The organism is Streptomyces sp. NPDC048291 (assembly GCF_043201715.1).
Taxonomy (GTDB): domain Bacteria; phylum Actinomycetota; class Actinomycetes; order Streptomycetales; family Streptomycetaceae; genus Streptomyces.
In genome coordinates, this window is the sequence record NZ_JBICZC010000009.1 from 56560 (window position 1) to 169107 (window position 112548).

Sequence of the window (112548 nt, forward strand, 5' to 3'; positions counted from 1 at the left end):
TCACCGCGACGGCGGCCGACGGCCTGGCCCCGGACGGCGAGCCCTTCGCCGGCGAGGTCCGGCTCGCCGCCGACCCCGAACCGTCGGCCCGGGTCACGCTCGGCGAGCGACGGCTGGTCGTCCTGGTCCGCGAGGGCGTCTGGGGCGTACGGGAGTACGACCCGGCCGCCGGGACCCGCCGCGCCTTCCGGGGCATCGACGCCACCCCGTACGACCCGCGCTGGTCGGTGCCGGGACGCTTCACGCCGTACGACGACGATCCGCACACCGTCCGGGTCGGCACCGCCGACGGAGTGGAGCGGGCGCTGGTGCTCGCCGGGGAACTCGGCTTCACCCTGGCCGGCCGGGAGCTGGCGCTCCGGGTCGCCGAGCAGCCCGACGGCAGGCTGTGGGCGGTGTTCGCCGACACCACCGGCGCAGCGGGCGGCTTCCGGTTCAGGTTCCTCTATTCGGCCGCCCCGGCCGCCGACGGCTCCACCACCGTCGGCTTCAACCGGGCGCAGCTGCCGCAGTGCGCCTTCGCGGACCACTTCATCTGCCCTTTCCCGCCGCCGGGCAACACGCTTGACCTCGCCGTCGAGGCGGGGGAGCGGAAGCTCGCCTGAGACATTCGACGGACGTTCGACGAACATTCGACAGGGCGTCAACCCGCCCGGACCGCGACAGGATCACACAAAGTCGGCATGGTTCGAACACGGTCGCACGGCCGAAAGGCACCCTTGCGGGCGCCGGTCGTTCGCCCGAATACTCCCCCTCAGCGCTTGTCAGGGGCATTGCGTGTCCGAAATCCGGGCACACCCACTGGCTGCGCCTCACGGGCCCCGACCCCACGCGGGCCCCCGACTTCCCCTGGGAGGGAACGAAAAGTGAGGATCAAGCGCACGACCCCCCGCAGCGGTATCACGAGACGGACCCGGCTGATCGCCGTGGGCACCGGCTTCCTGGCCGCGGCGGCGCTCGCCGTCCCCACCGCGAGCGCGAGTGACACCCACACCTTCAGCACCACCGAGCTGAAGGCCGTGAACAGCTCCGTCCTGAAGGCGAACGTCCCCGGCACCGCCTGGGCCGTCGACAGCAAGACCAACCGTGTCGTCCTCACCGTGGACTCCACGGTCTCCAACGCCGAGATCGCCAAGATCAAGCGGCAGGCGGGCGTCAACTCCGGCGCGCTCACCGTCAAGCACACCCCCGGCACCTTCAAGAAGCTGATCACCGGCGGCGACGCCATCTACGGCGGCGCCTACCGCTGCTCGCTCGGCTTCAACGTGCACAGCGGCAGCACGTACTACTTCCTGACCGCCGGGCACTGCGGTGAGGTGGCCTCGACCTGGTACAGCAACTCCGGCCACACCACGGTCCTGGGCACCAACGTCGGCTACAGCTTCCCGACGAACGACTTCGCGCTGGTCCGCTACACCAACACCTCGATCGCGCACCCGAGCGCGGTCGGCAGCCAGACCATCTCCAGCGCGGCCACGCCCAGCGTCGGGACGACGGTGTACCGCCGCGGTTCGACCACCGGCACCCACAGCGGCCGGGTCACCGCGCTCAACGCCACCGTCAACTACGGCAGCGGTGACATCGTCTACGGCATGATCCAGACCACGGTCTGCGCCGAGGGCGGCGACAGCGGCGGCCCGCTCTACGGCGGTTCCGTGGCCTACGGTCTGACCTCCGGCGGCAGCGGCGACTGCACCTCCGGCGGCACGACCTTCTTCCAGCCGGTCACCGAGGCGCTGAGCTACTACGGCGTCAGCGTCGGCTGACGACCCCTGGGGCCGGATCCGGACCGGCCTCCGGCAAGCCCTCGTACGCAACCGGCGTACGGGGGCTCGCCCTTGTACGGCCCCGGAGTTACCGTCGAAGGACCGTTGGAGTCAGTCACCCTCTGGGGGCCGGCATGGTCGAGGCGTTGGTGGCGGCCGGGGCCGCTCTCGTGTCCGTCGGAGCGGTCTACGCGCTGGCCGCGGCACGGGTCGTCAGACAGTACGAGCGGGGCGTGGTGTTCCGCCTCGGCCGGCTGCGACCGGTGGTGCGCGAGCCCGGGTTCACCATGATCGTCCCGTTCGTGGACCGGCTCCAGAAGGTCAACATGCAGATCGTCACGATGCCCGTGCCCGCGCAGGAGGGCATCACCCGGGACAACGTGACCGTACGCGTGGACGCCGTCGTCTACTTCAAGGTGACCGCGCCCGCCGAGGCGGTCGTCCGGGTCGAGGACTACAAGTTCGCGGTCTCGCAGATGGCGCAGACCTCGCTCAGGTCCATCATCGGCAAGAGCGAGCTGGACGACCTGCTGTCCAACCGCGAGAAGCTCAACCAGGGCCTGGAGCTGATGATCGACAGCCCGGCCGTGGAGTGGGGCGTCACCATCGACCGCGTCGACATCAAGGACGTCTCGCTGCCCGAGACCATGAAGCGGTCCATGGCCCGGCAGGCCGAGGCCGATCGGGAGCGCCGGGCCCGGGTCATCAACGCCGACGCCGAACTGCAGGCGTCCAAGAAGCTCGCGGAGGCGGCGAAGGAGATGTCGGAGCAGCCCGCCGCGCTCCAGCTGCGGCTGCTGCAGACGGTGGTGGCGGTCGCCGCCGAGAAGAACTCGACGCTGGTGCTGCCGTTCCCGGTGGAGCTGCTGAGGTTCCTGGAGCGGGCGCAGCAGCAGCAACTGCCCCCGGCGGCAGGGGCCGATGGTGCCGGCGGGACAGCAGGGGCGAATTCCGGCCAGGGGTAGCAGGCGACGGGTCGGGGGCGGACGTCACTGTCGGCCGCCCGTTGCTCGCGCGCGGTGTTTGCAGTGCGAATCCTCTTGGGGTGACTGGCGACCGGCGGTCGGCGGCGGCCGGTGGCCGTGCACGATCCGTGCACAGGGGGGCGCACAACATCCGCGCACGCGAGACCTGAAGTCGACCTTGTGTGCTCCCTGTGGGTCTCGGAATAGTAGGCGGCCGTCAACCAGCCTTCCGGTCCTCAAGGTCCCCACAACCTCGCGGACCGACCCCCCACAGGAGGACATGAGTTGAAGCACCGACGCATACCCGGGCGCCGGACGGCGCTCGCCGGCGCGGGAGTCGCCGCGCTCGTCGCCGCCGGAGTGACCTTCCAGAGTGCGAACGCGAGCGAGCCCGCCAAGTCCGCCGTACCGCAGATCCTGTCCGCCCCGGCGGCCGGAAAGCTCGCCTCGACGCTCGCCGCCGACCTCGGCACCGACGCGGCGGGCACCTACTACGACGCCCGGTCGAAGAACCTCGTCGTCAACGTGCTCGACGACACCGCCGCGAAGGCCGTCGAGGCGGCCGGGGCGAAGGCGAGACTCGTCGCCAACTCCCTCGCCGAACTCGACGGCGCGCGCATCACCCTGAAGCAGGACGCGACCATCCCCGGCACCTCGTGGGCGACCGACCCGGTCGGCAACAAGGTCGTCGTCACCGCCGACAGGACGGTCACCGGGGCCGGCCTCGCCAAGCTCACCAAGGTCGTCGACGGACTCGGCCGGAAGGTCGAACTCCGGCACTCGAAGGGGGAGTTCAAGCCCTTCATCGCCGGCGGCGACGCGATCAGCGGCTCGGGCGGGCGCTGCTCGCTCGGCTTCAACGTGGTCAAGGACGGCCAGCCGTACTTCCTGACCGCCGGGCACTGCACCGAGGCCATCTCCACCTGGTCCGACTCCGCCGGGAACGTGATCGGCCAGAACGCCCAGTCCAGCTTCCCAGGAAACGACTTCGGGCTGGTCAAGTACACCTCGGACGCGGACCACCCGAGCGAGGTCGACCTCTACGACGGCTCCGCCCAGCAGATCACCGGCGCGGCCGAGGCCACCGTCGGCATGAAGGTGACCCGCAGCGGCTCCACCACCCAGGTCCACGACGGCACGGTCACCGGCCTCAACGCCACCGTGAACTACTCCGAGGGTACGGTCGGCGGGCTCATCCAGACCGACGTGTGCGCCGAGCCCGGCGACAGCGGCGGTTCGCTCTTCTCGGGCAGCAGCGCGATCGGCCTGACCTCGGGCGGCAGCGGCGACTGCACCTCCGGCGGCGAGACGTTCTTCCAGCCGGTGACGGAGGCGCTGTCCGCGACCGGGACCCGGATCGGCTGACGCCCACCGCCGTCCGGACCGACGACACCCGCCGCATCCCGGCGAGGCCCTGCCCCTCGGAGGAGAGGGGCAGGGCCTTCGTCGTACGGCGGGCTCCGGATAGAACGTTCTAGGGCGGTGCGGTGTGTACGCCGGGCGGTCCGGCGTACGTCAAGACATCCGGGCTGGAACGTGCGGGGGGCGGGGGTCAGCGAGGTGCCGGGCCGGTCGTCGAGCGTTCGACCAGGCGGGGCGTGAGCACGGTCTCCCGCGGGGTGCCGCCCTTGACGAGGTCCAGTGCCGCGGCCACCGCGGCGTCCGCCATGCCGGCCGCGTCCTGCGAGACGGTGGTCAGCTGCACGTGCGGCATCTTCGCCAGTCGCGAGTCGTCGTAGCCGACCACGGAGATCTCCCCGGGCACCTTGCGGCCCCGATGCGCGAGAACGTCCAGGACACCGGTGGCCGTACGGTCGTTGAAGGCGATGACGGCCGTGGGCGGCGGCACCTGGCGGTCCAGCAGGTAACGCATGCCCTCCGCACCGGCCTCCTCGGTCAGGCCGCCCGCGAGCACGTCGGCGAAGTCGGCCAGCCCGTGGTCCGCCATGCCCTGGAGGAAGCCGAGCCGGCGGTCCGAACTGCCCGGGGCGCCGGCCCCGTCGATGTGCGCGATCCGCCGGTGCCCGAGGCCGACGAGGTGGTCGACCGCGAGCCTGATGCCCACCAGGTCGTCACCGCGGACGGAACCCACGCTCGCCAGTCCGCTGCGGCGGGCGACGAGAAGGGTCGGCAACCGGCGGGCCAGGCGTTCGAGTTCCTCGTCGGACAGGCGGCTGCCCAGCAGGACGGCGGCCTCGCAGCGTTCACGGAGCAGGGCGTTGACCGCCGTGGACTCCGCGCGGCTGGGGGCCACCGCGCTGATCACCGCCTCGTAGCCGTGCCGGGCCGCGGCGGCGTAGAGATGCTCGACGAGATCGCCGTGGAAGGGCTGCTGGAGCTCGAAGACGACACCGAGCACCCGCGAACTGGACCGCCGCAGCTTCTGGGCGCGCTGGTCGGGGACGTATCCCAGCTCGTCGGCGATCTGGAGCACGCGCCGCCGGGTCTCGTCGCTGGCCCCCGGGACACCGCGGATCACGATCGAGACCAGGGCGGTGGACATACCGGCGGCCCTGGCCACGTCGGCCATGGTCGGACGGCTCTTCCGCCCGCGTGCGGATCCGGCGGTGGAGTCGGCGGTGGAGCCGGCCGCGGCGACCTGCGCGGGGGGCGCCTGTGCGGCGCCGTCGCGGGCGTCGTCGTCCGACTTCGTCACGTCGCCACTCCCCAACCTGGTCGAATGCGGCTCGGCCGCCGGATCCGAGGGCGGCCTCGCGCCGAGCATATCGACCCCTTGACCGATGCCCGGCGTGCGTTTACCTTCCCGACTAGAACGTACTAGTTTTCGGGAGCACCGACATGGTCGTCGCTGACAATTCCCCCGGCCGCCTCCGGCCCGTCCCCCGCACGCTGCGGCTGGCCACGATCGGCGCGGGCCGTATCGGCTCGAACCACGCCGAGATCGTCGCCCGGCACATCCCCGGCGTCACGCTGGCGGCGGTCGGCGACCCGGTCCCCGGCGCCGCCGAACGCCTCGCCGCCGAACTGGGCGCGCCGCTGGCCACCACCGACGTGCGCGAGATCCTCGACCGGGACGACGTCGACGGCGTGCTGATCACCGCCCCGGCCCGGGCCCACACCGATCTGGTGGTCGCGGCGGCCGGGGCCGGCAAGCACGTCTTCGTCGAGAAGCCGATGGCGGTGACCCTGGCCGACGCCGACCGCGCGATCGTCGCCGCGGAAGCGGCCGGTGTCGTACTCCAGGTCGGCTTCAACCGGCGTTTCGCCCCCGGCTTCGCCGCCGCCCGCGCCGCGATCGACGAACAGCGCATCGGCACCCCGCAGTTGCTGCGCTCGCTCACCCGCGACCCGGGCCCCTTCACCGCCGACCCGGCACGCATCCCGCAGTGGACGATCTTCCTGGAAACCCTCATCCACGACTTCGACACCCTGTGCTGGCTCAACCCCGGCGCCGAACCGCTGAGCGTCCACGCCACCGCCGACGCCCTGGTCCGCCCCGACGCCAGGGACCGGGGCCACCTGGACACCGCGGTCGTGACCGTCCGCTTCGACAACGGCGCCATCGCCACCGCCGAGGCCTCCTTCAGCGCGCTGTACGGCTACGACGTACGCGCCGAGGTCTTCGGCTCCGAGGGCATGGTGACCGCCGGCGACGCCCGCACCACGGACATGACCTTCTACGGCGCCCAGGGCATCCACGTCGACACCGCCCGCCGCGACACCGACCTGCTGCGCGCGGCGTACGTCGGTGAACTGACTGCCTTCGCCGACGCCGTCCGCCACAAGAACCCCGCCGTCGTCACCGGCCACGACGCCCGCCGCGCCCTGTCCGTCGCCCTGGCCGCGATCCGCAGCGTGGAGACCGACCGCCCCGTCACGATCGCCGAGGTGACCGCATGACCCCGACCGCTTCCCCGTTCGTCCTCGCCGCCAGCGCCGAAATGCTCTACCGGGACCGGCCGTTCACCGAGCGCGTGACCCGGATCGCCGAGCGCGGCTTCCAGGTGGAGATCTGGGACTGGTCGGCCAAGGACCTCGACGCCCTGGCCGCCACCGGCGCGACCTTCTCCTCCATGACCGGCTACCTCACCGGGAACCTCACCGACCCCGACGGCATCGACGCGCTGCTCTCCTCGGCCCGCACCTCCCTTGAGGCGGCCGCCCGCATCGACTCCCCGCGCCTGAACCTGCACGGCACCGGCCTCGACGACCAGGGCCTCCCCGTCCGCCCCGTCGAGGTCGTCACGCCCGACATGTGGCTCACCGCGGCCGACACCCTGCGGCGCGTCGCGGAACTGGGCGAGGCCGCGGGCCGCGTCTTCACCCTGGAGAACCTCAACCTGGCCGTCGACCACCCGGGCACCCCCTTCGCCCGCGCCGCCGACACCCTGGCCCTCGTCCGCGCCGTGGACAGCCCCTACCTGCGCATGAACCTGGACCTCTACCACGCCCAGATCGGCGAGGGAAACCTCGTCGAACTCTGCCGCCGGGCGCTGCCGTTCATCGGTGAGATCCAGGTCGCCGACGTCCCCGGACGCTGCGAACCGGGCACCGGCGAGATCCACTACCCCGCCGTCGCACGCGCCCTGCACAGCTTCGGCTACACCGGCGTCATCGGCCTCGAAGGCTGGGCCCGCGACGACTCCGACGCGGCCCTGGACGCCTTCCGCGACGCGTTCGCCATCGCCGCGCCGACCCCGTCCGGCAACGGCACGACGGCCGCCGGATCCACTGCGGCCGTGGTCGGTTCCTGAGCTGGTTTCCGCCGGTCCCGCACCGGCGGAAGCGGTCAGTCGGCCAGCGCCGCCGGCCGTATCGCCCCGGGTCCGAAGCGGCGGCGGGCACGGTCCGCGGCGGCTTCGGCGGCGCGGGCGCGCTCCTCGCCCGGATCCATGGAGAGCTGCCGGCTGGCCTTGCCTTCCGGCAGCAGGGCGTCGGCACGGACCGCGAAAGCGCGGACTCTCGCCCGCTGCAGCCCCAGTGCGTTCAGCAGGCCCAGGGCATGTGCCGCGAGGGCGGGGGAGTGGCTGGTCGGCTCCGGCAGTGTGCGGGTGCGGGTGGTGGAGCTGCGGTCGGCGTACCGCACCGTGAGGGCGAGCCGGCCGGCGACCTGGTGTTCGCCGCGCAGGCGCAGGCCGACCTGTTCGGCAAGTCCCAGGACCGCGCGGTGCTGCTGCGCCGGATCGAGACAGTCCCGGTCGAGCACAAGGTCGGCACTCAGATGGGTCGCCGGTTCCGCGGGGACCACCGGGCGGGGGTCATGGCCGCGGGCGCGCTCGGCCAGCAGTCGCGCCTGGCCGACTCCGAGGAGCCGTTGCAGGGTCGCTGCGGGCAGGTCGGTGATCTGGCCGATGGTGTGCAGGCCGTATCTGCTGAGCGTCGAGGCTGTGGCGCGGCCGATTCCGGGCAGCGCGGTGACCGGGCGTGGATACAGCCATTCGGCGGCCCGTTCGACGGGGACCCAGGTGGTGTCCCCGGGCGCGGACGCGTCGGCGGCCATGGCCGCGAGCATGCGGTTGCCCGCGAGGCCGGCGCTGCTGTCGATGCCGTAGAAGAGCTTCAGCCGGATCATCGCCGTCTGGACCATGTCATAGGGGGACAGATCGAAGTACCGGAGCGCCGACGTCAGGTCCAGCTGCACCGCGTCGGGCGGGACGGGCTGCACGTGGGGCGTGACATCAGACATCAGTTCGATTACGTCACCGTACTGAGTCTCAGTCAGAGCGGTGTGCAGATGCAGGTGGGCGATGTGCCGCCGGCGTGTGGTCATCCCGCTCATCCCGCTCATCCCGCGCTCCCGGGGCTTCGGTGGCCGAACTTCTTCAGGTCGGCGGAGCGGGTGCCGGCCGGCTGGAGGTCGGCGTACGGGTGGAGCCGGGCGCCCGCGGTGCCGTCGGCCAGGGTGCGCCGCGGCTGGGCGGGCGTCGGGTGCGGACGGTTCCGGCCGAGGAGGGCGAGGGCGGCCTCGGGGCCGTTGTCGCGGCGGGCCGCGGCGATCTCGTCCAGGTCCCAGGCCATCGTGCCGACGACGGTACGGCGGGTGCCGCGCACCTGGACCGTGCCGCGGACGAGGAGCAGCCCGCTGTGGAAGACGGTGTGGGCGCAGGCCGGGTGGGAGTCCTCGAAGAAGGCCAGGTCGACGAGGCCGGAGCCGTCCTCCAGGGTGACGAAGATGATCCGCTTGCCGCTCGCGATCGGCGGGGTCTGGGTGGAGGCGCGTACACCCGCGACGAGGACCTGCTGACCGGCGCGCATGCCTGCCAGGTGGGCCGCGTCGGTCGCGCCGATCTCGCGGAGCAGCCGGTGGTGGTGCTCCATCAGGTGCCTGGAGACGTCGATGCCGAGGGTGTTCAGCTCGGCGCTCAGGGCTTCGCGGCCGGTCATCTCCGGCAGCCCGCTCGGTTCCGCCCCGCCGACGGCGCCCGCGTCGATGGGCAGCTGGCCCGCGCCCGCGGACCGGGTGCGGGACTGCCGGTGCAACTCGGCGATCTGGAGCAGCAGGTCGCGCCGGGTGAGCCGGCCGTCGTGCAGACAGGTCAACGCGCCGATCTCGGCGAGGCGTTCGGCGACCGGTCTGCTGGGGCGGGCCCGCTGCCAGAAGTCGGAGAGGGATCCGTACGGCTGCCCCTCCTCGATCCTGGCACTCTCCTCCTCGCTGATGCCGCGCACCCCGGACAGGGCGAGGCGTACCCCCCACCGGTCTCCGTCGGTCTTCTCCACGGTGTGCTTCACCCGGGAGCCGTTGACGTCGACGGGCAGGACGGGAACCCCGCCCCGGCGGGCGTCGGCGACCAGGACCCGCTTGGGCCACATCCCGGGGTCGTGTTCGAGCAGGCCCGCCAGCAGGAACGCCGGGTAGTGCGCCTTGAGCCAGGCGCTCTGCAGGGCGGGCACGGCGAAGGCGACCGCATGGGCGCGGCAGAAGCCGTACGCGCCGAAGGCCTCGACGGTCTTCCACACCTCGTCCCGCACGGCCGCGCTGTAGCCACGCGCGCGGGCCTTCTGGTGGAACCAGTCCCTGATCCTGGGCAGTTGCTCCTTGTCGCCGAGCGCCCGCCGGGTGATCTCGCCGAAGGCCCGGTCGCAGCCGGTCAGCACCCGCAGCGTCTCGATGATCTGCTCGTGCCAGATGGTCACGCCGTAGGTGTCGGCGAGGACGGGTTCGAGGTCCGGGTGGGCGTAGCCGGGTGTGCCGCCGTGGCGGGCGGCGATGTACCGCTCGGGCATGCCGCCGGCGACCGGGCCCGGACGGAAGAGGCTGATGTCGGCGATGACGTCCTGGACGTCGCGGGGCTGGAGCCGGGACAGCAGGTCCTGCTGGCCGGGGGACTCCAGCTGGAACAGGCCGAGGGTCTGGCTGGCCTGGATGAGCTTGAAGGCGAAGACGTCGTCGAGCGGGACCTGCCCGGGGTCGTCGAGGTCGATGTGGTTGCCGGTGGTGCGTTCGATCTCGGTGACGGCGTGGGCCATCGCGGACTGCATCCGCACCCCCAGGACGTCGAGTTTGATGTTGCCCAGCGCCTCGATCTCCTCCTTCGCGGCCATGGCCATGGGGTAGTCGCCCTGCGGGGTGGGCTGCACCGGCAGCCGGTCCAGGAGGCCGGCGTCGCTGATGACCACGCCGCAGGGGTGCATGGCCATGCCGTGGACCAGGGAGTCGAGGCCCTCGGCCAGCTCCCACAGGGGGCCGTACCGGTGCGCCTCGCCCGCGAGCTGCCGTAGTTCGGGCAGTTCGGCGAGGGCACTGCCGATGTCGCAGGCGCGCAGGTGCGGGAAGCTCTTGGCGATCCGGTCGACGTCGGCGGGCGGGATGCCGAGGGCGAGGCCGGTGTCCCGCAGGGCCCTGCGCGCCCGGTAGGTCTCGGGCATCGCGGTCACCGCCACCCGTTCCTTGCCGAAGCATTCGAAGATGGTGTCGTAGCACTCCAGGCGGCGGGCGGACTCCACGTCGATGTCGATGTCGGGCAGTGACTCCCGGCGCATGCTGAGGAAGCGTTCGAACAGCAGGCTGTGGTCGAGCGGGTTGGCGGTGGCGATGTCCAGGGCGTGGCAGACCAGGGAGCCGGCGCCGGAGCCGCGGGCCGCGACCCGGATGCCCCTGGCCCGGATGTCGGCGACGACCTGTCCGACGGCGAGGAAGTACGCGTCGTAGTTCCAGTGGGAGATGACGGCGAGCTCCTCGTCCAGCCGGGCGAGCGCCGCCCGGTCGCGGTCGAGGCCGCGTCGGGCCAGGCCGTCTTCGGACCTCTGCCGCAGCAGCCGGGCCGCGCCGCCGGCTCCGGGCTCGGCGCCGAAGAGCGCCGGTTCGGGGAGGTGCGGGGTGCCGAGGCCGAGGTCGGCCGCCGGGTCCACGGTGCACGTGTCAGCGGTGGCGGCGGTGTCCGCCATCAGGCGGTGGGCCCGGCGGGGGTCCGTTCCGGCGCAGTCGGTGATCATGCGGGCGACGGCCGCCATCCCCCGCTCGTCCCTGAGCCAGCGTTGCCCGCTGTCCAGGCGGCGCCGGTCGATCGGTCTGAGCAGTCGGGTGGCGTCCAGGACGTCGGCGAGGCGGTGCTGGTCGGGGTCGGCGTAGCGGACGGCGTTGGAGAGGACGGCGGTGGTGCCGGTGCGGTCGGCCAGGGCGAGGGTGCGGGCGGCCAGGCGCAGGGATCCCGGACCCGTGCCGGAACGTTTCTGCGCGACGGCTTCCAATCGAACATCCCTTCCGAAGATCTCCTGCCAGGGCGCCAGCAGCTTCACCGCGACGTCCTCCCGCCCCACCGACAGTGCCCGCACCGGCTCCGAGAGCGGCCCGAGCAGCACGGTCAGGCCGGCGCCGCCGTACTCGCACAGTGCCTCCCACGGCACCACCGGCGGCACACCGGACACGGCCCCGACGTGGGCGGCCGACGTGATCCGGCACAGCCGGGCCCAGCCCGCCCGGTCCTGGGCGAGCAGCACGAACCGCAGCGGCGGCTCGACCACGTGCGCGCCGCCGCGTGCCGGGGTGCGGCGGTGCCGGGCGGGCGGCGGGGGTGCCAGGGCCGCCACCGCGAGGTCGATGCCGAAGACCGGCCGGACCCCGTCCTTCGTGCAGGCCCGTGCGAATCGAACAGCCCCGGTGACCGTGTCCCGGTCGGTGAGCGTGAGCGCGGACATGCCCCGGTCCGCCGCCCGCCGGACGAGCTGCTCGGGATGGGAGGCGCCGTAGCGGGCGGAGTAACCGGACGCGACGTGCAGATGGGCGAAGCCCGTCATGCCGCACCTCCATCACTCCACCCCTTTTCGGCCATAGGTCAGATATGTTCATCGTACGCTCGTTCGATTACTCTAACCCCATCAGCCCCGGTCAGCGACTCTTAATCGAACGTGCAAGCGATTCTTTGGAGGGTGAGTGGCGCCCGCAACAGGCTCCGCCCGGTCAGTTCCCGGACCGGGCGGAGCAGTTGGCGGAAATCACCGCCGGGCGCCGGGTGCCGGGAACGTCATCGTGGTGCAGAACCCCCTCACGTCCCTCGCCGACGACGTCGCCGCCACGAACTTCGCGCTGGCCCGGCAGGACGGGCCCACGGTCCTGGTCGCGCACTCCTACGCCGGGACCGTCATCTCCCAGGCCGGGCTCGCGCCGAACGTCACCGGGCTCGTCCATGTCGCCGCCCGCGCCCCGGAGGCCGGTGAGGACTTCGCCGCCCTCGCCGCGAAGTTCCCCACCCCTCCGGTCGACTCCGGCATCGTCACCGCGAACGGTTTCAGGTTTCTGAGCGAGCAGGCGTTCCTGCGGGACTTCGCGAACGGGGTGCCCCGGAAGGAGGCGCTCGAGCTGTACGCCGTCCAGGGGTCGCTGTCGACGGCGCCGCCCACCACGAGCGTCGCCGCCTGGCACCGGAAGCCGTCCTGGTACGCGGTCTCGAAGGGCGACCGCACCATCGATCCCGGGCTCGAGCGCTTCATGGCCAAGCGGATGAAGGCCACGACCGTCGAGGTCGACGCGGGCCATCTGTCCCTGGTCACGCACCCGGAAGCGATCGGCAGGCTCATCATGCAGGCCGCGGCCCCGAGTTGACGCCGGGGCCGACTCGCACGGTCAACTCCGATTCCTGGTACGTCAGCCGGCCCGCGGCGGCATGATCCTGCCGCCGTGGGCCGACTCGGCCTCCGGGCTGACGGAGGAGACGGCCGCGGAGGTCGTGCGGGGCTGGGGGATGCGCCGGGGGAGGGGGAAGTGCGCGTGTTGCGGGAGTGTTTGGGGTGTATCACACCCTATGGTCCCCTCAGGCCCGCTGGTGACACCCCGTCAGGCGAGTGGCGTGCGACCGGTTACTCGGAAGTTTTACCGACGCGTAACTTCACGCTTGCACTACTCGTCCGTAACTTGATGAGTGAACAGCATCCTTCGTGATCCGGATCACAGGGCGTAAGGCCGTCGTACCTCCCTTGAGCCGCAAGGAGATCACCCGATGCTGCCCTGGAAACGAGTGCTCAGACCCCTCACCGCGCTGCTCCTCGCCGCCGCCGTAGCCACCGTTCCCGCCGCCACCGCCCACGCCTCCAGTGCCCCCACGACCGGCTGGAACGACTACTCCTGCCGTCCCTCCGCCGCCCACCCCCGCCCGGTGGTCCTGGTCCACGGCACCCTCGGCAACTCCGTCGACAACTGGCTCTCCCTCGCCCCGTACCTGGAGGACCGCGGCTACTGCGTCTTCTCCCTCGACTACGGCCAGCTGTCCGGCGTCCCCGTCTTCTACGGCCTCGGCCCCATCGACAAGTCGGCAGAGCAACTCTCCGCCTTCGTAGACAAAGTGCTCGCCGCGACCGGCGCCGCCAAGGCCGACCTCGTCGGCCACTCCCAGGGCGGCATGATGCCCCGCTACTACCTGAGGTTCCTCGGCGGCGCCGCCAAGGTGAACGCCCTCGTCGGCCTCGCCCCCGACAACCACGGCGCCACCCTCAGCGGCCTCACCAACCTGCTGCCGTACTTCCCCGGCGCCTCGGACCTGATCAAGGCCACCACCCCCGGCCTCGCCGACCAGATCCCCGGCTCCGCCTTCCTCACCAAGCTCAACGCGGGCGGCGACACCGTCCCCGGAGTGCACTACACGGTCATCTCCACCAAGTACGACGAGGTGGCCACCCCCTGGCAGAGCCAGTACCTGAGCGGCTCCGACGTCCACAACGTCCTGCTCCAGGACCTCTGCTCGCTCGACCTCTCGGAGCACGTGGCGATCGGCCTCTTCGACCGGATCGCCTTCCACGAGGTGGCCAACGCGCTCGACCCGGCCCACGCCACCGCCACCACCTGCGCGTCGGCGTTCAGCTGAGCACCTGCCCAACTGAACGCCGCCGGGGCCTGTCCGGCCTGAGCCGCCGGTCAGGCCCCGGAACCATGAGGGATCAGCGCCGCGGCGCCCGCCGCCGTACCGACAGGAAGAGCGCGCTGGAGCCCAGCGCCAGGGCGGCCGCCCCGCCGATCGCCAGATACGGCGTGGAGCCGTCGCCGCCGGTCGCGGCGAGCGCCGTCGTCCCCGGACTTCCGGCCTGCTCGGGGGCGTTGGCCCGCGTCGGGTCGCCGGTCGGGTCGCCGGTCGGATCGGCCGAGGTGCTCGCGTCGTCGTCGCCGTGACCGTCATGCTCGATCGTCGACTTGTCGGCACCGGCCGCGATCTGCGCGTCGCTAGGGGCGGAGGCGCTGGGTGCGGAGGGGGCCGGGGCCGTACCCGTGTGGGTGTTGTCACCGCCCCCGAACTCCACGTCCGAGCAGGAGTAGAAGGCCTCCGGGCTGTCCGAGCGCTGCCAGACCGCGTACAGCAGCTGGCGGCCGGTCCGTTCGGGGAGCGTGCCGGAGAACGTGTAGAAACCGCCGGCGGCGACCGGGTCGGTGGCCGTCGCCACCGGACGGTCCAGGTCCAGGTCCGCCCAGGCGAGCGGCTTGGCCGGGTCGTAACCCGCCTTGGTGAGGTACACCTTGAAGGTGCCCTTGTGCGGCGCGGTCACCCGGTACCTGAAGGTGTACGACCCGCTGCTCACGTCCGTCGCCGGCCAGTCGGCGCGGGCCAGGTCGAGGCCCTTGAACTCGTCGTTGCCCGCGCTGCACAGCTTCCCGTCCGGGATCAGCGCCTGGTGCCGCCCGTTCGCGTCGCCGATGCGGATGCCGTTCCAGTCGTAGAGGGCCTGTGTGCCGCCGGCCGCCACCGCGGCCTTGCACGCGTCGGACTTCGGGCTCTCCGGGTTCTCCGCGTAACACTGGGCGACCCGGCTGACCGGGTCGCCCATCGTGCCGTGCGCGGACGCGGGCGCGGCGGCGAACGTGACCGCAGTCACGCCGAGCGCGGCGGCGACGGCGGCCTGACGGCGTGTTGCGAGCATGCGGAGACTCCTCGGAACGGTTCTCGGGGCGGGCGCGGTCCCGCCGGGGCGGGTCCCGTGGGGGGTGGATCCCGTGGGGGCGATCAGAAAGCTAGCCCCAAGGAACCGTGAAATCGCCTGCTGGGAGCGGGCGAAGGAGATCCTTATGGTCGCCTTAAGGGAGTGTTCGGACTGCGCTGAGGTAGCTAGCGTTCACGCCATGACGAACGACGGGATCAGGCCCGCCCGGGCCGCCGACGTACCGGCCGTGAAGGCCGTGACCGACATGGCGTACCACCACTACATCGCCCGGATCGGGGTGGTGCCGCAGCCCATGGAGGCGGACCACATGGCGAATGTGGCCGCGGGCCGGGTGTTCGTGGTCGGGGAGCCGGTGACCGGGCTCGTCGTCATCGAGGTCCACGACGACCACCTGTTCCTCGACAGCATCGCCGTCCACCCCGACGCGCACGGCACGGGGGTGGGACGGCGGCTGCTGGAGTTCGTGGACGCACGCGCGCGTGCGCTGGGCCTGCCCGAGGTCAGGCTCTACACGAATGCGCTGATGTGGGAGAACCGGAAGATCTACCCGAAGTACGGGTACGAGGTCGTCGAGCGGCGGACGGACGGGCCGTACGACCGCGTCCACTACCGCAAACGGCTGGACTGAAGGGCGCGGGGGCGCACGGTCAGCCGTCCGGCCACCAGGTGCGTGCGATGTCCTTGCGCACCTCGGGGCGTCCGGCGGGGCGCTCGTCGGCGTCCTCGCGGATCCGGCGGCTTTCCGTCCTCTTCAGGGGCTTCTGCACGGTTGTGCGGCGCATGGCTGCCTCCTTCAGTGCCTACCCGGTTCCGCGATGTCACGGAGGCAGACGCTTTTGGCGAGAGTTCCTCATCGGTGCCGGTCTGTCAGTGGTCGCTGTCACATGGATCGAGTGTCAGTGGTGGGTGTCACGCTGGGGGCATGAGGAATGAAAGTGATCGGACGGTTGCGGTGAGTGTCGACTGGGATGCCGAGGCGGCCCGGTTCGACGAGGAGCCGGATCATGGCCTCGGCGCGCCCGAGGTCCGTGCGGCCTGGGCGGCACGGCTGGGGGCGTGGCTGCCGGCCCGCCCCGCCGACGTCCTCGACCTCGGCTGCGGCACCGGCAGCCTCGCCCTTCTCGCCGCCGAGCAGGGTCATCGCGTCACCGGGGTCGACAGCTCCCCGGCGATGGTGGCCCGGGCCCGCGCCAAGCTCGCCGGCCGGGACGCGGTGTTCCTGCTCGGCGACGCGGCGGCACCGCCGGTGGGCGAGCTGCTCTTCGACGCCGTTCTCGTACGGCATGTGCTGTGGGCGCTGCCCGACCCCGCGCGCGTGCTGCGGCACTGGCGCGGCCTGCTGCGGCCCGGAGGCCGGTTCGTGCTGGTGGAGGGGGTGTGGGGGACCGTGACCCCGGTCGGCATACCCGCCGACCGGCTCACCGCCCTCCTCGCACCGCTCGCCGCGGACGTGCGGGTGGAGCCGCTGTCCGCGCAGGCGGTGCTGTGGGGGAAGGAGGTCGACGACGAGCGGTACGCGGTGGTGGCGACGGTCTGAGGGGTGCTTCAGGGCGACAGCAGGGCGGTGGCGAAGCCGGGCTCGTGGGCCAGGGCCTCCAGCGTGTCCAGCGCGGCCACGGCCGCCGCCGCGGCCTCCGGGTCCCGCTCCGCCAGCCCGCTCCCGGCGAACTCGTCCTCGTCCAGGCGCCGTACGTCCGTGCCGTCGGCGGAGCGCCACAGGTCCAGGTCGAGATCCTCGACGACCAGCCGGCCGCCGTCGAGCGTCGCCGGGCGGGTGACGTCGCAGTACCAGCCCTTCAGCGTGCCGTCGGCCGCGCGGACCTCCTTCACCGCGTACCAGCGGTTCCGCCAGTAGAACTCGGTGAAGACGTCGCCCTGTTCGAAGCGGACGAAGCCGAAGTCGCGGGGCGTGTCACCGGCCCAGGGGGCGCGCACGGCGATCCGGACGCCGTCGTCGTGCAGCAGCTCGGCGGGGTAACGGATCTTCGTGCGGCCCGCCTTGACCAGCACGACGTCCACCGTGCCGGCCGGCTCAGCCGAGTTCGCGGACATACCTGACCTCCGTTGCGCAGATCTCGTACCCGAACCACTTGTTGGTCGCGAGCATCGGGCCGTTGCCGCTGTCGTTGCCCGTGAACGCCCGGGTGAAGCCGGCGGCGCGGGCGCGGTGCAGTGAGTCGTTCTTGGCGAGCTTGGCCAGCCCTCGGCCGCGGAAGGCGCGGGCGGTGCCGGTCATGACGGTGCCGTACCGGGTGCCGTTGTCGGTGCGGGCCGCGCTGAAGGCGGCGGGGCGGCCGTCGACCAGGACGACCGAGGTCAGCTCCCGGCTGAACAGCGGGTGCCGCCAGGTCCCGTCCAGCCACGCCTCGTAGTCGGCGAACTCCGTGTCGATGTCGCTCGGTTCGTCCAGCGTCGTCTCCGCGTCGAGGTCGAAGAGCGGGCGCGGGTCGGCGGCGAAGTCGGCGCCGCTGCGCAGCTCCACGCCGGGCGGGGGAGTCCGCGGCGGGGGAAGGGTGCCGTGCGCGAGGTCGAGCCGGAGGAAGTGGGCGGACCGGCTCGCGCGGTAGCCGCGCCGCTCCGCGAAGGCGCGGTTGGCCGGGGCGTCCAGGACCCAGGCGTACGACGTGCTCGCGCCGGCCGCCGAGAGGTGCGCCTCCGCCGTGCGGGCCAGGAGGGTGCCGACGCCCCGGCCGGTGTGCTCCGGGTGCACGTACACGTTGGCGAAGCCCTGGCCGGGTTCCGTGCTCTCGTGGGCGAGGCCGACCTGGGCGGTGCCGACGACCTCGCCGTCCTCCTCCGCGACCAGCTGGCGGAAGCGGGCGTCGGGGTGGGTGTGCGTGAGGTCGTGGACCAGGGACTCCGGCGTGAACAGTATGAAGGGGAGGGCCAGCTGCCGGACCCGGGCGAAGCCCTCGGCGTCCGACCGGACGTCGGGGCGCAGGTCACGCACGATCACTGTCATGGGGCGCACGCTATGCGGGACGTGTGCGGGATGCCTCTCATTTTCCGGCGGTTGCGGGAGAATCGGGCCGTGACCTTGAAGATCCACATCGATGACAGCGCGCCGCCGTACGAGCAGGTGCGGGCGCAGATCTCCGAGCAGGCGCGGGGCGGGGTGCTGCCGGTGGGGTACCGGCTGCCGACGGTCAGGGGGCTGGCCGAGTCGCTGGGCCTGGCGGTGAACACGGTGGCCAAGGCGTACCGGGCCCTGGAGACGGACGGGGTGATCGAGACGCGGGGGCGCAACGGCACGTTCGTCGCGGCGGCGGGCTCGGCGGCGGAACGCGAGGCGTCGCTGGCCGCCCAGGCCTACGCCGAGCGGGTCCGGCGACTCGGGCTGGCCGAGGAGGAGGCGCTGTCCGCGGTGCGGGATGCGGTGCGGGCGGCGTACGGAGAGCGCTGAGGGCGGCTCGTCACCGCCGGAATGCGCCGTCGTGGCCGATCGTCGCCGCGGCGGAGGGAAAAATACGCCGGCGGGGGCAGGGCCGGGCGCCCTTCCTCTGCCAAGCACTTCCTCCGCCAGGCCCCTCCACCGCCAGGCCCTCTTTTCCGCTGCGACGGTGTCCGGCCACGACGGGGTGCCCGGCGGTACCGAACCCGGCTCGGCCCGACGCCGGAAGCACGGAAGCACGGAAGCACGGAAGCACGGCGTCAGCCGATCGTGCTCGGCTCCGGCGTCCTGGTCACCGTCAGCCCCGCCCGCCGCGCCGCACTCCCGAACGCCACCGCGTCCCGGACCGCCGCCCCGCCCGGGTCGTTGTTGAAGTACGTGTAGACGTCGGCGCTTCGGGGGTAGGCCGTGGCGATGCGGTCGGCCCACGTCTCCAGGGAGCGGCGGCCGTAGCGGGGCCAGGGGTGGGCCCGGCCCTGGTGGAAGCGGACGTAGCCCCAGTCGGTGGTGTGCCAGAGCGGGGTCATGGGGTGGGCCTGGATGTCGGCCCAGCACAGGGCCGCTGCCCGGGACTCCAGGACCTCGCAGGTCTCGCGCGTCCACCAGGAGTCGTGGCGGGGTTCCACCGCCACCCTCGTACCGCGTGGGAAGCACGACAGGCAGACGTCCAGCAGCGGCGGGTCCGCCTTGAGCGTCGGCGGGAGCTGGAGGAGGACCGGGCCCAGCCGGTCGCCGAGGCCCGCCGCGTGGGTCATCAGGCGGCCGACCGGCTCCTCGGGGTCCCTGAGGCGCTTGACGTGCGTGAGGTAGCGGCTCGCCTTGACCGCGACCACGAAGTCCGGCGGGACCCGGTCCCGCCAGGACTCGAAGTTCTCGCGGGTCGGCAGACGGTAGAACGCGTTGTTCAGCTCGACCGTCGTGAAGTGCCTCGCGTACTCCTCCAGCCAGGCGCGCACGGGCACGTCGGCCGGGTACAGGACGTTCCGCCAGTCCTTGTACTGCCAGCCCGAGGTTCCGACGAACAGGGGCACACCCCCATCAAAGCACTACAGGTACAGCCCCGCGTCCGCGCCCTCCCGCGCCCCCGGCACCGACGTCGGCGCCGTGCCCCGGCGCAGCGCGTACAGCTCCGCCAGGGTCGCCCCGTCCCGGCCCACCCCCTCCTCCGCGCCGAGCCAGTTCACCGCCTCGCGGTGGGTCAAAGCGCCCACCTCGATCCGGGCCAGACAGCGGCCGGGGCGGACCACGGCGGGGTGCAGCCGCTCCAGGTCCTCGTTGGTGGTGACGCCGACCAGGACGTTGCGGCCCTGGCCGAGCAGGCCGTCGGTGAGGTTGAGCAGGCGGGACAGCGCCTGCCCGGCGGTGTGCTTGGCCTCGCCGCGGATCAGTTCGTCGCAGTCCTCAAGGAGCAGGAGCCGCCAGCGGCCCTTGCCGGCGCCGTCCTCCTCGCCGATCGCGATGTCCATCAGGTAGCCGACGTCGGAGAAGAGCCGTTCCGGGTCGAGGACGCAGTCCACCTGGCACCAGTCCCGCCAGGAACGGGCGAGCGTGCGCAGGGCCGAGGTCTTGCCGGTGCCGGGCGGGCCGTGCAGGAGGAGCAGACGGCCCGCGATGTCCTCGGGCGTCGTCTTCATCAGGCGGTCCATCGCGTCCGCGACCGGCGCCGTGTAGTTGGCGCGGACCTCGTCCCAGGTGCCCGCGGAGATCTGCCGGGTGGTGCGGTGCGGGCCGCGGCGCGGTGAGACGTACCAGAAGCCCATGGTGACGTTCTCCGGCTGCGGTTCCGGCTCGTCGGCCGCGCCGTCCGTCGCCTCGTTCAGCACCTTCGCGGCCAGCTCGGCGGTGGTGGCGGTGACGGTGACGTCGGCGCCCCGGTTCCAGCGGGACACCAGCAGCGTCCAGCCGTCGCCCTCCGCGAGCGTCGCGCTGCGGTCGTCGTCGCGGGCCACCCGCAGCACCCGCGCCTCCTTCGGCAGCAGGGTCGCCCCGGACCGCACCCGGTCGATGTTGGCCGCGTGCGAGTACGGCTGCTCGCCCGTCGCGAAGCGGCCGAGGAACAGCGCGTCGACGACATCGGACGGGGAGTCGGAGTCGTCGACGTTGAGCCGGATCGGCAGCGTCTCGTGCGGCTTGGCAGACATGCCGCCATGATCCGCCACGGATGTGCCGCGCGCACGGCATTTCCCTCGGATGGCACTGGCGGTTCGCCATCCGCGGGCAGCAGGTGACCGGTCGTGCCCACCCGGCGCGGACGCCTGTCGAACACAGCCCCGCCCCACTTCGGGCGCGGGTGTTCCCAAGACCTGCCCCCGGGGCGATGTCCGTCGTTAGAGTTGTCCTTGATGGGACGTCATGGGTGGAATTCGGGGGCTCGGCGGTGGCGGCTCACCGCCCTGCTCGGGGTGGGTGTGGCCGCGCTCGCCCTGATCGTGGCACTGGTCAACACACTTCCCGGGGGCGGCGCCGACACCGCGGGCACGACCCGCGACGGCGACAAGGTGCACGGCACCCCCGCCACCCCGCCGGACGCCACCGAGCCGTCCGTGGGCTGGGGCTTCACCCACACCCAGTACAGCGCCGACGAGGGCAGTCCGACCGCCACCGGGCGGGTCGAGGACCGGCTGTCCCAGGACGCCGGGATGCCGCAGGACCAGGCCATCATGGGCTGGGGCGCCGACAACCCCGAGCCGGTGAAGGGGCGTTACGACTTCGGCGCACTGGACCGGCGCGTCGACTTCATGCGCAGGTCGGGCGGCACCCCGGTGATCACCCTGTGCTGCTCCCCGGACTGGATGAAGGGCGGCAGGGCCGGGGCGGACAACACCGACTGGAGCCAGGCCGCCCTGGAGACCGCGCCCACCCCCGACCACTACCAGGACTACGCCGACCTCGCCGCGACCGTCGCCAGGCGCTATCCGGACGTACGGCACTTCATCGTCTGGAACGAGTTCAAGGGCTTCTGGAACAACGCGAAGGGCCGCTGGGACTACGAGGGCTACACCGAGCTGTACAACCTCGTCTACAAGGCGTTGAAGGCCGTGAACAAGGACATCATGGTCGGCGGTCCCTACCTCGTCATGGACAGCTTCGACCCGCGCCAGACCGAGAACGCCTCCACCACCCTCAAGGGCGACTGGGGCGTCCTGGACCAGCGGGTCGTCGACGCCTTCGACTACTGGAACACCCACAAGGCGGGCGCCGACTTCGTGGTCGTCGACGGGTCCAGCTACACCAACGACGACGACCTGCTGCCGGACGAGTTCGCCGCGACGGAGAAGCTCACCTACGTCAGCGAGTGGGTGCGCAGGCAGACGCACGGCCTGCCGCTGTGGTGGGCCGAGTACTACGTCGAGCCCGCCGACGGCCGTGACGAACGCGACGGCTGGACCGAGGAGCACCGGGTCGCCGTCCAGGCCACCGGCATGATCGCCCTGGTCGGGGGCGGCGCCGACTCCGGTTTCTACTGGAACCCGGAGGACGAGAAGGGCGGCGACTGCGCCGGCTGCCTGTGGACCACGACGGACGGCGGCGACGGCGGGCAGGCGTTGCCCATGTACGACCTGGTGTCCCGGTTCGGGAAGGCGTTCCCGCCGGGGACCAGGTACGAGACGGTCTCCGTCGCCCAGGACGACGTGCCCAACGTCCGCGTCCTCGCCAGCGACAGGACGGTCCTGGTGGTCAACACCCTCGACCGGGCGATCAGCGCGCAGGTGGACGGCAAGCGGTTCGGGATGAAGGCCTACGAGGTGAAGTGGCTCACCAGGTGAACCAGGTCACCAGGTGAACCGGGTGTACCGGTTGCACCGGGTGAGCCACTTCGACCCCGTCACTTGAGGTCACTTGATCGTCAGGAACCGCTGCGCCAGCGAGGCCAGCAGCACCGCCAGCAGCGGCAGCGAGAACCAGAAGCTGCCTTGCAGCCACCGCAGTTGACGCACCCCGGGCCGGACCGCCACCCGGACCACCTCACGCGCCGCCAGCAGCAGGATCAGCGCGACGGCGGCGAGACCGCCGATCACCGACCACGGCGTCCAGGTGACCCGCGGCCCGATCGGCCCCGGATCCGGCTTCGCCACCGCGCCCGCGGGCCGTGTGCGTAGCGTGTACATGGTGACGTCGTCGTTGACCAGGACCTTCGTCAGGTCCTGCCGGTCGTCCAGGTTCCGGACCAGCCGGCTCTCCCAGGTCGCCGAGTACCCGGCGTCCATCCGGAGATAGGTCACCTGGCTCCTGTTGATCATCAGATACGAGTTCGGACCCGCGTCCTTCAGGGCCTTGACCAGGCTCGACACCAGCACCGGGTCGGTCGGGGCCAGCGTCGGCAGGTAGTCGACCCGCTCCATGTCCTTCGCGCCCCAGGGGATCGCCGGGGTCACGTCGTTGACGGTGTCGTTGCTCAGCCACAGCAGCCGTACCGTCGGCTTGTCGTGGGCGTAGACGTAGTCCATGGCGGCGACCTCGCCGGGCCGGACCCGCTCGAAGCTCTCGTTGCCCCAACGGGCCACCAGGAAGCCGCCCATGAGCAGCAGCCCGGCCATGAGCGCGGCCACCGGAGCCAGGCTGACCCTGTCCTTCTCGCGCTCCTTCGCCGTGGCCCCGGTACGCGGGAACAGGGCGAGCCCGGCCAGCAGGGCCGCGCCCGGCACCGCGAACATGAAGACGCGCAGCGCCATCTCGCCGCCGTACGACTGCATGCCGAAGCCCAGGAACGGGACGAAGGTCAGGACCAGCAGGGAACGCTCGCGGTACTTGTGGAAGCGGCGGCGCCACCAGCCCCAGACGGCGAACGCCATCATGCTCCCGGCCAGCAGGACCCGGACGTACAGCACCAGCTTGTGGGTCGAACTGCCGCCCTGGATACGGCCGGAGACCGAGGTGGAGACATTGCTGCCGACCCCGCCGACCCCGCCGAACAGCTCGTTGAAGTGACCCGACCAGTACGGCTCGGCCATGAAACCCAGCCAGACGGCCGCGACCACCCCGAACAGGAGTGGCAGGCCCCGCAGTTCGGACCTGCCGATCAGCACCAGCACCGCCAGCACGCCCAGCATCACGAACGGGGTGAGCTGGTGCGCGGGCACCGTCGCCGCGTACAGGCCGATCAGCACCATGAGCAGCACGGCCTGCTGGCGGCGGTTCGTCGGCTCGACCTCCGCCTCGCCCGGCCGGAACCTTGCCCAGACGACGTGCGGGGCGCGGAACCAGACGAGCAGGATCGCCACGAACATCAGATAGAGCAGGTAGGTGAAGCCCTGCGGGGAGAAGTAGTCCTGGCCGACCCAGCCGCACAGCACGAAGAACCAGATGCCGGTCCACTTCGCCCGCCAGCTCGCCCGCATCGACCGTACGAGCAGGAACATCGGTGCCAGATAGGCGAGTTGGATGAACGTGGGCCACCAGCGGATGACCTCGGTGAAGTCGGTGACCCCGCAGGCCCGGCCGATGAACGCGGCCGCCGCGAAGAAGCCCGGCCAGCTCCAGCGGGCGTCCAGGTCCGGTACCGCCGAGCCGGTGCGGTCGATGTAGTCGATGAAGCCGAGGTGCTGCCAGGCGGTCGGGAAACGCGGTTCCGTCTCGATCACGGCGGGCAGGGCATGGAGCGAGACGACCGTCGCCAGCAGCGTGACCAGGAGCAGCGCCTTGTGCTCCCGGCGCAGCCACAGCAGCGCGGCGAACACCGTGACCAGCAGGCCCGCCCCGACCAGCGTCGGCAGCGGCAGCACCGAGACCAGCCCGAGCCCGCCCATCCGGTCCAGGTCGGCGTCGTCGAGCCGGGCCGCCGGCACCCAGTAGAGCAGCAGGGCGGCGACCAGCAGACAGCCGAGGACGACCCCCGAGCGGGTGGGCGTCAGCCGCTCCCGCAGCGAGCGCGCGGGCGCGGACTCCGCCGGAGCCTCGCCCGGCACATCCGGCACATCCGGCATGTCCGGTGCGCCCGGCACGCCCGGCTCCTCGGGTACGACCGCTTTCCCGAACGGCGCGTCGACTTCCGCCTCCCTCAGCAGCGAGGCCTCGGCAGGCCCGAGCGAGGCCTCCGCGTGCGGCTCTCTCTCCTCCACCGGCAGCCCTGGGTTCCGTGCCGGCCGGAGCGCCCACGTCGGCCGGTCGTCCGGTCGGACAACGGGCGTACCCGTGGGCGGAGTTCCCGGTCCCGGCCGTACGTCCGGGCGCCGCTCCACATGGTCGAAGTCCACATGGATGCCGAGGGCGAGTGTGTCGGTGTCCAGCGCCCACGCCGGGCCCCGCCTGCGCGCCGCGGCGACCGGGACCTCACGGGCCCCCAGGTCGGCGAGGTCGCCGTCCGGTGCCGTGTCCTCGGGGATCTCCGCCTGGGCGGCCCGGAGCGTCCGCCACAGCCGGGGCGCCGCGATCGTCACGATCACCGCGAGGCTGGAGATCTCGGCCACGCCCGCGCCGGTCAGCCCCATCCGGGGCAGCAGGAGCAGGGTCAGCCCAAGGACCAGCACGCACAGCAGGCCCTGCAACCAGGCGAGGCCGGCGGTACGGCTCTGTGCGCGCAGCACCGCGAAGTACGTCTCCATCACGACCCGGAGCAGCGCGCCGACCGCGAACCAGCGCAGCAGCGGGGTCGCCGCGTCCGCGTAGCCGGGGCCGAACACGCCGAGGATCCAGGGCGCCCCGAAGAACAGCAGCGCGCAGATGGGGATCATGATCCGGGCCATCCGCTTCAGCGCGGCCCGGGTGTTGGCGGCGAGCCGCGCCGGGTCGTGCGAGCCCTCCACGGTCAGCGACGCGCCCATGTTGATGGCGAGCAGGTTGGTGGTGCCGCCGATGGTGGTGGTGATGTAGAAGTACGCGTTGTCCTCGGAGCTGACCTGCGAGGCGATGATGACCGGGACCAGGTAGACCACGGCGAGGGAGAACAGCGAACCGGTGTAGTCGCCGGCCAGGAACCTGCTGATCTCCTTCAGCGTGGGCGGTTTGGCGTGGTCCGCGGTCGCCTTGACGTGCCGCGGCACCAGGCGCCGGAACACCAGCCAGCCCAGCGGCACGAACGAGGTGGCGATCGCGGCGACCCAGGAGACGAAGACGCCGGCCACCGGGACCGCCGCCGCGAAGGCGACGAGCAGCGCCAGCTTCACGGCGGAGAACACGGTGTTGCCCACCGGCACCCAGGGCGCGTTGCGCAGCCCGGTCAGCACCCCGTCCTGGAGCGTGAGCAGGTTCCAGGCGATCACCGCCACGACGAACCCGAGCCCGGGCAGCGGCCCGTGCAGGAACCGGTACGACGGCCCCCACACGCCCAGCGTCATCAGGAAGACCCCGGCCGCCAGCGCCACGATCAGCGAACTGCCCGCGTAGGTACGGAAGATGAGCTTGCCGGTGCGGCGTCCGGCGACCGGGATGAAGCGGGCCAGGGCACCGGTCAGGGTCACCGCGGTGAGTCCCGCGAGGAGTTTCATGGCGGCGATGGCGGCGGAGCCCTGGCCGACGGCCGACTCGGAGTAGTAGCGGGCCGCGGCCAGCCAGAAGCCGAGGCCCAGGACGGCGGAGATGCCGGTGTTCAGCATCAGCGCGTAGGCGTTCCGGAAGAGCGGACTGCCGCCGGCCGAGCCGCCCCGTCCCGGCAGGCGAAGGCGGCGCCCCGACTGCTCGGGCGCCGCTGTGTCGGATGTGTTGACCTGTGTTGTGGTGGTCGTGTCAGACACGGGAACGGATGGCCTTCCGGCGGACCTGGCGTGCTCTGCGGAGAACGGCGTAACCCTTGGTGAGGGCACGGTCCTTGGCGAAGTTGCGGGCGATCGAACGGCCTTCGAGCAGCCGGGCGAACTCCGCGGCGTCCGTACTGCGGCGCACGGTGACACGCTGCAGCGCGAACGGACCCTGGCGGCGGCGGGCGAGGCCGTTGCCGACGGCGAGCGCCTGGGCGTACCCCGCGTCCCGCACGGCCTGCCGGACCCGGCGGCTGGAGTAGCCGTACGGGTAGGCGAACGACGAGGGCGGTGCGCCGAGTTCGTCGGTGACGATCTCCCGGCTGCGCACCAGTTCGGTGCGCAGCCGGTCGTCGTCCAGCTGGTCGAGCTGCGGGTGGGTGTGGCTGTGCCCGCCGATCTCGCAGCCGGTGCCCGCGAGTTCGCGCACCTGGTCCCAGTCGAGCATGGCGTCCAGGCCGCCTCCGGTGTCGTACGCGCCCCTGATCCAGCCCGTCGAGACGAACAGCGTGGACACGAAGCCGTGCTTGGCGAGCACGGGCAGGGCGTGCCGGTGCACGCCCTCGTAGCCGTCGTCGAAGGTGATCAGGACGGGCCGGTCGGGGAGCGGGCCGCCGGAGCGCCAGCCCGCGCACAGATCCGCGGTGCTGACGGGGGTGAGGCCCAGGTCGCCGACGAGCGCCATCTGCTCGGCGAACGCCTCCGGCGCCACCGACAGCGCACGGGTGGCGTCGTTGGGCGAGGTCGCGACCGAGTGGTACATGAGGATGGGGACGGGGATGTCACTCATGCGGCACCCCCGTCGGCGGGGGCCGGCCGGTCGCCCGGTCCGCCCTCGATCCCGGCGACGGTGAAGGCCGCCCCGCTCCGCCGGGCCCGCACGCTCCCCACCACGTAGCCGCCGGCCGCCGTCAGCACCCCGGCGACGATCGCGCCCGCCCGGCCCGCGCCGCCCGGCCGGGCCAGCAGTGCGTCCCGCAGGCCACGAGCGACCCCCGCGGGCAGCACACGTGTGGTGTACCGGCGTTCGGACTCCAGGCCCTTGCCGGCGCCCACACTGCGGGCGACCAGGGCCTTGGAGAGGCCCTCGGCGTAGGCGCGGGTGCGGAAGTACCCGAAGTGCTCACGGACTTCGGGGACCCGGTGGTGGATCACCGCGCGGTCGTCGATGAGCAGCACGGCGTCCGGGCGGGCCCGGGTGAGCCGGATGCACAGCTCCGTCTCCTCGCAGCCCAGCGGGCGCTTGTCGCCGTCGCGGCCGATGCCGGTGGCGAAACCGCCCGCCGCGTCGAAGGCCGTTCGCCGGAAAGAAGCGTTTCCGCCCAGGACGTTCCGGACCCGGACGCGGCCCGCCGGCAGCCCCCGGTAGGTGCAGCCGACGACCCAGTCGAACTCCTCCGGGAACCAGTCCGGGCGGCGGCCCGAGGCCCAGACCGGCATGGTCCGGCCGCCGACCGCCATCACCTCCGGGTCGGCGTACCCCTCGGCGAAGCGGCGCAGCCAGTCCCGCTCGGCCACGGCGTCGTCGTCGAGGAAGGCGATCACCTCGCCGTAGGAGGCGGCGATGCCCGTGTTGCGGCCGGCGGACAGGCCGCGGGGGCCCGCGTTGGCGAGCACCCGCACGTCAGCGGCTTCTTTGTACTCCTTCGTGAGCCGTTCCAGGAGCACCGGGTTGTGGTCGACGACCAGCAGGGTCTCCAGCGCCGGATACGACTGCGCGCGCACCGAGGAGACCGCCGCGAGGATGTCCTCCCAGCGGTCCTCGGTGTACACGCAGATCACGACGGAGATGTCGGGATCGCTCAAGACGACTCTCCCTGGCCCGTGGTGAGCATCGGGGAGTGTCGTACCTGCCGGCGCAGGTCACGCCGGTTGGAGCGCTCCTTCAGGATCACCTTGAGCACCCGCAGCCCGTCGCGTACGGCCCGCAGGTTGCTGGTGCCGTGGATGCGGAGGTACTCGTAGCTCGGGATCTCCTGCACCTTCAGGCCGGCCTTGACCACCCGGATGTTGATCAGGGTCTCGATCTCGAAGCCGGTGCAGTCGAGGTCGATCTTGTCGAGGCAGTGCCGCCAGAACGCGTTGTATCCGTAGCAGAGGTCGGTGTACCGGGCGCCGAACTTGCGGTTGACGACCGTGCACAGCGCCCAGTTGCCGAGCTTGCGGATGAAGGTCATGTCGTCCGTGCCGCCGCCGTTGGCGAAGCGCGAGCCCTTGGCGAAGTCGGCGCCCGAGACCAGGGCGGAGACGTACGACACGATCTCGTGGCCGTCGGCCGAGCCGTCCGCGTCCACCATGACGATGATGTCGCCGGTGCACGCCTCGAACCCGGTGATGAGGGCATCTCCCTTGCCCTTGCCACTCTGTTCGACGACTTTCACGTCGGGCCACAACTCCCGCGCTACTTCCACGGTGTTGTCGGTGGAATTACCGTCCACAAGAACCACTTCGTGTATCCAGCCGGGAAGTGTCTTGAAGACGTAGGGAAGATTCTCCGCCTCATTCATGGCGGGGATCACCACGCTCACCGGCGGTGTGATCGCCAGGTGGGAGGAGATCGGCCGGTATTCGGTGGCCATGAACGGATCTTGGCCCGAAGTCGGCTGACGTAGAACAGAACTCACGAGTCTTGTCCCTCTCGTCCGGTGGACCGCCCGCCCCTTGGGCGGCCCGCTTTGGTGTCCGGTTCGAAAGGGGGGTTCTTCTCACCCCTGACACGGAAAAAGGATCTCCGTATTCGCAGGTGAGCTGGTAAATCTGCCCGGTCTGCCGACGAACGGCAGCCGGTCGCGCGGCACGACTCGGAAACGACAGTGGTCACACGAGAAACGAAAGTGGTCATTGCGGTCACCGAGCACGGCACCCCCCTACCGCGCCCCGCTCCGGAACGTCGCGGTCCTTGAGCCCTCCCCTAGAGCCGCTTGATGACGATCCGATGCGGGTGAGATGTATGACGGTATTGACGATTGGGCCAGTATGGCAAGTCCGGGAACTGGTCCTCACGTTTTTATTGGTTTGGCCGTTACGAAACTTTGGCCGACCTTGTTCTTCAGGGTTCTTCAGCTCGAACGGATTTTCCCGGCTCGCCGGGACATCCGTTTGAGAATGCGTTCCACCGGTCGCATGAGTACCAGCAGAAGCAGGAGAACGCTGATCGCGGCCACGGCGACGATTCCGCCGCGCCACGACCAGTGGTGAGTGGCGAGCATGCCCTGGGCGACCAGCATGTCCAGGGCGACGGCACCCGCCAGCGCGGTGAGCGCGCGGGCCGGCGGATCGAGTCCGCGCAGTGCCGCACCGATCGCCGCGGCCGGCGCGGCGAGCAGGAAGAACAGCGCGAGCGGCCCGCGCAGTGCCGAGCCCGAGTCGATGAGCGCGAGCAGCGCACCGGTCCCGGCGACGGCCGTCGCGGCCCCCGCGAGCAGGGGCCCCAGGTCCCTCCCCGGTCCTGGTCGTGCCCGTTCACCCGCTGTTGACGATGTCTTGAGACGTATGGTCTGCATGACCGACTTTGCCCCCCAAGGCGTCGGATGCCGGGCTTCAATGTCGCGCAGCCGAACGCGGGGCGTCAAGCAGGTCTCCGGACATGACCGTTCCCCGGAGACACCTGTTGTCTCCGGGGAACAAGTCGCTCGATTTCGGTGCGTTCCGATGATCGGTTACGACACGAGCTTCAGGAGCTTGTTGGGCGAGCCGGTGCCGACGCTGGTGAGCACGTTGGACGTGGCGCCGCCGACCAGGGCCGTGGCGACCTGGGCCGGGGTGGCCGAGGTGTGGCCCGCGAGGTAGACGGCGGCGGCGCCGGCCACGTGCGGGGTCGCCATGGAGGTGCCCGACAGGGTGGCGGTGGCGGTGTCGCTGGTGTTGTAGCCCGCCAGGATCGACGAGCCGGGCGCGAAGATGTCCAGGACCGAGCCGTAGTTGGAGTAGCTGGCCTTGGCGTCGGAGCTGGTGGTGGCGCCGACGGTGATCGCCGTCGAGACCCGGGCCGGCGAGTACGAGGAGGCGTTGGCGCTGCTGTTGCCGGCCGCGATCGCGTAGGTGACGCCGCCGGCTATGGAGTTGGCGACCGCGGTGTCGAGCGAGGTGGAGGCCGAGCCGCCGAGCGACATGTTGGCGACCGCCGGGGTGGTGTGGTTCGACGTCACCCAGTCGATGCCCGCGATCACTCCTGCGGTGGTACCGGAGCCGCTGTTGTCCAGCACCCGTACGGCGACGATGTTCGCCTTCTTGGCGACCCCGTACGTGGAGCCCGCGATGGTCGTCGCCACATGGGTGCCGTGGCCGTTGCCGTCGGAGGCGGTGGTGTCGCCGTCGACGGCGTCGTAGCCGTAGGAGGCACGGCCGCTGATCTGGGTGTGGGTGATCCGCACACCGGTGTCGATCACATAGACGGTCACCCCGCTGCCCGCGGTGTCCGGGTAGGTGTACGTACCGGACAGCGGAAGGCTCGTCTGGTCGATGCGGTCCAGGCCCCAGGGGGCGCTGGACTGGGTGGTGTCGGTGAGGCGGACCGTCTGGTCCTGTTCGACCGCGGCCACCGCGGGGTCGGCGGCGAGTCTCGCGGCCTGGGCCGCCGAGAGCCTGGCCGAGTAGCCGTTCAGCACCGTGCCGAACGTCTTCTTCACCGTGCCGCCGTACTCCTTGACCAGGCCCTTGCCCGCGGTCGAGGAGGCCTTGAGGCCCGCGCCGTTCTTCAGCGTGACGATGTAGCTGCCCTTGACGGCCGTGGGGGAGCCGGCGTGCAGCACCCTGCCGGTGGCGGGTGCGGCCTGGGCGGGGAGTGCGGTGAGTCCGCCGACGAGGGCGGCGGCCGCCGCGGTGGTGACGGCGGCCAACCGCAGCTTCTGGATACGCAGATGTGCCATTACGAGGGAGTCCTCCTCATAGGCAGCGTGCGCCCGGGTCGGCGCACGCGTGTGGGGGTGTGCGCGCGGCTTCGCGCACACGGACCGGGAGCGTCGCGTTCCGCTCCTGGACCGAGTAAAGAATCGGTTTTCCCCGGGCAAAGAACAAGGGAGTTGACGACCTGTCACAGAGCTGTCATGGACACGCAACCAAACGCACCGGGAACGCACAGGATCGGTCCGGTGAGGACTGGTTGAGATCCTGAACAGTTTTGGCATGGACACTTCCCATCAACACGCGTAGTTGGTACGCCAGTTATGGCAGAGATCCTGCTAAAGGGAGGTTCCATGAGACGTTCCCGAATTACGGCATACGTGACTTCACTCCTCCTCGCCACCGGCCTCGCCCTCACCGGGGCGGCCGCCACGGAAGCGCAGGCCGCGACCGGGGGCTATGTGGCGCTCGGCGACTCGTACGCATCCGGCGTCGGCGCCGGCAGCTACATCAGTTCGAGCGGCAGCTGCGACCGCAGCACCAACGCCTACCCCTACCTGTGGAACGCCGCCCACAGCCCGTCCTCGTTCTCGTTCCTCGCCTGTTCGGGCGCCACCACCGACGACGTGCTCTCCGGCCAGCTCGGCACGCTCAGCTCCTCGACCGCCCTGGTCTCCGTCACCATCGGCGGCAACGACGCGGGCTTCGCCGACGTCATGACGACCTGTGTGCTCAGCTCGGACAGCACCTGCCTGTCCCGGATCAGCACCGCGGAGGCGTACGTCGACTCCACGCTCCCCGGCAAGCTCGACAACGTGTACGACGCGATCAGCGCCAAGGCCCCCAACGCCAAGGTCGTCGTCCTCGGCTACCCCCGCTTCTACCTGCTGGGTACCACCTGCCTCGGCCTCTCCACGGCCAAGCGCACCGCCATCAACAACGCCGCCGACTACATCGACACCGCGATCGCCAAGCGCGCCGCCGACCACGGTTTCGCCTTCGGCGACGTCCGCACCGCGTTCTCCAGCCACGAGATCTGCTCCGGCAGCTCCTGGCTGCACAGCGTCAACTGGCTGGACATCACCGAGTCGTACCACCCCACCGCGGCCGGCCAGTCCGGCGGCTACCTGCCGGCGCTGACCAGCAACGCGTCCTGAGTTCCCGTATGAACGTTCTGGTGCAGACGTTCTAGTGCGGACGTTCTAGTACGAACTCGATGACGAAGGCGAAGCGGAGGCCCCGTCGGTCGGGGTCTCCGTCGTTTTCGTGCAGGTGACCGAGAACGGCACCGAGTTGGACGTCGTCTCCACCGGGCTGCGCACCTCGACGGCGATCGCGTCGTTCAGCGTCCCGCTGTCGGACCAGGTCGTCACGGTCACCCCCGTCTGCCGGGTCCGCCCGCCGCCGTCCGGGAAGGACAGCGTCTTCCAGCCCTGGTCGTCGAGCTTCCCGTTCTTCAGCACCCACCGGTACTGCACGTCCTCGGGCACGCTCCCCACCGTGAACGTCGCCGTGAACGTGGGCGCCTGCGCCGTCGACGGCGGACAGGACCCCGAATAGTCCGTGCGCGATCCGGTCACACTGACCTTCACGCTCTGCTGGGGCGCGCTGCTGCTCTCGGACGCCGACGGGGACTCGGACGCGGTACCGCTGCTCCGGCTGGGCGCCGGGGAGCTGAGGTTGCTGGCCGACTGGCTCGCCCCGGCGTTGCCGCCGCCGTCGTCGTTGCCGTTGCCGTGATTGAGGAGGGCGTACGTCAGCCCGCCGAGCGCGAGGGCGACCAGCACCAGGCCGATGAGCAGCACGGTGCCCGCCCTGCGGTTGCCGCCGCGGTCGGAGACGGGCGGCCGGGTGTCCGCCGGGGTGGGCAACGGGGGCGTGGGGGAGAACGGCCGGGTCTGCCGGGCGACGAGGGTCGGCGCCTCGTACGGCCCCGGGACCGGGACGGTGGCGGCGGTGCCCGGAGTGCCCCCGGCCGCGACCAGCCGCAGGTCGCGCTCGGCCTGTTCGGCGGAGATCCGCGCGGCCGGGTCCTTGCGGAGCAGCCCCTCGATGACGGGGGTGAGCGGTCCGGCCCGGTACGGCGGCGGCAACTCCTCGTCGACCACCGCCCGCAGGGTGCTGAGCGGGGTGTCCTGCCGGAACGGCGAGGCGCCCTCCACCGCCGCGTACAGCAGCACGCCGAGCGACCACAGGTCGGACTCGGGGCCGAACGCCCGCCCCAGCGCCCGCTCCGGGGCGAGGAACTCCGGTGAGCCGATCACCTCGCCGGTCATGGTCAGCGCCGAACTGCCCTCGACGGTGGCGATCCCGAAGTCGGTGAGCACCACCCGGCCGTCGTTCGACAGCAGCACGTTGCCGGGCTTCACGTCCCGGTGCAGCACGCCGGCCGCGTGCGCGGCCCGCAGCGCGGACAGCACCTCGGCGCCGACGCCCGCGGCCCGCTGCGGGGACATCGGCCCCTCCGCCTCCAGCACGTCGGCGAGGGACACGCCCGGGATCAACTCCATGACGACCCAGGGCCGTCCGCCCTCCATCGCCACGTCGTACACCGTCACCACGTTGCGGTTCGCCACCCGGGCCGCGGCCCACGCCTCGCGCTCCAGCCGGGCGTACATCCGCTCGACGTCGGAGCCGGGCAGCCCGGCGGGCGCCCGCACCTCCTTGACGGCGACGTCACGGCCCAGCACCTCGTCGCGGGCCCGCCACACGGTGCCCATGCCACCCTCGCCCAGCGGGGCCAGCAGTCGGTAGCGGCCCGCGATCACTCGCTCACGGCCCGGCTGTTCGGTCACGGGTGCCCCCCACGGCAGCTCGCGCGAATTCATCACAAACGTAACTCAGAGAAGTGCGGATGCGGCCCCCTTGAGCACCAGTCCGGCGCCCAGGGCCACGACCACGAGTGCCGAGACGAGCGGAATGGTCCTGCGGACCAGCGCCGCCATGGGGTGGGTGGTCCAGCGAGGGCGTTTGTCCATCACCCGAGTCATTCCCGTACCCAGCTTGACGACGGCGAACCCGGCGGCGGTCAGCGTCAGTGCGAGACCGACACCGTAGGCGACCACGAGCAGCAGCCCGAACCAGGCCTGGCCGAGGGCGGCGGCGCCGACGAGCACGACCACGGCGGAGGGGCTGGGGACGAGACCGCCGGCGAAGCCGAGGAGGATGGTGCCGCGGATGGTGGGCGCCGTGGGGTGGGAGTGGGTGTGGCCGCCGTGGGTGTGCGTGTGCCCGTTGGCGTGGGCGTCACCGGGGGCTGCGCCCCCGGACCCCCCTCCGGCCTGAACGGCCTCGTCCTCAAACGCCGGACGGGCTGAGTGGGACGCGGGCCGGCCGTCGTCCTCGGGCGACCGGGCGGCCAGGAAGTGCGGCTGGGCGCCGTGGTCGTGGCCATGAGCGTGGTCGTGGTCATGAGGGTGGTCGTGCCCGTGGCCGTGCGTGTGCCCGTGGTCGTGCGTGTGGGCACGGGTGTGCTCGTGCTCGTGTGCTCCCACCAGGGCCGGCACCCGCTGCTCGGGCGCCTCGTGGTGGTCGTGGTCGTGGTGGTGGCCGTGGGCGTGTGCCTGCTCGTGGGTCCGGTTCCGCCAGGCCCTGCGGGTCAGGTTCGCGCCGGCCGCCAGGACCATGAGGCCGCTCGCGATGCCCAGCCAGGCGATCACCGACGGGGTGGCCGCCGAGCCCGCCGTCACCAGCACGCCGAGGGCGACCACGCCCAGGGTGTGGGTGACCGTGACCGACGCGGCCAGCGGGAGCACGTCGCGGAGCCGGGCGTGGCCACCGCGGGCCGCTGCCGTCGCCGCCATCAGGGTCTTGCCGTGGCCCGGCGCGAGGGCGTGCATCGCGCCCAGGGCGATCGAGATGAAGAGCGCGAGCACCGCGAAGCCGACGGTGAGGTGGTTGCGGGCGACCAGGTCGGTCAGGGCCTGGGTCCAGCGGTCGATGCCCCGGGGGAGGATCTCCGCGCCCGGGGTGTCCTGCCGCTCCTGGCCGAGGGCCGGGCCGCCGGGCCGCACGTGGACGGCGGCGGCGGTGATGTCGGCCGGCGAGGAGAGCAGGTCCTTGGGGTAGCTGGTGAGTTCGTGGGAGACCGACGCCGTCGGTACGTCCGACTTCGTCAGCGTCATCCGGTCGCCGCGCGCCGTGATCTCCCGCCAGCCGGGCCCCGTGTCGGCGCCCGCGCTGTGGAAGGCGAGGGTGACGGTGGTGCCCTTGGGGAGGGGCGCGGTGAAACGGCACTCCACGCGCAGGGTGTTCAGGCCCGCCTGTCCGGGGCGGAGTTCGGCGTGGCTGGTCCGCACGGTCAGCGGGGTCGCACGGCCGTCGACGGTGAGCCTGCTGCCGTCGGCCGCGGTCGTACAGCGCTGCTCGGCCCACTTGGCGGTGCCGAGCCGCTTCAGGTCGGGCTTGGCCTGGGTCGCCGGGATCTCGGCGAGGTCCTCGACGTGGTCGACGCGGAGCTGCCCGGGGGCGGCGACGAGACCGTCGTACTTGTTGACGGTGAAGTTGCCGAGCGGGTGCGCGCTCACGCCCGTCGCGGACAGCAGCGTCACGGCGCAGGCCACGGTGAAGACGGCGGCGATCCGGCGCAGGTTCACTTCGAGTCCTCCAGCGCCTTGCGGGCCGTACGGGCGCCCAGCGGAGAGAAGCCCGGGTTGAGCTTGAGGGCCTTGGTGAGCGCGGCCCGGCCGGCCGCCTTCTCGCCGTTGGCCAGCTCGATCATGCCGAGGTGGTAGGTGAAGGAGGCGTTGTGGTAGCCGGTGGCGGTGGCCTGCCGGGCGTACCGCAGAGCTTCCTTCTTGTCGCCGTTGACGTACAGGGCCCAGCCCAGCGCGTCCGCCGTGTGCACGGTGTGGCGGCGGGCCCACTCGGCGCGGGCGGCCTTCAGCGATTCGGCCTTGTTGCCGTGGTCGGCGGCGGCGAGGGCGGTGTCGAGGTCGGCGTTGACGCCGTTGGCGCGGGCGAGCGCGATCCAGGCCTCGACGAGCGCGTACTGGTCCTCGGCCTTCGCCTTGTCGCCCTCCGCGTTGCGGTCCTCGTACAACTCGCCCAGTTCGACGAGCTGCTGGGGGAGCGGATAGCGGGAGACGACCAGTTCCATGCCCTTGATCGCGTCGGCCCGGTCGCCGAGCGCAGCCTGGACCCGAGCCCGGCCCTCCAGCGCCGGAATGTAGGTGTCGTCGGAGGCCAGGGCGCGGGCGTAGTAGTCCTGCGCGGTCTTGTAGTCGCCCTGGTTCCAGGCGAGCAGACCGAGCTGGGCGGCCACGTAGGAGATGTCGCCCTTCGAGGTGGCCGTCGACAGGGCCTGCTCCAGCACCTGCCGGGCGCCCTTCACGTCACCGCGCAGCTCCCGGACGTACGCGAACCGGGTGAACACCGGTACGCCCGGCTTGCGCTGGTCGGCGAGGTCGGCCGCCCTGCTCGCCTCGTCGTAGCGGCCGAGTTCGACCAGGGCGTCGATCCGGGAGGACAGGGCGTTCGCGCTGTACGGGTTCTGCTTCAGGGCCTGGTCCGCGTAGGTGAGCGCCGGGGCGAACTCGTGCCGGGCGGCGGCCAGCGCCGCCTCGCCGGCCAGGGCCTGGTCGTTGTGCGGGGTGATCTGGAGCGCGCGCTTGAGGGACTTCTCGGCCTGCGGGTAGCGGGACGGGTCGCCCTTGGTGCGGGCCTGCTCGACGTAGGCGAGGCCGAGGGTGGCCCAGCTGTCGGAGTCCTTCGGCTGGGTGCGGAGATGGGCCTGGAGGGAGGCGATGGTCGTGTCGAGGTCCCCGCTCGCGAGCATCCCCGGGTCCACCGCGCTCGACGTGGCGACCGGTGCCGTACCGCCGTCACCGGTGGACCCGAAGGCGATCGCCCCGCCGGTCAGCGCGATGGCCATCAGCACGGCGGAGCCCGCGAGCTGGGCCCGGCGCCAGTTCCGCCCCGCGGCGGCGAACCGGCGCAGGGCGGTGACGCGCTCGTCGTCCTTCGTCTCGGCGGGCTGCTTGTCGTTCGTACCCGGGGCCATGCCCTCTCCTAGTAACAGTTCGCGCGGGGCGGCGCGGCCCGCGCCGTGGGGGATTGGGTGGGTGCGGGCCGCGCCAGTACATGAGGGGCGTGAATCGAGCGCCCCGTAAGGGGCGCGGGGAACTGCGCGATCAGCCACCGCCGACCCGCAGTCGCCCGACTGCCCCGAGAGGAAAGGCGATTAGTACGGGCGCCGCATCCGGCGCCGCCACCAGCCGAACCCGGTGCCGATCAGCAGCACACCCGCCGCACCCGCGGCCGCCGAGCCCGCGATCAGCGTGGTGTTGTTGTCGCTGGAACCGGTCAGGGCGTCACCCAGCGCGCTCTTCGTGCTGCCGGCCGCCGCCTTGGCGATCTTGCCGCGCGAACCGGCCGTCGGCTCGGCCACGTACGGGAAGTACTTCTCGAAGCTCTTGTCGTTCTTGTCGACCGCGTCGCCCAGGTCGTTCTTGGAACCGACCAGCTCGCCCTCCATGACCTGGAGAGCCTCGTCGATCACGTCGTCGGTGAGTCGGCGTCCGTTCGGGAAGCCCTGGTTGTCACCGTCGAGCACACCGAGCCGCTTGGGCTTGGCGGTGGGCTTGATGGACGTGTTGAGGCGGAGCATCTCCGACGGCTTCGCCTGCGGCTGCAGCGTGTTGAGGCCCTTGACGCCCGTCAGGAACACGCTGACGAGGTCGTTGCGGGGCTCGGACGGCGCCTTGATGTGGTAGATCGCCTCGATGAGCTTCGGCAGTTCCGGGTTGGTGACGTTCTTCAGGAACTGCGCGTCGTCCTTGGGCTCGGACGCGTTGAACTTGTCCTTGTCCTTCTGCGGGTTGACGACCTCGTTGACCAGCGGGTTGCCGAGGCGCGAGACCTGCGAGTAGTAGCCCTGCGCGTTCCTGCGCTGGGTCGTCGCGTAGATGCCGACGGTCGGGCGCGAAGCCGACTGCCGGATCAGGGAGTTCGGCACCTGGAGGGCGATCGTGTTGACGTTGTAGCCCTTGAGGGTGTCGTTGCCGACCTCGCTCAGGTTGCCGCCGTACAGCAGGTCGAAGACGCGCAGGTCGGCGAAGAACGGGTCGTCCGCCTGGCCGGCGAAGGTCGCGCCGCCGTTGGAGGTCTTGTAGATGGCCTGGGAGCGCAGCTTCGCGTAGTCCGGCATCGACGCCTTGCCGACGTCCGACGGAGCCGCCGGGATGTTGTCGGCGATCCTCGTCTTGTACTGCTGCCTGCCGTTCTTGAGCTTGATGAGGTCGAGGTCGTACGACTGCGTGACGTTCAGGTCGGGGTCGTTCAGGCTGTCGACCACGCCCGTGTTGTACAGGAACGTCTTCTTGTTCTTGATCTTGGTCTTGAAGGTGTAGCGGAAGATCAGGTCGTCCTTCGCGTCACCGTTGTTGTCGATGTGGATGTCGTACTGGGCGTCGTCGGCGAACTGGTAGAAGTTCGGGCCGCCGGCCGGCTCCTCGAAGGGGATGTAGTCCGACACGATCGTGGTCGTGTCGGGCTTGTCCGGGCTGACGAACGCGTACAGGTCGGTGTTGTCGTACTGCGGGGTGCCCGAGATGAGCGGGGCCTCCCGGTGGGAGGAGGCGGAGGCCGCCCCCGGTTCCAGCGCGGCGACGCTGGCGGCTGTGATCCCGCCGGTGGCCAGTGCCCCACATATGAGCGTGACAAGGCCCTTGCGCCCCGCGCCGCTCCTGGAGTTTAGAGGTGTCATGCCGTCCGTCCCTCGGTCCCAACTTGCTTGACGGACGGGTATACGGAGCCGGAGGGCCGTTTGGATTGGTCCGAAGAAAAAAATCTTTTCTTCCTGCTCGACCCGCGTTTTTGCCTCCCGCATACGTACTTCTGCCGGAGGTGTGTCAGTTGCGAATGCCTGGTGTGGGAGGACGGGCCGGGTGCGGCCACAGGAGGGGGGACGGGATGGAGGCGGACGAACTGCTGGTGCTCGTCGCCGGTGGCGACCAGAAGGCGTTCGAGGACCTCTACGGACTGGTGTCCGGGCCGGTGTTCGGGCTCGTGCGCCGGGTGGTCCGCGACCCCGCCCAGTCCGAGGAGGTCTCCCAGGAGGTGCTCCTCGAACTCTGGCGCTCCGCCGCCAAGTTCGACCCCGGCCGGGGCAGCGCCCTGTCCTGGGTCCTCACCCTCGCCCACCGCCGGGCCGTCGACCGGGTGCGCAGCGCCCGCGCGGCCGGCGAGCGCGAGCAGCGCGAGGCGATGCGGGCCGGCGAACCCGCCTTCGACCAGGTCGCCGAGACGGTGGAAGCCGGCCTGGAACGCGAATGGGTACGCCGCTGTCTGGACCGCCTCACCGCCCTGCAGCGTCAGTCCGTCACCCTCGCCTACTACGACGGCTACACCTACCGTGAGGTCGCCGAGCGCCTCAAACTGCCGCTGGGCACGGTCAAGACACGGATGCGCGACGGACTCACCCGGCTGCGCGACTGCCTGGGAGGTGTGGCGTGAGCCTGGTCGGCCGTCTGCTGCACCGCGAGGACCTGCACTCGCTGGCCGCGCCCTACGCCCTGGACGCCCTGGAGCCGGGCGAGCGGCGCCGCTTCGAGAAGCACCTGCGGGACTGCGACCGGTGCGCCGACGAGGTCCGGGAGCTGACCGAGGACGCGGTGCGGCTCGCCTTCTCCACTGCGGCCCCGCCGCCCCTGGCGATGCGCGGCCGGGTGCTGGCCGCGGTCCGCGCCACCCCGCAGGAGCCGGCCCCCGGCCAGGAACGCGTGCCCAACCTGCCGCCGCACGTCTGGGGCGTACAGCCCCCGCCGCCGCGCCGGCGGCAGCGCCCGCTGTTCGTGCCGTTCGCCACCGCCACCGCGGCCGCCGCACTGGTCGTCGCCTCGCTGTTCGCGGTGCAGGCCGACCGGACGCAGAACCAGCTCGACGCCGAGCGGGCCCAGTCGCGTGAGATCGCCCACGTTCTGGCCGCGACCGACGCCCGCGCGACCACCTACAAGGACGCGCGGGGCCGAAGTATCGGAGCGGTGGCCTCCGCATCGGAGGGCCAGGCCGTCGTCACGCTCAGCGGATACGGCACCCCGTCCAACGGCCGCGTGCACCAGCTCTGGCTCATGCGCCCCCGTGTGCAACCACGCTCCCTCGGGCTCTTCGAGGGTGACACGCCCCTGGTCGCCACGGGTCTGAGCAGATCGGCGACGTCACTCGCGGTGACCGTCGAGCCCGCCGGCGGGTCGGCGCAGCCCACCAGCCAGCCGGTTGTCCAACTCGCCCTGAAATCGGTTGGATTCGGAGAGTAGTCAAAGTGTAGTTCAAGAGGGGTCGTCAACACCCTTGCGGGGAAGGTGAATCCTGTGACCGCGATACACGAGTGCCCCATCGGGGCGATAGGGTTACCCTGCCCGGGCCGGGTGGACTCGTACGGGTGGGGAGTGACATGGATCAGATAACACGCAGCAGGGCGAGGGTTCCTGCGATCACCTGCGGGAGCGGTGCGACCAGTTCGCGCCTCGACCGCCATCTGTCGGTGCTGGCGGGTCCCGCCATACCGCAGCAGCAGGCGGTCGAGGCGACATCGCTGATGCGTGAGCTGACCGCGCGTGAACCCGCGCAGCGCAGCGACCGGGTCGCACGGGTCAGCCGCGTCTCCCTCTTCGCGCCACTGCGGCGGCTGCGCCGCTCGCTGTTCGGCGGCAACAAGCACTCCGGCTGACCGTCAGGCCCGCGCTCAGGCCGCCACACCGTCCCGGCGCAGCGCTGCGATCTCGGCGTCCGTCATCCCCACGGCACGCAGCAGCGCCTCGGTGTGCTGCCCGAGCGCGGGCACATCCCCCATCCGCGCCTCGTCCCCGCCCGGCAGCGTGATGGGCGGCAGCAACGCACGCAGCGGCCCGACCGGTGACCCCACCTCCCGCCACCGCTCCCGGGCCGCCAGCTGCGGATGCCCGGCCAGCTCGTGCAGATCCCGCAGCCGCGCGCACGCGATGCCCGCTGCCTCCAGCCGGGCCAGCGCCTCGTCGGCGTCGAGAGCCCGGAGAGCCGTGCCGACCAGGTCGTCGGTCCGTGCCCGGTTCACCACCCGTGCCGCGTTCGTCGCGAACGCCGGATCCACGCCCAACTCCGGTAGCCCGATCACCTGTTCGGCCAGCCGCCGCCACTCCCGGTCGTTCTGTACCGACAGCAGCACCCGCCCGCCGTCCGCGGTCGGATAGGCGTCGTACGGCGCGATGACCGCGTGCGCCAGACCGGTGCGCTCCGGCGGGGTCCCGCCGTGCACGGTGTGATGCAGCGGATGCCCCAGCCACTCGGCCAGCGCCTCCAGCATCGACACCTCCACCGGACCGCCCCGCCCGGTCGTCCCGCGCCGTACCAGCGCCGCGAGGACGCCCGAGAAGGCGTACATGGCCGCCGCGATGTCCGCGGCCGGGATCCCCGCCTTCACGGGCTGCTCCGGCGTCCCGGTGACCGACACCAGGCCCGCCTCGCACTGCACGAGCATGTCGTACGCGCGTTTGCCGGCGTAGGGCCCCGACGCCCCGTACCCCGAGATGTCCACGGCGACCAGCCGGGGGTGCGCGGCGCACAGCGTGGCAGCGTCGAGCCCGAGCCGGGACGCGGCACCGTGGGCCAGGTTCTGCACGAAGACGTCCGCGTCCGCGACGAGCCGCCTGACGACGTCCAGTCCGCGCGGGTCCTTCAGGTCCAGCGCGATGGACTCCTTGCCGCGGTTGCACCACACGAAGTGCGAGGCGAGACCGCGGGCGGCGGTGTCGTAGCCGCGGGCGAAGTCGCCGCCGTCGGTGCGTTCGACTTTGATGACGCGGGCGCCGAGATCGGCCAGTTGCCGGGTGGCGAAGGGAGCGGCGACTGCCTGTTCGACGGCTACTACCGTGATGCCTTCGAGGGGCAAGGGGTCCATGAGCGCCGTCCTTGTCTGCGGGTGGTCGGGGGTTTGTCGCGCACACGCGGCGGCAGCCGCACGTTCAATACGGTCCCGCGCCCCCGAACGGGTTGGTCACAGCAACGTGAACTGGCCGGCTGGGCCTTCCTCCTGGTGATCCAGAACCGAAGCCGGTTTGCGGGCTGTCGCCGGGGGCGGGAGTACGCCCGCTGCCGTCAGGTCGGTTGCGGTGATCCGTGTCTTGACCTCCAGGGCGGCCTGTTGCGCGCGGACGTCCGCCAGCAGGGCCAGGACCGTGATCAGCTCCAGCAGTTCCGAGGTCCATGGCCGGGACCAGGCCGGCGGGGTGATCGCCGCAAGGGTGCCCGGTTCCGCCGTCTCCGCCGTGCGCGCCGCGAACCACGCCTCCAGCACCCGTACCTCGCCCGTCCTGAAGTCCCACGCCTCCGGCGGCACCGGGGAGACGCGGCCCTCGTCGAGGTGGAGGGTCTCCTCCTCCCTGTCGTAGAGGATCGTGAGGGGACGGGCGGGAAGCGGGGCCCGGACGTACGGGCGGCGGCCGCCCGGGAGTTTGGGGCGGTCGCCGTCGCGGCGCAGCAGCCACAGGGCCCGGTGGCCGAGCTCCACGCCCTGCGCCCAGAGTTCGGTGTCGCCGGTGAGCGGGACGGTGCGGTCCGGGCGGATCGCGACCAGGATCCAGGCGAGGACGTCCGGCGGGGTGACTCCCCGGCCCAGTCGGTCGGTCAGGTGGTCCAGCAGACCGGGGACCAGGTTCGGTTCCTCGCCGCCCGGGCGGCGGTACAGCGGGCGGATGCGGCCCGCGCGCAGGGTGGGGAGGAGGGAGGTCGCCAGCAGCGGCAAGCCGTCCGCCGACTCCACGGCGAAGACCTGGTGCTCGTCCGCCACCCGCCACAACTCCGGGCGGGCCGCGTCGATCAGGCGGTGGTCCGGGATCAGCCACTGCTCGTCGAACGCGGCGGCCAGGACGCGGACCGGGGCCGGGCAGGGGCCCGCCGCCTCGGCGAGCGGTTCGGTGCCGCTGGGCTGGCCGGGGAGCTGGGCGACCGCGGAGTGGACCGTCCGGGCACGCGTCGGCTCGAACAGGGCCTCCCGGTCGGGGCCCTCGGCCTTCACGAGGGCGTCCCAGCGGGACTTCAGGGTCGCCGGGTCGGGGGCCGTCGGCCACCCCCGGCCGAGCCGTAGTGGTGCGACGGACCACGGCATCAGGTCCGCGAGGAGCGGAGCGTCGTCGTGCGTCACGCCCGGCATCGTACGACGACTTCAGGTCGCGTCGAGGGTGACCGTGAAGGAGAAACGGTCGCCGCGGTAGTGGATGACCGCCAGGTCCAGGACCCGGCCTGCGGTGTCGTAGGTGACGCCCGTGTAGTGCAGGATCGGGCTGAGGAGCGGGACCCGGAGCAGCCGGGCGGTCTCCGGGTCGGCCAGCCGGGCCGCCACCGTGTCCGTGATACGGCTGATGTCCGCGCCCACGACGTCCCGGAGCACCTTGGTCATCGGCTGCCGGGCCAGATCCTCCGGGTCGATGCGCTCGGCCAGTTCGGGGCGGACGTGGTTGCGGGCGTGGTTGGTCGGCTCGCCCGTCTGCTCGTCGCTGCGGAGGCGGTGGTACGTCGCCACCTCGGCGAGATCCGGGAAGTACTCGGTGAGTTCGCCGGTCACGGGGGCCGTGCCGTGCTCCAGCAGCTCCGCCGTCATCCCCGACTGCTGGGCCACGATCGCGTCCACCGAGCCGAGCAGCCGTACCGGGGTGCCGCGCCGGGCGTCCGGCTCGATGAAGGTGCCCCGCCGGCGGTGCCGGCTGATCAGGCCCTCGTCCTCCAGCTCCTTCAGCGCCTGCCGCATGGTCAGCACGCTGACGCCGTAGTGCTCCGCGAGCCGTTCCTCGGTGGGCAGCCGGAGCGGGTCCCGGGGCGAGCGGCCGAGTATCGAGGCGCGCAGCGACTGCGACACCTGGTACCAGAGCGGCAGCTTGCGGTTGAGGACGATCGAGTCCGGGGCGAAGGAGGTCACGGGGCCATCCGTACCGGTGGGGGATCTTCAGTGCAAGGGGCGGAAGTGCCGTTCCAGGCCCCGCCACACGTCGTCGTAGCGCTGCTGGAGGTGATCGGCGGCCGACGCCTGCGGGGTGAGCGTCATCGGCCACCGGGTCTCGAACATGAAGGCCAGGCCGTCGTCCACCTTCTGGGGCTTCAGCTCGGCCGCGCTGGCCCGGTCGAACGTCTCCCGGTCCGGACCGTGCGCCGACATCATGTTGTGCAGCGACCCGCCGCCCGGCACGAACCCTTCCGCCTTCGCGTCGTACGCCCCCTCGACGAGCCCCATGTACTCGCTCATCACGTTCCGGTGGAAGTACGGCGGCCGGAAGGTGTCCTCGCCCACCAGCCAGCGTGGCGCGAAGACCACGAAGTCGACACCGGCCAGGCCGGGGGTGTCCGACGGGGACGTCAGCACCGTGAAGATCGACGGATCGGGATGGTCGTACGAGATGGTGCCGATCACATTGAAACGGCGCAGATCATAGGCGTACGGCACATGTGTGCCGTGCCAGGCGACCACGTCCAGTGGGGAGTGGCCATATGTGGCGGTCCACAGGTTGCCGCAGAACTTGTTGACCACCTCCACCGGACCCTCGACGTCCTCGTAGGCGGCGACGGGGGCCAGGAAATCCCGGGCGTTGGCGAGGCCGTTGGCGCCGATCGGGCCGAGGTCGGGGAGGCGGAACGGCGAGCCGTAGTTCTCGCACACATAACCCCGGGCCGTGGCATCCAGCAGCTCCACACGGAAGCGGACCCCACGGGGGATCAACGCCACATGTCCCGGCTCCACATGCAGCAGGCCGAACTCCGTGCGCAGCAGCAGCCCGCCGCGCTCCGGGACGATCAGCAGCTCGCCGTCCGCGTCGGAGAAGACCCGCTCCATGGAGGCGTCGGCGTGGTAAAGGTGCACGGCCATGCCGGTGCGCTGGGTCGCGTCGCCGTTGCCGCCCAGGGTCCACAGGCCGGCCAGGAAGTCCGTGCCCGGCGCGGGCTCCGGCAGGGGGTTCCAGCGCAGCCGGTTCGGGTCCGGGGCGAGGTCCGTGAAGGGAGCGGTGCGCAGCCCGCCGTTGCCGGCGGCGCGGGTGAACGCCGGGTGGGCGGCCGACGGGCGGATCCGGTACAGCCAGGAGCGGCGGTTGTGGGCCCGCGGCTCGGTGAAGGCCGTACCGCTGAGCTGCTCCGGGTACAGGCCGAGGGGGGCGCGCTGCGGGGAGTTGCGGCCCTCGGGGAGGGCGCCCGGCACCGCCTCCGAGGAGTGCTCGTTGCCGAACCCGGAGAGGTACGCCAGCCCTTCGGCGGTCTTCCGCGCCGCGCCGCGGTCCCGCTCGAACGCGCTCGCGCGGGAGGTACCCCCATCGCTCATGATCGCTCCCTGAACCTGCGTGCCGTCGATTCCTATGCATCACCATAGGAATACGGGGAGGTGCGTGCAAGAGGGCCCGGATCATCCCGGAGGTGTATGGCGAGAACCCGACTTCAGGGGGATCCGGTCCGCGGCGTGCTGTTCTACGCTCCCGGGCATGTCGTGGACGCGTGGACTGCCGGGTGCGCTCGCGGTCTGCGTGCTGCTGCTGGTCGCCGCGGCCGGGTGCGGGACCGGGCGGGCCCACGGGCAGCGCGGCGCGGAGTCGCCCTCGCCGGTGGGCAAGATCCTCGACGACACGGACGAGAGCGGACGCCACTACCGCGAGCTGGACAGGAAGCAGGCGCCCGAGGTCGGCACGGTGGTCACCCCGGACGCCTCCGGCGGCTGGGACGTACGGCTCGACCTGCACCGCTTCCGGTTCTCCCGGGCGGGTACCGCGGCGAAGGCGGTCGCCGGCCGGGGGCTCGCCTACCTCTTCGTGGACGGCGGCCTGGTCACACGGCTGCGCACCCCGGCCTACCACCTGCCCGCCGGCCTCGTCCCGCACGGCACCCACCACGTCACCGTCCGGCTCTACGCCGACGACGGCACGGTCTGGGCCGTGCACGGCAAGCCGGTGGAGAGCACGGCGGACGTCACGGCATCGGGCGCGGAGACGGCGTCGCCGTCGGCATCGGGAGCCGGGCCCGCCACCCCCTCGGCCACCGGCACCGGCACCGGCACCGGCACCGGCACCGGCACCGGCACCGGCACCGGCACCGGCACCGGCACCGGCGCTGGTACCGGTACCGGTACCAGCACGGCCGTGAGCAGCCAGGACGCCGGATGAGTGCATGGGCCATCCGTCCGCGTACTGGGGGGCGAGGTTCACCTGATCCCGGCGGAAAGGCATCATGAAGCCCGTGCCCCCAGCGACACCGCTTCGCAAAGCGCCCGTACAGCGCCGCAGCGCCGAACGGCTGACCCGGATCCTCGACGCCTGCGCCGACCTCCTCGACGAGGTCGGCTACGACGAACTGAGCACCCGGGCGGTCGCGGTGCGCGCCGGGGTGCCCATCGGCTCGGTCTACCGCTTCTTCGGCAACAAGCGGCAGATGGCCGACGCCCTCGCCCAGCGCAACCTGGAGCGCTACTCCGAGCGCGTCACCGAACGGCTGAAGGACGCGCCGAAGGGCGACTGGCGGGCGGCGATGGACGCGGTGCTCGACGAGTACCTGGCTATGAAACGCACCGCCCCCGGCTTCTCCCTCGTCGACTTCGGCAACCAGATCCCGGTCGGCGTCCGCGACGCGGAGCCGAACCACCGGGTGGCCGACCGGCTGACCGACCTCCTCGCGGCGTACATCGGCCGCACCCCCGACGAGCCGCTGCGCCGCACCTTCCTGGTGGCCGTGGAAACAGCCGACGCCCTGGTCCACCTGTCCTTCCGGATGGCCCCGGAGGGCGACGAGCAGATCATCGCGGAGACCCGCGAGCTGCTGCGGGCCTACCTGGCCCGGGTCCTGGACTGACGGCGGGAGAGGCGCCCCCGGAGGGGCGCGGGGAACTGCGCGACCAGCCCCCACCGGCCCGCACTCGTACGACAACAGGACTCCCCTCCCCACATACCGCCCGGTATGCTCACCCCGAGTACGGCCGCCCCCCACCGCCGCCCCCGGGAGGAACCATGCCCCGCACCGCCCTCCGCATCTGCCCCCTGTGCGAGGCCACCTGCGGCCTGACCCTCACCATCGAGGGCACCCGCGTCACCGGCGCCCGCGGCGACCGCGACGACGTGTTCAGCAAGGGGTTCATCTGCCCGAAGGGCGCCTCCTTCGGCGCCGTCGACGCCGACCCCGACCGGCTGCGCACCCCCCTCGTCCGCCGGGACGGCGAACTGCGCGAGGCCACCTGGACGGAGGCCTTCGACGCGGTCGCCGCCGGGATCCGCGGCGTCGTCGAGCGGTACGGCCCGGACTCCGTCGGGGTCGTCCTCGGCAACCCCAACGTCCACACCGTGGCCGGCGCCCTCTACCCGCAGGTCCTGCTCGGCGCCCTCGGCACCCGCAGCGTCTTCACCGCGTCCACCGTCGACCAGATGCCCAAGCACGTCTCCAGCGGACTGCTCTTCGGCGACGCCAACGCCATCCCGGTGCCCGACCTGGACCACACCGACCACCTGCTCCTCATCGGCGCCAACCCCCTGGAGTCCAACGGGAGTCTGTGCACCGCCCCCGACTTCCCCGGCAAGCTCAAGGCGCTCAGGGCCCGCGGCGGCACCCTCACCGTCATCGACCCCCGCCGCACCCGCACCGCCAAGCTCGCCGACCGGCACATCGCCATCCGGCCCGGCGCCGACGCCCTGTTGCTCGCCGCGATGGCCCAAGTCCTCTTCGAGGAAGGCCTGGTGGACCTCGGCCACCTCGCCCCGCATGTCGAGGGGCTCGACGAACTCCGGGCCGAACTCGGGGACTTCACCCCGGACGCGGTCGCCCACGCCTGTGACGTCGACGCCGCGACCATCCGTACCCTCGCCCGCGAACTCGCCGCCGCGCCCACCGCCGCCGTATACGGCCGGATAGGCAGCTGCACCGTCCCGCACGGCACCCTCGCCAGCTGGCTCGTCGACGTCCTCAACATCCTCACCGGCAACCTCGACCGGCCCGGCGGCGCGCTCTTCCCGCAGGCCGCCACCGACCGGACCCCGCGACCGGCCGGTCCAGGCCGGGGCTTCGCGCTCGGCCGCTGGCACTCCAGGGTCAGCCAACACCCCGAGGCGAAGGGCGAGTTGCCGCTCTCCGCGCTCGCCGAGGAGATCGACACCGCGACGGCCGAGGGCGAACCGATCCGGGCGCTCATCGCCATCGCCACCAACCCCGTGCTCTCCGCCCCCGACGGCGACCGCCTCGACAAGGCCCTGGACGCCCTCGACTTCATGGTCAGCGTCGACCCCTACCTGAACGAGACCGCCCGGCACGCCGACGTCGTACTGCCCCCGCCGCCGCCCTCGCAGAGCCCGCACCACGACTTCGCCTTCAACACCCTCGCCGTACGCAACCAGGTCCGCTACTCCCGCCCCGCCGTCCCGCCGGAGCCCGGCCGGATGGCCGAGACCGAGATCCACGCCCGGCTGGTCCTCGCGGCCGGCGGCATGCACGGCGCCGAACCGTCCGCCGTGGACGACATGGTCATCGGCCAGACCCTCGGGAAGGCCGTCAACGAGCCCCACTCGCCCGTGCACGGCCGGGACCCGCGGGAACTCGCCGGGCAGCTCACCGGGGACACCGGCCCCGAGCGCCGGCTCGACCTGATGCTGCGCCTCGGCCCCTACGGCGACGGCTTCGGCGCCCGGCCCGACGGGCTCACCCTGGAGCGGCTGCTCGCCCACCCGCACGGCATCGACCTCGGCCCCCTCGCGTCACGCCTCCCGCAGCCGCTGAAGACCCGGAGCGGCAAGGTCGAACTGCTGCCCGGGCCCCTCGCCGACGACCTGCCCCGGCTGCGCGCGGCCCTCGACACCAGCCCCGCGGCGCTCGTCCTCGTCGGCCGCCGCCACCTGCGCTCCAACAACAGCTGGATGCACAACGTGCCCGCCCTCACCGGCGGCACCAACCGCTGCACCCTGCACATCCACCCCGAGGACGCCGAACGGCTCGGCGTACGCGACGGCGCCGACGTCCGCGTCAAGGGCGCCGGCGGCGAGGTCGTCACCCCCGCCGAGGTCACCGACGGCGTGCGGCCCGGCGTCGTCAGCCTCCCGCACGGCTGGGGCCACGACCGCCCCGGCACCCGGCTCAGCCACGCCGCCACCGCCCCCGGCGTCAACGTCAACCAGCTCCTCGACGGCAGCCTGCTCGACCCGCTGTCCGGCAACGCCGTCCTCAACGGCATCTCCGTCGAGGTGACCGCCGAAGTCACCGCCCGCGTGACCGCCGAGGTGATCGCAACCCCGTGACCTGGACTTTCGCTCTTATTGCTCGCGCGTCAACGTCTTGTTAACGACGTTTGACGCGACCTAACGTCGTCCGCACCGCCGGCCCTGGTGGGAGTTCAAGGGCGAACGTTAGGTAATCCACTCATGCTGACCATCCTCGGCTTCGCCATGATCGCGACCTTCCTGGTCCTGATCATGCTGAAGAAGATGTCGCCGATCGCGGCGCTCGTGCTGATCCCCGCGCTGTTCTGCGTGGTCGTCGGCAAGGGCGCCCACCTCGGCGACTACGTCATCGACGGCGTCACCAGCCTCGCGCCCACCGCGGCGATGCTGATGTTCGCGATCGTCTACTTCGGCGTGATGATCGACGTCGGCCTCTTCGACCCGGTCGTCAGGGGGATCCTGCGGTTCTGCAGGGCCGACCCGCTGCGGATCGTCGTCGGTACGGCCGTACTCGCGGCGATCGTCTCGCTCGACGGCGACGGCTCCACCACCTTCATGATCACCGTCTCGGCGATGTACCCGCTGTACAAGCGCCTGAAGATGAGCCTGGTCGTGATGACCGGTGTCGCCGCGATGGCCAACGGCGTGATGAACACCCTGCCCTGGGGCGGCCCCACCGCCCGCGCCGCCACCGCGCTGAAGCTGGACGCGAGCGACATCTTCGTGCCGATGATCCCGGCGCTGGCCACGGGCCTGCTGTTCGTCTTCGCCCTCGCCTACGTCCTCGGTCGCCGCGAGCGCAAACGGCTCGGCGTGCTGACGCTGGACGAGGTGCTGGTCGAGGAGCCGGAGACGGTTCTCGTGGGCGCCGGCAAGACCCCTTCGGGCACCGGCGGTCCGGGCTCCGGCACCGGCGCGGACCTTCCCGACGGGCCCGGGCCCCAGCCCCGGCCCGACGGCTTCCAGGGCCTCGACCCGCACCGCGAGACCCTGCGGCCCAGGCTGTACTGGTTCAACGCGCTGCTCACGGTCGTCCTGCTCACCGCCATGATCATGGAGTGGCTGCCGATCCCGGTGCTGTTCCTGCTCGGCGCGGCCCTGGCCCTGACCGTCAACTACCCCCAGATGCCCGCCCAGCGGGCCCGGATCGCCGCGCACGCCGAGAACGTCCTCAACGTCTCCGGCATGGTCTTCGCCGCCGCCGTCTTCACCGGCGTCCTCCAGGGCACCGGCATGGTCGACCACATGGCCGACTGGCTCGTCGGCAACATCCCCGACGGCATGGGCCCGCACATGGCCCTGGTCACCGGCGTGCTGAGCATCCCGCTCACGTACTTCATGTCGAACGACGGCTTCTACTTCGGCATCCTCCCGGTGCTCGCGGAGGCCGGTCAGGCGCACGGCGTCCCCGCGGTGGAGATCGCCCGCGCCTCGATCGTCGGCCAGCCGCTGCACATGTCCAGCCCCCTGGTGCCCGCCGTCTACGTCCTGGTCGGCATGGCCAAGGTCGAGTTCGGCGACCACACGCGGTTCGTCGTGAAGTGGGCGGCGCTGACTTCGGTGGTGGTGCTCGGGGCGGGGCTCCTGTACGGGGCTATGTGACATAGCACTGGGCAGCATGTGACATAGCACTGTCCGCGGGGAGTATGTGACATACCACTGGGAGGTTTCACCATGGCGCCCGGCAGGAACCGCCGCTGGCTGCTCCGTCTCGTCATCGCCTTCGGCTTCGCGCAGGGCGCCGTGTCGATGGCCCGCCCCGCCGTCTCCTACCGGGCACTCGCCCTCGGCGCCGACGAACGGGCCGTAGGCGTCGTCGCGGGTGTCTACGCCCTGCTCCCGCTCTTCGCCGCCGTACCGCTCGGCCGCCGCACCGACCACGGCCGCTGCGCACCCCTGCTGCCCGTCGGCGTCGTCCTGATAGCCGGCGGCTGCGCGCTCAGCGGACTCGCGAACTCCCTGTGGGCGATGGCCCTGTGGAGCGGGGTGATGGGCCTCGGCCACCTCTGCTTCGTGATCGGGGCGCAGTCGCTGGTGGCCCGCCAGTCGGCGCCGCACGAACAGGACCGCAACTTCGGCCACTTCACCATCGGCGCGTCGCTGGGGCAGCTGGTCGGGCCGATCGCCGCGGGGGCGCTCATCGGCGGGCCGGACATGGCGGGGACGAGCGCGCTCGCGCTGGTGGTGGCGGGTGCGGGGGCGGCGGTCGCGTTCACGTCGCTGTGGCGCATCGAGGACCGTACGGCGGTCACGGCGCGTTCCGCGGCGGGGGACCGGGTGCCGGTGGGCCGCATCCTGCGGGCCCGGGGGGTGCCCGCCGGCATGCTGATCAGCCTCTCGGTGCTGTCCGCGACCGACATCCTGACCGCGTACCTGCCCGTGGTCGGCGAGCACCGGGACATCTCCCCGGCTGTGATCGGCGTGCTGCTCAGTGTGCGGGCGGGGGCGACGATCGCCTGCCGGCTGGTGCTCACCCCGCTGCTGCGGCTGCTCGGGCGGCCGTTGCTGCTGACGGTGACCTGTTTCCTGGCGGCCGTGCTGTGCGCGGGGATCGCGGTGCCGGTGCCGGTGTGGGCGCTGGCCCTGATCCTCGCCGCGCTCGGTTTCTGCCTGGGGGTCGGGCAGCCGCTGTCGATGACGACGGTCGTCCAGGCCGCACCCGAGGGGGCCCGTTCCACGGCGCTCGCCCTGCGGCTGACCGGCAACCGGCTGGGACAGGTGGCCGCGCCGGCCGGGGCGGGGCTGCTGGCGGGGGTGGCCGGGGTGGCCGCGCCGTTCGTCATGCTGGGCGTGTTGCTGCTGGTGTCGGCGGGGGTGGCGGTGCGCTCGCCGGGGGCGGCGGGACGGGGCGAGGGCGCCGGTGCGGTGCCGTCGGCGCGGCGAAAGGGCCGGGCGTTGCGCCGCACGAGCGATATCTGACGGCGCGTCGGACGTGGATGCCACGGGTCGTGGAGTGCATGGGTGACAGTCCAGACGAAAGGTCGATTTGTATGAAAATCATCTAACTCGGAGGAGCTTGCATGGTCACGCTCACGCATCCGCGCACCACCGGTTCCCGTGCGGGCGCCACCGTCGTCCTCACCGCCCTCGCCGCGGCGGGTGCGTCATGGGTGGCGGCGCCGAACGCGGCAGCCGTGGGGGAGAACGGCGACATCAGGCTCCACCGGGTGGGCGTGCCCTTCGGCGTCTCGAAGGACGACCCGCTGGTCTGCAAGTTCTACCTCGACGCCGTCAACTTCGACATCCTCCGCGTCATCGACTACACCATCACGCCGCAGCCCCCGCTGCCCACCGCCGCGAGCGTCACCGGCACCATCCAGCTCGCCGGCGGCGCCGGTCACACCGACCCGCTGGGGCTGGCGGACGGGCAGTACCGGCTCACGTGGATCGTGAACGGCGCGAGCAAGGAGAAGATCTTCCGGGTCAACTGCCATGACGGCAAGCAGGACGGGCCGCAGGACCAGAACGGCCAGAACGGCCCCAACGGTCCGAACGACCAGAACGGCGGCCCGAACGGCGGTCCGAACGACCAGAACAGCCAGAACGGTCCGAACGGCCAGATCCAGGACAACCAGCGCAGCGACTCCTCCTGGGGGGAGGGCGGCGACCACAACGGCCCGCAGGGCGGTGTGCACGCCGGTGGCGGCGGCATCGCCGACGCGACGGCCGCTTTCTCGCCCGTGGCCGCGGCCACGGCCCTCACCCTGGTCGCCGCCAGCGGCGTGGTGTACGTCCGGCTGATCCGCCGTCGCCCCCATGGCGCCGCGTAGGCGCAGACGCAGGCCCTGGTACCGGACCCGCGCCTACCGCCTCGCCAGGACGGCCCTGCTGGCGGTCGTCCTGGTGACCGTGGTCCGGTGGTGGGGGCAGGACGGGTCGGCCGCACCGGACGGGCCGGACGCCCTGGCGGCGGCCGGCCCGGGCGCGGACGGCCCCCCGCCCCGCCCGCTCTCCCGGTCCCGGCCGACGTCGATGCGCATCCCGTTCCTGGGGGTCGACGCGCCGGTCGTCGGGGTCCGGCTGGACCGGGGCCGGCAGCTGGAGACACCGCCGGTCGACGACCCGAAGCTGATCGGCTGGTTCCAGGGCGGCGCCACGCCCGGCGAGTCCGGCCTCGCCATCGCCGTCGGCCACCGCGACACCAGGACGGGGCCCGCCGTCTTCGCGGCGCTTGCCCAGGTCCAGACCGGCAAGCGGATCGAGGCCGAGCGCGCGGACGGCCGTACCGCCGTGTACACCGTGGACCGGGTGAAGGTCTACGACAAGGCCGGCTTCCCCGACAAGGAGGTGTACGGCCCGACCCGGCGTCCCGAGCTCCGCGTGATCACCTGCGGCGGCCTCTTCAGCCGGCGGACGGGCTACACCAGCAACGTGGTGGTCTTCGCCCACCTCACCGCGACGAAGTGAGCCTGCCGGGGCCGTGGTTCGACCTGGACGAGTGAACTCCGGCCGGAAGCGGGGACCCGGGAGGGGCGGCGGCTCTAGGAAGGGGGCATGCGCACTCGATCTCTCCGCAACCGGTCGGCCCTCGCCGTGGCCGGGATCCTGCTCGCCGGTGCTCCGGCCACGTTCACGGCGCTGGCCGCCGACCGTCCCTCCGCCACCCCGGCGCGCGGCAAGCCGTACATCGAGACCCGGCTGCTCTTCGGCACCGCCCGCCCGGACGGCGGACCGGCCGTCACCGACCGGCAGTTCACGGCCTTCGTCGACAAGGAGGTCACCCCGGACTTCCCCGACGGGCTCACCGTGCAGAACGGGCGCGGGCAGTGGCGGGACGCGCACGGGACGATCGAGAAGGAGCGGTCGTACGTGCTGACCCTGCTGTATCCGCGGACGGCGGCCGAGGGCAGCGACCGGAAGATCGAGGAGATCCGGCGGGCCTACGAGAAGGCCTTCGGGCAGGAGAGCGTCGGCAGGGTGGACGAACGCGCCCAGGTCGACTTCTGACGGGTCCGGGAACGTGTCCGAGAACGCGTCCCGGAGTACGTCCCGAGGCACGTCCGAGGCACGTCTGGCGCGCTAAAACTATCGCCGCTAGTTTGTGACTCGGACGACACGGCCCCGCCGGGAGGAAGCACCATGAAGGCACACGACGGCCTGTACATCGACGGCGCCTGGCGCCCCGCCGAGAGCAGGGACGTGATCGAGGTCGTGAACCCGGTCGACGAGCAGGTCGTCGGCCGGGTCCCGGCGGGCGGCGCGCTGGACGTCGACACGGCCGTACGCGCCGCCCGTGCCGCCCTCCCGGTCTGGGCCGCCACCCCGCCCGCCGAGCGCGCCGCCCGGCTCGCCGCGCTGCGGGACGAACTGGAGGCCCGGAAGGACGAGATCGCCGAGACGGTCACCGCCGAGCTGGGCTCTCCCCTCCCGTTCTCCGAGGCGGTCCACGCGAGCGTGCCGATCGCGGTCGCCGGCTCGTACGCAGAACTGGCCGCCACCCACCCCTTCGAGGAGAAGGTCGGCAACTCCACCGTCTACCAGGAGCCGGTGGGCGTGGTCGGCGCGATCACGCCCTGGAACTACCCGCTGCACCAGATCGTCGCCAAGGTCGCCCCGGCGCTCGCCGCCGGCTGCCCGGTCGTGCTGAAGCCCGCCGAGAACACCCCGCTCACCGCCCAGCTGTTCGCGGAGGCGGTGCACGAAGCGGGCTTCCCGGCAGGCGTGTTCAACCTGGTCACCGGCCGCGGCCCGGTCGCCGGGCAGGCCCTCGCCGAGCATCCGGGCGTCGACCTGGTCTCCTTCACCGGCTCCACGGCCGTCGGCAGGCAGATCGGCGCGGTGGCCGGTGCCGCCGTGAAGAAGGTCGCCCTCGAACTGGGCGGCAAGTCCGCGAACGTCATCCTCCCGAGCGCGGACCTCGCCCGGGCCGTCAACGTCGGCGTGGCCAACGTGATGTCCAACTCCGGCCAGACGTGCAGCGCCTGGACCCGGATGCTGGTCCATGGCGACCAGTACGAGGAGGCGGTGGAGCTCGCGGCCACGGCGGCCGCCAAGTACGGCGAGCGGATCGGGCCCGTCGTCAGCGCCGAACAGCAGGCCCGGGTGCGGGGTTACATCGAGAAGGGCGTCGCGGAGGGCGCCCGGCTGGTCGCCGGAGGCCCCGAATCCCGGCACGAGCAGGGCTACTTCGTCAGCCCGACCGTCTTCGCCGACGTCACCCCGGAGATGACGATCGCCCAGGAGGAGATCTTCGGCCCGGTCCTGTCCATCCTGCGCTACACCGACGAGGACGACGCCCTGCGCATCGCCAACGGCACGGTCTACGGGCTCGCGGGCGCCGTCTGGGCCGGGGACGAGGCGGAGGCGGTGGCTTTCGCCCGGCGCATGGACACCGGCCAGGTCGACATCAACGGCGGACGCTTCAACCCCCTCGCCCCGTTCGGCGGTTACAAGCAGTCGGGCGTCGGCCGCGAGCTGGGCGCGCACGGCCTCGCCGAGTACCTCCAGACCAAGTCCCTTCAGTTCTGAGGAGGTTCCTGCGATGACTTTCACGGTCCGAGCCGCCGTACTGCCCGCCGTGGGCGCCCCGCTGTCGGTCACCGGGATCGAACTCCCGGACCCCGGACCCGGACAGGTCCGGGTCCGGCTCGCCGCCGCCGGCGTCTGCCACTCCGACCTCTCCCTCTCGGACGGCACCATGCGGGTGCCGGTCCCGGCGGTCCTCGGCCACGAGGGCGCGGGCACCGTGGTGGCCGTGGGCGAGGGCGTCACCCGGCTGGCGCCCGGCGCCCAGGTCGTCCTCAACTGGGCCCCTTCCTGCGGCAGTTGCCACGCCTGCACGCTGGGCGAGGTCTGGCTCTGCGCCAACGCGCTGAACGGCTCCGCCGACGTCTACGCCCGTACGGCGGACGGCACCGACCTGCACCCCGGCCTGAACGTGGCGGCCTTCGCCGAGGAGACCGTGGTCCCCGAGTCCTGCGTCCTGCCCCTGCCCGCGGGCATCCCGCTCACCGACGCGGCCCTCCTCGGCTGCGCGGTCCTCACCGGCTACGGTGCCGTCCACCACTCGGCGCGGGTCCGCGAGGGCGAGACGGTCGCGGTGTTCGGCGTCGGCGGGGTGGGTCTGGCCACCGTCCAGGCGGCCCGGATCGCGGGTGCCTCCCGGATCGTCGCGGTGGACGTCTCGGCGGAGAAGGAAGGCCTCGCACGCGCCGCCGGCGCCACGGACTTCGTCGTCGCCTCCGACACCACACCCCGCGCGATCCGCGCCCTGACGGACAAGCAGGGCGTCGACGTCGCCGTGGAGTGCGTGGGCCGCGCGGTCAGCATCCGCGCGGCCTGGGAGTCCACCCGCCGGGGCGGCCGTACGACGGTGGTCGGCATCGGTGCCAGGACCGAACAGGTCACCTTCGACGCCCTGGAGCTCTTCCACTGGGGCCGCACCCTCTCCGGCTGCGTCTACGGCAACTCGGACCCGGCCCGCGACCTGCCGCTGCTCGCCGAACACGTCCGGGCGGGCCGCCTGGACCTGAGCGCGCTGGTGACGGAACGGATCGCGCTGGAGGACATCCCGGTCGCCTTCGAGAACATGCTGGCCGGCAAGGGCGGCCGGGCCCTGGTCGTCTTCTGACCGGCCGTCACGACACCTGCTCGGAGCGGGGCTCCCCGGCCGCCGGCACGGCCCGGGGAGCACGCGCCCGGGACCGGGACACGGCCACACCGGCCAGGCACAGCACCCCGCCCGCCAGGGTGACCGGTCCGGGTACCTCGCCCAGGACCAGCCAGGACATCAGCACCACCAGCGCGGGCACGGCATACGTCGTCGCGCCCATCCGGCTCGCGGTGGTACGGGCGAGGGCGTACGCCCAGGTCGTGAAGGCGAGCGCGGTCGGGAAGACACCGAGATACACCATGTTGAGGGTGGCGGACAGCGGGGCGTCGGCCGCCTGGTGCACCAGCTGCCCGGCGAACGGCAGACAGACGACGGCGCCGACGAGGCACCCGTACGTGGTGGCCTGGAGCGCGCTCGCCCGGGCCAGCGCGGGCTTCTGGGAGACGACACCGGCGGCGTAGGCGACCGCCGCGAGCAGGCACAGCACCACCCCCAGCACCGAGGAGCCGCCCCCGCCGGCCATCGAGAGACCCACGGTCACCGCGCCCGCGAAGGACACCGCCATCCCGGCGAGCAGCCGGGGCGGCATGGGATCACCGAGCAGCCGGGCCCCGAGCAGGGCGATCAGCAGGGGGCCGACGTTCACCACGAGGGCGGCCGTCCCCGCGTCCACCTGCTGCTCGCCCCAGTTGAGGACGACCATGTAGAAGCCGAACCACAGCACGCCCGACAACGCGATGCCGCGCCAGGCGGACCTGGGCGGCAGCCCTTCGCGCCGTACGGCGCACAGGATCCCGAGCACGACCGCCCCGGAGAGCAGCCGGCCGAGGGCGAGCGCGCCGGGGGAGTAGGAGTCACCCGCACTGCGGATCGACACGAAGGCCGAGGCCCACAGCACGACGGTGACGACGGCTGCGGCGACGGGGAGGAGGCGGTGGTCGGGCTTCTTCATGTGGTCGAGGGTAAGGAGAGGGGGCGTGCGGGGGCTGGCGGATTTCGGACGGGTGGGTAGGGGGCGGGGCCGGAGGCGGGGACGCTCACCGGCGCTTGCCGGGTGCTTCCCCCAGCCTTCGGCCGGGGGACCCCCAGCGCCCACCCGTGCCGCCCCTAGCGGCACGCATGCCCGCAGCCGGGTAGCCCCGTGAGGGGCGCGGGGAACTGCGCGGCCAGCCCCCACCGGCCCGCAGCCGACCGTCGGCCGGACCGCCCCCTACGCCGTCCCCTTCACCTGCGTGAATTGCTCGGCCAACCCGTCCAGCAACGCCCGCAACCCCGTCTCGAACGCCCGCTCGTCGATCTTCTCCTGGCGCTCGGAGAGCAGATGCGCCTGCCCCAGATGCGGATAGTCGGCCGGATCGTACGCGCTCGCGTCGTCCACGAAGCCCCCGGCGAACGACCCCAGCGCCGAGCCCATGATGAAGTACCGCATCAGCGCCCCGATCGACGTCGCCTGCGCCGGCGGCCACCCCGCGTCCACCATCGCGCCGTAGACCACGTCGGCGAGCCGCAGGCCCGCCGGGCGGCGGCCGGGGCCGCGGGCGAGTACCGGGACGATGTTCGGGTGGGCCCGCAGTGCCGTCCGGTAGGAAACCGCCCAGTCGTGCAGCGCGGTCCGCCACTCCCGTCCGGCGCCCTGCCCGGGGTCTTCGAACATCGACAGGTCGACCTGCGCGCTGACCGAGTCCGCGACCGCCTCCAGGATCTCGTCCTTGGTGCGGAAGTGGTTGTAGAGCGAGGGCCCGCTCACCCCCAGCTCGGCGGCCAGCCGGCGGGTCGAGACGGCCGCCAGACCCTCCGCGTCCACGAGTTCCCGGGCCGTCCGGACGATCCGGTCGGTGCTGAGGAGGGGCTTGCGCGGTCGGGCCATGGCGCACATAGTAGGGCCGGGGAAATAAACTAGCAGTGCTAATTAAAGGGTGGTCGCATGGTGAACCTGGGGCTCAGCGAGGAGCAGACCGCCGTACGCCGGCTCGCCCGGGACTTCGTCGACCGCGAGATCACCCCGAACGTGATCGCCTGGGACCGCGCCGAGGAGGTCGACCGGGGCATCGTGAAGAAGCTCGGCGAGGTCGGCTTCCTGGGCCTGACCGTCGACGAGGAGTACGGCGGCTCGGGCGGCGACCATCTCGCGTACTGCCTGGTGACGGAGGAGCTGGGCCGGGGGGACTCCTCGGTCCGCGGGATCGTCTCCGTGTCCCTGGGACTGGTCGCCAAGACCATCGCCGCCTGGGGCACCGAGGAGCAGAAGCGGCGCTGGCTGCCGGGGCTCACCTCCGGCTCGTACGTCGGCTGCTTCGGCCTCACCGAACCCGGCACCGGCTCCGACGCGGGCAACCTCACCGCCCGCGCCGTTCGCGACGGCGACGACTACGTCGTCAACGGCACCAAGATGTTCATCACCAACGGCACCTGGGCGGACGTCGTCCTCCTCTTCGCCCGCTCCACCGACGCCCCCGGCCACAAGGGCGTCTCCGCCTTCCTGGTGCCGGCCGACACCCCCGGCCTCACCCGCCGTCCCCTGCACGGCAAGCTCGGCCTGCGCGGCCAGGCCACCGCCGAGTTCGTCCTGGAGGACGTCCGGATCCCCGCCTCGGCGATGCTCGGCCCCGAGGGCAAGGGCTTCTCGGTCGCCATGTCCGCGCTCGCCAAGGGGCGGATGTCGGTCGCCGCCGGCTGTGTCGGCATAGCGCAGGCCGCACTGGACGCGGCCGTGCGCTACGCCGGGGAGCGCGAGCAGTTCGGCACGCCGATCGCCGGGCACCAGCTCGTCCAGGAGCTCATCAGCGACATCGCCGTCGACGTGGACGCGGCCCGCCTGCTGACCTGGCGGGTCGCCGATCTGATCGACCGGGGGCTGCCGTTCGCCACCGAGTCCTCCAAGGCCAAGCTCTTCGCCTCCGAGGCCGCCGTGCGCGCCGCCAACAACGCCCTCCAGGTCTTCGGCGGCTACGGCTACATCGACGAGTACCCGGCGGGCAAACTCCTGCGCGACGCCCGCGTGATGACCCTCTACGAGGGCACCAGCCAGATCCAGAAGCTCCTCATCGGGCGGGCGCTGACGGGCGTCTCGGCGTTCTGAGTACGCCCCTGCACCGCGCTGAGTATCCCGACGGATGTGGCGCGGGCCACGTCGGCCGATGCTCTACCCATGAGCGACACACCGGTCAGACACCAGAACACGGCCGCCTTCTACGGGCAGGCCGTCGCCTCCTTCGCCCTCGCCCTCACGGCCACCGCCATCGGCATCTTCCGGCTGCACGCCGACGCCTGGGTCCGCGGCTTCCTCGGCATCGCCGTGCTCTACCTCGTCACCTCCGCCTTCACCCTCGCGAAGGTCGTCCGCGACCGTCAGGAGGCCGGGCAGATCGTCAGCCGCGTCGACCAGGCCCGGCTGGAGAAGCTGCTCGCCGAGCACGACCCCTTCGAGAAGCTCTGAGCGGCCACACTAAGCGCTCGCTCAGCCGGGGCGGTATGGTGGAGCTCCGGTACCGAGAGGGGCGAGCGAGCGATGAGTACGGCGGAGGAGACGACCGGCGGCGAGGTCGAGCCGTGGGAAGAGGTCACCCCTGACGCGGCCCGGCGACTGCTGGTCGCCGCCGTGGAGGCCTTCGCCGAGCGCGGCTACCACGCCACCACCACCCGCGACATCGCGGGCCGGGCCGGCATGAGCCCCGCCGCGCTCTACATCCACTACAAGACCAAGGAAGAGCTGCTCCACCGGATCAGCCGCATCGGTCACGACCGGGCCCTGGAGATCCTCCAGACGGCCGCCCGGCGGGAGGGCACCGCCACCGAGCGGCTCGCCGACGCCGTCAGCTCCTTCGTCCGCTGGCACGCCGGGCGGCGCACCACCGCCCGGGTCGTGCAGTACGAACTCGACGCCCTCGGCCCCGAGGCCCGCGCCGAGATCCTCGACCTGCGCCACCAGGTCGACGCCGAGGTGCGCGGGATCATCCAGGAGGGCGTCGAGTCCGGCGAGTTCGACGTCATCGACGTGCGCGGCACCACCCTCGCGGTGCTGTCGCTCTCCATCGACGTCGCCCGCTGGTTCAACGTCAACGGGCCCCGCACCCCCGAGGAGGTCGGCGCGCTCTACGCCGACCTCGTGCTGCGGATGGTCGGGGCCAAGTAGCGGCCCGCCGCCCTCAGAGGTAGTACCGGGACACCGACTCCGCGACGCAGACCGGCTTGTCGCCGCCCTCGCGCTCCACGCTGAAGGCGACCGTCACCTGGACGCCGCCCGCGACGTCCTCGACACCGGTGATCTTCGCGGTGGCGCGCAGCCGGGAGCCGACCGGGACGGGGGCGGGGAAGCGGACCTTGTTGGTGCCGTAGTTCACGCCCATCTTCACGCCCTCGACCTTGATCAGCTGCGGGCCGAAGAGCGGGAGCAGCGACAGGGTCAGGTAGCCGTGCGCGATGGTCGTGCCGAACGGTCCTGCGGCCGCCTTCTCCGGGTCGACGTGGATCCACTGGTGGTCGCCGGTCGCCTCCGCGAACAGGTCGATCCGCTTCTGGTCGACCTCCAGCCAGTCGGTGTGGCCCAGCTGCTCGCCCACGGCCCCCTTCAGCTCGTCGGGGGAGGTGAAGATCCTCGGTTCTGCCATGTCGCCGGCCCTCTCGCACTCACGGGTCACGTCTGCCTTGTCTAAGCAACTGCTTAGCATGGTCGGGTACGGGTCCCCTGTCAACGGACCGCGACGCGCACCCGGTGGGTAGTGTCTGCGGGGTGCCGCAGATTCCCGAGAAGATCCACGAACTGACCGTGGGCCAGTTGTCCGCACGCAGCGGCGCCGCCGTCTCCGCGCTGCACTTCTACGAGGCCAAGGGCCTCATCAGCAGCCGGCGGACCTCCGGCAACCAGCGCCGCTACACCCGCGACACGCTCCGCCGGGTGGCCTTCGTCCGGGCGGCACAGCGCGTCGGCATCCCCCTCGCGACGATCCGCGCGGCCCTCTCGGAACTCCCCGAGGAGCGCACTCCGACCCGCGAGGACTGGGCCCGCCTGTCGGAGGCCTGGCGCGCGGAACTGGACGAGCGCATCAGGCAGCTGAACCGGCTCCGCGACCACTTGACGGACTGCATCGGCTGCGGGTGCCTCTCCTTGAACAGCTGCGTGCTGTCCAACCCGGACGACACGCTAGGCCGCCGCCTGGCGGGCTCCCGCCTGCTACCGGAGACGGGCCGCCCGTAGTTCGCCTGCGGGCGCGTGGGGGTTGCTCGCGCAGTTCCCCGCGCCCCTTACGGGGCACGTCCTGGCTGCGGGCAGCCACTCCGCCGCGGGTTGGTGGGGGCTGGTCGCGCAGTTCCCCGCGCTCCTGAAAACATAGCTGCGGGCAGGCGTGCCGCAGGGCGGCACGGGTGGGCGCGGCGGCACCCGGCAAGCGCCGGTGAGCGTCCGTACCCCCCGGCCCCGTCCCGGGCGCCTACTCGAACTCGGTCCCACCTTTCCGCGTCAGGTACGCCGGACTCACCGCCTTCGCGATCGCCCGGCCCCCGGTCACCGTGCTGTACCGCTCCACCGCCGGCCGGATCACCACGCCCTCCCGCAGGTGCAGCCCCCGCCCGGACACGGTCTCCCGCCCGCTCGCGACCTCCAGCACCCTTTCGATGTCGTACGGACCCTCGAACAGCCGTGGCGCCAGCGGCAGTTCGCCTGCGAGGAACTCCGCCGCGTCCAGCCACCGCACCGCTCCGCCGACGTCGGCCGACACGTCGAACGCGGTGTATCCGAGCGACTCCCGTCGCCCGTCGGCGCCGTACGTCAGGTCCTGCACCCCCGCCCCGTACACCTCCCCGAAGATCCCGACCCGGCGCGCGCCGAGCCGTTCGGCGAGACGCCGGGCCGTCTCGGCGACGCCGTGGCCGCGCACCGCCCGCCAGTAGAGGTTGCGCGGATCCTCCTTGAGGGCCAGGGACTTCGCGCCGAATCCCTTGGAGGAGACGTACACCCGGTCCTCGTCGGCGATGTAGGTGAGCAGGCAGGCCGAGCCGTGGACCTTCTCGGTGAGGACCACCGGTTCGCCGGGCTCGAAGATGCCGGGGTAACGCTGGATGTTCTCGATGTCGACCCACGGCAGCAGATCGGGTGCCGGCTCGACGTCGCCGTCCATCGTGGGCGGGACCGGTGGCACCCACTTGGTGATGCCGAGGGTCTCCGCGAAGTCGGTGCCCTCCTCCTCCGCCCGCGCCAGGTCGACGCCGGCCAGTGCCTGCGGACGGCACACGATGCCCTGCGACAGCTCACCGCGCAGCCGCACCGCCCTGACCCGGTCCGCGTTGCTTCCCGCGAGCCGCCCGGTCAGCCCCAGTTCCCCGATCAGCTCGGCCGGCAGCACGGCCTGTTCGGGGATGTACAAGGCGGTCTCGCCGGTGCGGTAGACGCCCTTGGCGACGACCGCGCGGTAGAGGCCCACCTGAGCCAGTTCCAGCGCGTCGGCATTGGGGTGTTCGTGGACGGTCAGCACTTCGGCGGTGACGCGCAGCGTCGACATCGGTGCTCCTCGCTCGGCGGGAACCCGCGGGTTCCTCAGCTGGGTTTCATCGGACCCAACTCTCCGGACGGGAAACAGGTGGAACCAGCGGATTAGCCGCTGCTATGGCGCTGTCGTGCGCGGTCGGCCACCGCGGGCCTGCGGGCAGTTGGGGGGTGCGGCATCCCCGGCGCACCCCCACGTGGTCAGGCCGACATGAGAAGCCGCCCGCGCCTGGCGTAGGCCAGGGCCTCGGGGGTGAGGACCGGACGCGGCACCAGGATGCCGCAGTCCGCGCAGACCGGACCGGCGGAGGGCTCGTGGTCCAGGTCGTACTTCCAGATGAGGCGCTCCCCTTCGCACACCGGGCAGAGGGTGCCCGGTTCGCGCTCCAGGGCGGCGATCAGCCGTCGCAGCACCTCGGCGAGTGGTTCGTCGGGATGGACCCGTGGGTCGTCGCACCAGGCCACTCCGAATCCGCCCCAGGTCAGCCGGTGCCAGTCGTCCACGCTGCCCGGGCGGCGCAGCCCGTCGTGCTTCTCCTTCTTGCGGCGCTCGGCGAACTCGCTCTCATACCCGAGCCATACCGTCCGCGCCTCCTCCAGCTCCTCCAGTGCGCCCACGAGACGCACCGGATCGGGGGAGCGGTCCTCGGGACCGAACCCGGCCCGCGAGCAGAGATGGTCCCAGGTCGCGCGGTGCCCGTAAGGAGCGAACCGCTCCAGGCACTTGCGCAGCGAGTAACGCCGTAGCGCCAGATCGCACCGTGGGTCTCGCACCTGTCTCGCCAGACTCCGGAAACCGGCCATCGCCCTGCACCTCCGTCACACCTGCAGCTGTACTTCGGTCACTTCGGCGTCGCCGCACGGGCTTCGCGCGGCGTTGCCGTATAGACGTATCGACACTCGAATCGGCTCCATCCGATTTCCGATGCCGTCCATAAGGCCGCCCGCCTTGACCGACGGCCGGTGACGCCACCGACGCGGGCGACCCTTCCAAAACTTGACGCATGTTCATCTTCAATCCCGGGGATACCGGCGGTAACGTCCGGCACCACCCCCGTCGTGAGGAGCTGCCATGCCACGGCGCACCAGACATCACGCGTTGTTCGACAGACTGAGAACTCCCCGCAAGCTCCCCGGGTTCCTGAAAGCCGCATCCGTGTGCGTGCTGATCGCCGGGCTGCTCACCCCACTGGCCGGAGCGACCACCGCGGCGGCCGCGGCCTCCAACGACTACTGCGGCGGCCAGTGTTCCGACATCCTGCCGCCCGGCGAGAACGGCAACGCCACCCTCGCCCAGATCCTGCTCAACCAGGCCTTCGGTACCCAGCCCTCCCATGCGGAGGACCAGCTCGGCCCCTACAACAACCTGGCCACGGGCTACTCCACCCTCACCGACGCGAAGATCAACACGTTCTTCAACGACTCGTCGTTCGGGGTCGCTTCCAGTCAAGTCGCCTCCACGGAGAATCCGGCCGGCCGCAGCGACGTCACCATCGTCCGTGACAAGGCCACCGGTGTGCCGCACATCACCGGTACCACCAGATACGGCACCGAGTTCGGCGCGGGGTATGCCGCCGCTGAGGACCGGCTGTGGCTCATGGACGTGTTCCGGCACGTCGGCCGCGGCCAGCTGACCACCTTCGCCGGTGGCGTCGCCTCCAACCAGGGGCTTGAGCAGGAGTTCTACCGCAACGCCCCGTACACCGAGGCGGACCTCCAGGCGCAGATCGACAACGCCGTCGCCAACAACGGCGCCCGCGGCCAGCAGGCCCTCGCGGACGCCAACGCCTACCTCGCCGGCATCAACTCCTACATCGACGCCTCCGACAGCGGCCGGTACTTCCCCGGCGAGTACGTGCTGACCGGGCACAAGGACTCGATCACCAACGCCGGCACGATCGACCACTTCAAGATCACCGACCTGGTGGCGCTGGCCTCCGTGATCGGCACGCTGTTCGGCTCCGGCGGCGGAGGCGAGGTCAACAACGCCCTCTCGCTGCTCGCCGCCCAGGAGCAGTACGGCGTGACCGAGGGCACCAAGGTCTGGGAGTCGTTCCGCGAGCGCAACGACCCCGAGGCGGTGCTCACCGTCCACAACGGCGAGAGCTTCCCGTACGGCACCAAACCGGACAATCCGCAGGGCGAGGCGCTGCCGGACGCCGGTTCGGTGACCACCGAACCCCTCGTCTACAACGCCACCGGCACCGGCGCCGACCAGAGCGCGAACGCGGCCTCCGCGGCGGCGACCGCGACCGCCCTCAGCTCGGCCAAGCGCGGGATGTCCAACGCGCTGGTCGTCAGCGGCAAGTACACCGCGAGCGGTCACCCCATCGCCGTGTTCGGACCGCAGACCGGCTACTTCGCCCCGCAGCTGCTCATGCTCCAGGAGATCCAGGGCCCGGGCATCAGCGCCCGCGGCGCCTCCTTCGCCGGCCTGAGCATGTACGTCGAACTGGGCCGCGGCCAGGACTACGCGTGGTCCGCGACCACCTCCGGCCAGGACATCATCGACTCCTACGCGGTCGAACTCTGCCAGGACGACTACCACTACCTGTTCCACGGCACCTGCACCGCCATGGACGAGGTCGAGCAGAGCAACTCCTGGAAGCCGACCACGGCCGACGGCACGGCCGCCGGCTCGTACACCATGAGAGTGTGGAAAACCAAGTACGGCCCGGTCGAATACCGGGCCACCGTCGGCGGGAAGAAGGTCGCCTACACCACCCTGAGATCCTCGTACATGCACGAGGCCGACTCGATCATCGGCTTCCAGATGCTCAACGACCCCGACTACGTGAACAGCCCGCAGACCTTCCAGAGCGCGGCGCAGCACATCAACTTCACCTTCAACTGGTTCTACGCCGACTCCTCGCACACCGCGTACTACAACAGCGGCAACAACCCGGTGCGGGCCAGCGGGGTCGACCCCGAGTTCCCGGTCTGGGGCCAGGCCGCCTACGAGTGGCAGAACTGGGACCCGACCACCAACACGGCCGACTACACCCCGGCCTCCGCGCACCCCCAGTCGGTGGACCAGGACTACTACATCTCCTGGAACAACAAACAGGCGCTGAACTACACGACCGCGAGCTGGGGTGACGGCTCGGTCCACCGCGGCAACCTGCTCAACGACCGGGTGAAGAAACTCGTCGCCGCCGGCGGTGTCACCAGATCCGCGCTCGTCAAGGCCATGGCGGACGCGTCGCTCACGGACCTGCGGGCCGAGGACGTGCTGCCGGACCTGCTGAAGGTGATCAACAGCAGTACGGTGACCGACTCCACGGCCGCCGCGGCCGTCACCAAGCTCCAGACCTGGCTGACCGCGGGCGGCAAGAGAACGGAGACCTCGGCGGGCTCGAAGACGTACGCGAACGCCGACGCCGTCCGGATCCTGGACGCCTGGTGGCCGCTGCTGGTGAAGGCCGAGTTCCAGCCCGGCCTCGGTGACGACCTGTACACCGCGTTCACCAACAACCTGTACATCGACGAGACCCCGTCCGCCGCCCACGGACCGACCGGTGCGCATGCCGGAAGCTCCTTCCAGTACGGCTGGTGGAGTTATGTCGACAAGGACATGCGGTCGGTGCTCGGCCAGACCGTTTCGGGGCCGCTCGCCGAGCAGTACTGCGGCGGCGGCAGTCTCAGCGCCTGCCGGGACATCCTGATCAGCACCCTGAAGACGGCGGCCGGCACCAGCGCGTCCACCGTCTACCCCGGGGACTCGCTGTGCTCCGCGGGGGACCAGTGGTGCGCCGACTCGATCGTGCAGCGCACCCTGGGCGGCATCAAGCACTACAACATCAGCTGGCAGAACCGGCCGACCTTCCAGCAGGTCGTCGAGTTCACGTCACACCGCTGATGTCCCACGGCGGCGGGGTCACGCGATGTGCCCCGCCGTCAGCACCACCCGCGCCAGTTCGGGGTGCACGATGTCGCTGTGCGCCCCGGACGGCGGGCCGCCCTTCCGTACGACCGCCGCCGCGTCGACGTTCACACAGCCCGGCGCGGCGAGCGGCCCGCGCAGCGCCGCCGCCAGGTCCAGCGAGCGGGTGCCCGGCACCTCCTGGACGCCGTCGTGGCCCATCGCGCCCCACCTGTCGCCCAGCATCCGCGCCACGTCCTCGCCCAGCGCCGACTCGCAGTCGTCCGCCATCCGCGAGGCCAGCGGGTACAGCGTGCCGAGCGACTCGTCGAAGTGGGAGTAGCAGCAGACCAGCGGGCCGTCGATCCGGTTCTGCTGTCCCTGGAGCACCCCGCCGGCGCGCGGGTCGTGGGGCAGCCGGGCGGCGAACGCGTAGTGCGAGAAGGCCCCTTGCAGCAGGGTCACGGACTTCACCGTGCGCACCCCGTCCGGCAGCCCGCGCAGCGCGAACGAGACCAGCCGGCCGCCGAAGCTGTGCCCCACCAGATGCACCCGCAGGTCCGGCGCCGCCCCGGCCAGCTGCCCGATCACCCGGCCGAGCCCCCGTTCCCCGACGGTCCCCGCGCGCCGCTTCATCGCGTAGTACGTCGCCTGCCGCAACAGCTCCTTCGCGCCGTCCCAGGGGTTCGGCATGGTGAACCCGGCCGCGTCGCCACCGCCCCGGAGAGCGGCCAGCGCCGCCGCGAACTCCTCGCACAGGGTGGTGATGTCCCCGCTGAACAGCACGGGCTCGCTCTGCGGGACGCCCTCCGCGAGGGTGTCCGCCGCGAACAGCGGCTGCGGGCCGCCGGGGAGGACCTCGACCAGCAGCCGGACGAGCCGCCCGAACTCCTCCAGTTCGTCCGCCGGCCGCTGGTCCAGCATCCGCGCGATCTGGTCGACCACGGTGGCCCGCCCCGGGAACGTCTCCAGGAGGGCGTGCCGGGTGTCCTTGTCGAGGACGGGCGCCGGTGACTCCACCGCCTCCGCGGCCACCACGGACGTCGGGAAGTCGGGGATCGGCTCGTCGCAGAACCGCATCGACGGCCAGATCACCCCGGCGTACCCGATCCGCGCCTTCGGCGCGAGCTTCGGGATCGGTGCGAAGAACCGCCGGTACAGGCGGGTCGCCCCTGAACGGTCGTTGTTCCAGCCGTGCGCGAAGACGATCAGGTCGTGGAGGCCGTGCCCGCCGATCTCGCCCAGCAGCCGGTCGCGTTCGGCGCCGTCCGGGTCCCCGTCCGCGTCGAAGGTCAGCTCCCAGTAGGGAGCCACGCTCATCCCAGGATCCGCCATACCAGGCTCCTCGTCCCCCGAACCGGTGCGATGTGGGCGCATCGTCCCGCCGCGGGGCAAGGTTGGCCATACACCGCGCCTCACCTGTAGAGGAGAAATTCCTTTCGGACCCGGCGGAATGCGGCGAGTTCGTCCTGCCAGGCGCCGACGACCTCGTCCGGGCCCGCGCCGGCGTCGATCATCGTGCGCACGCGCGCGGACCCGGTGAGCCTGTCGATCCAGTCGTCCGAGCGCCAGGCGAAGCCGCTCCACACCTTCTTCGCGGTGACGAGGAGGGCGATTCCGGTGCCGACCGGGTCGTAGGCGGCCCGGTCGTGCACATGGATCTGCACCCCGCCGACCGTCGTGCCCTGGAACTTGGAGAAGGTGGGCGCGAAGTACGCCTCCCGGAACCGCACGCCCGGCAGCGCGAGTTCGTTGGCCGCGGCCGCCCAGCGCGCGTCGATGCCGTCGGCGCCGAGCAGTTCGAAGGGGCGGGTGGTCCCGCGTCCCTCCGACAGGTTCGTGCCCTCGAAGAGGCAGGTCCCCGAGTAGACGAGGGCGGTGTCCGGGGTGGGCATGTTGGGGCTCGGCGGCACCCAGGGCAGGCCGTACGCGTCGTAGAAGCGGGAGCGCCGCCAGCCCGTCATCGGCACGACGTCCAGCGCGACCGGCGGGTCCAGGAACTCCGCGTTGAACAGCCGCGCGAGCTCGGCGACCGTCATCCCGTGCGCCTGCGCGACCGGTTGCCGGCCGACGAAACTGGCGAACTCCCGGTGCAGGACCGGGCCTTCGGCCGTGCGGCCGGTCACCGGGTTCGGGCGGTCGAGGACGACGAAGCGCTTGCCGGCCAGCCTGGCTGCCTCCATGCAGTCGTACAGCGTCCAGATGTACGTGTAGAAACGGGCGCCGACGTCCTGGATGTCGAAGACGACGGTGTCCACGCCGGACGCGGTGAAGACGTCGGCGAGGGGCTGCCCGCTCTTGAGGTACGTGTCGTAGACGGGCAGGCCGGTCGCCGGGTCGCCGTAGCGGCCCTCGGAGCCGCCGGCCTGGGCGGTGCCGCGGAAACCGTGTTCCGGGCCGAAGACCGCCGTCAGCTCGACCCTGGGGTCGGCGTGCATGACGTCGACGATGTGGCGGGCGTCGGGGGTGATGCCGGTGGGGTTGGTGACGATGCCGGTCTTCTGGGCGGCGAGGAGGGCGTAGCCGTCGGCGGCGAGGCGGTCGAACCCGGTGTTGAGGTGATCGCGGGCGTCGGCCGTGGGCGCCGGCATCGTCGTGATCGAGGCGGTTGCCGTGGCGGCGGTGAGTAGAGCTCTTCTGGACAGGCGCATGGGGTGACCTCCACGTCGAGTGCTCCCGCACGAAGTCTTGCAGGCCGCGGGCCGGATCCGGCTGGTCGCGCAGTTCCCCGCGCCCCTTTCGGGGCGCGTTGCGGCGGGACCTTTCCTGGAACATACCGACCGGTTAGTGTGTCGTTGCTGAGCCGAGTCTGGTCGCGTCGTGTCGAAGGAGACCGATGGTGGGAGCCGTGCAAGATGCCCGAGTCGTCGTCACCGGAGCGGGAGGGGGCATCGGGGCCGCCCTCGCCCGCCGGTTCGCCGCCGAAGGCGCCCGGGTCGTCGTGAACGACCTGGACGCGGAGAAGGCCGCCGCGGTCGCCGCGGAGATCGGCGGGATCGCCCTTCCGGGGGACGCGTCCGGCATCGTCGGCGCCGCCCGGGACGCGCTCGGCGGGAGCGTCGACGTCTACTGCGCCAACGCCGGGCTCGGCTCCGGCGGGTCCGAGGCGGCCGACGCGGCGGTGTGGGAGTCCGCCTGGGACGTCAATGTGATGGCGCACGTACGCGCCGCGCAGGAACTGGTGCCGGAGTGGCTGGAGCGGGGGAGCGGGCGGTTCGTGTCGACCGTGTCCGCCGCCGGACTGCTCACCATGATCGGCGCCGCGCCCTACAGCGTCACCAAGCACGGCGCCTACGCCTTTGCCGAGTGGCTGTCGCTGACCTACCGGCACCGGGGCCTGAAGGTGCACGCCATCTGTCCGCAGGGCGTGCGCACCGACATGCTCGCCGCCACCGGCAGCGCGGGCGACCTGGTGCTCCAGCCGACCGCGATCGAACCGGACGCGGTCGCGGACGCCCTGTTCAAGGGGATGGCGGAGGACCGGTTCCTGATCCTGCCGCATCCCGAGGTCGCCGACTTCTACCAGGCGCGGGCCGCCGACCCGGACCGCTGGCTGACCAGCATGAACCACCTCCAGCAGAAGTGGGAGGCCACCCGGTGACCCAGACACGGACCGAGTCCCCCTATGCCGCCCGGCCCTGGGCGGCGCTGCTCAACGAGGCCCAGCGCGGCCCGGTCGACCCGCCGGCCTCGCTGGTGCACGCCCTGCGGGCCGCCGTCGCCGAGGCGCCCGACCGCACCTGCCTCGCCTACTTCGACGCCCGCCTCAGCTTCCGCGAGGTCGACGAGCTGAGCGACGCGGTCGCCGCGCACCTCGCCGGGCGGGGCCTGGAGCGCGGCGACCGGGTCGCCGTCGTCCTGCAGAACTCCCCGCACTTCGTGCTCGCGCTGCTCGGCGCCTGGAAGGCGGGCGCGACCGTCGTGCCGGTCAACCCGATGTACAAGTCGGGTGAGGTCTCGCACGTCCTGCGGGACGCCGAGGTGACCGCGCTGGTCTGCTCGCAGCGGGCCTGGGAGTCGTACCTGCGCGACACGGCGGCCGGCTCGCCGGTGCGGATCGTGCTCACCGCGAGCGAACTGGACTTCCAGACGCGCGACGACGCGCGCGTGCTGACCTTCGGGCGGCTGCCCCAGGCCGCCGACGCCGAGGACCTGGTCGCCGTCGCACGGCAGGGCGGGAAGCCGCCCGCGGGGCGGGATCCGGAGCCCTCCGACATCGCGCTGATCAGCTACACCTCGGGGACGAGCGGCGCTCCCAAGGGCGCCACCAACCTGCACGGCAACATCATGTACAACGCCGAGCGGCAGCGGACCGGGCTCGCGCTGCCCGACGCGCCGGTCTACTACGCTCTCGCGCCCCTCTTCCACATCACCGGCATGGTCTGCCAGCTCTGCGCCTGCCTGACCAGCGTCGGCACGCTCGTGCTGACGTACCGCTTCGAGCCGGGACTGGTCCTGGAGGCGTTCGCCGAGCACCGCCCGCAGTACACGGTCGGCCCGTCCACCGCCTTCATGGCCCTGGCCGCCCACCCGGACGTCACCCCGGAGCACTTCGCCTCCTTCGTCAACATCTCCTCCGGCGGCGCGCCGCTGCCGCCCGCCCTGGTGGAGAAGTTCCGCGCCGGATTCGGGCCGTACATCCGCAACGGCTACGGGCTGACCGAGTGCACCGCGCCCTGCGCCTCCGTGCCGCCGGAGCTGGAGGCGCCCGTCGACCCCGCCTCCGGGACCCTCGCGGTCGGCGTGCCCGGCCCCGACACGCTCGTCCGCATCATCGACGACCAGGGCAACGAGCTGCCCTTCGGCGAACAGGGCGAGATCGCCGTGCGCGGACCGCAGGTGGTGCCCGGGTACTGGCGGCGGCCCGAGGCCACCGCCGAGACCTTCCCGGACGGCGAACTGCGCACCGGTGACATCGGGTTCATGGACCCCGAGGGCTGGCTGTACGTCGTCGACCGCAAGAAGGACATGATCAACGCGTCCGGCTTCAAGGTCTGGCCGCGCGAGGTCGAGGACGTGCTGTACACCCATCCGGCGGTACGCGAGGCGGCCGTCGTCGGGGTGCCGGACGGCTACCGCGGCGAGACCGTCAAGGCCTACATCAGTCTTCGTCCGGGAACTGCAACCGACCCGGACGATCTCGCCCTCTATTGCAAGGAGAGACTGGCCGCCTACAAATATCCGCGCCAGGTGGAGATCCTGCCCGACCTGCCGAAGACGGCAAGTGGGAAGATCCTCCGACGGGAACTGCGTTCCCGACCGCAACAGGGTTAGCAGAACTACGAGAAAGGCAGGTGGCGGCAGTGCCCAGGACGACGGACGGAGACGGGGCTCCTGTTCCGCAGCGGCTTCTTGCCGCCGCCACCCGGCTCTTCGCGGAGCAGGGGTACGACCGCACCTCCGTGCAGGAGATCGTGGAGGCGGCCGGCGTCACCAAGGGGGCGCTGTACCACTACTTCGGTTCCAAGGACGACCTCCTGCACGAGGTGTACGCGCGCGTGCTGCGCGTCCAGCAGGAGCGGCTCGACGCCTTCGCGAACGCGGACGAGCCGATCGAGAAGCGGCTGCGGGGCGCGGCGGCGGACGTGGTCGTCACGACCATCGAGAACCTCGACGACGCGATGATCTTCTTCAGATCCATGCACCACCTGAGCCCGGAGAAGAACAAGCAGGTGCGCGCCGAGCGCCGGCGCTACCACGAACGCTTCCGCGCGCTCGTCGAGGAGGGCCAGCGCGAGGGCGTCTTCTCCACCGCGACCCCGGCCGACCTCGTCGTCGACTACCACTTCGGCTCGGTCCACCACCTGTCCACCTGGTACCGCCCCGACGGCCCCATGACTCCCCAGGAGGTCGCCGACCACCTGGCCGACCTGCTGCTGCGGGCACTGCGCCCCTGATGTGCCTAGGCTGGAACGGCTGAATTCCTCTACGAGCCGACTCGGGGGGAAGGAGACCGAGTGCGATGGCGAAAGTCCTCTTCATCGTCAGCGGGGCGACCTACTGGGTTCTCAAGGACGGCACCAGATACGCGACCGGCTACTGGGCCGAAGAGTTCGCCATGCCCTACAAGAAGATCACCGAGGCCGGTCACGAGGTCGTGGTCGGCACGCCCGGGGGCGTCACCCCGAACGTCGACATGATGAGCCTGCGGCCGTCGATGGCCGGCGGTGAGGAGATGGCCCTCGAACTGGAGGCGATCATCCGTTCCGCCGAGGTGATGCGGCGGCCCCTGAAGCTCTCGGACATCCGCCTGGAGGACTACGACGCGGTGTACCTGCCCGGCGGCCACGGCCCCATGGCGGACCTGGCGTTCGACGCCGACTGCGGCCGGCTGCTGACCGCCCAGCTCGCCTCCGGCAGGCCACTCGCGATCGTGTGCCACGCCCCCGCCTCCATCCTCGCCACCAGGATCCACGGCAAGTCGCCCTTCGAGGGCTACCGCGTCACCTGCTTCACCGACGAGGAGGAGCAAGGCGTCGGGCTGGCCTCCCGGGCACCGTGGCTGCTGGAGACCGAGTTGAAGGACAAGGTCGGCATCGACTTCAGCCGCGGACCGGTCTGGGAGCCCTACATGGTCGAGGACCGCAACCTCATCACCGGCCAGAACCCCCATTCGGCCACGATCCTGGCGGACCGGCTGCTCCAGATCCTCAAGTAGCCGCCGCCCCTCAGTACCGGGCGCCGGCCGGCGCCGGGATCGCGTCCAGGTCGGCGAGGTCGGCCGGAGAGAGCCGGACGTCCGCGGCGCCCGCGTTGTCCACGAGGTACTTCGGGGTCTTCGTGCCCGGGATCGGGACGACCTGCGGCCCCTGGGCGACCAGCCGGCCGAGGACGACCTGGGCCGGGGTGGCGCCGATCCGGTCGGCGACCTCGCGGACCCGGGCCGCGATGTCCGGGTTGGCGCGCAGGTTGTCCTGCTGGAAGCGCGGCAGCCGGCGCCGCTGGTCCTGGTCCGGCAGCTCGTCGAAGGACGCGAAACGCCCGGCGAGGAAACCGCGGTGGAGCTGGTAGAGGCCGACATGCTCGGTGTCCGGGACGCCGCCGGCTTCGCCGGCCATGCCGAGATGCCGGCCCACGAGCGGCTCCCGGGGCCGGAGGGCCCCTGGGGGCGGCACGTGCACGCGCATAGTCCCGCCGGCCTGACAGACGTGTTTGCGGACGTCCGGCTGCTCGGCCCGCCGGTGACCGACGGCGAGTACATCGCGCTGAGCGAGCACGAGACGGTGCACCTGCACGAGTACACGCGAAGGGCCGGGGCGGGCCTCCAGGATGCCCGCCCCGGCCCCGAACCGTGCGTCGGCTACAGGTACTTCTTCAGCTCCCGGCGCGCCAGCGACCGCTGGTGCACCTCGTCGGGGCCGTCGGCGATCATCAGCGTGCGGGCCCCGGCGTACAGGTCGGCCAGCGGGAAGTCCTGGCTGACGCCGCCCGCGCCGTGCAGCTGGATCGCACGGTCGATGATGTCGACGACCGCACGCGGCGTGGCGATCTTGATGGCCTGGATCTCGGCGTGGGCGCCCCGGTTGCCGACGGTGTCCATCAGCCAGGCCGTCTTGAGGACCAGCAGCCGCAGCTGCTCGACCGTCACCCGGGCGTCGGCGATCCAGTTGTGCACCACGCCCTGCTGGGCCAGCGCCTTGCCGAACGCCTCGCGGGAGACGGCCCGGCGGCACATCAGCTCGATCGCCCGCTCGGCCATGCCGATCAGCCGCATGCAGTGGTGGATACGGCCCGGGCCGAGCCGGGCCTGGGCGATGGCGAAGCCGCCGCCCTCCTCACCGACCAGGTTCGTCACCGGCACGCGCGCGTGGTCGAAGACCACCTCGGCGTGGCCGCCGTGCGAGTGGTCCTCGTAGCCGAAGACCTTCATCGCCCGCTTCACGGTGACGCCCGGGGTGTCGCGCGGGACCAGCACCATCGACTGCTGGCGCCGGATGTCGCTGCCCTCCGGGTCGGTCTTGCCCATCACGATGAAGATCCTGCAGTCCGGATTCATCGCCCCGGAGATGTACCACTTGCGTCCGGTGATGACGTAGTCGTCGCCGTCGCGCTCGATGTGCGTGGTGATGTTGGTGGCGTCGGAGGAGGCCACCTCCGGCTCGGTCATGGCGAACGCCGAGCGGATCTCACCGGCAAGCAGCGGCTCCAGCCACTGCTTCTTCTGCGCGTCGTCGCCGAACTGGGCCAGCACCTCCATGTTGCCGGTGTCCGGCGCCGCGCAGTTCAGCGCGGTGGGCGCCAGGTGCGGGGAGCGGCCGGTGATCTCGGCGAGCGGCGCGTACTGGAGGTTGGTGAGCCCCGCGCCGTACTCGGCGTCGGGCAGGAACAGGTTCCACAGGCCCTGCCTGCGCGCCTCGGCCTTCAGCTCCCCGACCACGGCCGGGGTGTCCCACGGCGAGGCGAGCGCGGCGCGCTGCTCCTCGGCGACCGGCTCGGCCGGGTAGACGTACTCGTCCATGAAGGCGAGCAGCTTGGCGCGCAGTTCCTCGGTGCGCGCGTCGAACGCGAAGTCCATGGCCGGTCAGCCTTCCTGAAGAGTGGTCAGTCCGTGGTCGATGAAGACGGGGACGAGTTCGCCGATGCGGTCGAAGCCCTGCCCGAGCGTCTGGCCCAGCGTGTACCGGTAGTGGATGCCCTCCAGGATCACGGCGAGCTTGAACCAGGCGAACGCCGTGTACCAGGAGATGTGCGAGACGTCCCGCCCCGAGCGGGCGGCGTACCGCTCGACCAGCTCCCGCGGGTCCGGGTGGCCCGGCGCCTCGGCGGTCGTCGACACCGGCGAGTCCGGCGTGCCCAGCGGCAGGCTGTACATCACCAGCAGGCCCAGGTCGGTCAGCGGGTCGCCGAGCGTGGACATCTCCCAGTCGAGGATCGCCTTGATCCGGTCGTCGTCGCCGATCAGCACGTTGTCGAGGCGGTAGTCGCCGTGGATCACGGTGGGCGCGGGGGAGTCGGGCAGGCGGCGGCCCAGGGTCGCGTGCAGTTCGTCGATGCCGGCCAGCTCCCGGTTGCGGGAGGCGTCCAGCTGCTTGCCCCAGCGGCGCAGCTGGCGGTCCAGGAAGCCCTCGGGGCGGCCGAAGTCGGCGAGCCCCACCTCCGCGGGGTCCACGGCGTGCAGCTCGACCAGCGTGTCCACCAGGGACAGCACCGCGTTGCGGGTGCGCTCGGGGCCGAGCGGGGCGAGCTGCTCGGAGGTGCGGTACGGGGTGCCCGCCACGAACTCCATCACGTAGAACGGCGCGCCGAGGACGTCGTCGTCCTCGCACAGCAGCACCGTGCGCGGCACCGGCACCTCGGTCGGGTACAGCGCGCTGATCACCCGGTGCTCGCGCTTCATGTCGTGCGCGGTGGCGAGGACGTGGCCCAGCGGCGGCCGTCGTACGACCCAGTCCGAGGCGCCGTCGGAGATCGCGTAGGTGAGGTTCGACCGTCCGCCCTCGATCAGCCTTCCGGTCAGCGGACCGCTCACCAGGCCGGGGCGCTCGCGGTCGAGCAGGCCGCGCAGCCGGTCGAGGTCGAGTCCGGGCGGGTGGTCGGGGCTCATGCATCGCTCCTACGAACGAACGAACAGGACCCGACTCATGATGCCGACCAGTCGGTATGTCGTCCAGCGCGCGAGCCAAACGTGACCGGGACCACCCTACGGCCCGAACGCCGCGTGGCGGCTCCCCGCGCGCGCAGGGCGGGGGCCGCCACGGGTGAGGGACGGCTCAGTGGTCGTCCCAGTGGCCGTTGTGCTCCGCGTGCCTGTGGCCGTCGTGCAGATAGTCGACGTGGTCGCCGTGCAGGACGCCGGTGTGCCCGCAGCCCTCGCCGTGCCGGTGCTCGTGGGCCTCGTGGGTGACGTGCCCGTCGGGCTCGCACTCGTCCCAGTGGCCGCTGTGCTCGCGGTGCAGATGCCCGTTGTGCGCGTAGTCGACGTGGTCGCCGTGCGGCACCTGGTCGTGCCCGCAGCCCGGTCCGTGGCTGTGGCCGTGCGCGGTGTGTTCCTGGTGAAGGGTGGTCATGGTGCTCGCCTTCGGGGGTGCGGGTTCAGGGGTGCGGGTTCAGGGGTGTGGGTTCTTCGAGGGGGAGTGCGGCGTGATGCCGACGGACAGGCTGCCACGCGAACTGCGCATATGCGGGCATCCCGGTTGCGTGGCGTCCGAGTACCCCGGAGGGTCATTTGCATGAAAGGCATCAGCTACAGCCGGTACGGCGGCCCCGAGGTGCTGGAGTACGGCGAGGTCAAGGACCCGAAGGTCGGCCCCGACTCGGTGCTGGTGAAGATCCGGGCGGCGGCCGTGAACCCGGTCGACTGGAAGTGCCGTGAGGGCCATCTGCACGGCATCCTGGACCCCGTCTTCCCGGTGATCCCCGGCTGGGACGTCTCCGGCGTCGTCGTCCAGCCCGGCCAGGCCGTCACCGAGTTCGCGGTCGGCGACGAGGTGATCGGCTACGTCCGCGAGGACTTCCTCTCCCGGGGCACCCTCGCCGAGTACGTCGCCGCCCCGGTGCGCACCCTCGCCCGCAAGCCGCGCAACCTCACCTTCGAACAGGCCTCCGGGCTGCCGCTGGCCGGCCTCACCGCCTACCAGGTGCTGGTCCACACCCTGGAGGTCAAGCGGGGCGAGACGGTCCTGGTGCACGCCGCCGCCGGCGGGGTCGGCTCCCTCGCCGTCCAGATCGCGGCCCACCTCGGCGCCCGGGTCGTCGGCACCGCGAGCGAGCGCAACCACGACTTCGTCCGGGGCCTCGGCGGCGAGCCGGTGGCCTACGGACCGGGCCTGGCCGAACGCGTGCGGGGACTGGCCCCGGAGGGCGTGGCCGCCGTCTTCGACACCGTCGGCGGGGAGGCCCTGACCGTCTCGGCGAACCTGCTCGCCCCCGAGGGCCGGATGGCCTCGATCGCCGACCCGGACGTCGTCGACTTCGGGGGCCGCTACTGCTGGGCGCGGCCCGACGCCGGGGACCTGACCCGGCTCACCGCGCTCGCGGAACAGGGCGCGCTGACCGTCCATGTCACCGAGACGTTCCCGCTGAAGGCGGCGGCCGACGCGCAGCGCCGCAGCCAGGAGGGGCACACCCGGGGCAAGGTGGTGGTCACCGTGGACTGGCCGGAGGAGGGCTGAGCCGGGGCGCCGGGCGCAGTGGCTACACGACCAGTGCGGCGGCGCACAGGGCGACGGCGACCGTGCACAGCACCGCCCCGGCCGCCTGCCGGGGCGTGAGCGCCGAGGGGCGGCCGGTGACCGCGAGGGCGCGGATACGGCGGTGGGCGACCAGGAGGAAACCCAGCCACAGCACGCAGCAGGCGGCGCAGGCGACGACGCCGGCGGCCGAGGTGCTGCCGTGCAGCGCGGTCTTCGCCGCGAGTATGGCGGCGACCGTCGCCGACAGGGTCGTACGGCGCCAGGCCAGCCGCGTCCGCTCCGGCTGGAGCCCGGGGTCGCGGGCCGGTTCCGTCACCCCTCCCACCCGACGAGCACGACGACGACCATCGCGACGGCGACCACCGCGATGACCACGCTCAGCAGCGCCGGGAACCGGGACACCGGCAGGTCCTCGCCGCGCCGCATCGCCCGCTCGCAGCGCATCCAGTGGTTCACGGCGCGCAGCGAGCACAGGACGCCCGCGGCGAGGAGCGCGAGGGCGAGGCCGATGCGCCAGCCGCGGCCGAGGTCGGGCAGGAACTGGTCCACGGCGAAGCCGCCGCCGATGAGGGCGAGGGCGGTGCGCAGCCAGGCGAGGAAGGTCCGCTCGTTGGCGAGGGAGAAACGGTAGTCGGGGGTCGTGCCCTCCTGCCGCACGGCCTCGGGGGCGAACCACAGGCGGACGTTCCGCGCGAATCCGATCACGTGCAGGAAGCCTACCCGGGGGGTCGCCGTGGTCGTTCGGCTGCGGGTGCGTGGGGGCTGGTCGCGCAGTTCCCCGCGCCCCTCACGGGGCGCCGCAGTCGCGGCTTCTTCGCGGCGGCACCCGGCAAGCGCCGGTGAGCGTCCCCACCCCCCGACCTCAGCCCCGATGGACCCGCAGCCGCTCCCACGCCGCCAGCCCGTCCGGCACCCACTCCCACTCCCCGAGCCGTGACACCAGCTCCTCCTCGGTCAGGAAGGCGTGCCACGCCACCTCCTCCACCTGCGGCCGCACCGGCAGCTCGCAGCGCACCTCGTACACCGCCGACCACCAGCTGTGCCCGACATCGTTGCGGTAGAGGAACTTGAAGAGGAACGTCGGCCGGGGGAGACCGCTCACGCCCAGTTCCTCCTCGGCCTCCCGCAGCGCCGCGTCGTCGTAGGACTCGCCCGCGCCGACCACACCGCCGACGAACATGTCGTACAGGGAGGGGAAGACCAGCTTGGTCGCGGTGCGGCGGTGCACGAAGACGCGGCCGGCGGCGTCGCGGGCCAGGATGAAGGCGCAGCGGTGGCGCAGGCCGCGGGCGTACGCCTCGCCGCGCGGGGACTGCCCGATGACCTGGTCGTTCTCGTCGACGATGTCGAGGATTTCGTCAGCAGCGCTCATGCCGCCATCCAAGCAGGCGGCCGGCCGTCGGCGTCAGCGCGGCTGGAGGTCCAGCGAGGGCTCCTTGGGCGCCGTACCGCGCGGCATCGCCGGATGCAGTCCGAGCAGCACGATGCCCGCCACGATCGCCGCGAGGCCCGCCGCCTCCCAGGCCAGCGCCCCGGTGTCGGTGCGCAGCTTGTCCCCGAGGAAGCCGACCCCGCAGAGGATCCCGGCGAGCGGCTGGGCCGCGGTGAGCGCGGGCAGCGAGTTGCGCAGCTCGGCCGTCTCGAAGGCGCTCTGCACGAGGATCAGCCCGGTGACCCCGAGGACCAGCACGCCGTACGGCTGCCAGCCGGTCAGCACCTCCATGATGCCGCCCTCGGAGAACCGGGTGCCGGTGACCCGGGTCAGCGCGTCCTGGACGCCGTAGAGCAGGCCGGCGGCGAGGGCGAGCAGGGTGGGGCCCGAGCTGAGCCGGGAGCGTTTGGCGTAGGTCGTCAGGAGCAGGGCTATGCCGACCGTCACGCCGATGATCAGCCAGTGGCGCGCCGGGTTGGTGACGGCGTCGCCGCCGTGGGGCTGGCCCGCCAGGATGAACGTGGTCACCCCGCCCGCGAGCAGGATGAGGCCCGCCCAGCCCTGGTGGCTGAGGGGATGCCTGGTCTGGTGCCGGGAGAGCGCGAGGGCGAACAGCAGGTTCGTCGCGAGCAGCGGCTCGACGAGGGAGATCTCGCCCTTGCCGAGGGCGACCGCGCCGAGGATCATGCCGGCCACCATCAGGCCGATGCCGCCGAGCCAGCGCGGCACCCGCATCAGGTCGAGCAGCAGCCGGGGCGACAGGAAGTCGCTGAGCGGTGCCTTCTGGGCGACGTTCTGCTGGAGTACGAACCCGAAGCCCAGGCAACAGGCGGCACTCACGGCGAGAATCAGAACCAGAACGGACACGCTGCGTACCTCGATCTGCGGCCGGGCTACGGAGTGCGTAGTGGCCGACTGTAGCGCTCCCCGGTGGGGATTGCTCCGGAGTACCCGGAACCGGGCGGTTGACTCGGTCACGCCGCCCGGGGTCGGTCACGGTGGGCGGATCGGGGCGGCGGCGGGACCCTACGGCCATGGTCCGACGCCCGGGCGGCCCGCGCCATGGCGTACGCCACAACCGGAACCCTGAGCCCCACGGCCACCGTACGCCAACCCGGCCCAGGCGCGCGTCAAGTTCCGCTTCTCACAGGGTAGTTGAACAGAGTACGAGCCCCGTTCAGCTTGACGCAAAGTCTTGGCTGGGGGTTTGCTGTGCGTGATCGGCCGATGGCAGCCCGACAACCAGGAAGTTCCGCGGTGCCCCCAACCCCGCCCCTCTTAGGCCCAGGCCCGGCCCTCACCGGCCCCGGCCCGGCCGTCGCCGAAGCTCCCCGCGCGACAGCGCACCCCGGGTGCGAGCACTGTCCCGACGACGCCCTCGGCGACGCCGAACTCATCTCCGCGCGAGCCGCGTTGGCCCAGGGCCGCTGGCAGTCGGCCCGCTCCCTGTTGCTCCACACGGGTGAGGACTGGGACCGCCGCGGCCACCGGGTCACCGTCCTCGCCCGCGAGCCCTACGCCATCGCCTGGGCCCGCGAGTGGCTGCTTGCCGAGCCCGGCTCCGCCGGTGCCGCCGCCCTGTACGCCCTGACCCTGGTCCGGCGCGCCCTGCGCGGCAAGGAGGAGCCGGAGCGGGCCCGCGAGGCCTGCGCCGGTGCCGCCGCGCTCGCCCCCGCCGACCCCACCCCCTGGCTCGGCCTCCTGCTGCTCGCCCGCCGCCTGGGCACCGACGAGGAGACGCGCCGCGCCTTCGCCGAGGTGCGCCGCCGGCACCCCGAGCACCACCACGCCCATCACCTGATGGCGGCCCGGATCGCGGAGACCGAAGCCCACGGCACGTACGAACTGTGCGCCTTCGCGGAGCGCGCGGCGGCCGAGGCCCCGGCCGACTCCCCGCTCGCCGTCCTGCCGGTCGTCGCGTACACCGAACGCCACCGGGTGCTGGCCGCCACCGGCCGGGCCCCCGCCGACCCGGCCGCCGCCGGGCACTGGACCGAGTCGTCGGCGCTGCGCGCCCTGGGCGCCGCCTTCGACTGGTGGCTGGAGTGGGGGATCGAGGAGCATCCCCGCCGCTACCTCGACCTCAACCACCTCGCCCACGCCACCTTCGGCGCCGGCCGGTACGCCGAGGCCGCGGCCCTGTTCCAGCGGATCGGCCGCCATGCCACCACGGCACCCTGGTCGTACCCGGACCGCGACCCGTGCGAGGCGTTCCGGGCGGCCCGGGACCGGACGCGGGGAGGCTGACGGGACATTCATGAGAAGAGGTTGTGGATTCCTTACGGCCGCCGGATTCCGTGGCCGAACACGCCCCGACGGTGTTCGAATGAATGCGTGAACTCTGAACAGTCCGAGGAGCCGCGGCGCGCCGAGGAGGGCACCCCGGTCGGCCGCCGGGTGTTCCTCGGCACCATCGGTCTCGGCGCGCTCGGCCTGGTGACCGCCCCGGTGCTGCAACGCATGACCGACACGGTGCTCGGTGCGTTCTCCGGCAAGGACCCCACGGGTCTGACCGGCCTGCTCCCGAACGGCGGCGGCTTCCGGTACTACTCGGTGACCGGGTCCGTGCCGGACAAGACCGCCGCGAACTACCAGCTGAAGATCGACGGGCTCGTCGACAAGCCGAACACGTACACCCTGGACGAGCTGCGGGCCCTGCCGCAGACCCGGCTGGTCAAGGACGTCCAGTGCGTGACCGGCTGGCGGGTCCCCGACACCCCCTTCTCGGGCGTCCGCCTCTCCCACCTGCTGGACCTCGCGGGCGTCCGGGACACCGCCAAGGCGATCCACTTCACCTGCTTCGACGGCGCCTACACCGAGAGCCTCACCCTCGACCAGGCGCGCCGGCCGGACGTCCTGGTCGCGCTGCGCATGCAGAACAAGGCCATCACCCACGACCACGGCGGCCCGGTCCGCCTCTACGTCGCCCCCATGTACTTCTACAAATCGGCCAAGTGGCTCTCCGGCATCACGGTCACTGACAAGGTCGAACCGGGCTACTGGGAGAGGCTCGGCTACGACGTCGACGCCTGGGTCGGCCGTTCGAACGGACGTGACGATGAGCCTACGAACTGAGGCGCCGGCCGCCACGGACCGGCTGCACCGCTTCACCCCGGCCGAGCGCTGGATCCACCGCACGACGGCGCTGCTGATGGGCCTGTGCGTCGCGACGGCCGCCTGCCTCTACATCCCGCAGCTGGCGATCCTCGTCGGCCGCCGGGAACTGGTCGTCCGCATCCACGAGTGCGCGGGCCTCGCCCTGCCCGTCCCGGTCGTCCTGGGCCTCGCCTCCCGCGCCTTCCGCAGGGACCTCGGCTTCCTGAACCGCTTCGGCCCCCACGACAAGCTGTGGCTGGCCGCCGCCCTGAGCCGCGACAAGCGCCCGTCCTCGCGCCCGGCGGGCAAGTTCAACGCCGGCCAGAAGATCTACGCGAACTGGATCGCCGGCGCCACCCTCGTCATGCTCGCCACGGGTCTCCTGATGTGGTTCACCCACCTCACCCCGCTGATGTGGCGCACCTCGGCCACCTTCGTCCACGACTGGCTGGCCCTCACCATCGGCATCGTCCTCGCCGGCCACGTCGGCATGGCCCTCGGCGACCCGGAGGCGAGACGAGGCCTGCGCACGGGCACGGTAAGCCGCGAATGGGCCAAACGCGAGCATCCGCTGTGGCGGCCGTAGCCGCGAGACGCCGCCGAACGCATGCCGACGGCGTCTCGGGCACCGCCGGACACCACCGTCGTGGCTGATCGCCGTTGCGGCGGAGAGTAGAGCGGGACTTGTGCGTCCCGCCCGCAGCACTCCGACGGCACATCCGGTACCGCCGGACACCACCGTCGTGGCTGATCGCCGTTGCGGCGAGGAGAACTGCGGAAGCCGCCGCCCCCTCATCCCGCCGCAATGGCCATCCCGCCGCAACGGCGATCAGCCGAGACGGCGGAGTCCGGCGGTGCCGCACCGGCCGCACCGTCGGACTCCCTTCCCGTCCTGCCCCTAGATCACCAGGGACAGCAGCAGCACCAGGCCGCCCGCGACCACCGAGATGATCGTTTCCATGACCGACCAGGTCTTGAGGGTCTGGCCGACGGACAGGCCGAAGTACTCCTTGACCAGCCAGAATCCCGCGTCGTTGACGTGGCTGAAGAACAGCGAGCCCGCGCCGATGGCCAGGACGAGGAGGGCGGTGTGGGCGGTGGACATGTCGGCCGCCAGCGGGGCCACCAGGCCGGCCGCCGACACCGTGGCCACCGTCGCCGAACCCGTCGCCAGCCGGATCGCGACCGCGATCAGCCAGGCCAGCAGCAGGGCCGGGATCGACCAGTCCTTGGAGACCTCCAGGATCATCTGGCCGACCCCGCAGTCGATCAGCGTCTGCTTGAAGCCGCCGCCCGCGCCGACGATGAGGAGGATGCCGGCGATGGGCATGAGCCCCTTCTCGACGGTCTGCGAGATCCGGTCCCGGGAGAACCCGGCCGGCCGGCCCAGCGTGAACATGCCGACGATGACGGCCGCGAGCAGCGCGATCAGCGGGGAGCCGACGACGTCGAAGACGCGCTGGACGGTGTGCGCCGGGTCGTCGACGACGATGTCCACCAGCGCCTTGGACAGCATCAGGACGACCGGCAGCAGGATGGTGGCGAGGGTGGCGCCGAAGCCGGGGCGCTTCTCCAGTTCCTCGGACGGGCGCTGCGGGAGCATCCGGTCGGGGGCCTGCACGTCCACCCAGCGGGCGGCGACCTTCGAGAACAGCGGGCCGGCGATGATCACGGTCGGGATCGCGACCAGCACACCGAGGGCCAGGGTCACGCCCAGGTTCGCGTGGACCGCGTCGATCGCGACCAGCGGGCCGGGGTGCGGCGGCACCAGGCCGTGCATCACGGACAGACCGGCCAGCGCCGGAATGCCGATGCGCATCAGGGAGTAGTTGCCGCGCTTGGCGACCATCAGCACCACCGGGATCAGCAGCACGATGCCGACCTCGAAGAAGAGCGGCAGCCCGACCACGGAGGCGATCAGCACCATCGCCCAGGGCATCGCCCGGCCGCCGGCCCTGTCGAGGATCGTGTCGACGATCTGGTCGGCGCCGCCGGAGTCGGCCAGCAGCTTGCCCAGGATCGCCCCGAGCGCGATCAGGACACCCACGCCGGCGACGGTGGCGCCGAGCCCGGTGGTGAAGCTGGTGATGGCCTTGTCGAGCGGCGCCCCGGCGAACACGCCGAGCGCGAGCGAGCCGATGGTGAGCGCCAGGAAGGCGTGCAGCTTGAACTTGGTGATGAGCAGGACGATGACGGCGAAGCCCAGCAGGACGGCGATACCGAGCCGGGCGTGTCCGGCCGAGGTGATGGGCGCGACGGTGTCCGCTGCCAGCATCTCGACACTGAGTCTGGTCACGGGGGTTCCTTGCGATGACGGGGGAGGGATAAGGGGGAGTTACTGCGGGGTGAGGTCGGGCAGCGCGTCCAGCGCCCGTACGGCCCGGGCGGTGATCTCCTCGGGGCCGCCCGAGACGTCCACGGCGACACCCGGCTCGTCCGCCTCCAGCGGCTGGAGCGTGGCGAACTGGGAGTCCAGCAGCGCGGTCGGCATGAAGTGGCCCTGCCGGTGCGACATCCGGTCCTCGATGAGCCGCCGGTCGCCGGTCAGGTGCAGGAACACGATGCCGGGGGCCGCGGCCCGGAGCCGGTCGCGGTACGACCGCTTCAGCGCGGAGCTGCTGACGACCCCGCCGAGTCCCGACCGCCCGTGCGCCCAGGCGCCGATGGCGTCCAGCCACGGCCACCGGTCGGCGTCGTCGAGCGGGTGACCGGCCGACATCTTGGCGATGTTGGCCGGCGGGTGGAAGTCGTCGCCCTCGGCGTACGGGACGCCGAGCCGGGCGGCGAGCAGGGGACCGATCGTGGTCTTGCCCGTGCCGGCGACGCCCATCACCACGACGACGTGAGGGGTCCGCATCACTGCCTCGCTGTCCTTCCACGATGAGCGACACCGGCGTACGACATCCGGTGTCGGCCTCACTGAAACCCATTAGGTACGACGAATTCAAGAGTCTGTGACAAATAAGTCTGACTTTTTGGCCCAGTGATCCACTCGGTACGCTGAGTGCATGAGCACACCGGGCCGGGGCCTGCACGGCCGAGTACTGGACGCCCTCGGCCCCGCCATCACCGCGGGCGAGTACCCGCCGGGCAGCGTTCTGCGCACCGACGAACTCGCCCAGCACTTCGAGGTGTCACGCTCCGTGATGCGCGAGGCGGTCCGGGTCCTCGAATCCATGCACCTGGTCGAGTCCCGCCGCCGGGTGGGCGTCACCGTCCGCCCCAAGGCCGAGTGGAACGTCTACGACCCGCAGGTCATCCGCTGGCGCCTGGCCGGCGCCGACCGCCCGCACCAGCTGCGCTCGCTCACCGTGCTGCGCTCGGCGATCGAGCCGGTCGCGGCCGGCCTGGCGGCCCGGCACGCCACGGCCGCGCAGTGCGCCGAGCTCACCGAGTGCGCCCTCGGCATGGTGGCCCACTCACGCGGCCACGAGCTGGAGGGGTACCTGTTCCACGACGTGGCCTTCCACCGGGTGATCCTGGCGGCCTCGGGCAACGAGATGTTCGCCCGGCTCGGTGACGTCGTGGCCGAGGTCCTCTCGGGCCGTACCCAGCACGAGGTCATGTTCGAGGACCCCGACCCGGCCGCCGTCACCCTCCATGTCCAGCTCGCGGAGGCGGTCCGCGAGGGCGACGCGCCCCGCGCGGAACAGCTGACCCGCGAGATCACCGCTGGCGCCCTCCAGGAACTGGACATCCTGGCTCCGTAGCGCCGCCGCGGCCCTACTGCTCGGCCTTACTGTTCCGGGAACTCCCCGTCCAGGTACACCCAGGCCCCGTCTACCCGCTCGAACCTGCTGCGCTCCAGCAGCGAGCCGTCCCGGAACGAGGCGCGGAAGGTCACCGTGCCGGTGGCGTGGAAGGGCGAGCCCTCGGCCGCCGCCAGGATCTCCAGGCCGGTCCACCGCATCCCGGGGTCCAGGTCGAGCCCGGCAGGCCGGGTCCGGGGATGCCAGGTGCGCAGCAGGTACGGCTCGTCGAGCCGGACGAACGCGCTGTAGCGCGAACGCATCAGCGCCTCCGCGGTCGGCGCCGCCGCCTCGCCGCGGTGGAACCGGCCGCAGCAGTTCTCGTACGTCTCCGCGAGACCGCACGGACAGGACGGGGAGCGCCGCTGCCGGGAGCGCTTCGCTGCCACGGACCCGCCCCCCTACGCCGACTCGGCGTTGGTGGGCGGCTGGGCCGGACGCGCCGGGACGGCCAGGGTGGGCAGCGCGGGCAGCGCCGTGCGGTGCACCCAGGCGTCCAGGAGACCGTCCAGCGGCTCGTCCGCGAACCGGTTGACGTGGGCCGTGAACATCGCGGTCGTCACGGACCCGCCCCGGTGCAGCCCCGCCCACGCCCGCAGCATGTGGAAGAACCGCTCGTCGCCGAGCGCGCAGCGGACCGCGTGGATCGTCACCCCGCCCCGCTCGTAGAGCCGGTCGTCGAACATCGACTTCTTGCCCGGGGCGGCGATCCGGATGTCCTGCTGCAGCCCGGAGAGCATCCGGTGCGCGATGGCGGCCAGTTGCTGCGCGCTACGGCCGCCGGACCGCTCCGACCAGAGCCACTCCGCGTACTTGGCGAGCCCCTCGTTCAGCCAGATGTGCCGCCAGTCGGCGATGGACACGCTGTTGCCGAACCACTGGTGCGCCAGCTCGTGTGCGACCAGCCGCTCCGAACCCCGCGCCCCGTCCACGTGGTTGGCGCCGAACAGCGACAACCCCTGTGCCTCGACGGGGACATCGAACTCCTCGTCGGCGACGACCACCGCGTACTCGTCGAACGGGTACGGCCCGAACAGCCGCTGGAACAGGTCCATCATCGCGGGCTGCCGCGCGAAGTCCCGGGAGAACTCCGGGAGCAGCTGTGCCGGTATGTGCCCGTGCATCGGGATCCCGCCGAAGCCCGGGTCGCCGAGGAGCACCGTCTGGAACTTGCCGATCGCGAGGCTCACCAGATAGCTCGACGTCGGTGCCGCCTGCTCGTACACCCAGGTCGTCGTGGACGCCTTCGTGGTCCGCGTGAGCAGCCGGCCGCCGGCCACCACCGAGTACGCCGACGGGCAGGTGACCGAGAGCAGGTACGACGCCTTGTCGGCCGGCCGGTCGTTGCACGGGAACCAGGAGGGCGCGCCGATCGGCTGGCTGGCCACCAGCGCGCCGTCCGTCAGCTCCTCCCAGCCGATCCCGCCCCACGGGCTGTTCACCGGCTTCGGGTTGCCCGACCAGTGGATCTCCACGGTGAAGGCGGCCCCGGCGCGCAGCGGCTTCGCGGGCTTGACCCGCAGCCGGCCGCCCCGGTGCGTCCAGTGCGGCTGGCGGCCGTCCACCCGGATCCGGCCGATCTTGAAGTCGGCCAGGTTCAGCTGGAACTCGCCCAGGGCCGCCCGGCCCGCGATGGCGTTGATCCGGACCGCGCCGGACAGTCGGTTGGGTCCTGGCCGGTAGTCCAGCGTGAGCTCATAGCGATGCACCCGGTACCGGGAATCGCCGTTGTCCGGGAAGTACGGGTCCGGACCCGCTGACTGCTGCACTGACACTTCCGCGTTCGCTCCCTGCGCTGTGCTCGAACCGTCCCTCGGTGCGCCGATGCCCGCGGCCACCACCGGACGGTCCGCGCTCAGGGACGCCATGCCTCGATCGGGTTGCCGAGCCAGCGGGTGTCGTCGGGAACCGACTCCGCCGCCATGACGAGCGACGCGGGCCCCAGGGTCGTACGGGCCCCGATCGTGCTGCCGGGCAGCACGATCCCGCCAGGACCCAGTGTGGCGCCCTCACGGAGAACAACAGTATCCGTCCGCAAGATCCGGTCGTGGAAGAGGTGAGTCTGCAGTACACAGCCGCGGTTCACGGTGGCCGCGTCCTCCAGTGTGACCAGATCCGTCTCCGGCAGCCAGTAGCTCTCCACCCAGACGCCCTTGCCGATACGGGCGCCGAGGCCCCGCAGCCAGGCCGTCATCACCGGCGTACCCGGCACCGAACCGGCCAGCCACGGCACCGCCAGCACCTCGACGAACGTGTCCGCCAGCTCGTTGCGCCACACGAACGAGCTCCACAGCGGGTGCTCCCCGCTGCGGTGCCGCCCGACCAGCGTCCACTTGGCCAGCACCGAGACCAGGCCGGCGACCGCTCCGGCACCGAGCAGCACCAGCCCCGACAGGAGCGGCGCCCAGGCACCCAGCGCGCACAGCGCGGCCACCGTCAGCCCGGCCAGCGCCACGGAGCACAGCACCGGCACGATCCGGCAGGTCTCCACCAGGGCCCGCGCCCACAGCAGCCGGGCCGGCGGCTCGTACGTCCGGCTCTGGTCGCCGTCGGCCGCGCTGCGCGGCAGCTTCACCGGCGGCAGCCCCAGGTACGACGTGCCCTTCTTGGCCTTCTTCGGGGTCGCCGACAGCACGCCCACCAGACCGCCGTCCGGCACGCTGCGGCCCGGCGCGGTCATCCCGGAGTTCCCGAGGAACGCCCGCCGCCCGATCTCAGCACGCCCTATCCGCACATACCCGCCACCGAGCTCGTACGGCGCGGTCAGCGTGTCGTCGGCCAGGAACGCGCCCTCGCCGACCGTCGTCAGGCTCGGCAGCGCGAGCACGGTCGAGACCTCGGCCCCGCGCCCGATGCGCATCCCGAGCAGCCGCAGCCACACCGGCGTGACCAGGCCCGCGTACAGCGGGAACAGGGTCTCGCGGGAGCGGTCCATCAGCTGGGACACGGTCCACGCCTGCCAGCCGGTCCTGCTGTGCGTCGGGTACGTGCCGGTGCGCAGCCCGAGGCTCAGCAGCCGTACGGAGACCAGGATCAGCAGCGCGTACGCCAGCCCGAAGGCCAGCGTGGCCGGGACCAGCGCGACCGCCGCGCCCCGCAGTGCTTCGGCCAGGCCGTCGCCGGGGGCCACGAAACGCCCGGCGACCAGCAGCGCGGCGGCACCGGAGAGCACCGGAAGCGCGCTGAGCCCGAGGCCGGTCAGGCCGTACATCACCCGCCAGTGGGTGCCGCGCTGCGGCCGGTGCTTGGGCCAGTTCCGCTTGGCCTTGCCCAGCTTGACCGCGGGGGCGCCGGCCCAGCGCTGGCCGGTCGGGATCTGCCCGGTGACCGCCGAGCCGGGGGCCACCTCGGCGCGCTTGCCGACGCGGGCGCCCGGGAAGAGCATGCTGCGGGTGCCGACGACCGCGTGGGCGCCGATCCGGACCGGGCCGATCACCAGCCGGTCGCCGTCCAGCCAGGAGCCGGACAGGTCCACCTCGGACTCGACGGCCGCACCGCGCCCGACCCTGAGCAGGCCGGTGACCGGCGGCAGCGAGTGCAGGTCCACCTCGGGACCGATCTTGGCGCCGAGCGCCCGCGCGTACCGCTCCAGCCAGGACCCGGTCAGCGTGGTCGCCCCGGCGAACTCGGCCAGCCGCTCCGCCGCCCACAGCCGCAGGTGGACGGAGCCGCCGCGCGGATACGTGCCGGGCTTCACGCCCCGCAGGAGGAGCCGCGCGCCACCGGCCGCGACCGTGATCCGGCCGGGCGGGGTGAACAGGGCCAGGGCCCCGAGGCCGACCAGCCACCAGGGCGCGGTGGGCAGCCAGCCGTAGCCGCCGAGCACGTTGCCGAGCGCGGCGAGGACCACCGTCCAGCGCAGCCCGAGGAGGGTGAACAGGGGGAGCAGGAGCAGCAGCTGCACCAGCTGGGCGCCGCGCGGCACCGGCGCGATGGTGCGCTCGGTGCCGTCGTCCTGCACCGACTCCTCCAGCCGGCGGGCCAGCTTGCGCAGCACCGGCTGCTGGTAGATGTCGAGGACGGCCGCGCTCGGGTAGCGGGTGCGCAGCCGGGTGGTGAGCTGGGCGGCGGACAGGCTGCCGCCGCCGATCGCGAAGAAGTCGTCGGAGGCGCCGGACACCGGGATGCCGAGGACCTCGGTCCACTGCTCGGCGACCCAGGCCTCGGTGCCGTACAGCTGCTCGGCCGGGCCGCCGGTCTCCAGGCCCTCCAGGGGCCAGGGCAGGGCGTTGCGGTCGACCTTGCCGGAGGTGCGGGTGGGCAGCTCGGTGACCGGCGCGAGGAGCGGGACGAGGGCGGCGGGCAGCTCGGTGCGGAGCTTCTCGACGGCCGCCGCGTGGTCCCAGCCGTCCTGGGTGACGACATAGCCGACCAGGAGCTGGTTGCCGCTGCGCGCGGTCCGTACGGCCGCCGCGGCGCCCGCGACACCGGGGAGCGCCTGGAGAGCCGCGTCGACCTCGCCCAGCTCGATCCGGCGGCCGCCGAGCTTGATCTGCTCGTCGGCACGCCCGAGGAACACCAGCCCCTCGCGGTCGGCGCGCACCAGGTCGCCGCTGCGGTACGCCCGCTCCCAGCCCAGCGACTCCAGCGGCGCGTACTTCTCCGCGTCCTTCTCGGCGTCCAGGTACCGGGCGAGGCCGACCCCGCCGATCACCAGCTGGCCGCTCTCGCCCAGGGACACGGGCACGCCCGAGTCGTCCACGACGGCGAGCTCCCAGCCGTTCAGCGGCAGCCCGATGCGGATCGGCTCCTCGCCGGTCATCAGGGCGGCGCAGGCGACGACGGTGGCCTCGGTGGGGCCGTAGGTGTTCCAGACCTCGCGGCCCTCGGTCACCAGCCGTTGCGCCAGCTCGGGCGGGCAGGCCTCGCCGCCGAAGATGAGGAGGCGGACGTCGTTGAGGGTCTCCGGCTCCCAGAGCGCGGCCAGGGTGGGCACGGTCGAGACGACGGTGATCTCCTGCTCGACCAGCCAGGGGCCGAGGTCGGCGCCGGAGCGCACCTGGGAGCGCGGCACGGGTACCAGGCAGGCGCCGTAGCGCCAGGCCAGCCACATCTCCTCGCAGGAGGCGTCGAAGGCCACCGAGAGGCCCGCCATGACCCGGTCGCCGGGGCCGATCGGCTCCTCGGTCAGGAAGAGCGCGGCCTCGGCGTCCACGAAGGCGGCGGCGCTGCGGTGGGTGACGGCGACGCCCTTGGGCTTGCCGGTGGAACCGGAGGTGAAGATGATCCAGGCGTCGTGCTCGGCGCCGGGCCGGCCGGCGGGCTTCTCGGACTCGTGGCGTACGTCGATGTGCAGCCCCTCGCCGAGGACGGCCGCCACCTCCGCCTCGCCGAACACCAGTGCGGCCCGCTCGTCCGGGTCCTCGGCGTCGACGGGCACGTAGGCGGCGCCGGCCGCGAGCACGCCGAGCACGGCGATGTAGAGGTCGTTGGTCCCGGACGGCACCCGGACGCCCACGCGGTCGCCGAGCCCGATGCCGGCCTCGGCCAGCCGCCGCCGCAGCCGCGCCACCTCTATGGCGAGCGCGCGGTAGGTGAGCTGGGTGGTGCCGTCGTCCAGCGCGGGCTCGTCGGGGTGTGCCCGAACCGTCGCCTCGAAGACGTCCACCAGGGTGCGCGGCGAGGCCGCCGCCCCGGCCGAGAATCGTGCCGTGTCCCCGAACTCCTCGCGGATCTCATCGTCGAGCAGGCCGAGAGCACTGCTCTCGTCAATCGCTGCCATCCGGTCCTCGCGTCTCGTTCCCGGAACCTCCGGGGTGCCGGCGGGCCCGCAGGTCTGCCTGGGGTTGTCCGGCTCCGGCTAGGTAACAAGCCGGAAATATTAGTACGACGCTAGGCTCCCGTTCATCTCGCGGCCACCCGAAGGCAGCCGTTCGGAGCAGTCCCTTGAATCCTAAGACACTCCTGACCAGGGATTCTCCGTGCACGGCGAGAGATGGGCCACACAGCGTGAGGCAGGCCAACTCCATGTGTCCGGCGGCCCGTACGACAACGGCCGGCCCGGCGGCGAAGAGGGGGGAGAGATCGCCGCGGAACCGGCCGTCGCCATGGGGGCGGAGGAGACGTCACGGGGCGCCGGGTGTCACACGGCGCTGACCTCGGCCCAGATGGACTTGCCCCAGGGCAGGTTGCCCACACCCCAGCGGCCCGAGCAGAGCGCGTCGAGGATCAGCAGGCCGCGCCCGCGGTCCCGTTCGACCGAGATGGGCCTCAGTCGGGGATGGCGGCCCAGCGGGTCGTGCACCTCGACCCGGGTCCGGGAGCCGTCGGTGTCGATGAGGAGCCGGACCGGGTCGTCCGGGTCGGTCTCGTAGCGCAGGGAGTTGGTGACCAGCTCGCAGGTGACCAGGGCGACCGCGTCGATGTGGTCGCGGGAGGCGTCGGGGGTGTGGTGCGCGATGAAGTCGCTCACGAACAGCCGGGCGGCTTTGGCCGACTGAGGCTCGCTGGCCAGTAACAGGACCGGCGGCGGGGCGACTTGCAGGGGGCGGGGTTCGGTCGTGGTGCTCCGCTGGCGTTCGATCATGTGCATCCCCTCACGGGCATGTCCCAACGCAGGCACGGTAGTTCGCCATGCGAGTGCGGTCGCTGTCGTATTTCCCGCATTCATGGTGCCTTCACGGCACAGTCGATCGCAATACGTCCCACCGGATGTGAAATATTGCGCATCGAGTCGAGAGACTTGCGGCACAAGTCGTCAGCCGGTGGCGGGGGTCGGGGCGGCACGGGCAGACTGTCGGGCAGTTCACCGGAGAGAAGGGGGAATCCGTGAGCACGCCCACGGTGCGCCGGCGACGGCTCGGTGCGAAGTTGCGCGAACTGCGCGGCGAACTCACCCTCGACGAGGTCGCCGAGCACTCCGAGGGCGCGTTCGTCTCCTCCAAGCTTTCCCGGATGGAGACCGGCAAGACGGCCCCCAAGGCAGCGGACATCCAGGCGCTGCTCCACCTGTACGGCGAACTCGGCCGCGACGTCAGCGACGAGCTGCGCGCGGCCCTGATCACCCTCACCAAGGAGGGCGGCCGGCGCGACTGGTGGCACTCGTACCGGGGTGTCCTCACCCCGGTGTACGAGGACCTGATCAGCCTGGAGGCGGAGGCCGAGACGGTCTCCACCTGGCAGCTGGGCATGGTCCCCGGACTGCTCCAGACCGCCGAGTACGCCCGCGAGATCATCCGGGCGACCGCCATGTCCGAGGCGGTCGAGGCACGGGTCGACGCGCTCGTCGAGGTACGGCTGGCACGCCAGGCCGTCCTCACCCGGGACAGCGACCCGCTGGCGCTCTGGGCGATCGTCTCCGAACAGGCCCTGCGCTCCACCACCGAGGATCCCGCCCTGATGTACGAGCAGTTGGGGCGCCTGCTTACGATGGGGCGGCGCCCGAACATCAACATCCAGGTGTTGAGATCGGACGCTCCCCTGCACGCCGGGCTCACCGGCACCTTCAGCATCCTGGGCTTCGGTCCGCACACGGACCTGGACGTCGTCCACCAGGAAGGGCTGACCTCCGCCCTGTACATCGAGGAACGTGATCGGGTCTCCACGCACCGGGCCGCGTGGCAACGCCTCACGTCTGCCGCCGAGTCCGTCGAGGCGTCGGTGGAACTGATCACCCAGATAAGGAAGAACGAATAGCGAATGAAGCACGTTGACGACGCGTCGACTCTGCCGGTGTCCTGGTGGAAGTCCTCGGCGTCCGCATCACAGTCCGACTGCGTGGAATGCGGGATCGTCGACGAGGCGACGGTCGCCGTCCGCGACAGCAAGCGGCCCGACGGGCCCGCGCTCCTGCTGGACCGCGCCACGCTCCGCGCGTTCACCTCCGCCGTGGTCCTCCGTGAGGGCCGAATAGGCGGCCTGGACGGCCTCGGCTGAGAGAGCGGCGTCCACCCGCGAGGTGGCCGCCCGCGCTCTGCCCCGACACCGCTCCAAAACCAAGAAACCCCTGCGCAGCAGGGGTTTCTTCGTGTTTCTTCGTGATTTTCTTCGTGGTGTCCGAGGGGGGACTTGAACCCCCACGCCCGATAAAGGGCACTAGCACCTCAAGCTAGCGCGTCTGCCATTCCGCCACCCGGACAAGGTGTCTGTCGTGCGAGTTGTTCCGTGCGGGTTTCCCTCGCGGCGACGGAGGAAACACTACCAGGCTTTCGGGGGCGGTCGATCACACCCTGTTTCCGGCTCGCGGGGCGTGAACGGCGTGTGACGGGCCGGGACCGGCCTTGGGCCCGGACCGGGAGGGGAGAGAGGATGGCGGGGACCGGCCGGCAGTGACAGCAGGAGGAAGCAACGTGAGCGAGACGGACACGGCCAAGGGCGTCACCGGTGAGGACGAGGTCGTGGACCTCTGCCGCGAGCTGATCCGGTTCGACACCAGCAACTACGGGGACCACTCCGGTCCCGGCGAGCGCAAGGCCGCCGAGTGGGTCGCCGAGAAGCTCGCCGAGGTCGGCCTGGAGCCGGAGATCTTCGAGTCCCACCCGGGCCGCGCCTCGACGGTGGCCCGCATCGAGGGCACGGACCCGTCCAGGCCCGCCCTCCTCATCCACGGCCACCTCGACGTCGTACCGGCCAACGCCGACGACTGGACCCACCACCCTTTCTCCGGCGAGGTCGCCGACGGGTGCGTGTGGGGGCGGGGCGCCGTCGACATGAAGGACATGGACGCGATGACCCTGGCGGTCGTACGGGACCGGCTGCGCAGCGGCCGCAAGCCGCCCCGGGACATCGTGCTGGCCTTCCTCGCCGACGAGGAGGCCGGCGGCACCTGGGGCGCCCGGCACCTGGTCGACAACCATCCCGGCCTCTTCGAGGGCGTCACCGAGGCGATCAGCGAGGTCGGCGGCTTCTCCTTCACGGTGAGCGAGGAGCGGCGGCTCTATCTGATCCAGACGGCCGAGAAGGGCATGCACTGGATGAAGCTGAAGGTGGCCGGCACCGCCGGGCACGGCTCCATGATCCACCGTGACAACGCCATCACCGAGCTGTCCGAGGCCGTGGCCCGGCTCGGCCGGCACCGGTTCCCGGTGCGGGTCACCAAGACCACCCGGGCCTTCCTCGACGAGCTGGGCGACGCGCTCGGCACCGAGCTGGACCCGGAGGACATGGAGTCGACGCTGGCCCGGCTCGGCGGCATCGCCAAGCTGATCGGCGCGACCCTCGGCAACACCGCCAACCCGACCCAGCTGAACGCCGGCTACAAGGTCAACGTCATCCCCGGCGAGGCCACCGCACACGTGGACGGCCGCTTCCTGCCCGGGTACGAGGAGGAGTTCCTCGCCGACCTCGACCGGATCCTCGGCCCGAACGTGGTCCGCTCGGACGTCCACTCGGACAAAGCCCTGGAAACCAGCTTCGACGGGGCCCTGGTGGAAGCCATGCAGTCCTCGCTGCTCGCCGAGGACCCGACCGCCAAGGCCGTCCCCTACATGCTCTCCGGCGGCACCGACGCCAAGTCCTTCGACGACCTCGGCATCCGCGGCTTCGGCTTCGCGCCCCTCAAGCTGCCGCCCGAGCTGGACTTCGCGGGCATGTTCCACGGCGTGGACGAGCGGGTGCCGGTGGACGGGCTGCAGTTCGGCGTCCGCGTCCTCGACCGCTTCATCGACGCGTCCTGAGCCGTACGCGTCGTGAAGCCCTGGCTTCAGGCAATCGGGCGGCTGTGCGAGATCAACTGAAAAGAGTGAATGCGACGATAAGCTCGTAGCTCCATTACTCCCTCCTCGTTACATCTCATGCGATCCGCTACTTGGAATCGCATTGCCAACAAGGAGGAATAATGCTCAAGAAGGTCGTCGCTGCTGCGGTTGCCACTGGTGGTCTGGTTCTCGCGGGCGCGGGCCTGGCCGCCGCCGACTCGGGTGCCCAGGGCGCTGCCGTGGGTTCCCCGGGTGTCATCTCCGGCAACGTGATCCAGGTTCCCGTGCACGTCCCGGTGAACGTCTGCGGCAACACGATCTCCGTGATCGGGCTGCTGAACCCCGCCTTCGGCAACACCTGCATCAACAAGTGACGCCGACTCCCTGAGGGGCGTCGTCTTTCCGTCGGCCCCGGAGCGCGCGCCATGCGCTCCGGGGCCGACGGCCTTTTCCGCGGGCCTTTTCCGCGGTGAATGCAGGGTCAGGATCCGAGGCAGGGGGGAATTCATAAAATGCGACAAGGTGCCCGCAAGGGCCTAGTGACAGTGGCCGCGGCGACCGGCGTGATCGCCGCGGCGAGCGGTTACGCCCACGCCGACGCGGGGGCCGCCGGCTCCGCCACCGACTCACCCGGCGTGCTCTCCGGCAACACGGTGCAGGCGCCGGTGCACGTACCGGTGAACGTCTGCGGCAACACGGTGAACGTCGTCGGCGCCCTCAACCCGTCGATGGGCAACAAGTGCGCCAACCCCGGTGGCGGGCGCGGTGCTTCGACGGGCTACGGCGACAGCGGCGGCTACGGCGATCACGGCGGCCACAACAGCCACGGCGGTCACGGCGGCTCGCACGCCGGCGGCCACACGGCGGGCTCGCCCGGCGTCGGCTCGGGCAACACCGTGCAGGCGCCCATCGACGTCCCGGTCAACGTCTGTGGCAACAGCGTCAACGTCATCGGCATCGGCAACGCCGCGGTGGGCAACGAGTGCGCCAACGACGGGGGTTCCGCCCACCCGGGTCACCCCGGGCACCCCGGCCACCCCGGACATCCGGGTGGCGGCCACCCGACGCAGCCGCCCGGACACGGTGGGCATGGTGGTCATGGCGGGCATGGCGGGCATGGTGGCCATGGAGGTCACGGCGGTCACGGTGGTCACGGTGGGCATGGTGGCCACGGCACACCCCCTGGGCACGGGGGAGACGGGGGCAACCCGCCCGGGAAGCCGGGGAACCCCGGAACTCCGGGTCAGCCGGGACACCCGGGGACTCCAGGTCAGCCGGGACACCCGGGAACTCCGGGTCAGCCGGGACACCCGGGGACTCCGGGTCAGCCGGGCCAACCTGGACACCCGGGCACTCCGGGCCAGCCCGGACACCCCGGCACTCCGGGCCGGCACCCGGGAACGCCCCCGTCTCACCCCGGCAACAACACCGTGCCGACCGGTACCCACGGCTCCAGCCACGTCGCCCCGCTGGGCGGCGCCTCGGTGAGTCAGCCCGTCGGCGCCCCGCAACTCGCGCACACCGGCAGTGACCTCTCGCTCGGGCTCACGCTCCCGGCGGGCGCGGGCGCACTGCTCGCGGGCGCGGTGCTCTACCGCAGGGCGCGTGCCGCGGCGTAGCGCACGGACGGTGACGCACCGGAGACGGTGCGTGGAACGGGACGGGCCCCGTCGACGCGGGGCCCCTTCCGTCAGTCGGCCAGTCTCACCATGTGGCACGCACCTGGCGGATGATCCGCCGGCGCAACCGCACCCTGCGGCTGCCGTCGCGCATGAGGCTCAGTCGGTCCAACTCCCAGTGTCCGTACTCGGCATGGTCCGTCAGCAGACGTGTGGCCTCCTTGCGGGACACCCCGCGAGGTACGTACACGTCGACAAATTCGTATTCCGGCATCGCATCTATTGTGCGGGCTGGTGCCCGGTACGGATAGCGTCTGCACTATGTCTGATGCTGCGCAGCCCACCGCTGCCGAGGTACGCGCCGCCGCCGAGGCGGTCAAGACCGCGCTCGACCGCCATCTGGCCGCGGTCGAACGCAGGTCGGGGGAGGACGACCCGGCTGTCTACGAGGCGTTCAACCAGCTGGCCGCGGCCGCCGAGGTCTACGACGAGCTCCTGTACGACCGCTACGACGAGGTCACACCCTTCGAGATCCCCGGTACGGACGACTCGCTCCCGCCGTACGCGGGTCCCGAGGAGCCGAACGCGATCAGCGTGCTGATCCGCCGCGACTACGCCGTGGCGGAACCCCAGCGGCTGCTGGCGCAGGCCCAGCGGGTCGAGGCGGCGGAGTACGACGACGGCCCCGGCGCGGACGAGGACGCGGCCGGCACGATCCACGGGGCGCTGGGCGTCCTGTTCGGCGAGTTCGAGCCGGACGAGATCGCCTCCCGGCACAAGGAGTTCGGTCTGGAGGAGGGCGACTCCACGCTCTGGGTGACCGCGGCGGACGAGCCGGCCGAGCCCGGCGAGTGGCTGGAGGTGCCCTTCGAGGGCGTCGACCCGCAGCGGGTGGTGTGCCGCTTCGACGTCAGCGCGGTATTCGACGACGAGGACACGGAAGGCGCCGAGGGCGCCGAGGCGACCGACGAGCTCGACGACCTCGACCTGGACGAGGACGAGGACCTGGAGCCGTTGGACGCCGAGCGCTGATCCACCGACCGGCGGTGCCTTCCGGGGGTCGAGGCCGGACGGGCACCGCCGGTCGTCGCCGTTGCGGGGTGGTCACCGCGGCGGCCGAGCCGGGGCCGGTCAGTTCGCGGCCGGCACCTGCGTCTTCAGCAGCAGCGGCAGGCGGGTGGTCCGCGGCTTCGGCAGGGACTCGGCGACCGCCTTCGGCAGGGCCTGTTCCACGCCGTGGACCACCGACAGGTGGCGCTCCGCCCGGCTGAACGCCGTGTACACCCAGGGGCGGCTGAGGGCCTGCACCGCGTCCCCGGGCAGCACCACGACCGCCGCCGGCCAGCGGCTGCCCGCCGCCTGGTGCGCGGTCAGGGCCCAGCCGTGCCGGACGGCCTGCTCCACCCCCTCCTTCGGTACGACCACGGGCGCGCCCGCGCACGACAGGTGCAGTCCTTGGGCGTCGGCCGTCACCACCTGGCCCGGCACGGTACGGCCCGGCGCGGGGGAGTAGGCGATCCGGTCCCCGGGGTCGAAGCCGCCGAAGCGGCCCGGGCCCGGATTCAGCCGTTCCTTGAGGGCGGTGTTGAGGGCTCGGGTGCCGGCCGCTCCGCCGTGGCCCGGGGTGATCACCACGGTCTGCTCGGCGGGCACGCCGAGCGCGCGCGGGACGGAGTCGGCGACCAGCTGCACCGTCCGGTGCACCGCCTCGCCCGCGTCCCGCACCGGCACGATCACGACCTCCTTGCCGGGGGCCTCGACCTGGGTGAGCTCGCCGATCCCGATCCCGGAGACCAGCTCGCCGAGCGGGCCCGGGTCGGGTGTGCGGGAGGCGACCTGCGGGCATACGCGGGCCGCCAGGAGGTCCGCGAAGACCCGCCCGGGGCCCGCGGACCACAGCGCCGCCGGATCCCCGCTCAGCACCAGCCGGGCGCCGTCGGGCAGTGCCTCCACGAGCATCGCCGCGCCCTCCACGTCCAGTTGCGGCACGTCCAGCACGATCAGCAGGTCGAGGGCGAGGGCGCCGTCCGCGTCCCGGCCGGGCCCCGCGGCCCCGGCGAGCAGGTCGGCGACGGTGCCCGCGGTGTCCGTCGTGCCCTCGGTGTCCGCGCCGACCGACAGGCGACGGCTGCCGTCGGGGGTGTGGGTGGCCGCGAAGGCCCGCAGGCCGGCCGCTCGGGCGGCGGCGAGCAGGGCCGCGGGTTCGGCGCGGGCCGCCTCGCCGCCCGTGTGCAGCACCAGGCCGTGTCCGGCGACCGCCCGCGCCAGCTCCGCCGCGCCGCCGGAGGCAGTCGCCGCGACCGCCTCCCAGGGCTCCGAGGCGTCCTTGGCCAGGGAGTTGACCAGCCGGGCCAGCCCGTCGGCGAGGCTCTCCTCGGCCAGCGCGTACCGCTCCAGGGCGACCAGGACCCGGACCGGACGCTCCTCCTCGTCGTCCTCGGGCTCCGGGGCGCCGGGATCCAGGGCGTCCCGGAAGACCAGCGCCTCGCCCTCCTCGAGCGCGCTCTGCACGGCCGCCTCCGGGTCGGACACCGACCGCTGGGCCAGCGCGGCGGTGAGCGCCGGCATCTCCAGCGCGGTGTGCCCGGCCACGGCCGCCTGCTCCAGGAGCCAGCCGGTCACCGCCCGGCCGCGCCGCTCGTCGTCCGGACCGCACTCCGCGCCGAGCAGCGCCCGCGCGAACCCGTCGGCCTGGTCCGGCCGTACCCCGGTGACCCGGAGCAGCTGCCAGGGGTCCTCCCGCAGCACCGTGTCCGCGCCCTCGCCGAGAGCGGCGGCGGCCTGGGGCGCGAGCGACTCGGGCGCACCGCCGTCGGCCAGGACCCGTCGTACCTCGGCGATCGTCTCCGCGGCGGGCCCGGCGGCGGCCGGCGTGGGCTCGGGCCGGTGAACGGGTTCCGGGGCGGTGGCCGCCCGCTGCGGGGCCGGTTCCGGCGCCGCGAACACGGTGGCCGCCGGCTTCTCGCCGCTCTCCACGGCCCGGATCGCGGCGAGCAGATTCGCCGCCGTCCCGCTGAGCTTGGCCCCGCTCTCGATCGGCCCCGCCTTCTCGGCCTTCCGGCGCGCGATCCGCTCCCGCTCGATCCGCTGAGCGGCCAACTCGGCCTTGGCCTCGGACTGCTGGGCCGCACCTTCGCCCCCGCCGGCGGCCGCACCGCTCGCCGCGTCCACCCCGTCGGAGTCGGCCGCGCGGGCTTCGCCGGTCTCCGTCCCGCCGTCCTCGGCCGCCTCGGAATCGCCCCCGCCGGCGGTCGCATCGCTCGCCGCGTCCGTCTCGTCGGAGTCGGCCGCGCGGGCTTCGTCGGTCTCCGTCCCGCCGTCCTGGGCCGCGCGGGCCTCGGTGGCCTGTGTCTCGCCGTCCTCGGCAGCCTCCGACGAGGGGCCGCCGCGCGCGGCCCCGCCGCCGTCCGCCCCGGCGGAGTCCGTCGCACCGGACCCGGCGGAGTCCGTGCCGCTCGGCGCGGCCGGGCCGGCGGTGAGGTCGCCGGTCTCCGTCGTTTCCCCGGCGGTCGTGCCCTCGTCGGCCTCGGGCTTGGCGCCCAGCCCCGGCTCCGTGCTCACAGCGTGCTCCAGTCGTGATCGGGATAGCGGTGCACGGGCACCGACACGTCGTCGAGCGCCCGGCAGATCTCGTCAGGAAGCGTAAGCGCCTCCACTGACAACGCCCCCGCGAGCTGCTGCGCGTTGCGCGCGCCGACGATCGGCGCGGCCACGCCCGGCCGGTCCCGCACCCACGCGAGCGCCACCTGGAGCGGGGTGACGGCGAGCCCGTCCGCCGCCGTCTGCACCGCGTCCACGATCCGGGTGGCGGTGTCGTCGAGGTAGGGCTCGACGAACGGTGCCAGGTGTTCGGAGGCGCCGCGCGAGTCCGGGGGAGTGGCGTGCCGGTACTTCGCGGTCAGCACGCCCCGGCCCAGCGGGGAGGACGGCAGCAGGCCGATGCCCAGGTCGAGGGCGGCGGGCAGCACCTCGCGCTCGATGCCCCGCTGGAGCAGCGAGTACTCCAGCTGGGTGCTGGCCAGCCGGGTACGGGTGCCCGGCGCCGCGAGCTGCCAGGTCGCCGCCTTCGCCAGCTGCCAGCCGCAGAAGTTGGAGACCCCGGCGTACCGGGCGCGTCCGCTGCTCACCGCCAGGTCGAGGGCCTGCAGGGTCTCCTCCAGCGGGGTGTCCGGGTCGTAGGCGTGTACGTGCCAGACGTCGACGTAGTCGGTGCCGAGGCGGGCCAGGGAGGCGTCCAGCGCGGCCAGCAGGTGGCCGCGCGAGCCGTTGAAACGCCGGTCGGGGTCGGGGACGCTGCCCGCCTTCGTCGAGATGACCAGGTCCCGGCGTGGCACCAGCCCTTCTATGAGCTGCCCGAGCAGATACTCGGCCTCGCCGTCGCCGTACACGTCCGCGGTGTCGACGAGGGTCCCGCCGGCCTCCCAGAACGCCTTGAGCATGTCCGCGGCGTCGTGCTCGTCGACGTCCCGGCCCCAGGTGAGGGTGCCGAGTCCGATTCTGGACACACGCAGGCCGGTACGGCCGAGATGCCTCTGCTCCATGCCCGCGAGATTACTGGCCAGAGCTGGTGCGTTGGGTTGCCTGTGGATAACCGATTTCCCCAGGAGAGCGGGACGATGCAGGGGGCGGGACTGGACCAACCAAGGGGCGCGGGGAACTGCGCGACCAGCCCCCACCTGCCCGCAGCCGAACGCGCACCGATCCCCCGTGCAGAAAACCTCCGCGCTAAGGTCTCTCGCAACAGCGACGTTACTGATCGGTAAGGGGAACGGCCATGCAGCTCGGGATCAACCTCGGCTACTGGGGCGCCGGGATGGACGGGGACAATCTGGCCGTGGCGCAGGAGGCCGAGCGGCTCGGGTACGCCGTGTGCTGGGCCGCCGAGGCCTACGGCTCCGATGCCGCCACCGTGCTCAGCTGGGTCGCCGCCCAGACCGAGCGCATCGACGTCGGCTCGGCCATCTTCCAGATCCCGGCCCGCCAGCCGGCCATGACCGCGATGACCGCCGCGACCCTCGACTCCCTCTCCGGCGGCCGTTTCCGCCTCGGCCTCGGCGTCTCCGGACCGCAGGTCTCCGAGGGCTGGTACGGCGTCAAGTTCGACAAGCCGCTCTCCCGCACCCGCGAGTACGTGGAGATCGTGCGCATGGCGATGACCCGGGAACGGCTCTCCTACGAGGGCGAGCACTGGACCCTGCCGCTGCCGGGCGGCCCCGGCAAGCCGATCAAGCTGACCGTCCACCCCGAGCGCGAGCACATCCCGGTCTACATCGCAGCCATCGGCCCGAAGAACCTGGAGCAGACCGGCGAGATCGCCGACGGCGCGCTGCTGATCTTCCCCTCCGCCGAGCACCTGGAGGAGACGGCCGTGAAGTACCTGCGCGCGGGCCGCGAGAAGGCCGGCCGGACCCTCGACGGGTTCGACATCTGCCCGACCCTGCCGCTCGCCGTCGGCGACGACAAGGACGTGGCCTCGCTCGCCGACACCTTCCGGCCCTACACCGCGCTGTACGTCGGCGGCATGGGCAGCCGCAAGCAGAACTTCTACAACCAGCTCGCCCAGCGCATGGGCTACGAGCGGGAGGCCGCCGAGATCCAGGACAAGTACCTGTTCGGGGACAAGAACGGCGCCGCGGCCGCCGTACCGCAGGAGCTCATCGACCAGACCACGCTGCTCGGCTCCGTGGACCGGATCGCCGACCGGATGAAGGCCTACGCGGCCGCCGGGGTCACCACGCTCTCCCTCGCGCCCGCCGGATTCGCGCTGGACGAGCGGCTCGCCTCGCTGCGGGCCGGCGCCGAGGCCCTGGAGCGCGCCGGGCTCGCGTGAACACCTGAGAGGTGAGAGAAGTCCGCGGCCGTGGTGGGGGCTCGGGGGGTCTTCCCCGCCACGGCCGTCACGCAGAACAACGCGCCCGTGGCCGCTCGGTTACGCCCCCGGCGTGACCCCGCTGCTCCTCCTTTCGGCCGAGTCCGCCCGCACACCTGTTGCAGTGACTCCGACGCGGCATTTGACTCGTTCTCTGCGGGTCTGGTGAGTCCTCCGGAGAGGTGCCCACGATGCTTTCGGCCAGGAGTCTGTTCCAGGAGATCCTCGACAACGACGAGTCCTTCCGGCTCTTCTGCTCCATCGCGGCCAGCGGGGAGTCCCAGGGCGGCTGGGAGAACGCGCGGATCGCCGCGCTGGTACCGCGGAGCGAACACGGCCTCGCCCCCAAGATCACCCGCCACGGCGCCGACGAGGACAAGCACGGCCGCATCTTCCACGCCCTGCTGAAGAAGCGCGGCCTGGCGGCCGTTCCGGTGCCGGCCGACACCGACTACACGATGATCCTGGAACGGCACGGCATCGGACTCGCCCACGACCGGCTCCGGGCCGACCGGCCGCTCACCGTGCCGGACCTCGTCATCTACCTCGCCCACAGCCGGGTCACCGAGCAGCGCGCCGCCGAGCAGATGGCGCTGCTGCGCCGCTGCTTCGCCGACCACCCGGACGTGGGCCGCGCGGTGCGCATGATCTCCGGTGACGAGGACAACCACCTCGCCTACTGCCACGAGGAACTGCTGCGGTTCGCCGCCGCCGGGCACGGCCGCACCATCCAGCGCACGCTCCGCGCGTGCGCCCTCGCCGAGATCCGCATCTACCGGGACGTCAGCCTCGCCGTCATGGCCCGCATGGGCCGCATCCTCGGCTGGCCGACGCCCAAGTCCGTGCTTCTGGCCCTCGGCATCCACGCCGTCTACGCCTACGAACGCGCCGCCGGCTGGCGCCGCATGGTCTCCCTGCGGATGCCGGAGCGCAGGAACGCCCTGGGCGGCCCCGCGGCCCCCGCCCCCGAGTTCGCCTGAGCCCGCCCGAGCCCCCCGAGCCCGGGGGCCGTGGCCGTCCCTCACATCCACCCGCGGCGCTTGAACGTCCGGTACAGCGACAACTCCAGCAGGGCCATGAAAATGATCACCGCCGGGTACGCCCAGAGCCAGTGCAGCTCGGGCATGTGGTCGAAGTTCATGCCGTAGATCCCCGCGATCAGCGTGGGGACCGCGGCCATGGCCGCCCACGCGGAGATCTTCCGCATGTCGTCGTTCTGCCGCACGCTCATCTGCGCGAGATGGGCGCCGAGGACGTCCGACACCAGCCGGTCCAGGCCCTCCACGCTCTCGTTCACCCGCAGCAGGTGGTCGTTGACGTCCCGGAAGAACGGCCGGGCCGACGCGTGCACGAAGGGCACGGTCACGCCGCTCCCGTACGGTCCCACCCCCGCCAGCTTGGTCATCGGCAGCGCCAGCGGCACGGTCGCCCGGCGGAACTCCAGGATCTGCCGCTTGAACGTGTAGATCCGCGACGCGGTGTGCCGGGAGCCGCCGCCGCTCGGCGAGAACACCTCGGCCTCCAACTCCTCCAGGTCGTTCTGCAGCTCGGTCGCGACCTCCAGGTAGTGGTCCACGACCGCGTCGGAGATCGAGTACAGCACCCCCGTCGGCCCGTGCTTGAGCATCTCGTGCTGCTCCTCCAGGTGCCGCCGGATGTCCCCGAGCGGCGAGGGCGTCCCGTGGCGCACGGTGACCACGAAGGAGTCCCCGATGAAGAGCATCAGCTCGCCGGAGGTCACCGTGTCGCTCTTCGCCTCGTACGTCACCGGCTTCAGGACGACGAACAGCGAGTCGTCGTACACCTCCAGCTTGGGCCGCTGGTGGGCGGTCAGGGCGTCCTCGACGGCCAGCGGATGCAGCCCGAACTCGTCGGTGACCAGGTCGAACTCGCGCTCCGTCGGCTCGTACAGGCCGATCCACAGAAAACTGTCGCCACGCGCGCGTGCCTCCGCGAGGGCGTCGGAGAAGTCCTGCGGGGTCTCCGTCCGCTCCCCGTCCCGGTAGATGGCGCAGTCGACGATCACGGAGCGTATTCTCCCGTCGCCCGCCCACCTGCGCACTTCGGCGTGCGCCTACCCTGGGCGGCATGCCCACGCTGATCCTCGTAAGGCACGGACGGTCCACCGCCAACACCTCGGGTGTGCTCGCCGGCTGGACGCCGGGCGTCGCCCTCGACGAGCGGGGGGCCGCCCAGGCCGCCGCACTGCCCGGCCGGCTCGCCGGGCTGCCGATCTCCGAACTCGTCACCAGCCCGCTGCAACGCTGCCAGGAGACGGTCCGCCCGCTGCTCGACGCCCGCCCCGGGCTCACCGCCCACACCGACGAGCGGATCGGGGAGGCCCACTACGGCGACTGGTCCGGCCGCAAGCTCGCCGAGCTCAAGGACGAGCCGCTGATGGAGGTCGTCCAGGCCCACCCGTCGGCTGCCGCGTTCCCCGGCGGCGAGTCCATGCGGGCCATGCAGGCCCGCGCCGCCGAGGCGGTACGCGAGTGGAACGCGCGCGTGGAGCGCGATCACGGCGCGGACGCCGTCTATGTCATGTGTTCGCACGGGGACATCATCAAATCCCTCGTCGCGGACGCGCTCGGTCTGCATCTCGACCTCTTCCAGCGGATCTCCGTCGAACCGTGTTCCGTCACCGCGATCCGCTACACCCGCCTCAGGCCGTTTCTCGTTCGTCTCGGGGACACCGGGGATTTCGCCTCCCTTGCCCCCCGCGAGGAACCCCCCGGGGAAGACGCCACGGTCGGTGGCGGCGCCGGCGCGCCGTGATCGTCGGCCGCAGTAGGGTGAAGCGATCCACGTAAGCGGCCCACCGGCCGCGTCGTCGCCCTCCCGAAACCCACGCACTCTCGACTCATGGAGACAGGACGTGTCCCGTCAGGTGTTCCTCTACGATCCGCCGGACCGCTTCGTCGCGGGCACGGTCGGAATGCCCGGACGCCGTACGTTCTTCCTCCAGGCCACGGCCGGCCCCCGGACGACCAGCGTGGCCCTGGAGAAGACCCAGGTCGCCGCACTCGCCGAGCGCATGGACGAACTCCTCGACGAGGTCGTGCGCCGCAGCGGCGGCAACGCGGCCGTGCCCGCCGTCGCGCCCGCCGAGATCGGCGACAGCGCCCCCCTCGACACCCCCGTCGAGGAGGAGTTCCGCGTCGGCACCATGGCGCTCGCCTGGGACGGCGAGGAAGAGCGCATGATCGTCGAGGCGCAGGCCCTCGTGGAGCTGGAGGCCGACTCCGAGGAGGACCTCGCCGAGGCCGAGGAGCGGCTCCTGCAGGACGAGGAGAACGGGCCCCCGATGCTGCGGGTCCGGCTGACCGGCGCGCAGGCCAGGGCCTTCGCCAAGCGCGCCCTCGACGTCGTCAACGCCGGGCGGCCGCCGTGCCCGCTGTGCAGCCTCCCGCTCGACCCGGAAGGACACGTATGTCCGCGCCAGAACGGATACCGCCGCGGAGCGTGACCGCCGCCGACCTGCTCGCCCACGGTGAGCTGAAGGTACGCGGCCGCATCCGCGACGCCTCCAACGCGGCGCTGTTCTGCACGGTCGCGCACGACGGCCAGGAGGCGTCCTGCGTCTACAAGCCGGTCGCCGGGGAGCGCCCGCTGTGGGACTTCCCCGACGGCACCCTCGCCCAGCGCGAGGTGGCCGCCTACGAGGTCGCCGCGGCCACCGGCTGGGACCTGGTCCCGCCCACCGTGCTGCGCGACGGCCCGTACGGCGAGGGCATGGTCCAGCTGTGGATCGACGTCGACCCCGGGGGCGCCGAACTGCTCGCCCTGGTGGACGCGGAGGAGCCCGAGCCCGGCTGGAAGGCGATCGGGCTCGCCGACGTCGGCGACGGCAGGACGGCGCTGCTGGTGCACGCCGACGACGAACGGCTGCGCCGGCTCGCCGTCCTCGACGCCGTCATCAACAACGCCGACCGCAAGGGCGGCCACCTGCTGCCCACCGCCGACGGCCGGCTCTACGGCATCGACCACGGCGTCACCTTCAACGTCGACAACAAGCTGCGCACCCTGCTGTGGGGCTGGGCGGGCGAGGAGCTGACCGACGAGGCCGTCGCGGTCCTCGAGGGCCTGCGCGAGGCCCTCGGCGGGCCGCTGGGCACCCGGCTGGCGCAACTGATCACCGCGGCCGAACTGGACGCCACGCGCGCGCGTGTCGAGACCTTGCTCACCGTCGGCAGGCATCCGGAGCCCAGCGGCGAGTGGCCGGCCATCCCCTGGCCGCCCGTATAGCCCCCACCAGCACATTCCGGCCCCGAGATCAAGACGGCCTTCCAGGCCCTCCGGTTCGTATACCGAACTCGGGTCCGGTTACGCTCATGTACATGCATGCCTGGCCCGCTTCCGAGGTCCCCGCCCTGCCTGGTCAGGGCCGCGACCTGAGGATCCACGACACCGCGACCGGCGGTCTCGTCACCCTTGACCCCGGTCCCGTCGCCCGTATCTACGTCTGCGGCATCACGCCGTACGACGCGACCCACATGGGGCACGCGGCGACCTACAACGCGTTCGACCTCGTTCAGCGCGTGTGGCTCGACACCAAGCGGCAGGTGCACTACGTCCAGAACGTGACGGACGTCGACGACCCGCTCCTGGAGCGCGCGGAGCGCGACGGCGTCGACTGGGTCGCCCTCGCCGAGCAGGAGACCACCCTCTTCCGCGAGGACATGACCGCCCTCAGGATGCTGCCGCCGCGGCACTACATAGGCGCGGTCGAGGCCATACCCGGCATCGTGCCGCTGGTCGAACGCCTGCGTGATCTCGGTGCCGCGTACGAACTCGAGGGCGACATCTACTTCTCCGTCGGCTCCGACCCGCACTTCGGCCAGGTCTCCGGCCTCGACGCGGCGGCCATGCGGCTGCTGTCCGCCGAGCGCGGCGGCGACCCCGACCGCGCCGGCAAGAAGAACCCGCTCGACCCGATGCTGTGGATGGCCGCCCGCGAGGGCGAACCGAGCTGGGACGGCGGCTCGCTCGGCCGTGGCCGCCCCGGCTGGCACATCGAGTGCGTGGCCATCGCCCTCGACCACCTCGGCATGACCTTCGACGTCCAGGGCGGCGGCTCCGACCTCGCCTTCCCGCACCACGAGATGGGTGCCTCGCACGCCCAGGTCCTCACCGGCGAGTTCCCGATGGCCAAGGCGTACGTCCACGCCGGCATGGTCGCCCTCGACGGCGAGAAGATGTCCAAGTCCAAGGGCAACCTGGTCTTCGTCTCCCAGCTCCGCCGGGACGGCGTCGACCCGGCCGCCATCCGCCTCGCCCTGCTCTCCCACCACTACCGGGCCGACTGGGAGTGGACCGACCAGGTGCTGGCCGACGCCGTGGCCCGCCTGGACCGCTGGCGCGCGGCGGTCTCCCGCCCGGACGGCCCGCCCGCCGAGTCCCTGGTGGAAGAGATCCGCGAGGGCCTGAGCAACGACCTCGACGCGCCCGCCGCGTTGGCGGCCGTCGACCGCTGGGCCGCTCTCCAGCAGGAGCAGGGCGGCACGGACCAGGGCGCCCCGGGTGTCGTGTCCCGAGCGGTGGACGCCCTGCTGGGCGTGGCCCTCTAAGAAACGCCGACCCCCGCGCCCCGCCTTCAGGCTTTCAGGGGCGCGGGGAACTGCGCGACCAGCCACGACTCACCCGCACCGCACACACGACGCGCCCTCCAACGGTCGGCAGGGCCGACAAGAAGGGGCGGCACGCATCTCGCGTACCGCCCCTGTCTCAGTCCTCCGAGGTGTCCTCGCCGTCCGGCCCGGAATCCCCGCCGGTGTCCCCGTCCTCCCCGGGATTCCCGGCATTGTCGGCGCTCCCGGGCGTGTCGGGCCTCGGCGGGCGCGGCGGCCGGGCCTTGCCGCCGGGGTTCCCCGGGTTGTCCCGGAGGTACGACGCGCTGTCGCTGCCGTCCGCCGTGGCGTGACCGCCGGGCGGGCTCACGTCCCGGCGCCGCAGATAGCGCTCGAACTCACGCGCGATCGCCTCGCCCGACGCCTCCGGCAGCTCCGCGGTGTCCCGGGCCTCCTCCAGCGTCTGCACGTACTCCGCGACCTCGCTGTCCTCCGCCGCCAGCTGGTCCACCCCGACCTGCCAGGCGCGCGCGTCCTCGGGCAGCTCGCCCAGCGGGATCCGCAGGTCGAGCAGGTCCTCCAGGCGGTTCAGCAGCGCCAGCGTGGCCTTCGGGTTGGGCGGCTGCGAGACGTAGTGCGGGACGGCCGCCCAGAGCGAGACCGCCGGGACGCCCGCGTGCGTGCACGCTTCCTGGAGGACGCCGACGATGCCCGTCGGACCCTCGTACTTGGTCTCCTCCAGGTCCATCCGCTGCGCCAGGTCCGAGTCCGAGGTGACCCCGCTGACCGGCACCGGACGCGTGTGCGGGGTGTCACCGAGCAGCGCCCCCAGGACGACCACCAGCTCGACGCCCAGCTCGTGGGCGAAGCCCAGCAGCTCGTTGCAGAACGAGCGCCAGCGCATGGACGGCTCGATGCCCCTGACCAGCACCAGGTCCCGCGGCTTCTCGCCGCCGACCCGGACCACCGACAGCCGTGTCGTCGGCCAGGTGATCTTGCGCACGCCCGCGTCCATCCACACCGTGGGGCGGTTCACCTGGAAGTCGTAGTAGTCCTCGGCGTCGAGCGCCGCGAACACCTCGCCCTTCCACTCCCGCTCCAGGTGCGCGACCGCGGTGGAAGCGGCGTCGCCGGCATCGTTCCAGCCTTCGAACGCGGCCACCATGACTGGGTCGATCAGCTCTGGAACCCCCTCCAGCTCGATCACCCAGTGCCTCCTTCCGACGTGCCCTCGCGTACGCCCCAACCTTACGGCGTGAGGCGGGGGCGCCCGCAGCCCCCTTGCACGGGGGAGTGAACGGATCACTGCCCCGTTCGCCGCCTTCGAACACACCGGCTTCCGGGGAGCCGGCAAGCGCTTCACAGGCTGCTGCGCAGCCACTGCTCCACGCTCGCGATGTGCACGGTCGCCCAGGACCGGGCCGCCTCCGCGTCCCGGTCGCGCAGCGCGGCCAGGATCGCCCGGTGCTCCCGCAGGGTCCGGGCGACCGCGTCCTCCTGGGTCAGGCCGCGCCAGATCCGGGCCCTGGTCGTCGGCCCCGACAGTCCGTCAAGGAGCGAGCACAGCACCGAGTTTCCCGAGCTCTGCACGATGCCCCGGTGGAACTCCAGGTCGCAGGCGACCAGTTCCTCCACCGAGGGTTCGGCGCCGAGCGCGTCCAACTGGGCGTCCAGCGCGTCCAGTTGCTGCTCACTGATCCGGGAGGCGGCCATCGAGGTCGCGGCCGGCTCCAGGATCCGGCGCACCGCGAGGAACTCCAGGACCGTGTCGTCGCGGTGGAAGTCGACGACGAAGCTCATCGCCTCGAGCAGCAACTGCGGGTCCAGGCTGGTGACATACGTCCCGTCGCCCTGCCGGACGTCCAGGATCCGGATCAGCGACAGGGCCCGTACCGCCTCCCGCAACGAGTTGCGGGACAGGCCGAGTTCGGCGGCGAGCTCGCTCTCCTTGGGCAACCGTTCTCCGGGGCGCAGCGCACCGGAGACGATCATGTCCTTGATCTTCTCGATCGCCTCATCGGTGACTGCCATACCGGCCTCCCTGTCGCTCAGACATCCGATGTCTCGGTCACATTATGCGGCCTGGTCAGGCGTCCGCGGTCAGGCTTCGTCCTGCACCGCGAGCAGTCGCGGTGCCTCCAGGACCAACACCGCGCCGGATGCGCTGACTGCCGTCCGCGGCGCCGTCGTGGCTGGTCGCGCAGTTCCTCGCGCCCCTTTGGGGCGCTGGCGGACCGTGGGACTCTGACGGATGCCTCAGGCGGGTCTGTCTCCGCTCTCCCCGACCGGTCCGGCGGGTGCCTCGCGGGGCAGGGGCGGGGTGTCGGCCGGGGTGGTGCCGGGGCCGGAGGCGGGGGTGCCGTCGTGTGCCAGGTGCGACTGAAGTCGCAGATGCCGGAACTCGAAGTACGCCCCGGACCGGCGCAGGACGCCCCGCCGGTGGGCGTCCTCCAGGAACGCCATCAGCCGCCAGGGCAGCCTGCCGGTCGCCCCGAGCCAGACCCGGGCGACGGCGAACCGGCCCCAGGCGCTCAGGGCCACCGCCGTGGTGCCCATCGGGAGCCACAGCTGGGTGCCGACGTGCACCAGTCCGCCCCAGTCGCCGGGCAGCAGCACCACCGGTACGCAGACGCAGGCGACGAGCAGGGCGACGACACCGCCCCGGGTGAAGGACGCCGTGCGGTCCGTGCGCAGGGAGGACCCGGGGCCGGTCGCGCGCATGGTGTCGGACGGCACGCTCAGCGCCCGGTAGACCCCGCACACGCAGCCGCCCACCAGCCCGACCAGCACTCCGGCGGCCACGAACGGCGGCAGGCACCGGGCCGCGAACGCCGTCGCCGGGCCCTGGGTCAGCCAGGCCCGGGCGTCCGACGGCAGCACCGACCGCAGGTCGGCCGCGTACGCGACCGTCGCCCGCCCACCGGCCGACGGCCCGGCGAGGCGCACGGTCACCGCTCCGCCCCGGGACTCGAACTCCGTCTCCCGCGACCGGAAGGCCACGCACCTGCGCTCCGGCACGAGCGGGACCGTGCAGTCGGGCGGCTCCGCACCCCACGGGTAGGCGATCGGCCGGGCCCCGGCACCGGGAAGCAGCAGCGTTCCCCGCAGCGGCCGTGCCGTGGCCGCCGTCCTGACCCCGTCGCGTTCCGTGAACCGCCAGCCGTCGAGGTGCCGTCCGGCGAGGTCGGGCGCGGCACCGGACTTGAGGAGGGTCACACCCGTGGCGGCGAGCCCGGCGACCGTGCAGGCGGTGACGCCGGTCAGCAGCGTGACGGCGGTGCCCCGGACCAGGCCCGCCGCGAACCGCCGTACGACCCGCCCGGGCCGGGCCGGCAGCGCGCCCTCCCGTCCGGCCCGGCGGGTGGCGCTCACCAGCAGGGCGGTGCCCGCCCCCGCGGCCGTGACGCCCACCAGCACCGTCCAGGGATCGCCGGTCCGGCCCAGCAGCACGGTCCCCGCCGC

The 112548-nt window shown here is 72.1% G+C and carries 102 protein-coding genes, 1 tRNA gene and 1 pseudogene (2 of these 104 cut by a window edge); 52 read left to right on the forward strand and 52 right to left on the reverse strand.

Annotation, left to right across the window (positions count from 1 at the left end; translation table 11 throughout):
* The 4 genes and pseudogenes from ACGF5O_RS24330 to ACGF5O_RS24345 all read left to right on the forward strand — a co-directional run.
* Nucleotides 1-605: pseudogene (locus ACGF5O_RS24330) on the forward strand (DUF1684 domain-containing protein) (it extends 205 nt beyond the left edge of the window).
* Nucleotides 606-866: 261 nt separating this feature from the next.
* Nucleotides 867-1766, forward strand: coding sequence for a S1 family peptidase (locus ACGF5O_RS24335; RefSeq protein ID WP_393811984.1), 900 nt, complete (start codon nt 867-869; stop codon nt 1764-1766).
* 134 nt (nt 1767-1900) lie between these two features.
* The gene (locus tag ACGF5O_RS24340) at nt 1901-2731 is read left to right on the forward strand and encodes a slipin family protein (RefSeq protein WP_393811985.1); all 831 of its coding nucleotides are present in this window, start codon (nt 1901-1903) and stop codon (nt 2729-2731) included.
* A gap of 285 nt (nt 2732-3016) precedes the next feature.
* Nucleotides 3017-4096, forward strand: a complete 1080-nt coding sequence (locus ACGF5O_RS24345) for a S1 family peptidase (RefSeq protein WP_393811986.1) — start codon at nt 3017-3019, stop codon at nt 4094-4096.
* Nucleotides 4097-4283: 187 nt separating this feature from the next.
* Here ACGF5O_RS24345 and ACGF5O_RS24350 read toward each other — a convergent pair whose 3' ends face one another.
* On the reverse strand, nt 4284-5387 hold the full coding sequence (locus ACGF5O_RS24350) for a LacI family DNA-binding transcriptional regulator (protein WP_393811987.1): 1104 nt from the start codon (nt 5385-5387) through the stop codon (nt 4284-4286).
* 143 nt (nt 5388-5530) lie between these two features.
* Here ACGF5O_RS24350 and ACGF5O_RS24355 point away from each other — a divergent pair, with 143 nt between their 5' ends.
* Complete coding sequence (locus ACGF5O_RS24355) at nt 5531-6592, forward strand: Gfo/Idh/MocA family oxidoreductase (RefSeq protein WP_393811988.1); 1062 nt, start codon at nt 5531-5533, stop codon at nt 6590-6592.
* Nucleotides 6589-7446 carry a TIM barrel protein gene (locus ACGF5O_RS24360; RefSeq protein WP_393811989.1) on the forward strand — a complete coding sequence of 286 codons (858 nt, stop codon included), beginning with the start codon at nt 6589-6591 and terminating at the stop codon, nt 7444-7446. Before ACGF5O_RS24355 ends, ACGF5O_RS24360 begins: the two co-directional genes overlap by 4 nt.
* A 35-nt stretch (nt 7447-7481) precedes the next feature.
* On the opposite strand, the gene ACGF5O_RS24365 is transcribed toward ACGF5O_RS24360, so the two are convergent.
* The gene (locus tag ACGF5O_RS24365; RefSeq protein ID WP_393811990.1) at nt 7482-8462 is read right to left on the reverse strand and encodes an ImpB/MucB/SamB family protein; all 981 of its coding nucleotides are present in this window, start codon (nt 8460-8462) and stop codon (nt 7482-7484) included.
* A gap of 14 nt (nt 8463-8476) precedes the next feature.
* Entirely contained in the window at nt 8477-11929 is a 3453-nt protein-coding gene (locus ACGF5O_RS24370) for a DNA polymerase III subunit alpha (protein ID WP_393811991.1), read from the reverse strand.
* Between the two features lie 232 nt (nt 11930-12161).
* Here ACGF5O_RS24370 and ACGF5O_RS24375 point away from each other — a divergent pair, with 232 nt between their 5' ends.
* Both ACGF5O_RS24375 and ACGF5O_RS24380 read left to right on the forward strand, forming a co-directional pair.
* A complete protein-coding gene (locus ACGF5O_RS24375) occupies nt 12162-12734 on the forward strand; it encodes an alpha/beta hydrolase (RefSeq protein ID WP_393811992.1) in 573 nt (190 codons plus the stop codon).
* A 394-nt stretch (nt 12735-13128) separates the two neighbouring features.
* Entirely contained in the window at nt 13129-13989 is an 861-nt protein-coding gene (locus ACGF5O_RS24380; RefSeq protein ID WP_393811993.1) for an esterase/lipase family protein, read from the forward strand.
* A 73-nt stretch (nt 13990-14062) separates the two neighbouring features.
* Here the strand turns inward: ACGF5O_RS24380 and ACGF5O_RS24385 are convergent, their stop codons facing one another.
* Complete coding sequence (locus ACGF5O_RS24385; protein WP_393811994.1) at nt 14063-15034, reverse strand: lytic polysaccharide monooxygenase; 972 nt, start codon at nt 15032-15034, stop codon at nt 14063-14065.
* A 256-nt stretch (nt 15035-15290) separates the two neighbouring features.
* Here ACGF5O_RS24385 and ACGF5O_RS24390 point away from each other — a divergent pair, with 256 nt between their 5' ends.
* Nucleotides 15291-15683: a GNAT family N-acetyltransferase gene (locus ACGF5O_RS24390; RefSeq protein WP_393811995.1), complete on the forward strand. Its 393-nt coding sequence runs from the start codon at nt 15291-15293 to the stop codon at nt 15681-15683.
* A 19-nt stretch (nt 15684-15702) separates the two neighbouring features.
* On the opposite strand, the gene ACGF5O_RS24395 is transcribed toward ACGF5O_RS24390, so the two are convergent.
* On the reverse strand, nt 15703-15837 hold the full coding sequence (locus ACGF5O_RS24395) for a hypothetical protein (protein ID WP_393811996.1): 135 nt from the start codon (nt 15835-15837) through the stop codon (nt 15703-15705).
* A 140-nt stretch (nt 15838-15977) separates the two neighbouring features.
* On the opposite strand from ACGF5O_RS24395, the gene ACGF5O_RS24400 reads away from it, so the two are divergent.
* Nucleotides 15978-16592, forward strand: a complete 615-nt coding sequence (locus ACGF5O_RS24400; RefSeq protein WP_393811997.1) for a class I SAM-dependent methyltransferase — start codon at nt 15978-15980, stop codon at nt 16590-16592.
* A gap of 8 nt (nt 16593-16600) precedes the next feature.
* On the opposite strand, the gene ACGF5O_RS24405 is transcribed toward ACGF5O_RS24400, so the two are convergent.
* A complete protein-coding gene (locus tag ACGF5O_RS24405) occupies nt 16601-17107 on the reverse strand; it encodes a DUF402 domain-containing protein (RefSeq protein WP_393811998.1) in 507 nt (168 codons plus the stop codon).
* On the reverse strand, nt 17088-18017 hold the full coding sequence (locus tag ACGF5O_RS24410) for a GNAT family N-acetyltransferase (protein ID WP_393811999.1): 930 nt from the start codon (nt 18015-18017) through the stop codon (nt 17088-17090). Before ACGF5O_RS24410 ends, ACGF5O_RS24405 begins: the two co-directional genes overlap by 20 nt.
* 69 nt (nt 18018-18086) lie before the next feature.
* On the opposite strand from ACGF5O_RS24410, the gene ACGF5O_RS24415 reads away from it, so the two are divergent.
* Nucleotides 18087-18458 (forward strand): GntR family transcriptional regulator, encoded by a 372-nt coding sequence (locus ACGF5O_RS24415; protein WP_393812000.1) that lies wholly within the window; start codon nt 18087-18089, stop codon nt 18456-18458.
* A gap of 248 nt (nt 18459-18706) precedes the next feature.
* On the opposite strand, the gene ACGF5O_RS24420 is transcribed toward ACGF5O_RS24415, so the two are convergent.
* The gene (locus ACGF5O_RS24420; RefSeq protein WP_393812001.1) at nt 18707-19477 is read right to left on the reverse strand and encodes a DUF72 domain-containing protein; all 771 of its coding nucleotides are present in this window, start codon (nt 19475-19477) and stop codon (nt 18707-18709) included.
* A 15-nt stretch (nt 19478-19492) separates the two neighbouring features.
* The gene (locus ACGF5O_RS24425; RefSeq protein ID WP_393812002.1) at nt 19493-20587 is read right to left on the reverse strand and encodes a DUF5925 domain-containing protein; all 1095 of its coding nucleotides are present in this window, start codon (nt 20585-20587) and stop codon (nt 19493-19495) included.
* A gap of 201 nt (nt 20588-20788) precedes the next feature.
* Here ACGF5O_RS24425 and ACGF5O_RS24430 point away from each other — a divergent pair, with 201 nt between their 5' ends.
* A complete protein-coding gene (locus tag ACGF5O_RS24430; protein ID WP_393812003.1) occupies nt 20789-22213 on the forward strand; it encodes a xylan 1,4-beta-xylosidase in 1425 nt (474 codons plus the stop codon).
* 69 nt (nt 22214-22282) lie between these two features.
* Here ACGF5O_RS24430 and ACGF5O_RS24435 read toward each other — a convergent pair whose 3' ends face one another.
* The 6 genes from ACGF5O_RS24435 to ACGF5O_RS24460 form a co-directional block, all read right to left on the reverse strand.
* Complete coding sequence (locus tag ACGF5O_RS24435; protein ID WP_393812004.1) at nt 22283-26116, reverse strand: lipopolysaccharide biosynthesis protein; 3834 nt, start codon at nt 26114-26116, stop codon at nt 22283-22285.
* Nucleotides 26109-26909, reverse strand: a complete 801-nt coding sequence (locus ACGF5O_RS24440; RefSeq protein ID WP_393812005.1) for a polysaccharide deacetylase family protein — start codon at nt 26907-26909, stop codon at nt 26109-26111. Before ACGF5O_RS24440 ends, ACGF5O_RS24435 begins: the two co-directional genes overlap by 8 nt.
* Nucleotides 26906-27925 (reverse strand): glycosyltransferase family 2 protein, encoded by a 1020-nt coding sequence (locus ACGF5O_RS24445; protein ID WP_393812006.1) that lies wholly within the window; start codon nt 27923-27925, stop codon nt 26906-26908. The genes ACGF5O_RS24440 and ACGF5O_RS24445 overlap by 4 nt, the downstream gene beginning before the upstream one ends.
* Complete coding sequence (locus ACGF5O_RS24450; protein WP_393812007.1) at nt 27922-28743, reverse strand: glycosyltransferase family 2 protein; 822 nt, start codon at nt 28741-28743, stop codon at nt 27922-27924. Before ACGF5O_RS24450 ends, ACGF5O_RS24445 begins: the two co-directional genes overlap by 4 nt.
* A 435-nt stretch (nt 28744-29178) precedes the next feature.
* A complete protein-coding gene (locus ACGF5O_RS24455) occupies nt 29179-29622 on the reverse strand; it encodes a hypothetical protein (RefSeq protein ID WP_393812008.1) in 444 nt (147 codons plus the stop codon).
* Nucleotides 29623-29778: 156 nt separating this feature from the next.
* Nucleotides 29779-30987, reverse strand: a complete 1209-nt coding sequence (locus tag ACGF5O_RS24460) for a S8 family peptidase (protein ID WP_393812009.1) — start codon at nt 30985-30987, stop codon at nt 29779-29781.
* A gap of 327 nt (nt 30988-31314) precedes the next feature.
* Between ACGF5O_RS24460 and ACGF5O_RS24465 the strand changes: the two genes are divergently transcribed.
* Nucleotides 31315-32118, forward strand: a complete 804-nt coding sequence (locus ACGF5O_RS24465) for an SGNH/GDSL hydrolase family protein (RefSeq protein ID WP_393812010.1) — start codon at nt 31315-31317, stop codon at nt 32116-32118.
* Nucleotides 32119-32163: 45 nt separating this feature from the next.
* On the opposite strand, the gene ACGF5O_RS24470 is transcribed toward ACGF5O_RS24465, so the two are convergent.
* The 4 genes from ACGF5O_RS24470 to ACGF5O_RS24485 form a co-directional block, all read right to left on the reverse strand.
* A complete protein-coding gene (locus tag ACGF5O_RS24470; protein ID WP_393812011.1) occupies nt 32164-33756 on the reverse strand; it encodes a serine/threonine-protein kinase in 1593 nt (530 codons plus the stop codon).
* A 45-nt stretch (nt 33757-33801) separates the two neighbouring features.
* Nucleotides 33802-35556, reverse strand: coding sequence for a nickel transporter (locus ACGF5O_RS24475; protein WP_393812012.1), 1755 nt, complete (start codon nt 35554-35556; stop codon nt 33802-33804).
* Nucleotides 35553-36962, reverse strand: coding sequence for a tetratricopeptide repeat protein (locus ACGF5O_RS24480; RefSeq protein WP_393812013.1), 1410 nt, complete (start codon nt 36960-36962; stop codon nt 35553-35555). Before ACGF5O_RS24480 ends, ACGF5O_RS24475 begins: the two co-directional genes overlap by 4 nt.
* 180 nt (nt 36963-37142) lie before the next feature.
* On the reverse strand, nt 37143-38666 hold the full coding sequence (locus ACGF5O_RS24485; protein ID WP_393812014.1) for a DUF4331 domain-containing protein: 1524 nt from the start codon (nt 38664-38666) through the stop codon (nt 37143-37145).
* A gap of 206 nt (nt 38667-38872) precedes the next feature.
* Here ACGF5O_RS24485 and ACGF5O_RS24490 point away from each other — a divergent pair, with 206 nt between their 5' ends.
* The 3 genes from ACGF5O_RS24490 (at nt 38873) to ACGF5O_RS24500 (ending at nt 40628) form a co-directional block, all read left to right on the forward strand.
* Nucleotides 38873-39415 carry a sigma-70 family RNA polymerase sigma factor gene (locus ACGF5O_RS24490; protein WP_393812015.1) on the forward strand — a complete coding sequence of 181 codons (543 nt, stop codon included), beginning with the start codon at nt 38873-38875 and terminating at the stop codon, nt 39413-39415.
* Nucleotides 39412-40215 (forward strand): anti-sigma factor domain-containing protein, encoded by an 804-nt coding sequence (locus tag ACGF5O_RS24495; protein WP_393812016.1) that lies wholly within the window; start codon nt 39412-39414, stop codon nt 40213-40215. Before ACGF5O_RS24490 ends, ACGF5O_RS24495 begins: the two co-directional genes overlap by 4 nt.
* 137 nt (nt 40216-40352) lie before the next feature.
* Nucleotides 40353-40628, forward strand: coding sequence for a hypothetical protein (locus ACGF5O_RS24500; protein ID WP_393812017.1), 276 nt, complete (start codon nt 40353-40355; stop codon nt 40626-40628).
* Nucleotides 40629-40643: 15 nt separating this feature from the next.
* Here ACGF5O_RS24500 and ACGF5O_RS24505 read toward each other — a convergent pair whose 3' ends face one another.
* From ACGF5O_RS24505 to hmgA, 4 genes are all read right to left on the reverse strand, one after another.
* The gene (locus ACGF5O_RS24505) at nt 40644-41834 is read right to left on the reverse strand and encodes a CaiB/BaiF CoA transferase family protein (protein ID WP_393812018.1); all 1191 of its coding nucleotides are present in this window, start codon (nt 41832-41834) and stop codon (nt 40644-40646) included.
* Between the two features lie 96 nt (nt 41835-41930).
* On the reverse strand, nt 41931-43085 hold the full coding sequence (locus ACGF5O_RS24510) for a type ISP restriction/modification enzyme (protein WP_393812019.1): 1155 nt from the start codon (nt 43083-43085) through the stop codon (nt 41931-41933).
* Nucleotides 43086-43097: 12 nt separating this feature from the next.
* Nucleotides 43098-43847, reverse strand: a complete 750-nt coding sequence (locus tag ACGF5O_RS24515) for a GntR family transcriptional regulator (protein ID WP_393812020.1) — start codon at nt 43845-43847, stop codon at nt 43098-43100.
* Between the two features lie 27 nt (nt 43848-43874).
* Nucleotides 43875-45236 (reverse strand): homogentisate 1,2-dioxygenase, encoded by a 1362-nt coding sequence (gene hmgA / locus ACGF5O_RS24520; protein ID WP_393812021.1) that lies wholly within the window; start codon nt 45234-45236, stop codon nt 43875-43877.
* 157 nt (nt 45237-45393) lie between these two features.
* Here hmgA and ACGF5O_RS24525 point away from each other — a divergent pair, with 157 nt between their 5' ends.
* The 10 genes from ACGF5O_RS24525 to ACGF5O_RS24570 all read left to right on the forward strand — a co-directional run bounded on the left by ACGF5O_RS24525 (nt 45394) and on the right by ACGF5O_RS24570 (nt 56665).
* The gene (locus tag ACGF5O_RS24525; RefSeq protein ID WP_393812022.1) at nt 45394-46068 is read left to right on the forward strand and encodes a hypothetical protein; all 675 of its coding nucleotides are present in this window, start codon (nt 45394-45396) and stop codon (nt 46066-46068) included.
* Between the two features lie 64 nt (nt 46069-46132).
* Nucleotides 46133-46750 (forward strand): TetR family transcriptional regulator, encoded by a 618-nt coding sequence (locus ACGF5O_RS24530; protein WP_393812023.1) that lies wholly within the window; start codon nt 46133-46135, stop codon nt 46748-46750.
* 155 nt (nt 46751-46905) lie between these two features.
* Complete coding sequence (locus ACGF5O_RS24535) at nt 46906-49173, forward strand: molybdopterin oxidoreductase family protein (protein ID WP_393812024.1); 2268 nt, start codon at nt 46906-46908, stop codon at nt 49171-49173.
* Between the two features lie 123 nt (nt 49174-49296).
* On the forward strand, nt 49297-50697 hold the full coding sequence (locus ACGF5O_RS24540) for a CitMHS family transporter (protein ID WP_393812025.1): 1401 nt from the start codon (nt 49297-49299) through the stop codon (nt 50695-50697).
* 72 nt (nt 50698-50769) lie between these two features.
* Nucleotides 50770-52014 carry an MFS transporter gene (locus ACGF5O_RS24545; protein ID WP_393812026.1) on the forward strand — a complete coding sequence of 415 codons (1245 nt, stop codon included), beginning with the start codon at nt 50770-50772 and terminating at the stop codon, nt 52012-52014.
* Between the two features lie 101 nt (nt 52015-52115).
* Complete coding sequence (locus ACGF5O_RS24550) at nt 52116-52865, forward strand: hypothetical protein (RefSeq protein ID WP_393812027.1); 750 nt, start codon at nt 52116-52118, stop codon at nt 52863-52865.
* Complete coding sequence (locus ACGF5O_RS24555; RefSeq protein WP_393812028.1) at nt 52852-53502, forward strand: class F sortase; 651 nt, start codon at nt 52852-52854, stop codon at nt 53500-53502. Before ACGF5O_RS24550 ends, ACGF5O_RS24555 begins: the two co-directional genes overlap by 14 nt.
* An 87-nt stretch (nt 53503-53589) precedes the next feature.
* Nucleotides 53590-54042 carry a DUF3574 domain-containing protein gene (locus ACGF5O_RS24560; RefSeq protein ID WP_393812029.1) on the forward strand — a complete coding sequence of 151 codons (453 nt, stop codon included), beginning with the start codon at nt 53590-53592 and terminating at the stop codon, nt 54040-54042.
* Nucleotides 54043-54174: 132 nt separating this feature from the next.
* Entirely contained in the window at nt 54175-55563 is a 1389-nt protein-coding gene (locus ACGF5O_RS24565; RefSeq protein ID WP_393812030.1) for an aldehyde dehydrogenase family protein, read from the forward strand.
* 13 nt (nt 55564-55576) lie between these two features.
* Nucleotides 55577-56665 carry a Zn-dependent alcohol dehydrogenase gene (locus ACGF5O_RS24570; RefSeq protein WP_393812031.1) on the forward strand — a complete coding sequence of 363 codons (1089 nt, stop codon included), beginning with the start codon at nt 55577-55579 and terminating at the stop codon, nt 56663-56665.
* Between the two features lie 7 nt (nt 56666-56672).
* Here the strand turns inward: ACGF5O_RS24570 and ACGF5O_RS24575 are convergent, their stop codons facing one another.
* Nucleotides 56673-57599: a DMT family transporter gene (locus ACGF5O_RS24575; RefSeq protein ID WP_393812032.1), complete on the reverse strand. Its 927-nt coding sequence runs from the start codon at nt 57597-57599 to the stop codon at nt 56673-56675.
* Between the two features lie 258 nt (nt 57600-57857).
* Nucleotides 57858-58514 carry a TetR/AcrR family transcriptional regulator gene (locus ACGF5O_RS24580; protein ID WP_393812033.1) on the reverse strand — a complete coding sequence of 219 codons (657 nt, stop codon included), beginning with the start codon at nt 58512-58514 and terminating at the stop codon, nt 57858-57860.
* A gap of 60 nt (nt 58515-58574) precedes the next feature.
* On the opposite strand from ACGF5O_RS24580, the gene ACGF5O_RS24585 reads away from it, so the two are divergent.
* From ACGF5O_RS24585 to ACGF5O_RS24595, 3 genes are all read left to right on the forward strand, one after another.
* Complete coding sequence (locus ACGF5O_RS24585; protein WP_393812335.1) at nt 58575-59726, forward strand: acyl-CoA dehydrogenase family protein; 1152 nt, start codon at nt 58575-58577, stop codon at nt 59724-59726.
* Nucleotides 59727-59795: 69 nt separating this feature from the next.
* Nucleotides 59796-60083, forward strand: coding sequence for a YiaA/YiaB family inner membrane protein (locus ACGF5O_RS24590; RefSeq protein WP_093504975.1), 288 nt, complete (start codon nt 59796-59798; stop codon nt 60081-60083).
* 72 nt (nt 60084-60155) lie between these two features.
* Nucleotides 60156-60779: a TetR/AcrR family transcriptional regulator gene (locus tag ACGF5O_RS24595; RefSeq protein ID WP_393812034.1), complete on the forward strand. Its 624-nt coding sequence runs from the start codon at nt 60156-60158 to the stop codon at nt 60777-60779.
* A gap of 13 nt (nt 60780-60792) precedes the next feature.
* Here ACGF5O_RS24595 and ACGF5O_RS24600 read toward each other — a convergent pair whose 3' ends face one another.
* Nucleotides 60793-61254: a MaoC family dehydratase gene (locus tag ACGF5O_RS24600; RefSeq protein WP_393812035.1), complete on the reverse strand. Its 462-nt coding sequence runs from the start codon at nt 61252-61254 to the stop codon at nt 60793-60795.
* A 122-nt stretch (nt 61255-61376) separates the two neighbouring features.
* Between ACGF5O_RS24600 and soxR the strand changes: the two genes are divergently transcribed.
* A complete protein-coding gene (gene soxR, locus ACGF5O_RS24605; RefSeq protein ID WP_362594355.1) occupies nt 61377-61841 on the forward strand; it encodes a redox-sensitive transcriptional activator SoxR in 465 nt (154 codons plus the stop codon).
* 232 nt (nt 61842-62073) lie between these two features.
* On the opposite strand, the gene ACGF5O_RS24610 is transcribed toward soxR, so the two are convergent.
* On the reverse strand, nt 62074-63141 hold the full coding sequence (locus ACGF5O_RS24610) for an RNA ligase (ATP) (RefSeq protein ID WP_393812036.1): 1068 nt from the start codon (nt 63139-63141) through the stop codon (nt 62074-62076).
* A 185-nt stretch (nt 63142-63326) separates the two neighbouring features.
* The gene (locus ACGF5O_RS24615) at nt 63327-63929 is read right to left on the reverse strand and encodes a hypothetical protein (RefSeq protein ID WP_393812037.1); all 603 of its coding nucleotides are present in this window, start codon (nt 63927-63929) and stop codon (nt 63327-63329) included.
* Between the two features lie 268 nt (nt 63930-64197).
* Here ACGF5O_RS24615 and ACGF5O_RS24620 point away from each other — a divergent pair, with 268 nt between their 5' ends.
* Nucleotides 64198-66984: a penicillin acylase family protein gene (locus ACGF5O_RS24620; RefSeq protein ID WP_393812038.1), complete on the forward strand. Its 2787-nt coding sequence runs from the start codon at nt 64198-64200 to the stop codon at nt 66982-66984.
* A gap of 18 nt (nt 66985-67002) precedes the next feature.
* On the opposite strand, the gene ACGF5O_RS24625 is transcribed toward ACGF5O_RS24620, so the two are convergent.
* Nucleotides 67003-68322 (reverse strand): serine-threonine protein kinase, encoded by a 1320-nt coding sequence (locus ACGF5O_RS24625; RefSeq protein ID WP_393812039.1) that lies wholly within the window; start codon nt 68320-68322, stop codon nt 67003-67005.
* An 80-nt stretch (nt 68323-68402) separates the two neighbouring features.
* Complete coding sequence (locus ACGF5O_RS24630) at nt 68403-69638, reverse strand: exo-beta-N-acetylmuramidase NamZ domain-containing protein (RefSeq protein WP_393812040.1); 1236 nt, start codon at nt 69636-69638, stop codon at nt 68403-68405.
* A 185-nt stretch (nt 69639-69823) separates the two neighbouring features.
* Between ACGF5O_RS24630 and ACGF5O_RS24635 the strand changes: the two genes are divergently transcribed.
* The 4 genes from ACGF5O_RS24635 to ACGF5O_RS24650 all read left to right on the forward strand — a co-directional run bounded on the left by ACGF5O_RS24635 (nt 69824) and on the right by ACGF5O_RS24650 (nt 73645).
* Nucleotides 69824-70588: an SDR family oxidoreductase gene (locus tag ACGF5O_RS24635; protein WP_393812041.1), complete on the forward strand. Its 765-nt coding sequence runs from the start codon at nt 69824-69826 to the stop codon at nt 70586-70588.
* Nucleotides 70585-72261, forward strand: coding sequence for an AMP-binding protein (locus ACGF5O_RS24640; RefSeq protein ID WP_393812042.1), 1677 nt, complete (start codon nt 70585-70587; stop codon nt 72259-72261). The genes ACGF5O_RS24635 and ACGF5O_RS24640 overlap by 4 nt, the downstream gene beginning before the upstream one ends.
* Nucleotides 72262-72290: 29 nt before the next feature.
* A complete protein-coding gene (locus ACGF5O_RS24645) occupies nt 72291-72884 on the forward strand; it encodes a TetR/AcrR family transcriptional regulator (protein ID WP_351703894.1) in 594 nt (197 codons plus the stop codon).
* A 65-nt stretch (nt 72885-72949) separates the two neighbouring features.
* Nucleotides 72950-73645, forward strand: coding sequence for a type 1 glutamine amidotransferase domain-containing protein (locus ACGF5O_RS24650; protein ID WP_393812043.1), 696 nt, complete (start codon nt 72950-72952; stop codon nt 73643-73645).
* Nucleotides 73646-73655: 10 nt separating this feature from the next.
* Here the strand turns inward: ACGF5O_RS24650 and ACGF5O_RS24655 are convergent, their stop codons facing one another.
* The 4 genes from ACGF5O_RS24655 to ACGF5O_RS24670 form a co-directional block, all read right to left on the reverse strand.
* Nucleotides 73656-74063, reverse strand: coding sequence for an aldo/keto reductase (locus tag ACGF5O_RS24655; protein ID WP_393812044.1), 408 nt, complete (start codon nt 74061-74063; stop codon nt 73656-73658).
* Between the two features lie 224 nt (nt 74064-74287).
* A complete protein-coding gene (locus ACGF5O_RS24660) occupies nt 74288-75502 on the reverse strand; it encodes an acyl-CoA dehydrogenase family protein (RefSeq protein ID WP_393812045.1) in 1215 nt (404 codons plus the stop codon).
* A gap of 6 nt (nt 75503-75508) precedes the next feature.
* Nucleotides 75509-76531 (reverse strand): phosphotransferase family protein, encoded by a 1023-nt coding sequence (locus ACGF5O_RS24665; protein WP_393812046.1) that lies wholly within the window; start codon nt 76529-76531, stop codon nt 75509-75511.
* A gap of 166 nt (nt 76532-76697) precedes the next feature.
* A complete protein-coding gene (locus ACGF5O_RS24670; protein ID WP_393812047.1) occupies nt 76698-76994 on the reverse strand; it encodes a hypothetical protein in 297 nt (98 codons plus the stop codon).
* Between the two features lie 162 nt (nt 76995-77156).
* On the opposite strand from ACGF5O_RS24670, the gene ACGF5O_RS24675 reads away from it, so the two are divergent.
* The gene (locus tag ACGF5O_RS24675; protein WP_393812048.1) at nt 77157-78098 is read left to right on the forward strand and encodes an NADP-dependent oxidoreductase; all 942 of its coding nucleotides are present in this window, start codon (nt 77157-77159) and stop codon (nt 78096-78098) included.
* Between the two features lie 22 nt (nt 78099-78120).
* Here ACGF5O_RS24675 and ACGF5O_RS24680 read toward each other — a convergent pair whose 3' ends face one another.
* From ACGF5O_RS24680 to ACGF5O_RS24695, 4 genes are all read right to left on the reverse strand, one after another.
* A complete protein-coding gene (locus tag ACGF5O_RS24680) occupies nt 78121-78435 on the reverse strand; it encodes a DUF202 domain-containing protein (RefSeq protein WP_393812049.1) in 315 nt (104 codons plus the stop codon).
* Nucleotides 78432-78824, reverse strand: coding sequence for a YidH family protein (locus tag ACGF5O_RS24685; protein ID WP_393812050.1), 393 nt, complete (start codon nt 78822-78824; stop codon nt 78432-78434). The genes ACGF5O_RS24680 and ACGF5O_RS24685 overlap by 4 nt, the downstream gene beginning before the upstream one ends.
* Before the next feature lie 157 nt (nt 78825-78981).
* Complete coding sequence (locus ACGF5O_RS24690) at nt 78982-79491, reverse strand: NUDIX hydrolase (RefSeq protein WP_393812051.1); 510 nt, start codon at nt 79489-79491, stop codon at nt 78982-78984.
* Between the two features lie 33 nt (nt 79492-79524).
* Nucleotides 79525-80418 carry a DMT family transporter gene (locus ACGF5O_RS24695; protein ID WP_393812052.1) on the reverse strand — a complete coding sequence of 298 codons (894 nt, stop codon included), beginning with the start codon at nt 80416-80418 and terminating at the stop codon, nt 79525-79527.
* Nucleotides 80419-80808: 390 nt separating this feature from the next.
* Here ACGF5O_RS24695 and ACGF5O_RS24700 point away from each other — a divergent pair, with 390 nt between their 5' ends.
* From ACGF5O_RS24700 to ACGF5O_RS24710, 3 genes are all read left to right on the forward strand, one after another.
* Nucleotides 80809-81798, forward strand: coding sequence for a hypothetical protein (locus ACGF5O_RS24700; RefSeq protein ID WP_393812053.1), 990 nt, complete (start codon nt 80809-80811; stop codon nt 81796-81798).
* Nucleotides 81799-81885: 87 nt separating this feature from the next.
* On the forward strand, nt 81886-82626 hold the full coding sequence (locus tag ACGF5O_RS24705) for a molybdopterin-dependent oxidoreductase (RefSeq protein ID WP_393812054.1): 741 nt from the start codon (nt 81886-81888) through the stop codon (nt 82624-82626).
* On the forward strand, nt 82610-83233 hold the full coding sequence (locus tag ACGF5O_RS24710) for a cytochrome b/b6 domain-containing protein (RefSeq protein ID WP_393812055.1): 624 nt from the start codon (nt 82610-82612) through the stop codon (nt 83231-83233). Before ACGF5O_RS24705 ends, ACGF5O_RS24710 begins: the two co-directional genes overlap by 17 nt.
* A gap of 312 nt (nt 83234-83545) precedes the next feature.
* Here ACGF5O_RS24710 and ACGF5O_RS24715 read toward each other — a convergent pair whose 3' ends face one another.
* Both ACGF5O_RS24715 and ACGF5O_RS24720 read right to left on the reverse strand, forming a co-directional pair.
* A complete protein-coding gene (locus ACGF5O_RS24715; protein WP_393812056.1) occupies nt 83546-84943 on the reverse strand; it encodes a GntP family permease in 1398 nt (465 codons plus the stop codon).
* Nucleotides 84944-84982: 39 nt separating this feature from the next.
* Nucleotides 84983-85504 carry a gluconokinase gene (locus tag ACGF5O_RS24720; RefSeq protein ID WP_393812057.1) on the reverse strand — a complete coding sequence of 174 codons (522 nt, stop codon included), beginning with the start codon at nt 85502-85504 and terminating at the stop codon, nt 84983-84985.
* A 151-nt stretch (nt 85505-85655) separates the two neighbouring features.
* Here ACGF5O_RS24720 and ACGF5O_RS24725 point away from each other — a divergent pair, with 151 nt between their 5' ends.
* Nucleotides 85656-86357 carry a FadR/GntR family transcriptional regulator gene (locus ACGF5O_RS24725; RefSeq protein ID WP_393812058.1) on the forward strand — a complete coding sequence of 234 codons (702 nt, stop codon included), beginning with the start codon at nt 85656-85658 and terminating at the stop codon, nt 86355-86357.
* Nucleotides 86358-86383: 26 nt separating this feature from the next.
* Here the strand turns inward: ACGF5O_RS24725 and ACGF5O_RS24730 are convergent, their stop codons facing one another.
* From ACGF5O_RS24730 to ACGF5O_RS24745, 4 genes are all read right to left on the reverse strand, one after another.
* Nucleotides 86384-86785 carry a YchJ family protein gene (locus tag ACGF5O_RS24730; protein WP_393812059.1) on the reverse strand — a complete coding sequence of 134 codons (402 nt, stop codon included), beginning with the start codon at nt 86783-86785 and terminating at the stop codon, nt 86384-86386.
* A gap of 12 nt (nt 86786-86797) precedes the next feature.
* Nucleotides 86798-88171, reverse strand: coding sequence for a M1 family metallopeptidase (locus ACGF5O_RS24735; protein WP_393812060.1), 1374 nt, complete (start codon nt 88169-88171; stop codon nt 86798-86800).
* 80 nt (nt 88172-88251) lie between these two features.
* Nucleotides 88252-92118 carry a Pls/PosA family non-ribosomal peptide synthetase gene (locus ACGF5O_RS24740; RefSeq protein ID WP_393812061.1) on the reverse strand — a complete coding sequence of 1289 codons (3867 nt, stop codon included), beginning with the start codon at nt 92116-92118 and terminating at the stop codon, nt 88252-88254.
* Between the two features lie 360 nt (nt 92119-92478).
* Nucleotides 92479-92922 carry an ATP-binding protein gene (locus ACGF5O_RS24745; protein ID WP_362594306.1) on the reverse strand — a complete coding sequence of 148 codons (444 nt, stop codon included), beginning with the start codon at nt 92920-92922 and terminating at the stop codon, nt 92479-92481.
* Between the two features lie 242 nt (nt 92923-93164).
* Here ACGF5O_RS24745 and ACGF5O_RS24750 point away from each other — a divergent pair, with 242 nt between their 5' ends.
* Together ACGF5O_RS24750 and ACGF5O_RS24755 are read left to right on the forward strand one after the other, a co-directional pair.
* Entirely contained in the window at nt 93165-94031 is an 867-nt protein-coding gene (locus tag ACGF5O_RS24750) for a helix-turn-helix transcriptional regulator (RefSeq protein WP_362594304.1), read from the forward strand.
* Between the two features lie 3 nt (nt 94032-94034).
* The gene (locus tag ACGF5O_RS24755) at nt 94035-94271 is read left to right on the forward strand and encodes a DUF397 domain-containing protein (RefSeq protein WP_393812062.1); all 237 of its coding nucleotides are present in this window, start codon (nt 94035-94037) and stop codon (nt 94269-94271) included.
* A 114-nt stretch (nt 94272-94385) separates the two neighbouring features.
* Here ACGF5O_RS24755 and ACGF5O_RS24760 read toward each other — a convergent pair.
* A tRNA-Leu gene (locus tag ACGF5O_RS24760) sits at nt 94386-94473 on the reverse strand.
* Nucleotides 94474-94684: 211 nt separating this feature from the next.
* On the opposite strand from ACGF5O_RS24760, the gene ACGF5O_RS24765 reads away from it, so the two are divergent.
* The 3 genes from ACGF5O_RS24765 to ACGF5O_RS24775 all read left to right on the forward strand — a co-directional run bounded on the left by ACGF5O_RS24765 (nt 94685) and on the right by ACGF5O_RS24775 (nt 97650).
* Nucleotides 94685-96010, forward strand: coding sequence for a M20/M25/M40 family metallo-hydrolase (locus tag ACGF5O_RS24765; RefSeq protein ID WP_393812063.1), 1326 nt, complete (start codon nt 94685-94687; stop codon nt 96008-96010).
* Nucleotides 96011-96171: 161 nt separating this feature from the next.
* Complete coding sequence (gene chpH, locus ACGF5O_RS24770) at nt 96172-96405, forward strand: chaplin ChpH (RefSeq protein WP_362594298.1); 234 nt, start codon at nt 96172-96174, stop codon at nt 96403-96405.
* 138 nt (nt 96406-96543) lie between these two features.
* A complete protein-coding gene (locus ACGF5O_RS24775; RefSeq protein WP_393812064.1) occupies nt 96544-97650 on the forward strand; it encodes a chaplin family protein in 1107 nt (368 codons plus the stop codon).
* A gap of 85 nt (nt 97651-97735) precedes the next feature.
* Here the strand turns inward: ACGF5O_RS24775 and ACGF5O_RS24780 are convergent, their stop codons facing one another.
* Nucleotides 97736-97924, reverse strand: coding sequence for a DUF5703 family protein (locus ACGF5O_RS24780; protein ID WP_046732800.1), 189 nt, complete (start codon nt 97922-97924; stop codon nt 97736-97738).
* 47 nt (nt 97925-97971) lie between these two features.
* Here ACGF5O_RS24780 and ACGF5O_RS24785 point away from each other — a divergent pair, with 47 nt between their 5' ends.
* On the forward strand, nt 97972-98682 hold the full coding sequence (locus tag ACGF5O_RS24785) for a hypothetical protein (protein WP_393812065.1): 711 nt from the start codon (nt 97972-97974) through the stop codon (nt 98680-98682).
* A 99-nt stretch (nt 98683-98781) separates the two neighbouring features.
* Here ACGF5O_RS24785 and ACGF5O_RS24790 read toward each other — a convergent pair whose 3' ends face one another.
* Nucleotides 98782-101211 carry a helix-hairpin-helix domain-containing protein gene (locus ACGF5O_RS24790; protein WP_393812066.1) on the reverse strand — a complete coding sequence of 810 codons (2430 nt, stop codon included), beginning with the start codon at nt 101209-101211 and terminating at the stop codon, nt 98782-98784.
* Entirely contained in the window at nt 101208-102191 is a 984-nt protein-coding gene (locus tag ACGF5O_RS24795; protein ID WP_393812067.1) for an aldo/keto reductase, read from the reverse strand. Before ACGF5O_RS24795 ends, ACGF5O_RS24790 begins: the two co-directional genes overlap by 4 nt.
* A 233-nt stretch (nt 102192-102424) precedes the next feature.
* On the opposite strand from ACGF5O_RS24795, the gene ACGF5O_RS24800 reads away from it, so the two are divergent.
* Both ACGF5O_RS24800 and ACGF5O_RS24805 read left to right on the forward strand, forming a co-directional pair.
* A complete protein-coding gene (locus ACGF5O_RS24800) occupies nt 102425-103480 on the forward strand; it encodes an LLM class F420-dependent oxidoreductase (protein WP_393812068.1) in 1056 nt (351 codons plus the stop codon).
* A gap of 230 nt (nt 103481-103710) precedes the next feature.
* Nucleotides 103711-104499 (forward strand): ferritin-like domain-containing protein, encoded by a 789-nt coding sequence (locus ACGF5O_RS24805; RefSeq protein ID WP_393812069.1) that lies wholly within the window; start codon nt 103711-103713, stop codon nt 104497-104499.
* Between the two features lie 41 nt (nt 104500-104540).
* Here the strand turns inward: ACGF5O_RS24805 and corA are convergent, their stop codons facing one another.
* Complete coding sequence (gene corA / locus ACGF5O_RS24810) at nt 104541-105545, reverse strand: magnesium/cobalt transporter CorA (RefSeq protein WP_393812070.1); 1005 nt, start codon at nt 105543-105545, stop codon at nt 104541-104543.
* Nucleotides 105546-105607: 62 nt separating this feature from the next.
* Between corA and ACGF5O_RS24815 the strand changes: the two genes are divergently transcribed.
* The 4 genes from ACGF5O_RS24815 to mshC all read left to right on the forward strand — a co-directional run bounded on the left by ACGF5O_RS24815 (nt 105608) and on the right by mshC (nt 109086).
* Nucleotides 105608-106294, forward strand: coding sequence for a histidine phosphatase family protein (locus tag ACGF5O_RS24815; protein ID WP_393812071.1), 687 nt, complete (start codon nt 105608-105610; stop codon nt 106292-106294).
* Nucleotides 106295-106394: 100 nt separating this feature from the next.
* Nucleotides 106395-106985, forward strand: a complete 591-nt coding sequence (locus ACGF5O_RS24820) for a DUF3090 domain-containing protein (RefSeq protein ID WP_362594282.1) — start codon at nt 106395-106397, stop codon at nt 106983-106985.
* The gene (locus ACGF5O_RS24825; protein WP_393812072.1) at nt 106949-107764 is read left to right on the forward strand and encodes an SCO1664 family protein; all 816 of its coding nucleotides are present in this window, start codon (nt 106949-106951) and stop codon (nt 107762-107764) included. Before ACGF5O_RS24820 ends, ACGF5O_RS24825 begins: the two co-directional genes overlap by 37 nt.
* A 92-nt stretch (nt 107765-107856) precedes the next feature.
* On the forward strand, nt 107857-109086 hold the full coding sequence (gene mshC, locus ACGF5O_RS24830; protein ID WP_393812073.1) for a cysteine--1-D-myo-inosityl 2-amino-2-deoxy-alpha-D-glucopyranoside ligase: 1230 nt from the start codon (nt 107857-107859) through the stop codon (nt 109084-109086).
* Nucleotides 109087-109243: 157 nt separating this feature from the next.
* Here mshC and ACGF5O_RS24835 read toward each other — a convergent pair whose 3' ends face one another.
* The 3 genes from ACGF5O_RS24835 to ACGF5O_RS24845 form a co-directional block, all read right to left on the reverse strand.
* On the reverse strand, nt 109244-110293 hold the full coding sequence (locus ACGF5O_RS24835; protein WP_393812074.1) for a PAC2 family protein: 1050 nt from the start codon (nt 110291-110293) through the stop codon (nt 109244-109246).
* 152 nt (nt 110294-110445) lie between these two features.
* A complete protein-coding gene (locus ACGF5O_RS24840) occupies nt 110446-111117 on the reverse strand; it encodes a FadR/GntR family transcriptional regulator (protein ID WP_351703999.1) in 672 nt (223 codons plus the stop codon).
* 225 nt (nt 111118-111342) lie between these two features.
* Nucleotides 111343-112548, reverse strand: the 3' portion of a protein-coding gene (locus ACGF5O_RS24845; protein WP_393812075.1) for an NACHT domain-containing protein. It continues 1788 nt past the right edge of the window; only the last 1206 of its 2994 coding nucleotides appear in the window; the start codon falls outside the window, past its right edge — the gene reads right to left on this strand; its stop codon occupies nt 111343-111345.

Bases quoted from the DNA above. Each gene is read 5' to 3' on its own strand.
- mshC (WP_393812073.1), top strand. From the start codon at position 107,857: ATGCATGCCTGGCCCGCTTCCGAGGTCCCCGCCCTGCCTGGTCAGGGC.
- ACGF5O_RS24465 (WP_393812010.1), top strand. From the start codon at position 31,315: ATGAGACGTTCCCGAATTACGGCATACGTGACTTCACTCCTCCTCGCC.
- ACGF5O_RS24740 (WP_393812061.1), bottom strand. From the start codon at position 92,118: ATGGCAGCGATTGACGAGAGCAGTGCTCTCGGCCTGCTCGACGATGAG.
- ACGF5O_RS24780 (WP_046732800.1), bottom strand. From the start codon at position 97,924: ATGCCGGAATACGAATTTGTCGACGTGTACGTACCTCGCGGGGTGTCC.
- ACGF5O_RS24725 (WP_393812058.1), top strand. From the start codon at position 85,656: ATGAGCACACCGGGCCGGGGCCTGCACGGCCGAGTACTGGACGCCCTC.
- ACGF5O_RS24340 (WP_393811985.1), top strand. From the start codon at position 1,901: ATGGTCGAGGCGTTGGTGGCGGCCGGGGCCGCTCTCGTGTCCGTCGGA.
- chpH (WP_362594298.1), top strand. From the start codon at position 96,172: ATGCTCAAGAAGGTCGTCGCTGCTGCGGTTGCCACTGGTGGTCTGGTT.
- ACGF5O_RS24425 (WP_393812002.1), bottom strand. From the start codon at position 20,587: ATGTCTGCCAAGCCGCACGAGACGCTGCCGATCCGGCTCAACGTCGAC.
- ACGF5O_RS24565 (WP_393812030.1), top strand. From the start codon at position 54,175: ATGAAGGCACACGACGGCCTGTACATCGACGGCGCCTGGCGCCCCGCC.
- ACGF5O_RS24630 (WP_393812040.1), bottom strand. From the start codon at position 69,638: ATGCGCCTGTCCAGAAGAGCTCTACTCACCGCCGCCACGGCAACCGCC.
- ACGF5O_RS24525 (WP_393812022.1), top strand. From the start codon at position 45,394: ATGTCGTGGACGCGTGGACTGCCGGGTGCGCTCGCGGTCTGCGTGCTG.
- ACGF5O_RS24625 (WP_393812039.1), bottom strand. From the start codon at position 68,322: ATGGCGGATCCTGGGATGAGCGTGGCTCCCTACTGGGAGCTGACCTTC.
- ACGF5O_RS24775 (WP_393812064.1), top strand. From the start codon at position 96,544: ATGCGACAAGGTGCCCGCAAGGGCCTAGTGACAGTGGCCGCGGCGACC.
- ACGF5O_RS24400 (WP_393811997.1), top strand. From the start codon at position 15,978: ATGAGGAATGAAAGTGATCGGACGGTTGCGGTGAGTGTCGACTGGGAT.
- ACGF5O_RS24620 (WP_393812038.1), top strand. From the start codon at position 64,198: ATGCCACGGCGCACCAGACATCACGCGTTGTTCGACAGACTGAGAACT.
- ACGF5O_RS24570 (WP_393812031.1), top strand. From the start codon at position 55,577: ATGACTTTCACGGTCCGAGCCGCCGTACTGCCCGCCGTGGGCGCCCCG.
- ACGF5O_RS24535 (WP_393812024.1), top strand. From the start codon at position 46,906: ATGCCCCGCACCGCCCTCCGCATCTGCCCCCTGTGCGAGGCCACCTGC.
- ACGF5O_RS24355 (WP_393811988.1), top strand. From the start codon at position 5,531: ATGGTCGTCGCTGACAATTCCCCCGGCCGCCTCCGGCCCGTCCCCCGC.
- ACGF5O_RS24560 (WP_393812029.1), top strand. From the start codon at position 53,590: ATGCGCACTCGATCTCTCCGCAACCGGTCGGCCCTCGCCGTGGCCGGG.
- ACGF5O_RS24545 (WP_393812026.1), top strand. From the start codon at position 50,770: ATGGCGCCCGGCAGGAACCGCCGCTGGCTGCTCCGTCTCGTCATCGCC.
- ACGF5O_RS24665 (WP_393812046.1), bottom strand. From the start codon at position 76,531: ATGAGCCCCGACCACCCGCCCGGACTCGACCTCGACCGGCTGCGCGGC.
- ACGF5O_RS24785 (WP_393812065.1), top strand. From the start codon at position 97,972: ATGTCTGATGCTGCGCAGCCCACCGCTGCCGAGGTACGCGCCGCCGCC.
- ACGF5O_RS24825 (WP_393812072.1), top strand. From the start codon at position 106,949: ATGTCCGCGCCAGAACGGATACCGCCGCGGAGCGTGACCGCCGCCGAC.
- ACGF5O_RS24365 (WP_393811990.1), bottom strand. From the start codon at position 8,462: ATGACCACACGCCGGCGGCACATCGCCCACCTGCATCTGCACACCGCT.
- ACGF5O_RS24405 (WP_393811998.1), bottom strand. From the start codon at position 17,107: ATGTCCGCGAACTCGGCTGAGCCGGCCGGCACGGTGGACGTCGTGCTG.
- ACGF5O_RS24650 (WP_393812043.1), top strand. From the start codon at position 72,950: ATGGCGAAAGTCCTCTTCATCGTCAGCGGGGCGACCTACTGGGTTCTC.
- ACGF5O_RS24485 (WP_393812014.1), bottom strand. From the start codon at position 38,666: ATGACACCTCTAAACTCCAGGAGCGGCGCGGGGCGCAAGGGCCTTGTC.
- ACGF5O_RS24580 (WP_393812033.1), bottom strand. From the start codon at position 58,514: ATGGCCCGACCGCGCAAGCCCCTCCTCAGCACCGACCGGATCGTCCGG.
- ACGF5O_RS24530 (WP_393812023.1), top strand. From the start codon at position 46,133: ATGAAGCCCGTGCCCCCAGCGACACCGCTTCGCAAAGCGCCCGTACAG.
- ACGF5O_RS24360 (WP_393811989.1), top strand. From the start codon at position 6,589: ATGACCCCGACCGCTTCCCCGTTCGTCCTCGCCGCCAGCGCCGAAATG.
- ACGF5O_RS24380 (WP_393811993.1), top strand. From the start codon at position 13,129: ATGCTGCCCTGGAAACGAGTGCTCAGACCCCTCACCGCGCTGCTCCTC.
- ACGF5O_RS24840 (WP_351703999.1), bottom strand. From the start codon at position 111,117: ATGGCAGTCACCGATGAGGCGATCGAGAAGATCAAGGACATGATCGTC.
- ACGF5O_RS24555 (WP_393812028.1), top strand. From the start codon at position 52,852: ATGGCGCCGCGTAGGCGCAGACGCAGGCCCTGGTACCGGACCCGCGCC.
- ACGF5O_RS24370 (WP_393811991.1), bottom strand. From the start codon at position 11,929: ATGACGGGCTTCGCCCATCTGCACGTCGCGTCCGGTTACTCCGCCCGC.
- ACGF5O_RS24710 (WP_393812055.1), top strand. From the start codon at position 82,610: ATGAGCCTACGAACTGAGGCGCCGGCCGCCACGGACCGGCTGCACCGC.
- ACGF5O_RS24600 (WP_393812035.1), bottom strand. From the start codon at position 61,254: ATGGCAGAACCGAGGATCTTCACCTCCCCCGACGAGCTGAAGGGGGCC.
- ACGF5O_RS24410 (WP_393811999.1), bottom strand. From the start codon at position 18,017: ATGACAGTGATCGTGCGTGACCTGCGCCCCGACGTCCGGTCGGACGCC.
- ACGF5O_RS24500 (WP_393812017.1), top strand. From the start codon at position 40,353: ATGGATCAGATAACACGCAGCAGGGCGAGGGTTCCTGCGATCACCTGC.
- ACGF5O_RS24490 (WP_393812015.1), top strand. From the start codon at position 38,873: ATGGAGGCGGACGAACTGCTGGTGCTCGTCGCCGGTGGCGACCAGAAG.
- ACGF5O_RS24800 (WP_393812068.1), top strand. From the start codon at position 102,425: ATGCAGCTCGGGATCAACCTCGGCTACTGGGGCGCCGGGATGGACGGG.
- ACGF5O_RS24610 (WP_393812036.1), bottom strand. From the start codon at position 63,141: ATGTCGACGCTGCGCGTCACCGCCGAAGTGCTGACCGTCCACGAACAC.
- ACGF5O_RS24460 (WP_393812009.1), bottom strand. From the start codon at position 30,987: ATGGCACATCTGCGTATCCAGAAGCTGCGGTTGGCCGCCGTCACCACC.
- ACGF5O_RS24550 (WP_393812027.1), top strand. From the start codon at position 52,116: ATGGTCACGCTCACGCATCCGCGCACCACCGGTTCCCGTGCGGGCGCC.
- ACGF5O_RS24755 (WP_393812062.1), top strand. From the start codon at position 94,035: ATGAAGCACGTTGACGACGCGTCGACTCTGCCGGTGTCCTGGTGGAAG.
- ACGF5O_RS24795 (WP_393812067.1), bottom strand. From the start codon at position 102,191: ATGGAGCAGAGGCATCTCGGCCGTACCGGCCTGCGTGTGTCCAGAATC.
- hmgA (WP_393812021.1), bottom strand. From the start codon at position 45,236: ATGAGCGATGGGGGTACCTCCCGCGCGAGCGCGTTCGAGCGGGACCGC.
- ACGF5O_RS24480 (WP_393812013.1), bottom strand. From the start codon at position 36,962: ATGGCCCCGGGTACGAACGACAAGCAGCCCGCCGAGACGAAGGACGAC.
- ACGF5O_RS24815 (WP_393812071.1), top strand. From the start codon at position 105,608: ATGCCCACGCTGATCCTCGTAAGGCACGGACGGTCCACCGCCAACACC.
- ACGF5O_RS24455 (WP_393812008.1), bottom strand. From the start codon at position 29,622: ATGCAGACCATACGTCTCAAGACATCGTCAACAGCGGGTGAACGGGCA.
- ACGF5O_RS24670 (WP_393812047.1), bottom strand. From the start codon at position 76,994: ATGACCACCCTTCACCAGGAACACACCGCGCACGGCCACAGCCACGGA.
- ACGF5O_RS24745 (WP_362594306.1), bottom strand. From the start codon at position 92,922: ATGATCGAACGCCAGCGGAGCACCACGACCGAACCCCGCCCCCTGCAA.
- ACGF5O_RS24690 (WP_393812051.1), bottom strand. From the start codon at position 79,491: ATGAGCGCTGCTGACGAAATCCTCGACATCGTCGACGAGAACGACCAG.
- ACGF5O_RS24505 (WP_393812018.1), bottom strand. From the start codon at position 41,834: ATGGACCCCTTGCCCCTCGAAGGCATCACGGTAGTAGCCGTCGAACAG.
- ACGF5O_RS24540 (WP_393812025.1), top strand. From the start codon at position 49,297: ATGCTGACCATCCTCGGCTTCGCCATGATCGCGACCTTCCTGGTCCTG.
- ACGF5O_RS24395 (WP_393811996.1), bottom strand. From the start codon at position 15,837: ATGCGCCGCACAACCGTGCAGAAGCCCCTGAAGAGGACGGAAAGCCGC.
- ACGF5O_RS24575 (WP_393812032.1), bottom strand. From the start codon at position 57,599: ATGAAGAAGCCCGACCACCGCCTCCTCCCCGTCGCCGCAGCCGTCGTC.
- ACGF5O_RS24430 (WP_393812003.1), top strand. From the start codon at position 20,789: ATGGGACGTCATGGGTGGAATTCGGGGGCTCGGCGGTGGCGGCTCACC.
- ACGF5O_RS24440 (WP_393812005.1), bottom strand. From the start codon at position 26,909: ATGAGTGACATCCCCGTCCCCATCCTCATGTACCACTCGGTCGCGACC.
- ACGF5O_RS24510 (WP_393812019.1), bottom strand. From the start codon at position 43,085: ATGCCGGGCGTGACGCACGACGACGCTCCGCTCCTCGCGGACCTGATG.
- ACGF5O_RS24805 (WP_393812069.1), top strand. From the start codon at position 103,711: ATGCTTTCGGCCAGGAGTCTGTTCCAGGAGATCCTCGACAACGACGAG.
- ACGF5O_RS24590 (WP_093504975.1), top strand. From the start codon at position 59,796: ATGAGCGACACACCGGTCAGACACCAGAACACGGCCGCCTTCTACGGG.
- ACGF5O_RS24675 (WP_393812048.1), top strand. From the start codon at position 77,157: ATGAAAGGCATCAGCTACAGCCGGTACGGCGGCCCCGAGGTGCTGGAG.
- ACGF5O_RS24595 (WP_393812034.1), top strand. From the start codon at position 60,156: ATGAGTACGGCGGAGGAGACGACCGGCGGCGAGGTCGAGCCGTGGGAA.
- ACGF5O_RS24385 (WP_393811994.1), bottom strand. From the start codon at position 15,034: ATGCTCGCAACACGCCGTCAGGCCGCCGTCGCCGCCGCGCTCGGCGTG.
- ACGF5O_RS24635 (WP_393812041.1), top strand. From the start codon at position 69,824: ATGGTGGGAGCCGTGCAAGATGCCCGAGTCGTCGTCACCGGAGCGGGA.
- ACGF5O_RS24660 (WP_393812045.1), bottom strand. From the start codon at position 75,502: ATGGACTTCGCGTTCGACGCGCGCACCGAGGAACTGCGCGCCAAGCTG.
- ACGF5O_RS24615 (WP_393812037.1), bottom strand. From the start codon at position 63,929: ATGGCCGGTTTCCGGAGTCTGGCGAGACAGGTGCGAGACCCACGGTGC.
- ACGF5O_RS24720 (WP_393812057.1), bottom strand. From the start codon at position 85,504: ATGCGGACCCCTCACGTCGTCGTGGTGATGGGCGTCGCCGGCACGGGC.